This window comes from Geodermatophilus sp. SYSU D01119 (assembly GCF_054049975.1).
Window position 1 is genome coordinate 1 of record NZ_JBJGYL010000004.1, and the last position, 115,026, is coordinate 115,026.

Below are 115,026 nucleotides of genomic sequence, written 5' to 3' on the forward strand. Positions count from 1 at the left end.
GGGCGCCGCCCGGCGGCGGTCCCCCCGGACCGCCCCGGGCCCGCCGCGCCCCCCCCGCGGCCGCCCCCCCCCCCCCCCCCCCCACACGGCGAGGCCGGTGCGCGCCGGACGGACGGCGGTCGCGCCGCGCCGGACGGACGGCGGCGGGGCCGGTGGGGAACGGCGGCGGGGCCGGGCCGGACGCCGGGCGGTCAGGCGGCGGAGCGGCGGCGGGGGAGCCGCTCCCGCAGCCGGTCCGCGAGCCCGCCGCCCAGGGAGTCGGCCAGCGAGGCCGGCCACAGCAGCGCCCGCAGTCGCACCCGCGCCGGCACCGCGGCGGACAGCCCCCGCCGCGCGGCCCGGAGCGCCTCGGCGGCGGTCGGATCGCCCGGCGCCGCGCCGGGGCGGCCGTAGCTGGCCGTCTCCTCCGCGCGGGCCAGCCGCTCGACCGCCCCGGCCGCGCCCGGCGAGCCCGCCCGGTGCGCGCCGGCCGCGCCCTCCAGCGTCCGGGCGAGGCCCGCGGCCTGCTGCCGCGGCGTGCGTGCCGGGTCCCACGGCAGGCCGAGGTCGCGCGCGGTGGCGGCCAGCTCGTCCCACAGCGCCGCCGGTCCGCCGTCGGCGAGGCGCCGGCGCCGCTGCAGCGCGCGGGCCCCGGCCGGAGCGCCCAGCAGCGCGGCCAGCCCGAGCAGCACGCCGCCGGCGACCAGCACCGGCCGGCCCGAGCCGGTGTCGCGCGATCCCGGCAGGCCCGTCGTGATCCCGCCGCCGTCGACCCGGTCCACCTGCGGCGCGGGCACGACCGGCGCCGGGGCGGGCACCGCCGGGGCGCCGTCCGGCGTCTGCGCGTCCTCCTGCGGGGTCGGCCGCGGCGCCCAGGGCAGCTCGACGGCCCGGTCGGTGTCGATCGGGGTGGGGTCGAACGGGATCCAGCCCAGGTCGTCGAAGTAGACCTCCACCCAGGCGTGCGCGTCGGAGCTGGTGATCAGCCGCTCGCCGCCGGGCTGGATGCGGCCGGGGGTGTAGCCCAGCGCCACCCGCGCCGGGATGCCGGCTTCGCGGACCATCGCCGCCATCGCCCCGGCGTACTGCTCGCAGTACCCCTGCTTGAGCCGCAGGAAGTCGGCGAGGTCGTCGCCGGTGGTGCCCGGCGCGGTGGACAGGCTGTAGACGAAGCCGTTCTCCCGCGAGAACCACCCGTGGATGGAGCGGACGGCGTCGTAGGGCGAGGCGGCGCCGGCGGTCAGCTGCGCGACCAGGTCGGTGACCTCGGGGGCCAGTGGCGGGATCGCGGTGTCGCGCTCGCGCACCGGGTCGTCCGCGCGCAGCGGGGCGGCGGCGCGCAGCTCGTCCTCGGTCGGCCGCGGTTCCACCGCGGTCACCCGGTAGCCGGCCGAGGCGGTGGTGGTGTCGCGGCCGAAGACGGTGCCGGTGACCGGGTCGAACCGCCAGGCCTCGGCGTCGGCGATGTCCACGGTGAGCGGGGAGGTGAGGACCGGCAGGAACCGGTCGTCGTGGCCGACCGCGGTGATCGTGGCCTCCACCGGGCGGCCGTCGCGGCGCCCGGGCAGCGGCGCCAGCGGGTCGGGCTGGGCCACCGACGCCTCGCCGTCGAGGTTGCCGGTGGTCCAGCCCTCCTCGGCGGTGTACCGGTCGAGCGTCACCACGCGCAGGTAGCCGGGGTCGTCGACCGAGGCGTCCACCCGCAGCAGGTCGATCGGTTCGGGGAGGGTGAGCTGCCCCTGCAGCGCGGCGGCCGGGTCCAGCGCCGTCCCGGTGGCGCCCCCGCCGCCGCCCGGGCCGAAGCCCGAGGCCAGCCGCCCCTCGGGAAGGGTGGGGACGACGCTGCCGACGACCAGCGCCGCCACCAGCGCGGCGAGCGCGGTGCCCGCCGCGGCCGCCGAGCCGGGGCCGTGCCCCCGACCCCGGCCCCCGCCGGCCCGGCCGGTGCGCGCGGCCAGCCGCCGCGACTGGTCGGCCCACAGCAGCAGCGCCAGGCCGGCCGCCGGGGCGGCCAGCGCCACCAGCCCGACGTCGCCGGTGACGGTGCTGACCGGCACGCAGAACAGCACCAGCAGGCCGAGCCCGGCCAGCGCCGGCTGCCGCCCGCCGACGGCGACCAGGTCGACGGCGACCGCGACCATCCCCACCAGCAGGACGGTCAGCGCCAGCAGCCCGGTCAGCGGCAGCGCGGGCGTGGCCTGCTCGCGGATCTCCGCCGACCCCGCGGTCAGGACGGCGCCGAGCGAGCCGAGGCTGCGCGGGGTCGGCAGCCACCCGCCGACCGCCCGGGCCGGGGCGAACAGCGCGGTCATCAGGCACGTGAGGGCGGCGAGCTGGCCCAGCGGCACCAGCGGCACACCGGCGGCCGCGGCGCGCGGGGGCAGCACCCGCCCGCCCGACGCCCAGATCCACAGCGCCGGGCCGGCCGCGCGCAGCACCAGGCCGGTGAGCGCGACGACGGCGATCGCGGCGAGGGCGGGCGGCAGCCAGTCGGGGCGGGTGAAGACGGGGAACAGCGCGCACGCGCCGAGCGCGGTGGCGACGGCGGCCGCGGCGGTCGTGCCGCCCTCGCGGCGCAGCGTCCCCTCCGGCCGGCGCGGTGCGGGGCGGCGCGCGACCGGCACCCGCGGCGGCGGGGCGGGTGCCGGGGGAGCGGCCGGCGGCGGGGCGAGCGCGGTCATGCCGGCACCCCGATCCCGCCGGCCCGCAGACCCGTGCTCCGCTGGGCGGCGAGGTCGGCCCAGACCGCCTCCACGCCGCGGCCGGCCCCGGCGACGGCCACCTGCCAGCCCGCGCCGCGCAGCAGCGACGCCGACTCCTCCACCTGCGCGGCCAGGTGTGCGCGCGACGTCGCCGACAGCGACCGGCGGCTGCGCCCGCCCGGGTCGGCCCAGCTGGCGACGTCGAGCAGCACGGCGACGTCGGAGTGCGGGCCCGAGCGCGCGGTGACCAGCTCGGCGAGGTCGTCGGGCGCGACCGCGCCCAGCAGCGCCACGACGGGCCCGTCGCCGGCCACCCGGTGCAGCAGGTCGACGGCGGGCGCGAGCGAGGAGCCGCGCGCGGGGCCGAGCACGGCGAGCCGGTCGAGCAGCTCGGTGGGACCCAGGCCCGCCGCCCCCTCGCCGGGGGTCAGCTCGCCCTCGGCGGTCACCACCCGCAGCACCGCGCCGCGGCGGGCCAGCGAGCCGCCGATGCTGGCCGCGGCCTCGACCAGCCACTCGAGGCTGTCCGGCGGCGGCGCGGGGTCACCGGGCGGGCCGGGGACCGGCGCGGCGGCCGGACCCGGACCGGCGGCCCGGGTGAGCAGGTGGGCGCGCACCCGGGTGTCGAGCAGCAGCGCGGCCTGCGCCCGCCACGGCTTCTCCTCCATGCGCACCATGAGCTCGCCGGTGCGCGCGGTGGCCCGCCAGTGCACCTTGCGCAGGTCGTCGCCGTGCCGGTAGGCGCGGGTGCTCACGTCGTCCTCGCCGTGCACCGCGATCGAGCGGCGGGCGCCCTCCCCGCCGCCGCCGTGCCCGCCGGCCGGCCCGCCGGGGCCCAGCGGCCGCACCCGCGGGACGACCAGCAGCGGCGCGCCGTCGGTGCCGCTGGTGGTGCGCTGCACCAGGCCGAACGGGTCGACCAGCCGCAGCCGCAGCGGGCCGAGCCGGTACCGGCCGCGCCGCCCGCCGTGCACCCGGTAGGGCAGCGCCGCCGTCCGCCCGGCGGGCAGCCGCTCGACGACGAAGCCGGGGGAGCGGCCGGCGCCCTCGGGCAGCTGCTCGGACAGCAGCCACAGCCGGCCGGTGCGCCGGTCGGTGTTGGTGACCTCGAGGAGCACGTCGGCGTCCTCCCCGCGCGGCACGCGGGCGGGGGTGACCGTGCGCCGGACCGCGACGCGGAAGCGCTGCCGGGCCACCAGCACCGCCGAGAGCACCGGCAGCGCCAGCAGGAACACCGCGATCTGCACCAGCGGCCGCTCGCCGAGCAGCGCGCCCAGGGCGAGCAGCGTCAGGCCCGCGGCGACCAGGCAGCGGCCGCGCAGGGTGAGCGAGGTCAGCGCGCTCCGGAGCTGGCCCGCCACCGCTCAGCGCCCGCGCAGCACGGGCACCGAGCCGAGCAGCCCGGTGACCACCTGCTCCGCGGTGCGCCGCGCGGCGGCGGCGTCGGCGGTGAGCAGCAGGCGGTGGGCGAGCACCGGCAGCGCCATGGCCTGGACGTCGTCGGGGAGCACGTGGTCGCGGCCGGCGAGCGCCGCGGCGGCCCGGGCGGTGCGCAGCAATTGCAGGCCCGCCCGCGGCGAGGCGCCCAGCCGCAGGTCGGGGGAGCGGCGGGTGGCCTCGACCAGGGCGACGACGTAGCGGCGGACGGCGTCGGAGACGTGCAGGGTGCCGACGGCGGCCACGAGCGCGCGGACGGTGGCGGCGTCGGCGACCGGCGTCAGCTCGGCGAGCGGGTCGCCGGTGCCGCGGTCGTCGAGCATGGCGACCTCGGCCTCGCGGTCGGGGTAGCCCATGGAGACCCGCGCGGTGAACCGGTCGCGCTGGGCCTCGGGGAGGGGATAGGTGCCCTCCATCTCCACCGGGTTCTGCGTGGCCATCACCAGGAACGGCCGGGCCAGCTCGTAGCTGACGCCGTCCACGGTGACCTGCCGCTCCTCCATGCACTCCAGCAGCGCCGACTGCGTCTTCGGCGAGGCCCGGTTGATCTCGTCGGCGACGACGACGTTGGCGAACACCGCGCCCGGCCGGAACTCGAAGGCGCGCGTCTCCTGGTCGTAGATCGCCACGCCGGTGACGTCGCTGGGCAGCAGGTCGGGGGTGAACTGGATGCGGCGCACGCTGGCGTCGATCGAGGCCGCCAGCGCCTTGGCCAGCGTCGTCTTGCCGGTGCCGGGCACGTCCTCGACGAGCAGGTGGCCCTCGGCGAGCAGCACGACCAGCGCCAGGCGGACGACGTCGGGCTTGCCCTGCACGACCCGGGAGACGTTGGCGGCGATCCGCGCGCCCTCCGCCGCGACGTCGACCGGCAGCCCCGCCGTCCCGTCCGCCGCACGCATGGTGTCGGTCACCCGGCCCACGGTACGTGCCCGCGGGGCGGCGGAGCCGCTCCGCGGACCGCGCCGTCCGCGTCCCGCCCGGCTCCCCACCGGGACGCGCTCCCGGCTCCTCCCGCAGGCCCGCGGGCCGCTCCCGTGCCCCACCGCTCCCCACCGGAGGCCCCACCGCGCCCCACCGGCCGCCCCACCCGCCCCGACCGGCCGCTGACCTGCACGGGGAGGTGTGGGGGGAACCGGTCACGACATGGTGTCGAGTGGTGTCCGGTGGGGCGTAGTGGGTTAGTGTGTGGCGCGGTGGGGAGCCAGGGCCCGTCCCGGGTCCGCGGTGGACACGAGGAGGACCACATGGGGGAGGTGATCCGGTGTTCGTCGGCAGCTACTCGTTGCGGCTCGACGAGAAGGGCCGGCTCGCACTCCCCGTCCGGTTCCGCGAGCAGGTGGCCGACGGCATGGTGATCAAGAAGGGCCAGGAGCGCTGCGTCTACGGCCTCACCATGGCCCGGGTCGCCGAGCAGAGCCGCGCCGCCGCCAGCATGGCCCCCGCCGACACCGCCGAGGCCCGCATGCGCGCCCGGCTGAGCTTCGGCTCGATGGTCGAGGTCGAGCCCGACAAGGCCGGCCGCATCACCATCCCCGCGAGCCTGCGCCAGTACGCCGGCCTCGACCGCGACGTCGTGGTGGTCGGTGTCGACACCCGCTTCGAGATCTGGGACCAGGCCGCGTGGGACGCCTACGAGGCAGAGCAGGAGGCGGTCTTCGCCGCCATGGAGAGCGAGGGGATGCCCACGCTCTCCTGAACCCCGTGCCGCCGGTCGCCCCGGCAGCCGCGCACCGTCGCGAGCCGTCTTCCCCGCGGCTCGACCGGATGCGGCCCGAACCGCCTTCCCCGCGGCTCGGTCCGCCGCAGCGGCACCGCGACCGGCACCCGGCCCCACCCCCCGCGGGGTCCTCCTGACGCACTTCCCCGGCGCCAGGCGGGCCTCGCGGGGGGTGGGGACCCCACTCCACCCCACCCTCCCCACCCGGCCCCACCCGCGGTCGCCGCCCCCGCGCGACCTCCCCGGCTCCCGGCACCCCTCCCCGCGGCCCGCGCCCGCCCCCGGCGCCCCACCGGTCGCGCGGCACGCCCGCCGAGCTCCCCCAGCCGACCCGCTGTCCGCGCCACCATGTGCAGCACGCGCGTCCCGCCGACGCCCGTCCCCGCGCGGGAGCCCGACCCGAGGAGACCGACGATGAGCACGCCCGAGCCACCGCGGCCCGCGCCGCAGGACTCGGCGGCACCGTCCCCGGTGCACGTGCCCGTCCTCCTCGACCGCGTCACCGAGCTGCTCGGCCCCGCCTGCGCCACCGACGGCGCCGTCCTCGTCGACGCCACCCTGGGCCTGGCCGGCCACGCGCTGGCCCTCCTCGGGGCCCACCCCGGCCTGCGGCTGGTCGGCCTCGACCGCGACCCGGACGCCCGCGCGGAGGCCACCGCCCGCATCGCCGCCGCCGGTTCCGCCGACCGCGCCACCCTCGTGCCGGCCGTCTTCGACGAGCTGCCCGACGTCCTCGACCGCCTCGGCATCGACGAGGTGCAGGCGGTGCTCTTCGACCTCGGCGTCAGCTCCCTGCAGCTCGACCGCGCCGACCGCGGCTTCAGCTACGCCACCGACGGCCCGCTGGACATGCGCATGGACCCCGGCGCGCCGCGGACCGCCGCCGACGTGGTCAACACCTACTCCGCCGCCGAGCTCACCCGCGTCCTGCGCGTCTACGGCGAGGAGCGCTTCGCCTCGCGGATCGCCGGCGCCATCGTCCGCGAGCGCGCCCGCGCGCCGTTCACCGGCACCGAGCGGCTCGCCCACCTGGTGCGCGACTCCATCCCCGCCGCCACCCGCCGCACCGGCGGCAACCCCGCCAAGCGGACGTTCCAGGCGCTGCGGATCGAGGTCAACGACGAGCTCGGCGTGCTCCGGCGGGCGCTGCCGGCGGCACTCGACGCCCTCGCCGTGGGCGGGCGCATCGCCGTCATCACCTTCCACTCCCTCGAGGACCGGATCGTCAAGCAGACCCTCGCCGAGCTCGCCACCGACCGGACGCCGCCGGAGCTCCCGGTCCGGCTGCCCGAGTACGGGCCGGTGCTGCGGCTGCTCACCCGTGGCGGCGAGGCCGCCTCGGAGGCCGAGGTCGCCGCCAACCCCCGGGCCGCCTCGGCCCGCGTCCGCGCCGCCGAGCGCATCCGGCGGGCCGCGTGAGCGCCGCGGCCCGCGCGCCCCGCGACGGCGCCGCCCGCGCCGTCCCGCCCGCGCCCCCGAGGACCGCCACGCCGAAGGCGACGTCGAAGGCCCCGACGACGGCGGGGGCTCCGACGACGGCGGGGGCCCCGACGACGGCGAAGGCTCCGACGACGGCGAAGGCCCCGGCGAGGGCGAAGCAGACGACGGCTGCCCCGACGGCGGCCCGGGCCACCACCGGCTCCGGGCACGCCGCCCGCTCGCTGCGCGCCCTGCCCTCGCGGCCGGTGCGCGGCCTGCCCTCCCGGCCGGTCCGCGGCGGGTCCCCCCGCGCCACCGGGCCCGCGCCGCGGGTGCCGGCCGTGCCGGACCTGCGGCTGCTCACCGGCGGGGCGGGCCTCGTCCGCGCCGGCGCCGGCACCCGCCGTGCGCCGTTCGTGCTGCTCGTCGTCGTGCTGCTGGTGGCCACCACCATCGCGCTGCTCGTCCTCAACACCGCGATCGCCGTGAACTCCCTGCAGGCGGGGGAGCTGCGCACCGAGAACGCCGAGAAGGCCGAGGAGGTGCAGGAGCTCGAGCGGCAGGTCGTCCAGGGCGGCGCGCCCGCGCAGCTCGCCGCCGCGGCCGCCGCCGCCGGGCTGGTCCCCGCGGGCGCCGCGGCCTACCTGGTCATCGGCCCCGACGGCACCGCCACCCTGCGCGGCACCCCCGAGCCGGCGCCCGCGCCCGAGACCGCACCGCCCGCCGGGAACGGAGGCTGACCGTGGGTCCGAGCGATCCCCCGCGCGACCGCCGTCGCGACCTCCCGCGCGAGCGGCCCCGCGACCTCGGCCGCGACGGGGCGCCGTATCCCCGCGGCGCCCGCACCCCGCGCGCCGGCGTCCCCCGGGACGGCTCCCGCCCCCGCCCGGCCTCCGTCCCGCGGCCGGTGCCCTCCCGCGACGGCGCACCGCGCGCCGGCGGCCCGCGCGGCGGCGGCCCGCGCGGCGGCGGGGCCGCCCGCTCCGGCGCCTTCGAGCCGCGGCGCCCCGCCGGCCGCCGGCACAGCGGCCGCGCGCTGACCATCGGGCCGGCCCGCCTGTGGTGGGGCCTGGTGCTCGTCGTCGTCCCGCTGCTGGTCGTCACCACCCGGCTGGTGTGGCTGCAGGGCGTCGACGGGTCCGACCTCGCCTACCGCGCCGAGCAGAGCCGCCTGGCCGAGTACCCGCTGTCGGCGCTGCGCGGGGCGATCCTCGACCGCGACGGCAACCCGTTCGCCTACACCGTCGACGCCTCCCGCGTGACCGCCGACCCGCAGGCCGTCGAGGACCCGGAGCGCACCGCGCTCGCGCTCACGGCGCTGCTCGACGTCCCGGTCGACGAGCTCACCGAGCAGCTCAGCGGCGACGGCCGCTACGTCGTGCTGGCCCGCCAGGTGCCGCCGGAGACCGTCGACGCCATCCAGGACCTGGGCCTGGCCGGCGTGCTGTTCGAGGACGACCCCGTGCGGCTGTACCCGACCGGCATGGTCGCCGGGCAGGTCGTCGGGTTCACCGGCCGCGACGGCACCGGCCTCGGCGGCATCGAGCTGCGCTTCGAGGACATCCTCGCCGGCACCGACGGCGACCGGCGGGTGGAGGTCGGCAGCGGCAACAACCCGATCCCCGCGGGCATCGACGAGTCGACGCCGGCCGTCGACGGCAGCACCGTCGAGCTGACCCTCGACCAGGACGTGCAGTTCGTGATGGAGCAGCGGCTCGCGCAGGCCTGCGCCGACGGCGCCACCACCCGCGCCTCCGCGGTCGTGCTCGACGTGCACACCGGCGAGGTCGTGGCCATGGGCTCCTGCCCCGGCTACGACCCCGCGCAGGCCGGCCGCACCGACCCCGAGCTGCTCGGCAACCCCGTCGTCTCCGACGTCTTCGAGCCCGGCTCGGTCATGAAGGCGGTGACGCTGGCCGCCGCGCTCGAGGAGGGCGTGGCCGAGCCGGACACCGTGCTGAACGTCAACGGGCACATCCAGGCCGGCGACGTCGTCGTCACCGACGCCCACGACCACGCGCCGGTGGACTGGACGGTCACCGGCATCCTCGCCAAGTCCAGCAACGTCGGCACGATCATGCTGGCCCGCGAGGTGGGCGACGAGCGCCTGGAGGAGTACCTGCGGGCCTTCGGCGTGGGGGAGGAGACCGGCGTCGAGTTGCCCGGCGAGAGCGCGGGCATCCTGCAGGACTCCGCCGAGTGGACCGAGAGCCGCGCGGCCAACGTGCCGATCGGCCAGGGCGTGTCGGTGACCACGCTGCAGATGGCCTCGGTCTACCAGGCCATCGCCAACGGCGGCGTGCGCATCCCGCCGCGGGTGGTCTCCTCGGTGACCGCGCCCGACGGCACGGTGAGCACGCCCGACGCGCCCGAGCCGGTCCGCGTCGTCAGCGAGCGGACCGCTGACGACCTCGCCTACATGCTCGAGGCCGTCGTCGGCCCCGGCGGCACCGCGCCGCTGGCACAGGTCGAGGGCTACCGCGTGGCCGGCAAGACCGGCACCGCGCAGCGGGCCAACCCGGACTGCAACTGCTACGACGGCGGCGGCTACGTGACGACGTTCGTCGGGTTCGCCCCGGCCGACGACCCGCAGTACGTCGTGGCCGTCGACCTCGAGCGCCCCAGCAGCTCCGCCGAGGGCGGGCAGGTGGCCGCGCCGGTGTTCGCCGACGTCATGCGCCACGTGCTCACCGACGCCGGCGTCGTGCCCTCCGGCACCGCCCGGCCGGAGTTCGCCATCACCCGCGAGGACCTGCCCGGGGCCGCGGCCGGCGCGCCCGCCGGCGACTGACGGCGGCCCCGCCGGCGGCTGACGGCGGGCCCGCCGCGGGCCGGCGCGGGGCCGGGGGCGGGACCGACGCCGGGCCCGGCGCGCGGGGCGCGGGTGCGCGGGGCCGGAGGCGTCCGCCGGTAGATTGGCCCGACGTGACCCCGACCGGAACCGGGTCGGTGCCCCGGCCCCGGGGGACCCGCCCGCAGGCCCTCGCCGCGCTCGCCGACCTCGTCGGCGACCCCGTGCAGGGCGACCCCGCCACCGAGGTCCGCGGCGTGACCCTCGCCTCCACCGAGGTCCGGCCCGGCGACCTCTACGCCGCCCTCCCGGGCGCCCGCACGCACGGCGCCCGCTTCGCCGCCGACGCCGCCGGCCGCGGCGCCGTCGCCGTCCTCACCGACCCGGCCGGCCGCGAGCAGGCCGCCGCCACCGGGCTGCCGGTGTGCGTCGTCGACGACCCCCGCGGCCGCCTCGGCGACGTCGCCGCCCGCGTCTACGGCGAGCCGGCCCGCCGGCTGCCGGTCATCGGCATCACCGGCACCAACGGCAAGACGACGACGAGCTACCTGGTCGAGGCCGGTCTCGCCGCCGCCGGCCGCGGCACCGGGCTCATCGGCACCGTGCAGTCGCGCACCCGCGCCGGCGGCACCGAGACGGCGTTCCCCAGCGTGCGCACCACCCCCGAGGCGCCGGTGCTGCACGCGCTGCTGGCCACGATGGCCGAGTCCGGCGTGGACGCCGTCGTCATGGAGGTCTCCAGCCACGCGCTGGTGCAGAGCCGGGTCGGCGGGGTGACCTTCGCCGCGGCCGGGTTCACCAACCTCAGCCAGGACCACCTCGACTTCCACCGCGACCTCGAGGACTACTTCCAGGCGAAGGCGCTGCTGTTCGACGGCCGCGCCGCGCGCGAGGTCGTCGTCGTCGACGACGACGCCGGCCGCCGGTTGGCCGGGATGCTGGGGGAGCGGGCGGTCACCGTCTCCGCCGACGGCGCCCCCGCGCACTGGACCGCCACCGACGTCGCCCCGGCCCCCGACGGCGGGTCCACCTTCACCGTCAGCGGCCCCGGCGGCTCCTGGCCGGCGAGCGTGCGGCTGCCCGGCCGGTTCAACGTCACCAACGCCGTCCTCGCCGTCGCGCTGCTCGACGCGGTCGGCGTCCCGGTCGCCGAGGCGCTGGCCGGCATCGCCGCGACCGTCGTCCCCGGCCGCATGGAGCCCGTCGACGCGGGGCAGCCGTTCACCGCCGTCGTCGACTACGCGCACACCCCCGACGCCGTCGCCACCGCGCTCGCCGCGCTGCGCGCGTCCACCCGGGGCAGGCTGATCACCGTGCTCGGCTGTGGGGGAGACCGCGACCAGGGGAAGCGACCGGCGATGGGGGCAGCAGCCGTGGCCGGCAGCGACCTGGTGGTCGTCACCGACGACAACCCCCGCTCGGAGGACCCGGCCGCGATCCGCGCCGCCGTCCTCGCCGGGGTGCCCGCCGACCGCCGCGACGCGGTCGAGGAGGTCGGCGACCGCCGTGCCGCGATCGCCCGCGCGGTCGCGCTGGCGCGCCCCGGCGACACCGTCCTGGTGGCCGGGAAGGGACACGAGTCCGGGCAGGAGGTCGCCGGCACGGTGACGCCGTTCGACGACCGCGCCGTGCTCCGCGAGGTGCTCGCCGCGACGACCGCCGGGGCGGCCGGCCGGTGATCGCCCTGTCCCTCGCCGAGGTCGCGCAGGCCGTCGGCGCCGAACTGCCGGGCGCTGCCGTGCCGGCCGACGGCGCCACGGTCACCGCCGTCACCCTCGACTCCCGCGCCGTGACGCCGGGCGCGCTGTTCGTCGCCGTCGCCGGCGAGCGCGTCGACGGGCACGACTACCTCGCCGCCGCCGGCGGCGCCGGGGCCGTCGCCGCGCTCACCACGCGCCCCGGCGGCCCGCTGCCCGCGCTCGTCGTCGACGACACCGTGGCCGCGCTCGGCCGGCTCGCCGCCGAGGTGCACCGCCGGCTCGCCGCCGCCGGGCTGCGGACGGTCGGCCTCACCGGCTCCTCGGGCAAGACCTCCACCAAGGACCTGCTCGGGCAGGTGCTGGCCGTCGCCGGGCCCACGGTCAGCCCGCCCGGCTCGTACAACAACGACATCGGCCTGCCGCTGACCGTCCTCGACGCCGACGAGGGCACCCGCTTCCTCGTGCTCGAGATGGGTGCCCGCGGACTCGGGCACATCGCCCGGCTGTGCGCCGTCGCCCGGCCCGACGTCGGCGTCGTGCTCAACGTCGGCTCCGCGCACCTCGGCGAGTTCGGCTCGGCCGACGTCATCGCCCGGGCCAAGGGCGAGCTCGTCGAGGCGCTGCCGGAGACCGGCACCGCCGTCCTCAACGCCGACGACCCCCGGGTGATCGGGATGGCGCCGCGCACCCGCGCCCGCGTGGTCACCACCGGCCGCGCCGAGGGGGCCGACGTGCGCGCCACCGGCGTCACCCTCGACGACGGCGCCCGCGCCCGGTTCACCCTCCTCGCCGGCGGCGAGGAGCACCCCGTCGCGCTGCAGGTCGTCGGCGAGCACCAGGTGGCCAACGCGCTGTCGGCCGCGGCCGCCGCGCTGGCCCTCGGCATGACGCCGGCCGCCGTCGCCGCGGCCCTGTCGCAGGCCACGCCGCGCAGCCGCTGGCGCATGGAGGTCACCCGCCGGGCCGACGGCGTCACCGTCGTGAACGACGCCTACAACGCCAACCCCGAGTCGATGCGCGCCGCCCTCGCCGCGCTGGCCGGGATGCCGGCCCGCCGCCGGGTCGCCGTCCTCGGCGGGATGGCCGAGCTCGGCCCCGATGCCGGCGCCGAGCACGAGCGGCTGGGCCGCGACGCGGTCGCCGCGGGTGCCGACCTGGTCGTCGCCGTCGGGCCCGATGCGGTAGGAGTAGTCACGGGTGCCACGGCCGCCGGTGCCCGCCACGGGGAGGGCGGCGGGGCGCAGGCCGGGACCACCCCGGGCAGCACCGCCGTCCCGGTGCCCGACCGGGCGGCCGCTCTCGCGTTCCTCTCGGAGGTGCTGGTGCCCGGTGACGTCGTGCTGGTGAAGGCCAGCCGGTCCCACGGGCTGGAGGTCCTCGCCGCGGACCTGCTGGACGCCGGGGCAGGCGCGTGAAGTCCGTCCTCATCGCCGCGGCGTTCGGGCTGGTCATCTCCATCCTCGCCACGCCGCTGGCCGTCCGGGCGTTCCGGCGCCGCGGCTTCGGCCAGGAGATCCGCGACGACGGCCCCGAGTCGCACCTGTCGAAGAAGGGCACGCCCACGATGGGCGGCACCGTCATCGTCGGGGCGACCGTGGCCGGCTACCTGCTCGCCCACCTGTTCCTCATCGGCCAGCCCGGGCGGGGGGTCACCGCCACCGGCCTGCTGCTGCTGTTCCTGATGGTGGGCCTCGGTACCGTCGGGTTCCTCGACGACTACCTCAAGATCCGGCACCGCCGCAGCCTCGGCCTCAACAAGACGGCGAAGCTCGTCGGGCAGCTGGTGGTCGGGCTGACCTTCGCGGTGCTCGCGCTGAACTTCCCTGACGAGGCGGGCGTGACCCCGGCGTCGGAGTCCGTGTCCTACGTCCGCGACATCGAGCCGCTGTTCGTCGGCGCCATCGGCTTCGTGGTGCTGGCCTACCTGTTCATCGCCGGGTTCTCCAACGCCGTCAACCTCACCGACGGCCTCGACGGGCTGGCCGCCGGCTGCTCGGCCATGGTGTTCGGCGCCTACGTCGTCATGAGCTTCTGGCAGTTCACCCACGACTGCGCCGCGGCCGCCGTCGACGGCTGCTACCAGGTGCGCGACCCGCTGGACGTCACGCTCGTGGCCGCCGCGGCGATGGGTGCCTGCCTCGGCTTCCTGTGGTGGAACACCAGCCCCGCGCGGATCTTCATGGGCGACACCGGCTCGCTGGCCCTCGGCGGGCTCATGGCCGGCATCGCGATCGTCACCCGGACCGAGCTGCTGCTCATCGTCCTCGGCGGGCTCTTCGTCGCGGTCACGCTGTCGGTGGTCATCCAGGTGGCCTTCTTCCGCGCCACCCGCCGCCGGGTGTTCCGGATGGCCCCGCTGCACCACCACTTCGAGCTCGCCGGGTGGGCGGAGAACACCGTCATCGTGCGGTTCTGGCTGGTCACCGGCATGGCCGTCGCCTTCGGGCTGGGCCTGTTCTACGCCGACTGGCTGTCCATCACCGGCCTGTGAACGCACCGGCCCGTACCCGGAGGCCGGGCGGGGGACCGGCGCGACACGCGGGGGCGCTGCCGGTCCGGCGCGCCGTCAGCGGCGACGATGGCGGGATGGACGGCCGCACCGAGTCCACCCGCGCCCGCCGCACGCGCCGCAGCGGCGTCCCCGTGGTGTCCGCGGCCCCCGCCGCGCGGCTGCGCCGGCCCGCCTGGCTCGACGGGCCCATGACCAGCTGCCACCTGGTGATCGGCGCGGCCGGGCTGCTGCTGGCCATCGGGCTGGTCATGGTCTTCTCCGCCTCGGCCATCGAGGCCGCGCTGGACGACCAGCCCGCCTGGCGCCCCGGCGTCGACCAGCTCGTCTTCGCCGGCCTCGGGCTGCTCGCCCTGCTCGTGGCCGTGCGCCTGCCGGCCGGGCTGATGCGGCGGTGGTCCTTCGCCGCGCTGTGCGTCGTCACGGTGCTGCTCGTCGCCGTGCTCGTGCCGGGGGTCGGCGTCGAGTACAACGGCTCCCGCGCCTGGATCGACCTCGGCGTCACCGACTTCCAGCCCTCCGAGCTCACCAAGCTCGTCGTCGCGCTGTGGGGCGCGCACGTGCTCGCCTCCCGCGGCCGCAGCCTGACGCTCAAGACGCTGCTCGTGCCGCTGCTGCCGGTGTTCGTGCTCCTCAGCGCGCTGCTCATGCTCGAGCCCGACTTCGGCGCCGTCGTCAGCCTGCTGCTGGTCGTCTCCGGCCTGCTGTGGGCCGGCGGCCTCCCCGCGCGGCTCTGGGGCCTCGGCATCGCGACGGCGGGCACGGTCGGCTACCTGCTGGTGAGCAGCTCGGAGTACCGCTGGGAGCGGGTGACCGCCTTCCTGCACCCCTTCGACGACCCCACCGACACCGGCTTCCAGGCCATCCGCGGTTTCTACGCGCTGGCCAACGGCGGCCTGTGGGGCGTGGGTCTCGGCAACAGCGCCATGAAGTGGAACCTGCTCCCCGAGGCCGAGTCGGACTACATCTTCGCGATCATCGGCGAGGAGCTCGGCTTGCTGGGCTGCCTGGTGGTCGTCACGCTCTACGCGGTGCTGGCCTTCGCCGGCTTCCGCATCGCCAACCGCTCGGCCGACCGCTTCGTGCAGCTGGCCAGCGTGGCCATCACCGTCTGGCTCGTCGGCCAGGCGGCCATGAACATGGGCTACGTGGTGGGGGTCCTCCCGGTCACCGGGGTCACCCTGCCGCTGGTCTCCGCCGGTGGCACCTCGCTGGTGCTCACCCTCTTCGTCGTGGGGATCCTCATCCGCTTCGCCCGATCCGAGCCCGAGGCCATCGAGCACGCCCGCAGCCGCGACCGCGGCCGGCTGGCGCGCTGGCTGCTGCCCGTGCCCGCGCACGCCGTCGACCCGGTCCGCCCGGGCCGCGCCCGCACCTCCCGGGGTCCCGGGGCCGACGCCGTCGACGGCGGCCGCCCCCGCTCCCGCTCCGGTGAGCGCCCGCCGCTGCGCCGCCCCGTCGAGCCGCGCCCCGTGCGCCGGCCCGCCGAGGCCCGCGGCACCGAGCGCCGGGTGCCGCCGCCGCCCGCCCGCCGGCCCGAGCGGGTGCCCGCCCGGCCCGCCGACCGCCCGGGGCGGTCCCGGTGAGCGCCCCCTCGAACCGCCCGCCGAGCGTCGTCCTGGCCGGCGGCGGCACCGGCGGGCACATCGAGCCGATGCTCGCGCTGGCCGACGCGCTGCGCCGCCGCGACCCCGCCCCGCGGATCACCTGCCTGGGCACCGCCCGCGGCATGGAGACCCGGCTGGTGCCCGCGCGCGGCTACGACCTGCGGCTCATCCCGCCCGTCCCGTTGCCGCGCAAGCCCACGCCCGACCTGCTGCGGGTGCCCGGCCGGGTGCGCCGCTCGGTCGCCGACACCCGCGCGCTGCTCACCGAGCTGCAGGCCGACGTCGTCGTCGGGTTCGGCGGGTACGTGGCGCTGCCGGCCTACCTGGCCGCGCGCCGCGCAGGCGTCCCGGTCGTGGTGCACGAGCAGAACGCGCTGCCGGGCCTGGCGAACCGGATCGGCGCGCGGATCGCCGCCCGGGTCGCCGTCACCGTGCCCGGCACGCCGCTGCACCGCGGGGAACACGTCGGCATGCCGCTGCGCACCGCGATCAGCGGCCTCGACCGCGCCGGCCGCCGCGCCGAGGCCCGCGCCGCCTTCGGCCTGGACGCCGACCGGCCCACGCTGCTGGTCTTCGGCGGCTCGCAGGGCGCGGCCTCGCTCAACCGCGCCGCCGTCGCCGCCGCCGACGCGCTGACCGCCGCCGGCGTCCAGGTGCTGCACGCCCGCGGCCCCAAGAACACCGACGTCGAGGTGCCGCCGCGCCCGGCCGGGTCGGCGCCCTACGTCGTCGTCGACTACCTCGAGCGCATGGACCTCGCCTACGCCGCCGCCGACCTGGCGCTGTGCCGCTCCGGCGCGGTGACGGTGGCCGAGCTGTCGGCGGTCGGGCTGCCCGCGGCCTTCGTGCCGTTGCCCATCGGCAACGGCGAGCAGCGGCGCAACGCGCTGCCGGTCGTCGAGGCCGGCGGCGGGCTGGTCGTCGACGACGCGGACCTGTCCCCGCGGTGGATCGAGGCGACCCTGCTGCCGCTGCTCACCGACCCCGCCGCGCTCGCCGGGTACGCCGCCCACGCCGCCGCGGCCGGGGTCCCCGACGCCGACGACCGGCTGGCCGACATCGTCCTGGAGGTGGCCGCCGGTGACCGCTGACGCGACCGCCGCCTGGACCGCGCCCGTCCCCGCCCTCGCCGACCTCGGCGCCGTCCACTTCATCGGCATCGGCGGCGCCGGCATGAGCGGCATCGCCCGGATCCTGCTGGCCCGCGGTGTGCGCGTGTCGGGCAGCGACCGGCGCGACACCCCGACCCTGCTCGCGCTGCGCGCGCTCGGCGCGCGGGTGGAGGTGGGCCACGCCGCCGAGCACCTCGGCGACGCCGACTCGGTCGTCGTCTCCTCGGCCATCCGGGAGGACAACCCCGAGCTCGCCGCCGCCCGCGCCCGCGGCCTGACCGTGCTGCCGCGCGCCGTCGCCCTCGCCGCGGTGATGGCCGGGCGGCGCAGCGTCGCCGTCGCCGGCACCCACGGCAAGACGTCGACCACCTCCATGCTCACCGTCGCCGTCCAGGCGTGCGGCGTCGACGCGTCCTTCGCCATCGGCGGCAACCTCAACGAGTCGGGCAGCAACGCGCACGCGGGGGAGGGCGACGTCTTCGTCGCCGAGGCCGACGAGAGCGACCGCTCGTTCCTGCTGCTCGCGCCGCACGGGGCGATCGTCACCAACGTCGAGGCCGACCACCTGGACAACTACGGCGACCTCGCCGCCGTCGAGGCCGCCTTCGACCGGTTCCTCGGCACCGTGTCGCCCGACGGCTTCGTCGTCGTCTGCGCCGACGACCCCGGCTCCGCGCGGCTGCGCGGCGTGCCCACCCCGGCGCGGCTGCGCACCTACGGCACCGCCGAGGACGCCGACCTGCGCCTGGTCGACCTCGACGTCGGCCCCGAGACCACCGCCTGGACCGCCGTGCTCGACGGCGCCGTCGTCGGGCGGGTGCGCATCCGGGTGCCCGGGGAGCACATGGCCCGCAACAGCGCCGCCGCGCTGCTGGCCGGCCTCGAGCTCGGCCTGCCCGCCGACGGGCTGATCGCCGGGCTGGAGCGCTTCGGCGGGGTGCACCGCCGCTTCGAGCTCAAGGGCACCGCCGCCGGCGTGCGCGTCTACGACGACTACGCCCACCACCCGACCGAGGTGACCGCGCAGCTGCGCGCCGCCCGCGCCGTGGCGGGGGAGGGCCGCGTGGTGGTGGCCTTCCAGCCGCACCTCTACAGCCGGACCCGGGAGTTCGCGACGGCGTTCGGCGAGGCGCTGGGCCTGGCCGACGAGGTCGTGGTGATGGACGTCTACGGCGCCCGCGAGGACCCGGTGCCCGGCGTCACCGGCGCGCTGGTCGCCGACGCCGTGCCGCTGCCGGCCGGGCAGGTGCGCTTCGAGCCGTCCTGGTCGGCGGCCGCGCCGGCGCTCGCCGCCCGCGCCCGCCCCGGCGACCTGGTGATCACCATGGGCGCGGGCAACGTGTCGATGGTCGGCCCCGAGGTGCTCGCCGTGCTGTCCGGCGAAGCCGTGCCGTCCGGGGAGGCCGTCCCCGGCGGGGACGCCGGACGGTGAGCCGCTCCGGCCGGACGACGGCCGACCGGGAGCGCGGCGCGCCGGTCGAGGTCGCCCGGCCGGCCCGCCGCCGGCGGCGCGACAGCCCGCGGGACCGCCGGCGTCGCCGCCTGCTCGGGGCCGCCGCCGCGCTGGTGGTCCTGGCGCTGGCCGGGTGGGCGCTGTGGGCGAGCCCGCTGCTGTCGGTGCGGGAGGTCCGCGTCGACGGCGCCACCACGCTCACCGCCGAGCAGGTGCGCACCGCGGCCGGCGTGGCCGAGGGGACGCCGCTGCTGCGCGTCGACGTCGACGCCGCCGAGGCACGGGTGGCCCGGCTGCCCCAGGTCGCCTCGGTCCAGGTCGCCCGCGGCTGGCCGGGCAGCGTCGTGGTCACGGTGGTCGAGCGGCGGCCGGTCGCCGTCGTCGAGGAGGCCGGCACGCGCTCGCTGGTCGACGCCACGGGCGTGCTGTTCGACACCGTCACCGGCGAGCCGCCCGCCGGCGTCGTGCCCCTCGACGTCCGCGCGCCCGGCCCCGACGACCCGGCCACGCGGGCCGCGCTGGGCGCGCTCGTCGCGCTGCCCGCCGACGTCCGGGACCGGGTCGCGGGGGCCGTGGCCCGCACCGCGGAGGACGTGACGCTGACCCTCGACGACGGCACCGTCGTCGTGTGGGGCGGAGGCGAGGAGGCCGAGGGCAAGGCCGCGGTGCTCGTCGCGCTCCTCGCCCAGGTCGAGGCCGGCGAGCTCGAGCCGGCGGCGACCGTCGACGTCAGCGCCCCGGACGCCGTCGTCCTCCGCTGACGGAGGACCCTCCTGCGCCGGAGCCGTCGCCCTCCGTGCGTGGCCGCCTCCGCACCGCTGATCGCCCGGCGCGGCGCCGACACGCCCGCGTCCGCGACACGCCCGACACGTCCGATCGGTACGGATCCGTCCACGGACCTCCCCGGACCCGGGTCTCGACCTCGGATCGAGGGATCCCACGGGCGGGTCGTCACGGGCTGTGGTGCACATGTGACCACTGGGTCGTGGGAGATCGGTGAGTTCCGGGACTCGCGACACGCCGGTGCGGGGAGGGTGCTTGATGGTCCCGACGCGCCCCACCTAACTTCGACCGCGTCGACCCAGTTGACATAACACTAAGTCTCCACTTGAGGATGAGGGTCGAGGTCGGGAGCCCCACATGACACCTCCGCACAACTACCTCGCGGTCATCAAGGTCGTCGGCATCGGCGGCGGCGGTGTGAACGCGGTCAACCGGATGATCGAGGTCGGTCTGAAGGGGGTGGAGTTCATCGCCATCAACACCGACGCGCAGGCGCTGCTGATGAGCGACGCCGACGTCAAGCTCGACGTCGGCCGCGAGCTCACCCGCGGCCTCGGCGCCGGCGCGCAGCCCGACGTCGGCCGGCAGGCCGCCGAGGACCACCGCGAGGAGATCGAGGAGGTGCTCAAGGGCGCCGACATGGTCTTCGTGACCGCCGGCGAGGGCGGCGGCACCGGCACCGGCGGCGCGCCCGTCGTGGCCTCGATCGCCCGCAAGCTCGGCGCGCTCACCATCGGCGTGGTCACCCGCCCGTTCTCCTTCGAGGGCAAGCGGCGCGCGGTCCAGGCCGAGTCGGGGATCGAGGAGCTGCGCAACGAGTGCGACACGCTCATCGTCATCCCGAACGACCGGCTGCTCCAGCTCGGCGACCGCAACGTCAGCGTGATGGACGCCTTCCGCACCGCCGACCAGGTGCTGCTCTCCGGTGTCCAGGGCATCACCGACCTGATCACCACGCCCGGCCTGATCAACCTGGACTTCGCCGACGTCAAGTCGGTGATGTCCGGCGCGGGCTCGGCGCTGATGGGCATCGGCAGCGCGCGCGGTGACAACCGGGCCCTGCTGGCCGCCGAGCAGGCGATCGCCAGCCCGCTGCTGGAGGCCTCGATGGAGGGCGCCCACGGCGTCCTGCTGTCGATCTCCGGCGGCTCGGACCTGGGCCTGTTCGAGATCAACGAGGCCGCCTCGCTGGTGTCCGATGCCGCGCACGCCGACGCCAACATCATCTTCGGTGCCGTCATCGACGACGCCCTGGGCGACGAGGTCCGCGTGACCGTCATCGCCGCGGGCTTCGACGGCGGCCGGCCCTCGGCCCGCAAGGACGGCGCGGCCACCCCCGCGCTGCCCACCGCGGCGCCGGCCACCGGCCCGAGCCGGCTGCCCACCCCGCCGGTGGCGCCCGCGCCGTCGCCGGGCCTGCCCCGGGCCACCGGTGAGCGCCTGGTGGGCTCCCCGCCGCCCGCGCCCGCCGCGCCGGCGCCGGCCCCCGCGCCGGCGCGCTCGGCCGGCATCACGGTGCCCCCGTTGCCGCCGGTGCAGAACGGCGGCGCGGCCGCCGGGCGCCGCCCGCTGGGCAACGAGGACTTCGAGGAGGAGCTCGACATCCCGGAGTTCCTCCGTCAGTAGGAGGACCCCCGTGCCCCCTACCCCTCGCTCCGCTCGGGGCGGGCCCCTGCACGGGGGCCGTTCCAGCAGCTCGCCGCCCCCCACGTCCGGCTCCGCTCGGGGCGGGCCCCTGCACGGGGGCCGTTCCGGCACCTCACCCGCCCCGCCGGCGGTGCGCCCCCGACGGGTGGTCACCGACCGGCGGGGCGGCCGCTCGCGTGCGCCCTACGACGCGTTCAACCTCGGCGTCCACGTCGGCGACGACCCCGCCGACGTCGCGGCCAACCGCGAGCGCCTGGCCCGCGAGCTCGGCGTGCCCGGCGACCGGCTGGTGTGGATGGACCAGGTCCACGGCACCGGCGTCGCCGTCGTCGACGGCCCGGTCGAGGGCCCGCTGCCGGCCACCGACGCCCTCGTCACCCGCACGCCCGGCCTGGTGCTGTGCGTCCTGGTCGCCGACTGCGTGCCCGTCCTGCTCGCCGACCCGGTCGCCGGCGTCGTCGCGGCGGTGCACGCCGGGCGCGAGGGCGTCCGCCAGGGCGTCGTCCCGGCCGCCCTCGCCGCGATGGCCCGCCTGGGCGGCCGGCCGGCGGACACCACCGCGCTGCTCGGCCCGGCCGTCTGCGGCGCCGACTACGAGGTGCCGCGCGCCATGCAGGCCGAGGTGGCCCGCGTGGCGCCCGCGGCCGCCGTCCGCACCCGGAAGGGCACCCCGGGACTGGACCTCCGGGCCGGCCTGGCCGAGCTGCTCACCCGCGCCGGCGTCGCCCAGGTCGTCCACGACCCGCGCTGCACCGTCGAAGACCGCCGGCTGTTCAGCCACCGCCGCGACGGCGTCACCGGGCGCCAGGCGGGCGTCACCTGGCTCGGCTGAGCCGACGGGCAGGATCGGGGGCATGAGCACCCCGGCCCAGCGCCTGGCCGCCGTCCGGCAGCGGATCGCCGACGCCGCCCGCGCCGTGGGCCGCGACCCGGCCGGTGTCGCGCTCCTGGCGGTCAGCAAGACCTGGCCGGCCGACGACGTCCGCGCGCTGGCCGCCCTCGGGCAGACGGCGTTCGGCGAGAACCGCGCCCAGGAGCTCACCGCCAAGGCCGCCGAGCTCGCCGACCTGCCGCTGGAGTGGCACTTCGTCGGCCAGCTGCAGCGCAACAAGGCCGCGGTGGTCGCCCGCACCGGCGCCGTCGTGCACTCCGTCGACCGGGCGGCGCTGGCCCGCGCCCTGTCGCGCGCGGGGGAGGAGCGCGGCACCCCGGTCGGCGTGTTCGTCCAGGTCGACCTCGGCGGCGCGGCGGGGGAGCTCGCCGAACGCGGCGGCGTGGCCCCGGCCGACGTCGCCGCCCTGGCCGACGAGATCGCCGCCCTGCCCGGGCTCCGGCTGCGCGGGCTCATGGCCGTCGCCCCGCGCGGCGAGCAGCCCGGCCCCGCGTTCGCCCGCTTGGCGGAGCTCGCGGCGCGGCTGCGCGCCGACCACCCCGGCGCCACCGAGCTGTCGGCGGGCATGAGCGGCGACCTCGAGGAGGCGATCGCGGCCGGCGCCACGCTGGTGCGTGTCGGAACCGCGCTCTTCGGCTCCCGGCCCCTAACCTCCCCCCGAGTCACACCAGTCACAGGGGCCCCACCCGGGGCGCCGGAGGAGGTCTGATGGCCGGGGCCATGAAGAAGATGGGCATCTACCTCGGACTCGTCGAGGACGACGACGCCCGCGCCTACGGGCGCTACGACGCCCGCCAGTCCGACCACCACGACCGGTACGACGACGACCGCTACGACGAGCGGTACGACGACGGCCGCTACGACGACGCGCGCTACGACGACCGCCGCCCGGCCCGCGCCGAGGGCCGGTACGAGGGCCGCTACGACGACCGCTACGCGGGCGGCCCGGGCTACTACGACTCGCTGACCGGCGACCCCGGCTACGACGAGCACCCCGCCGACCGGCACCGCGACGACCGGCGGGACGACCGGCGCGACGACCGGCACCGCGACGAGCGCCCCGAGCCGGCCCTCGCCCCGGAGCCGGCCGTGCTGCGCCGCGGCGGCGCGACCCGCCTGGGCCTGGCCACCCCGCCGCCGGCCGGTGTCGCCTCCGGCCCGGTGCCGGCCGCCGAGGCGCGGACGGCGTCCCCGGCCGCGACGGCCGGCCCCCGCCTGGGGGCGGTCGGCGGCGCGGGCACCGTCGGTGGCGGTGCCGCGGCGCTCGCCGCGCGCGAGGCGGTCGCGGCCGCCGAGCCCGCCCCCGAGCCGGTCAAGCAGCCCTACCGGATCACCACGCTGTGTCCCAAGACGTACAACGAGGCGCGGGCCATCGGCGAGGCGTTCCGCGAGGGCAGCCCGGTCATCATGAACCTCACCGACCTCGACCACGCCGACGCGCGGCGGCTCGTCGACTTCGCCGCGGGACTGATCTTCGGCCTGCGCGGTAGCATCGAGCCCGTCACGGCCAAGGTGTTCCTGCTCAGCCCGCGGGACGTCGACGTGACGGCCGAGGACAAGGCCAGGATCCGCGAGGGCGGGTTCTCCGCCGAGTCCTGAGCCGTCGGCCGGGGCGCTGCAGCGTAGGCACTCACGGCACCCCAGGTGCCCCGGGACGAGCGAGGACAGTGGCTCTCTTCTGGCAGATCGTCTCGTCGATCCTGCTCGTCTTCCTCATCCTCCTGTTCGCGCGCTTCGTCGTGGACTGGGTGATGGTGCTGGCGCGCAGCTGGCGTCCGTCCGGCCTGGTCGCGGCGGGTCTCGAGGTCGTCTACGCGACGACCGACCCGCCGCTCAAGGCCATCCGGAAGGTCATCCCCCCGTTGAACCTGGGGTCCATCCGTCTCGACCTCGCCTTTATGGTGTTGTTGATCGCCGTGTACATCCTGCGGAGCATCACGTCCGGTCTCGCGTACTCCGTGTGAGTGACGCTCCCGCGCCCCGCCGCGAGACCCGACCGATCCCGTCCCCGCCGTCCGACCCGAGGTGAGCCCCTTGCCACTCACGCCAGCCGACGTGCACAACGTCGTCTTCAAGAAGCCGCCGATCGGGAAGCGTGGCTACGACGAGGACGAGGTGGACGCGTTCCTCGACGTGGTGGAGGCCGAGCTCGCGCGGCTGATCGAGGAGAACAACGAGCTGCGGGCCGGCTCGAACACCGGCCGCGTGGCCGCGCAGCCCGTCGCCCCGGAGCCCGTGGCCGCGCCGGCCCCGCCGCAGCAGCCCGCCCCGCGCGAGGACGACACCACCCGCGCCTCCCGCATGCTGGCGCTGGCGTCGGAGACCGCCGACCGCTACGTCAACGAGGCCAAGGCCCAGGCCGACCAGATGGTCGCCGCCGCCAAGACCACCAGCGATCGCACCGTGGCCGACGCCCGAGCCAAGAGCGAGCAGATGGTCAACGAGGCGAAGCTGCGCGCCGACTCGATGATCAGCGACGCCCGCACGCGCGCCGACACGATGGAGCGCGAGGCCCGCGCCAAGGCCGCCGCCCTCGAGCAGGACGCGGAGCGCCGCCACCGCGAGGTCATGGGCCCGCTGGAGGAGAAGCGCACCAACCTCGAGCGCAAGATCGAGGAGCTGCGCACCTTCGAGCGCGAGTACCGCACGCGGTTCCGCTCCTACCTGGAGTCGCACCTGCGCGACCTCGACAGCCGCGGCTCGGCCGAGCCGTCGTCGACCAGCCGCCAGACGCAGCACGTCTCCGCCTGACGCGGCCTGACAGGGCCCCCCGGACACCCGTCCGGGGGGCCCTGTCGCGTTCCCACCGGTCCGCGCCGGTGCCGGACGTGGCCGCGGTTACAGTCGCGCCGTGGTCCTCGTCGCCGCCCTGCTCGTGCTCGCGGGCCTCGCGCTGTTCGTCCTCGGCGTCATGACGGCCGTGACCGCCTGGTACTGGGCCTGCGTGGCCGCCTGCGGCCTGGCCGCCGTGCTGCTCGTCGTCGCCCGGCTGCGCGCGCCGGCCGGTACCCGGGTGCCGGCGCAACGCGAGCCGGACCCTGCCCGCGTGCCGGCCGCGGAGGCGGAGGAGCCTCGTGCGAAGGCGGAGCCTCCCCTGGAGGAGCCGGCCGCGGGGGAGCCGGCCGCGGGGCAGGGTGCCGCGGCGACGACGCCGGCCCAGCCCGCGCCCGCCGCGGCGCCGCGCGAGGGGACCCCGGCGCAGGCGCCGCCCCGCACGCCGGCCGCTCCGGTGGCCGCTGCTGACGGCGGCGACCCGGCCGAGGAGGACGTCGAGGTCACCGACCTGCTCATGGTGGTCGACCTGCGCGACGAGGTCCTCGTCGTCGACGAGCACCCGCGCTACCACCTGGCCGGCTGCCCCTGGCTGGCCGGGCGGGAGACCATCCCGCTGCCGGTGACCGAGGCGCGCACCGACGGGTTCACCCCCTGCGCGCGCTGCGGTCCCGACCGGGTCCTGGCCGACGCCGAGCGCGCCCGCCGCGCCGCCCGCCGGGGCTGAACCGCCGCCCGTCCCCGGGCGACCAGCTCAGCTCACCGCACCGCGTCCTGGCTCACCGCCGGCCGTGAGCCGGGACGCGGCACGACCAGGCAGCCTGATCGTGCCGCGTCCTGCGCGTCAGGCCCGGGCCAGCCAGAAGCGCGAGCCGTCCGGGCCCTCGACGCCGGGGCCCTCGCCCGCGGCGCCCGCGTGCACGGCGGTGGCCAGCACCTCGCCGGCCAGCGCCTCGCCCTGCTCGGTGAGCGCCTCGGCCATCGGGCCCTCCGCGGTCCACCACAGGGCGATCCGGTCGCTGACGGCCAGCCCGGCGTTCTTGCGGGCCTCCTGCACCAGCCGCACCGCCTCGCGCACCAGCCCGGCGCGCTCCAGCTCGGGGGTCAGCGTGAGGTCCAGCGCCACGGTGAGCCCGCCGGCGCTGGCCACCGTCCAGCCCTCGCGCGGGGTCTCGGTGACCACGAGGTCACCCTCGTGCAGCGGCACAGCCTCGCCGTCGACCTCGACGGTCGCGGTGCCGGCCCGGTAGGCGGCCACCAGGGCGGGGGCGTCGGCCGCGGCGACCGCCTTCGCCACCGCCTGCACCTGCTTGCCGAGGCGCCGGCCGACGGCGCGGAAGTCGACCTTCACGCTGACGTCGACCAGGTCCCCGCCGACGGCGCCCAGCTCGGCGAGCTCGGCCACGTTGAGCTCGTCGGCCACCTCGGCCACGAGGTCGCGGGCCAGCGCCGCCCAGCCGGGGGCGGCGACCAGCGCGCGCGCCAGCGGCTGGCGGGTGCGCACCTTCGCCGAGGTGCGGGCCGCGCGGCCGAGCTCGACCAGCCGGCGCACCAGGTCCACCTGCGCCACCAGCTGGGGGTCGCGGGCCTCGGCGTCGACCGCGGGCCAGGACGCGAGGTGCACCGAGTCGGGAGCGTCGTCCCCGAGTCCGGGACGGACCACGCGCGTCCACACCTCGTCGGTGACGAACGGGCAGAACGGGGCCATCAGCCGGGTCAGCCCGTCGAGCACCTCGTGCAGCGTGGCCAGGGCGGCCGGGTCGCCGTCCCAGAAGCGGCGGCGCGAGCGGCGCACGTACCAGTTGGAGAGGTCGTCGACGAACGAGGCGAGCAACCTGCCGGCGCCCTGGGTGTCGAAGGCCTCCAGCGCCGCGGTGACGCCCTCGGTGACGGCGGCGAGCTCGGCCAGCGCCCAGCGGTCGAGCAGCGACCGCTCCGCCCGCGCGGGGGCGGGGGACGTGGCCGGGTCCCACCCGTTGGTCTCCGCGTACAGGGTGAAGAAGCTCGCGGTGTTCCAGTAGGTCAGCAGGACCTTGCGGACCACCTCGGACAGCGTCTCGTGCCCGACCCGCCGCGCCGACCACGGCGAGCCGCCGGCCAGCATGAACCAGCGGACGGCGTCGGCGCCGTGCCGGTCCATGAGCGGGATCGGCTCGAGGATGTTGCCCAGGTGCTTGCTCATCTTCCGGCCGTCCTCGGCCAGGATGTGGCCCAGGCACAGCACGTCCTCGTAGGAGCTCTTCCCGAAGACGAGCGTGCCCACGGCCATGAGCGAGTAGAACCAGCCGCGGGTCTGGTCGATCGCCTCGGCGATGAACTGCGCCGGGTAGGACGCCTCGAACTGCTCGTTGTTGCGGTGCGGTGCGCCCCACTGGGCGAACGGCATGGAGCCGGAGTCGTACCAGGCGTCGATGACCTGCGGCACGCGCCGGTAGGTGCCCTCCTCGCCGTCGCGGGTGAAGGTCACCTCGTCGATGAACGGGCGGTGCGGGTCGAGGTCGGTGAGGTCGCGCCCGGCCAGCTCCGAGAGCTCGGTCAGCGAGCCGACGACGACCATCCGCGACGGGTCGGCGTCGTTGCGCCAGATCGGCAGCGGGGTGCCCCAGTAGCGGTCGCGGGACAGCGCCCAGTCGACGTTGTTGTTCAGCCAGTCGCCGTAGCGGCCCCACTGGATGGTCTCGGGGTGCCAGGACGTCTTCTCGTTCTCGGCGAGCAGCTGGTCCTTGACCGCGCTGGTGCGGATGTACCAGGACGGCTGCGCGTAGTACATGAGCGGCGTGTGGCAGCGCCAGCAGTGCGGGTAGCTGTGCTCGTAGCGCTGCTCGCGCCACAGCACCCCGCGCGACTGCAGGTCGACGACGAGCTCGTCGTCGGCGGCCTTGAAGAACCGGCCGCCCACCAGCGGCACCTCGGGCAGGAAGTGCCCGGAGGCGTCGATCGGGTTGACCACCGGCAGGCCGTAGGCGCGGCAGACGGCGAGGTCGTCGGCGCCGAACGCGGGGGACTGGTGGACCAGGCCGGTGCCGTCGTCGGTGGTGACGTAGTCGGCCAGGACGACGTAGTGCGCGTCCTCCCCCTCGGGGAAGTCGACCAGCTCGAACGGGCGCCGGTAGTGCGTGCGCTCCCAGTCGCGGCCCTGCGTGCGGGCGAGCACCTCGACGTCGTCGGTGCCGCCGAAGACGGCGCCCAGGAGCGGCTCGGCGACGACGAGGGTGTCCTCCCCGCGCCGGGCCACGAGGTACGTGACGTCGGGGTTGACCGCGACGGCGGTGTTGCTCGGCAGCGTCCACGGCGTCGTCGTCCAGACCAGCAGGTCGGCCCTCCCGGCCCACTCGCCGTCGGTGACCGGCAGCCGGACGTACACCGACGGGTCGGTGATCGACTCGTACCCCTGGGCGACCTCGTGGTCGGACAACCCGGTGCCGCAGCGCGGGCAGTAGGGCGCGACGCGGTGGTCCTCGACGAGCAGGCCCTTGTCGAAGACCTGCTTGAGCGACCACCAGACGCTCTCGATGTAGGCGGGGTCCATCGTCCAGTAGGCGGTGGACATGTCGACCCAGTAGCCCATGCGGCGGGTCAGCTGGGAGAAGTCGCCGACGTGCCGCTCGACCGACTCCCGGCAGCGGGCGTTGAACTCGGCGATGCCGTAGCGCTCGATGTCGGGCTTGCCGGCGAAGCCGAGCTCCTGCTCGACGGCGATCTCGACCGGCAGGCCGTGGCAGTCCCAGCCGGCGCGGCGGGGCACGTGCCAGCCCTGCATCGTCTTGAAGCGCGGGAAGACGTCCTTGAACGCGCGGGCCTCGATGTGGTGGGTGCCCGGGCGGCCGTTGGCGGTGGGCGGGCCCTCGTAGAACACCCACTGCGGCCGGCCCTCGGTGGCGGCCAGCGAGCGGGCGAAGACGTCGGCGTCCTCCCAGCGGCGCAGCACGTCCTGCTCCAGCGCGGGCAGGTCGACCTGGGGTGGCAGCGCACGGAAGACAGAACTCACACGGCCATTGTCCCCGAGCCGTCGAGCGCGATCCGGCGGGGCAACGGCCGCGACACGTCCGTACGGGAGACTGCCCCCGTGATCGGGGGCGGGCGGTGAACACCACGGTCACGATCGCCCTGGCCGTCGGCGCGCTGGTGGTGCTGGTGGCCGCCGTCGCCCTGCGCGTGGCCGACCGCCTCGGCCTGCCCAGCCTGCTGCTCTACCTCGCGCTCGGGGTGGCGCTGGGGGAGAGCGGGCTGGGCATCCAGTTCGAGGACGTCGCCCTCACCCAGACCCTCGGCGTCGCCGCGCTCGTCGTCATCCTCGCCGAGGGCGGGCTGACCACCCGCTGGGCCGACGTCCGGCGCGCGGTGGGCCCGGGGCTGGCGCTGTCGACGGTCGGCGTCGCGGTCAGCATCGCCACGACCGCCGCGATCGCCGTGTGGCTGCTGGGCCTCGACTGGCCCTTCGCCCTGCTCCTGGGCGCCGTGGTCAGCTCCACCGACGCCGCTGCCGTGTTCGCCACGCTGCGCCGGCTGCCGCTGCCCCGGCGGATGGTGGCGGCGCTGGAGGTCGAGTCGGGACTCAACGACGCCCCGGTCATCCTGCTGGTCGCGGTGCTGTCGGACGTCCTCACCGGTGGGGAGACGGAGGCCTGGTGGCTGACCGCGGTGGTGGTGCTGGCCGAGCTGGCCGGCGGTGCGGTGCTCGGGCTGGCGCTCGGTGCGGGCGGGGCGTGGCTGCTGCGCCGGTCGGCCCTGCCGCTGTCGGGCTTCTACCCGCTGGCCACCCTGGCGTTGTGCGTGTTGGCCTTCGCGTCCGCGTCGCTGCTGCACACGTCGGGGTTCGTGGCGGTCTACCTGTGCGGGCTGGTGCTCGGCAACGCCGCGCTGCCGCACCGCTCGGCCACCATCGGGTTCGCCGAGGGCATGGCCTCCCTCGCCCAGATCGGGCTGTTCGTGCTGCTCGGCCTGCTCGTCTCGCCCGGCCGGCTGCCCGACGCGATCGGCCCGGCGCTGCTGGTCGGCGGGGCGCTGCTGCTGGTGGCCCGGCCGCTGTCGGTGGCCGCGAGCCTGGTCTGGTTCCGCATGCCGTGGGCGCAGCAGGCCTTCGTGTCCTGGGCCGGACTGCGCGGCGCGGTGCCGATCGTGCTGGCCACCTTCCCGCTCACGGCGGGTGTCCCGCGGGCGACCACGGTGTTCGACACCGTCTTCGTGCTGGTCGTCGTCTTCACCCTGGTGCAGGGCTCGTCGCTGCCGTGGGTGGCCCGCCGGCTGGGCATCGCCGCGCCGCTGACCCCCCGCGAGATCGAGGTGGAGTCCGCGCCGCTGGAGGAGCTCGACGCCGAGCTGATGCAGCTGCGGGTGCCCGCGGGCTCCCGGCTGCACGGCGTCTACCTGCCCGAGCTCCGGCTGCCCGAGGACTCCGCCGTCGTCCTCATCGTCCGCGACGGGCGGGCGTTCGTGCCCGACGAGACCACCCGGCTCATGCGCGGCGACCAGGCGCTGCTGGTCTCCGCGCGCGCCTCCCGCGCCGAGGCCGAGCGGCGGCTGCGCGCGGTCAGCCGGGCCGGCCGCCTGGCCAGCTGGCGCGGCGAGCAGGGCGCCGCCGGCGAGGCCGACTGAGGCGCACCGGAGCCGAGGGACGACGACACCGCTGAGGCCCCCTCGCCGGAGCGAGGGGGCCTCTGCGGTGTGCGGGTGCGGGTGCGGGCGCGGCGGGGATCAGCCGTTGAGCTCGAGGGTCTGCATCGTGTCCGCCCGGACGGCGGCGAGCAGACCCGGGTCGGAGGACAGGTCGCGCCCGTAGGACGGGATCGCCTCCTCCAGCGCCGCCCGGTTCGCCGCGACCCGCTCGGGGAAGGCGCGCTGGACCAGCGTGAGCATCGCCGAGACCGCCGTGGAGGCGCCGGGGGAGGCGCCGAGCAGGCCGGCGATCGAGCCGTCGCCGCCCACGATCAGCTCGGTGCCGAACTGCAGCACGCCCTTGCCGCTCTTCGGGTCGCGCTTGATGACCTGCACCCGCTGCCCGGCGGTGATCATCTCCCAGTCGGCCTGCTCGGCCAGCGGGACGAACTCCAGCAGCGTGCGGTGCCGGGCACCGCGCGACTGCAGCAGCTCGGTGACCAGGTACTTGGTCAGCGCCATCTCGGTGCGGGCGACGCCGAGCATCGAGCCGAGGTTGTTCGGCTTGACCGACAGCGGCAGGTCGAACATGGAGCCGGCCTTGAGGAACCTCGGCGAGAAGCCGGCGTAGGGGCCGAACAGCAGCGAGTACTCGCCGTCGACCAGGCGCAGGTCCAGGTGCGGCACCGACATCGGCGGCGCGCCGACGGCGGCCTGGCCGTAGACCTTGGCCTGGTGCCGGGTGACCAGCTCGGGGGAGCGGGTGCGCAGGAACAGCCCGCTGACCGGGAAGCCGCCGAAGCCGCGGATCTCGGGGATGCCCGCCCGCTGGAGCAGCGGCAGCGCGCCGCCGCCGGCGCCGACGAAGACGAACCGGGCGCGCACCGAGCGCTCCTCGCCGGACCGCCGGTCGGTGACGGTGACCCGCCAGCGGCCGTCGTCGAGCTTCTCCAGGCCCGAGACCCGCTGGCCGGTGTGCACCTGCACGCCGCGGCCCTCGGCCTGGGTGAGCAGCAGCCGGGTGAGCTCGCCGAAGTTGACGTCGGTGCCGGCGACCGAGCGGGTCGCGGCGACCGGCTGGGCGGGGTCGCGGCCGTCCATCACCAGCGGCACCCAGTCGCGCAGCTCGGCGTGGTCGTCGGTGTACTCGAGGCCCGCGAACAGCGGCTCGGCCGACAGCGCCTGGTGGCGGGCGCGCATGTAGCGGCGGCCGTCCTCACCGGTCACGAAGCTGACGTGCGGCACCGGGGAGATGAAGTCCTTCGGCGAGCCGGTGAGCCCGGTGCGCACCAGGTGCGACCAGAACTGGCGCGACACCTGGAACTGCTCGTTGATGGTGCGGGCCTTGGTCGTGTCGACCCGGCCGTCGGGCCCGGCGGGGGTGTAGTTGAGCTCGCACAGCGCCGCGTGACCGGTGCCGGCGTTGTTCCAGGCGTCCGAGCTCTCGCCGGCGACCGCGTCCGCGGACTCGAAGACGGTGATGCTCCACTCCGGCGCGACGACGCCGAGCAGCGACGCGAGTGTCGCGCTCATGATGCCGCCGCCGACGAGGACTACGTCAGGGTCGGTTGCTGAACCGAGGTCGGTGGACACGACTGCCTTCCTGCCGGGGGACGTGCGCCACCTCCGACGATCGGCCGATCGGGGCGCGGAGACGCCCCCGGCGGGGTGTGAGATTCGTCTACCCCAGCATGACCTCCGTCACCCGGCAGGACCGGTACCGGTCCGGAGCGGATCCGCGCGGGCCGCGCGGCGGCCCGGGGGGCGGGGGCCCGCCGACTATCGTCGGCCCCGCCGGGCGGCCCGCGCCCGGCCCGACCGAGGAGCCCCGCTGAGCGAGCAGCCCGAGGACGCCGCCCCCGCGACGCCGGCCCGCCGGCCGCGCACGCGGCTGCTGCTGACCCTCGCCGCGCTGCTGTTCCTCGCCGACCTCGGCACCAAGCTGCTCGTCGTCGCGACGATCGACCGCGGCGAGAACATCCGCCTCCTCGGCGGCCTGGTCTACCTCACCCACGCCCGCAACACCGGCGCCGCGTTCTCCTTCGCGGAGGGCTTCACCGTCGTGTTCACGCTCATCGCCGCCGTGGTGGCCGTGGTGATCGTCCGGGCGGCGCGGCGGCTGCTCTCCACCGCCTGGGCCGTCGCGCTGGGCCTGGTGCTCGGCGGGGCGCTGGGCAACCTCGTGGACCGCGTGTTCCGCGACCCCGGCTTCCTGCGCGGCGGCGTCGTCGACTTCGTGTCGGTGTTCGCGCCGGACGGCGAGGTGTACCCGATCTTCAACGTCGCGGACTCCGGGATCGTCGTCGGCGGCCTGCTCGGCGCCTACCTGGCGCTGCGCGGCGTCGAGTTCGACGGCACCCGGGCCCGCGACCGCGGCGACGGCGCGGTCACGTCCTCCTGAGCGGCCCGCTCCCGGGCACCGCCCCGAGCCTGCGAGGGGGAGGGAGGAGGGGGTCCTTCCTCTGTCACGATGGACCGGTGAGCGCTCCCGGGCTGCACCGCGCCCTCCCGGTGCCCGACGGACTCGAGGGCCAGCGCGTCGACCAGGGCCTGGCCCGGCTGTTCGGCCTGTCCCGCGCCGCCGCGGCCGATCTCGCCGACGCCGAGCGGGTGTGGGTCGACGGCCGCGTGCGCGGCAAGGGCGACCGGCTCACCGGCGGCAGCTGGCTGGAGGTCGAGCTGCCCCCGCCGCCGGGTGAGGCCCCGCCGCCGGAGCCGGTGCCGGGCCTGACCGTCGTGCACGACGACGACGACGTCGTGGTCGTCGACAAGCCGGTCGGCGTCGCCGCGCACCCGAGCCCCGGCTGGGACGGGCCGACCGTCTCCGGCGGCCTGGCCGCGGCCGGCTACCGGATCTCCACCTCCGGCGCGGCCGAGCGGCAGGGGATCGTGCACCGCCTCGACGCCGCGACGACGGGGCTGATGGTCGTCGCGAAGAGCGAGCGCGCCTACACGCTGCTCAAGGCGGCGTTCAAGGAGCGCACGGTCGACAAGGGCTACCACGCGCTGGTGCAGGGCCACCCCGACCCGTCGCGCGGCACCATCGACGCCCCGATCGACCGGCACCCGCGCGCGGACTGGAAGTTCGCCGTGGTGAGCGGCGGGCGCCCCTCGGTCACCCACTACGAGGTCATCGAGGCGTTCGCGGCGGCCAGCCTGGTCGACATCCACCTGGAGACCGGCCGCACCCACCAGATCCGCGTGCACTTCTCCGCGCTGCGCCACCCCTGCGTGGGCGACGCGACCTACGGGGCCGACCCGACGCTGGCCGCCCGGCTCGGCGTCTCGCGGCAGTGGCTGCACGCCGTCCGGCTCGGCTTCGCCCACCCCGCCGACGGGCACTGGGTCGAGTTCACCAGCGACTACCCGGCCGACCTCGCCGGCGCCCTGGCGATCCTGCGCGCCGAGTCCTGAGGGCGCCCGCCCGCCGTGACCGACCTGCCCGCCTCCCTCGCCGACTTCGGCCCGGCCGCGCTCTCGGCCGTCGTCGTCGCCGGCTACCTGGTGGCGGGCGAGCCGGTGGTCGGGCACGTGCTGCACCGCCGGTTCGAGGGGCGGCTGCGCACCGACCCGGCCGCGCGGCGGTCGTTCTACCTGCGGTTGCTGGTCCTGGAGTGGGGGCTGGCGCTGCTGGCCCTCGTGCTGTGGCTGTCCTCCCCGGGGGTCGACGCCGCCGCCGTCGGGCTGGCCTGGCCGAGCGGGCTGCCCGGCCCGGTCACGGGTGCGGCGACCCTGCTGGTCCTGCTGCTCGCGCTGGCCTCGGTGCGGGCGCTGCGCTCCGGCGCGCTCGCCCGGGCCGCCGAGCCCCGGCCGGGGGAGGGGCGGCACGCCGAGCCGGCCGGGTACGCCACGCTCGCCCTGCTGCCGCGCTCGCCCTCCGAGCGGCGGCTGTTCTCCGTGGTCGGCGTGACGGCGGGCGTGTGCGAGGAGTGGCTCTACCGCGGCTTCTTCCTCGCGGTGGTGGCCGCGGTCGTGGGCGACGTGCCGCAGGTGGTGCTGGTGGCCGTCGGCGCGCTGGCCTTCGGGCTGGCGCACGCCTACCAGGGCCTGCCAGGGGTCGTGCTCACCGGCGTCCTCGGGGCGGTGTTCGCCGGGCTCTACCTGGAGACCGGGTCGCTGCTGCTGCCGGTGCTGCTGCACGCCGCCGTCGACCTGCGCTTCCTGCTGGTGCCGGAGTCGGCGCTGCCGGGCGGCGCGCCGCTGCCCGGCCCGCGCCGGGGACGGCGGCCGGCCGGGGGAGCGCCCGCATGAGCCGGCCGACGGCGACGGTGGCGACGGCGGCCGACTGGCCCGAGCTGGTCGCGCTGCGCACCCGCGTCTTCGTGGAGGAGCAGGGCGTGCCGCCGGAGATCGAGCAGGACGCCGCCGACGCGACCGCGGTGCACGCGGTCGCCCGGGACGGCGCCGGGCGGGTGGTGGCCACCGGCCGGCTGCTCGAGCGCGGCGGGCGGGCGGCGATCGGCCGGATGGCGGTCGACGCCGGCGCGCGGGGCGGCGGCTACGGCGCCGCGGTGCTCGGCGTGCTGCACCGCGAGGCGCTCGCGCGGGGCCTGGCCGAGGTGGAGCTGCACGCGCAGGTCACCGCCCGCGGCTTCTACGAGCGGGCCGGCTACACCGCCGTGGGCGGCGAGTACGAGGAGGCCGGGATCGTGCACGTGACGATGCGGCGCGCGCTGGAGGAGCCACTGTGACGGGCGCGACCCGCCCGGCCGAGACACGTCCTGTCAGACCCTCGGCGTAGAACGTCCCCGGTGCGAGGATCGGGGGACCGGCCCGGGCCCGCGCCGGTCGCCCGGCCGGCACCGCCCGAGCCCGCACCGCACCGCCCGGTCTTCCCCGCCGGTCGCCCGCCGGAGCACCCGACGGCCGGGCCAGCACGACCCGTGAGGAGCACCGCACCGCCGTGAGCAGCGCAGCCGCCCAGAGCAACGACTCGTTCGTGCACCTGCACGTACACACCGAGTACTCGATGCTCGACGGGGCGGCGAAGCTGCCCGAGGTCACCAAGGCCGCCGCCGAGCAGGGCATGCCGGCGCTGGCGATGACCGACCACGGCAACGTCTTCGGCGCCTACGACTTCTACAAGCAGGCCAACGCCGCGGGCGTGAAGCCGATCATCGGCATGGAGGGCTACTACACGCCCGGCTCGCGCTTCGACCGCGCGCCCTACGACTTCGGCGACAAGCTGATCGACGAGGAGGGCGACGGCGGGTCCAACCGCGGCAAGGCGGCGTACACCCACATGACGCTGCTGGCCCGCACCACCGAGGGGATGCACAACCTCTTCCGCATCTCCTCGCTGGCCAGCCTCGAGGGCCAGTACCGCAAGCCGCGCTTCGACCGCGACCTGCTCGAGCGGTACGGCAAGGGCCTCATCGCCACGACCGGCTGCCCCTCGGGCGAGGTCAACATGTGGCTGCGCGCGGGCAAGCACGACCGCGCCCGCCAGGCGGCGGCCGACTTCCAGGACATCTTCGGGCGGGAGAACTTCTACGCCGAGCTGATGGACCACGGCCTGTCGATCGAGCAGAAGACCCGCCCGGCGCTGCTGGAGATCGCGAAGGACCTCGGCATCCCGCTGCTGGCCACCAACGACCTCCACTACACGCACAAGGAGGACGCCGAGGCCCACGACGCGCTCCTGTGCATCCAGACCGGCTCGCGGCTCAACGAGCCCAACCGCTTCAAGTTCAACGGCGACGGCTACTACCTGAAGAGCGCCGCCGAGATGCGCGCGCTGTTCCCCGGTGACCTGAAGGCGGCGTGCGACAACACGCTGCTGGTCGCCGAGCAGTGCGAGGTGACCTTCACCGAGGGCGCCGACCTGATGCCGCGCTTCCCGCTGCCGCCGGGGGAGGACGAGACCTCCTGGTTCATCAAGGAGGTCGAGCGCGGGCTGCACAAGCGCTGGCCGAACGGCATCCCCGACCACGTGCGCAAGCAGGCCGACTACGAGGTCGGGATCATCACCCAGATGGGCTTCCCGGGGTACTTCCTCGTGGTCGCCGACTTCATCAACTGGGCCAAGGACAACGGCATCCGCGTCGGTCCCGGCCGTGGCTCGGCCGCGGGCTCGCTGGCCGCCTACGCCATGGGCATCACCGACCTCGACCCGCTGGCGCACGGGCTGATCTTCGAGCGGTTCCTCAACCCCGAGCGCGTCTCCATGCCCGACGTCGACATCGACTTCGACGACCGCCGCCGCGGGGAGGTCATCCAGTACGTCTCGCAGAAGTACGGCGAGGAGCGGGTCAGCCAGATCGTCACCTACGGCACCATCAAGGCCAAGGCCGCGATCAAGGACGCCGCCCGGGTGCTCGACCGGCCCTACTCCGTCGGTGACGAGCTGACCAAGCTCATGCCGCCGGACGTCATGGGCAAGGGCATCCCGCTGTCGGGCGTCTTCGACCCGGCGCACCCCCGCTACAAGGAGGCCGCGGAGTTCCGCGCCCGCTACGAGTCCGACCCGGGCGCGGCCGAGGTGGTCGACCAGGCCCGCAAGCTCGAGGGCCTGAAGCGCCAGTGGGGCGTGCACGCGGCCGGCGTGATCATCGGCCGCTACCCGCTCATCGACTCGATCCCGATCATGCGCCGGGAGAACGACGGCGCGATCATCACGCAGTTCGACTACCCGACCTGCGAGACGCTCGGCCTGCTGAAGATGGACTTCCTGGGCCTGCGCAACCTCACGGTCATCGACGACGCGCTGCGCAACATCGTCGCGAACGGCAAGGAGCCGATCGACCTCGACGAGATCAGCAAGGACCTCACCGACAAGGCCACCTACGAGCTGCTGGCCCGCGGTGACACCCTCGGCGTCTTCCAGTTCGACGGCGGCCCGATGCGCTCGCTGCTGCGGCTCATGCGGCCGGACAACTTCGAGGACATCTCCGCCGTCGGCGCGCTCTACCGCCCCGGCCCGATGGGTGCGAACTCGCACACCAACTACGCGCTGCGCAAGAACGGCCAGCAGGAGATCACGCCGATCCACCCCGAGCTGGCCGAGCCGCTCGAGGACATCCTGGGCGGCACGTACGGCCTGATCGTGTACCAGGAGCAGGTCATGGCCATCGCGCAGAAGGTCGCCGGGTACTCGCTCGGCAAGGCCGACCTGCTGCGCCGCGCGATGGGCAAGAAGAAGAAGTCGGTCCTCGACGCGGAGTTCGTCGGCTTCGAGGCCGGCATGAAGGAGCGCGGCTACTCCGACGCGGCGATCAAGACGCTGTGGGACATCCTCGTCCCGTTCGCCGACTACGCGTTCAACAAGGCCCACTCGGCGGCCTACGGCCTGGTCAGCTACTGGACGGCGTTCCTCAAGGCGAACTACCCGGCCGAGTACATGGCCGGCCTGCTCACCAGCGTCGGCGACGACAAGGACCGCCGGCCGATCTACCTGGCCGAGTGCCGGCGCATGGGCATCAAGGTGCTCCCGCCCGACGTCAACGAGTCCTCCTGGGACTTCACCGCCGTCGGCACCGACATCCGCTTCGGCCTGGCGTCGGTGCGCAACGTGGGCACCAACGTCGTCGACTCGATCGTGCGGGCGCGCGAGGAGAAGGGCGCGTTCAAGGACTTCGCCGACTTCATGCGCAAGATCGACACGGTGGCCTGCAACAAGAAGGTCATCGAGTCCCTCGCCAAGGCCGGCGCCTTCGACTCCCTCGGGCACTCGCGGCAGGGCATCGCCGCGATCCACGCCCAGGCCGTCGACGCCGCCATGTCGCTCAAGCGCAAGGAGGCCGAGGGCCAGTTCGACCTGTTCGGCAGCTTCGGCGACGAGGGCGGCGCCGACGACCCGTTCGGCGGCGCGCTGGACATCGCGGTCCCGACGGCGGACTGGTCGAAGTCCGAGCGGCTGGTCTTCGAGCGCGACATGCTCGGCCTCTACGTCTCCGACCACCCGCTGCACGGCGTCGAGCACGTGCTCGCGGCCAACGCCGACACCCCGATCGCGGAGATCAACGCCGGCGGGGTCGAGGACGGCGCCAACGTGACGATCGCGGGCATCCTCACCGGGGTCTCGCCGCGCACCAACAAGCAGGGCGCGCCGTGGGCGATCGCCACCCTCGAGGACCTCGAGTCCGGCATCGAGGTGCTGTTCTTCCCGAAGACCTGGGCCGAGGTGTCGGAGAAGGTCGTCCGCGACCAGATCGTCGTGGTGAAGGGCCGGATCAGCCGGCGCGACGACCAGCCCTCGCTGTTCGGCTCCGAGGTGACCATCCCCGAGCTCACCGAGGGCCCGCGCGGGCCGGTGATGGTGCAGATGGCCGCGGCCCGCTGCACCCCGCCGGTGGTCGAGCGGCTGCGCGAGGTGCTGGGCAGCCACCCGGGCACCACCGAGGTGCACCTGAAGCTGGTCAACGGCGGCCGGGAGACGGTGCTGCGGCTGGACCAGGGGCTGCGGGTGCGGCCGAGCACGGCGCTGATGGGCGACATCAAGGCGCTGCTCGGGCCCACCAGCGTCGCCCTGCTGTGAGCCGCGGGTGAGCCCGCCGGGGCCCGCCCCCGGCGGCGGGCTCCCCGGGGAGCGGGGTTCACTGGGTGCCGTGAGCAGCCCCGCCCCGCTCCCCGACGGCCCGTACCCCGGTCCGGTGCCCGCGGCCACCGTGGGACCCGCGGCCGGGCACGCACCCGGGCACGCGGCCGCGTCCCTCGCGGGCGCACCGGCCGCCGCGCGCCCGGCGGCGGGGCGGTGGCTGGCCGAGGCGCGCGCCGACCTGCGCGCCGCGGTCGCCTGGGGCTGCGCGCTGGCGCTGTGCGGGCTGCCGGCCGGGCTGCTGTGGCTGTGGCTGGCCCCGCGCGCGGAGTTCGACGTCGTCGAGGGCGGCGCGGTCCCGGTGGGCCGCCCCTCGCCGGAGCTGCTGGTGGCCGACGACGGCGTGCTCGTGCTGGTGCTCGCGGGCCTCGGCCTGCTCGCCGGCGCCGTCGCGTGGGCGATGCGCCGGCGCCGCGGCGTCGCCACGGTGGTGGCCACCGCGGCCGGCACCGCCGTCGCCGGGCTGCTCGCCTGGCAGCTGGGGGAGCTGCTCGCGCCCGGCCCGACGGCGGAGCAACTGGCCGACGTCGGCGCGCGGGTGACCACCGGCCTGCAGCTGTCGTCGCTGCCCGGGCTCGCCGTGGGACCGTTCGCCGCGCTGGCGGTCTACGTCGTCGCGGCGCTGTTCTCCTCCCGCGACGACCTCGGCCGGGACGGGGGCGGCTCCGACGGGCCGGCCGGGGGCGACCTCGGCCGCTAGTTCAGGCTGGTCTCGCCCGCGAACTGGTGCAGGGCCGCGGGCACCGCGCCGACGGTCTCCAGCAGCGTCAGCTCGCGGCGCAGCATCCGGCTCTCGGTGGCCAGCCGCCGCCGGGTGGCCGACTCCGCCAGCAGCGCCTGCCGGTCCTCGGTGGTGAGCAGCGCCGCCGAGGCGACCAGGTAGGACAGCGCCCGCGGGTCGCCGGCCACCGCGTCCAGCAGCGCCGCGGCACCCGTCGGGTCCTCCCCGGCACCGGCCAGCTCCGCCGCCCGGCCCACCTCCTCGCCGTCGAGGCCGGCCTGCAGCCCGGCGATGGCGGTCACGTACCGGGTGAACAGGTCGCCCACGCCGCGCTCGAGCAGCCCCAGCGACCCGCGTGCCGCCTCGGCCACCAGCCCCTCGTCGAGCTGGTCGGGCGGCGGAGCGGCGCTGTCGGCCGGCTCGTCGAGGACCTCCTCGCGGTCGCCCGCGGCCTCCTCGGCGGCCTCCTCGTCGGCCAGCCACTCCACCTCGGCCTGCAGGTAGGGCGGGTCCTCGCCGACGACGACGTCGAGCAGCCGGAACCGCTCGCCGCCGACGGCGACGACCCGGAACCCGCCGTCGGGCTGCGGCCGGACCGCCTGCAGCAGCGCGGTGCAGCCGACGTCGTACAGCGCCTCGGCCGGCGCGACCCGCTCGACCTCCCAGCCCTGCCGGATGGCCACCACGCCGAACCGCCGCTCCCCGCCCTCGGGCAGCGCGAGCAGGTCGCGCACCAGGGCCCGGTACCGCGGCTCGAAGACGTGCAGGGGCAGCACAATCCCCGGGAACAGCGGTGTCCCGAGCGGGAAGAGCGGGACGAGGTCACCCACGGCCCGGAGCCTACGGGCGGCCGGGGGCCCGGGCGCTCCGGCGAGGGGGCCGATCCGCCCCGACTACCCTGGGAGGTCGTCCGCTCCCCGTCGCGCCCCCGGAGGCCCGCCCGTGCTCGCCCGCATCGACCTGCGCGGATCCGCGCTGCCGGGGGTCCGCGACCTGGCCGGCCTGCTGCCGCGTGCGGCCACCGACATCGACTCGGTCCTGGCCACCGTCCGGCCGCTGTGCGAGGACGTGCGCATCCGCGGCGCCCAGGCGGTCCGCGAGATCACGGCCCGCCTCGACGGCGTCGACGCCGAGGACTTCACCGTCCCGCCGGCCGCGATCCAGGCGGCGCTCGACGGGCTGGCCCCCGAGGTCCGCGCCGCGCTGGAGGAGTCCATCGCCCGGGTGCGGCGGGTGCACGCCGACCAGGCCCGCACCGACGTCACCACCCAGGTCGTGCGCGGCGGCACGGTCACCGAGCGCTGGGTGCCGGTGCGCCGCGTCGGCCTCTACGTGCCCGGCGGGCTCGCCCCGCTGCTGTCCAGCGTGGTGATGAACGTGGTGCCGGCGCAGATCGCCGGCGTCGAGTCGATCGCCGTCGCCACCCCGCCGCAGCGCGACCACGGCGGCCTGCCCGACCCGGGCGTCCTCGCCGCGTGCGCCCTGCTCGGCGTCACCGAGGTGCACGCCGTCGGCGGTGCCCAGGCCATCGCCGTCTTCGGCTACGGCGCGGGCTCCTGCGAGCCGGTCGACATGGTCACCGGCCCCGGCAACGTCTACGTCACCGCCGCCAAGCGGCTGCTGCGCGGGCTGATCGGCATCGACTCCGAGGCCGGCCCCACCGAGGTCGCCATCCTCGCCGACGACACCGCCGACCCGGTGCACGTCGCCGCCGACCTGATCAGCCAGGCCGAGCACGACCCGCTCGCCGGCGCCGTGCTGGTCACCACCAGCGAGGAGCTCGCCGACGCCGTCCTCGAGCTCGTCCCCGGCCAGGTCGCGGCCACCAAGCACTCCGAGCGGATCCTCACGGCGCTGGACGGCAGCCAGTCGGGGATCGTGCTGGTCGACGACGTCGACGCCGGCCTCGCCGTGGTCGACGCCTACGCCGCCGAGCACCTGGAGATCCAGACCCGGGACGCCCGGGAGGTGGCGCTGCGCGTGCGCAACGCCGGCGCGGTGTTCGTCGGCGCCTGGTCGCCGGTGTCGCTGGGCGACTACATCGCCGGCTCCAACCACGTGCTGCCCACCGGCGGCTGCGCCCGGCACTCCAGCGGACTGTCGGTGCAGTCGTTCCTGCGCGGCATCCACCTCGTCGAGTACGACGAGCAGGCCCTCGCCGAGGTGGCAGGCCACGTCGACGCGCTCGCCCACGCCGAGGACCTCCCCGCGCACGCGGCCGCCGTCCGGGTGCGGCAGCAGCCGTGACGTCCCTCGACGAGCTCCCGCTGCGGCCGGAGCTGCGCGGCCGCACGCCCTACGGCGCCCCGCAGCTGCAGGTCACCCACCGGCTCAACACCAACGAGAACCCGCACCCGCTGCCCGCGGAGCTGCTCGCGAGCCTCGGCGAGGCGCTCGGGCACGCCGCGCTGGAGCTCAACCGCTACCCCGACCGCGACGCCGTCGCGCTGCGCACCGACCTCGCGGCCTACCTGAGCCGCGGCCGGGAGCGGATCGAGCCCGCGCAGGTGTGGGCGGCCAACGGGTCCAACGAGGTGCTCCAGCAGCTGCTGCAGGCCTTCGGCGGCGCCGGGCGCACGGCGCTGGGCTTCACGCCGTCGTACTCGATGCACCCGATCATCTCCGCCGGCACCGGCACCGGATGGGTCGACGGGCACCGCCGCGAGGACTTCACCATCGACGCCGGGGCCGCCGTGGCCCAGGTGCGCGAGCTGCGCCCCGACGTCGTCTTCGTGACCAGCCCGAACAACCCCACCGGCACCGCGGTCGCGCTGGAGTCGATCGAGCGGCTCTACGACGCCACCGAGGGCGTGCTGGTGGTGGACGAGGCGTACGCGGAGTTCGCCCGCACCGGCACGCCGTCGGCGCTGACCCTGCTGCCCGGCCGCCCCCGCCTGGTGGTCAGCCGCACGATGAGCAAGGCGTTCGGCATGGCCGGCCTGCGGCTGGGCTACCTCGCCGCCGACCCCGCCGTCGTCGACGCGGTGCAGCTGGTCCGGCTGCCCTACCACCTGTCCTCGCTCACGCAGGCCGCCGCGCGGGCCGCGCTGGCGCACACCGACGCGCTGCTGGCCACCGTCGACGCGGTCAAGGAGCAGCGCGACCGCATCGTCGCCACGCTGCCCTCGCTCGGCCTGACCAGCGTCCCGAGCGACGCCAACTTCGTCCTCTTCGGGCGGTTCGCCGACGCGCCGGCCGCCTGGAAGGCGCTGCTGGCCCACGACGTCCTCGTCCGCGACGTCGGCATCCCCGGCTGGCTGCGGGTCACCGCCGGCACGCCCGCCGAGACCGACGCCTTCCTCACCGCCCTGGGTGAGGTGGCCCCCGAGCACCGCCTGGGAGACTGAGACCCATGAGTCGTACCGCCCGCGTCGAGCGCGCCACCAGCGAGACCGAGCTGGTCGTGGAGCTCGACCTCGACGGCACCGGGAAGAGCTCGATCAGCACCGGCGTCGGCTTCTACGACCACATGCTGACGGCGCTGTCCAAGCACAGCGGCATCGACCTCACCGTGCAGGCCGACGGCGACCTGCACATCGACGCCCACCACACGGTGGAGGACGTCGCCATCGCCCTCGGCCAGGCGTTCGGCGAGGCACTCGGGGACAAGAAGGGCATCACCCGCTACGGCGACGCCACGATCCCCATGGACGAGGTGCTCGTGCAGGCCGCCGTCGACCTGTCCGGCCGGCCGTACTTCGTGCACGCCGAGCCCGAGACCATGACGCCGATGATCGGCCCGGACTACCCGACGTCGCTGACCAAGCACGTGCTCGAGTCCTTCGCGTTCAACGCGCGGATCACCCTGCACGTGCGGGTCCTCTACGCCGGCCGCGACGCCCACCACATCGTCGAGGGCCAGTTCAAAGCGCTGGCCCGGGCGCTGCGCACCGCCGTCGCGCTCGACCCGCGGATCACCGGCGTCCCGTCCACCAAGGGCGCGCTGTAGCCCGATGACGTCGCTCCGGTCCCTCGCGTGAACTTCGGCGTCGTCCTCGTCGTCCTGGGCGGGTTCCTGCTCGGCGGGGCGTGGAGCATCTGGCGGGCCGACCACGACACCAAGGGCCGCACCGGCCCACAGGTGCTGTTCGCCGTCGTGCTCCTGGTGGCCGCCCTGCTGGCCACGGCCTCGGGGATCCTGAGGCTCGTCTGAGCGACGCCGACCGGTTCCTCGGCCTCGTCCTCGGCGACCCGACGGTGGCCGCGGTGCTCGACCGGGCGCCGGCACTCGGCGCGGGGGAGTGGTGGCTCACGGCCGGGCTGCTCTTCCAGACGGCGTGGAACGGGCTCACCGGCCGCCCGCCGGGCACCGGCATCCGCGACGCCGACCTGTCCTACTGGGACGACGACCGCTCCTGGGACGCCGAGGACGCCGTCATCCGCCGCGGCGCGGAGCTCTTCGCCGGCATGGCCGTGCCGGTGGAGATCCGCAACCAGGCGCGGGTGCACCTCTGGTACGCCGACCGCTTCGGCACCGCGCCGCCCGCGCCGTTCCGCGCGTGCACCGACGCCGTCGACGTGTTCGCGGCGCCCTGCTGCGCGGTGGCGGTGACGGTCGAGGACGGCCGGCCGCGGCTGTACGCGCCGTACGGCCTGGACGACGTGCTCGGCCTCGTCGTCCGGCCCAACCCGGCCAGCCCGGCGCCGCGGGAGGTCTACGAGGCCAAGGCGGCCCGCTGGCGGTCGGTGTGGCCGGAGCTCACCGTGCTGCCGTGGGACCGGCGGGAATCCCGGCGGGCGTAGGAGCGCTGCCACGTACCGTGGCTGGCGTGAAGAAGGTGGTCGTCCTCGACTACGGCTCGGGCAACCTGCGGTCGGCGGAGCGGGCGCTGACCCGCGTCGGCGCCGACGTCACCGTCACCGCCGACCGGCAGGCGGCGCTCGACGCCGACGGTCTCGTCGTCCCCGGCGTGGGGGCGTTCGCGCACTGCATGCAGGAGCTGCGCGCCGTCGACGGGCCGCGCACCATCGGCCGCCGGCTGGCCGGCGGGCGCCCGGTGCTCGGCATCTGCGTGGGCATGCAGGTGCTCTTCGAGCGCGGCGTCGAGCACGGGCACGACGCCGAGGGCTGCGGCGAGTGGCCCGGCACCGTCGAGGCCTTGAAGGCGCCGGTGCTGCCGCACATGGGCTGGAACACCGTCGCCGCACCCGAGGGCACGGTCCTGTTCGACGGGATCGCCGACGAGCGCTTCTACTTCGTGCACTCCTACGGCGTGCGCGAGTTCCCCCTCGGCCAGGACGGCCCGCCGTCGCGGCTCGCGCCGCCGAAGGTGACCTGGGCCGAGCACGGCGACCGGTTCGTGGCCGGCGTGGAGAACGGCGCGCTGTCGGCCACCCAGTTCCACCCGGAGAAGAGCGGCGACGCCGGCGCTCAGCTGCTCACCAACTGGCTCGCCACCCTCTGAGGACCGGCCCCGCGAGGGTCCTGTCCACCGGCCCCCTGCAGGGGCCCGCCGCGAGCCTGCGAGCGGTGGGGGGCAGGGGGTCCTCCTACTGGAGGGGCACCGGCGGCTGCAGCCACCACGGCGCGTCGACCACCTCCACCCGCGCCACCCACTTGACCCACCAGTAGCCGCGGCGGCCGGGCGCCACCAGCCGCACCGGCGCCCCGTGCCCCGGCGACAGCCGCTCGCCGGCGCAGTGGGTGGCCAGCAGCAGCGACCCGGCGTCGGCGAGCGGCAGCCGCCGGCGGTAGCCGGTGACGCTGACGACGTCGACGCTGCCGCCGGCGGGCAGGTCGAGCCCGGCCAGCAGCCGGTCCAGGCGCACGCCGCGCCACTCCTGCTCGGCGTACCAGCCACCGGTGCAGTCGAGGACGGCGGTCACGGCGTCGCCGCGGTCGAGGGCGGCGACGCGCAGCGTGGTGGTGCGCCCGCCGGTGACCAGGTCGAGCGTCCGCCCGGCCTCCTCCGGCACGGCGTCGGTGAACCACTGCGTCACCGGCATGGCGGTGGGGTCGCCGCTGCCGCGCTCGTGCGAGCCGGTGGCCCGCCGCCGCGAGCCCGGCGCACCGGTCAGGCGCAGCGCGCCCTCGACCCCCGCCCACAGCGCGAGCGAGCCGGCCGCGAGGCCGCCGGTCTGCAGCAGCGCCCGCCGGGACGCGTCGGTGCGCCGCGGCCGCTGCCGGCTGCCGACGGCGTGCAGCACCACGAGCAGCCCGGTGGCCACGCCGGCGGCGACGTGCACCTGCAGGACGCCGACGCCGCCCACGGTGGTGCCGGCGACGCCGTGCAGCACCCCGGTGCCGACGGTGAGCGCGGTGAGCCCGGCCAGCGCCCAGGCGACCGCCGGGTCCCGGCGCCCCCGCGTGCGGGCGCGGGAGCGGCGCACCACCACGGACTTCCACGGCGCGAGCACCAGCAGGCCGAGGCCCGCGGCGCCGTGCGCGACGGCGACGACGCGGGAGGGCAGCGGCGTCCCCACGCCGAAGGCCAGCAGCCCCGTGACGCCGGCGAGGGCGAGCAGGAGCAGCAGGCCCAGGTTCGTCCGGCGCCCGGCGCGGCGGGGGAGCGATCCGGCGGGCATCCCCGGAGTCTCCCCCTGCCGCCCCTAGGGTGACCCGGTCCCGCACCCGGTCGAGGAGGCCCGTTGCCCGCGTCGCGCCCGTCCGCCCCGGCCCCGGAGCGCCGCGACCGGCTCCGCGGGTCGCTGGCCGCGCTCCTCCTGCTGGCGGCGCTCGCGGCGTGGAGCGTGCTCGCGCTGCAGCCCCCGGACCCCGCGCCGGCCGACGCGCCGGCCGGCGCCTTCAGCGCCGCGCGCGCCGGCGTCACCGTGGAGGAGATCGCCGGCGAGGTGCACCTGACCGGCAGCGACGCGCACGCCCGCGTGGTCGACGGGCTGATCGCGCAGCTGTCCGCGCTGGGGCTCGACACCCGGGTGCAGAACGCCGTCGGCACCGGCCAGGCCGGGCCCGGCGAGACCGAGATGGCCCGGGTGCGCAACGTCGTCGCCGTGCTGCCCGGCACCGCGAGCACCGGGCGGCTGTTCCTGATGGCGCACACCGACTCGGTGGAGACCGGGCCCGGGGCCGCCGACGACGCGGCCGGCGTCGCCACGCTGCTGGAGGCGGTGCGGGCGCTGACGGCGGGCGAGCCGCTGCGCAACGACGTCGTGGTGGTGCTGACCGACGCCGAGGAGGCCTGCCTGTGCGGCGCCGAGGCGTTCGCCGCGAGCCACCCGCTGGCCGCGCGGGGCGGGGTGGTGCTCAACCTCGAGGCCCGCGGCACGTCGGGCCCGCCGATCGCGTTCGAGACCTCGCGGGGCAACGCCGCGCTGGCCGAGCGCTACGCCGCGGCCGTCCCGCACCCGGTGGCCAGCAGCTTCGCCGTCGAGGTCTACCGGACGATGCCCAACGACACCGACTTCAGCGTGCTGCTCGCCGACGGCGACTTCACCGGGGTCAACACCGCCTTCATCGACGGCAGCGCGGCCTACCACACCCCGCAGGACACGCCCTCGCGGCTGGACCGCCGGACGCTGCAGGCACTCGGCGACAACACCCTCGCCCTGGCCCGCGAGCTGGGTGACGCCGACCTCGCGGCCCTGGCCCGGCCGGCCGGCGGCGACGCCACCTGGTTCCCGCTCCCGACGGGGCTCGCGCGCTACCCCGGGTCGCTGGTGGAGCCGCTGGCCGCGGCGGCGCTGCTCGGCGTCGTGGTGCTGGCGGTCGTGGACCGGCGCCGCGGGTCGTCGCTGCCGCGGACGCTGCTCGGCACGGTGGCCGCGCTGGTGCCGCTCGTGCTGGCGCCGCTGGCGGTGGGCGGGCTGTGGCGGCTGCTGGCGCTCGTCCGGCCGGGCTACGCCGTCATGACCGACCCCTGGCGGCCCGGCTGGTTCCGGCTGGCCGCGGTCGCGCTGGTCGCCGTCGTGGTGCTCGCCTGGTACGCGCTGCTGCGCCGCGGGCTGGGGGCCGCGGCGCTGCGGACCGGGGCGCTGGCGGTGCTCGCCGTCCTCGCGGCCGTGCTCGCCGCGCTGGCCCCGGGCGGGTCGTACCTCGCCGCGCTCCCGGCGCTGGCGGGCGTCCTCGCGGGGCTGCTGCCCGGCCGGGCCGCCCCGGTGGGCGGCGTGGTGGCCGGCGGGGTCGCCGTCGTCGTGCTCGCCCCGACGGTCGCCCTGTTCCTCCCCGCCCTCGGGCTGGCCGGCGCGGCCGCCCCGGCGGCGGTCGTGACGCTGCTGCTGCTCGCCCTGCTGCCGGTGCTCGAGGGCCTGTTCCCCGCGGGCCCGGTGCGGCTGCGGACCCTGGCGGTGCCCGCGACCGCGGCCGGTCTCGCGCTGCTGCTGACGGCGGCCGGGCTGGCCGTGGACCGCTTCGACCAGCAGCACCCGGTGCCCAGCCGGCTGGCGTACGCGCTGGAGGCCGACACCGGCGAGGCGTGGTGGTTCAGCACCGAGGAGCGGCCGGGGGAGGAGGCGGCCCGCTACGTCGGCACGCCGCGCACGCTGCCGCACGACTACCCGTACGTGCGCGGCATCCCGGTGGCGGCGGGGCCGGCCGAGGACGCGGGGCTGCCGGCGCCGACGGTCGAGGTGCTCGAGGACCGCCGGACCGGCGACGAGCGGACCGTGACGGTGCGCGTGACGCCGCAGCGGCCGGTCGGCTTCGTCGTCCTGGACCTCGACACCGGCGGCGGCCGGGTCGTCGCGGCGCGCGCGGAGGCCCGGGACGTGCCGGCCGGCGCGGTGGGGGAGGACCGGCTGTGGCTGACCTTCCACGCCCCGCCGCAGCAGGGCCTGGAGGCGACCGTGACCGTGGCGGGCGGCGGGCCGCTGCGGCTGCGCGTGGTCGACGGCAGCACCGGTCTCGGCGGGCTGCCCGGCTTCGAGCCGCGGCCGCCGACCGTGGACACCGCCGGCTCGCACACCGCCGACCTCGTCGTCGTGGGGGCCACCACCGACCTGGGCTGACGCGCTCCCGGCCGGGGCGGCGGATGAGAGTGCTCTCACCGACGTCTCACCGGCCGGTCACCGCCGCGGGCCAGGCTCGGCGCCGTGCGCTCCCGCCTCGTGCCCGCCGTCCTGGCCGGGCTCGCCGTCGTCCTGCTGGCCGGCGGCACCGCGTGGGCGCTGCTCGGCCCGTCCGGCGCGGGAGCGCCGGCGGTGCCCGCCCGCATCGACGTGCCCGCCCGCGAGCCGTCCGGCCCCTCGACCTCCCCGTCCCCGCCGCCGTCGACATCGACGCCGCCGGAGCCCGGACCCTCACCCGGACCCGCCCCGTCGCCCGAACCGGTCCCGCCGCCCGCCACCGACGTCGTCCCCCCGCCGCCGGTCCCCGACGACGACGCGGACGACGGCCCGGGTGACGACGGGGACGACGGCGGCGGCGACGACGTTGACGACGACGGTGACGACTGACCGATGACCCAGGAGCCGACCCCGGCGGCCGGGTGGCGTGCGGCCGCCCGGCGGCGGCTGGCGCCCCGGGCCGCCCGCGTCCGCATCATCGGCTGGGCGCTGCTGCTGGTCCTGCTCGCCCTCGCGCTGGTCACGCTGGTGACCTGGCGGCTGCTGGTGCGCGCCACCGACGAGCGGATGGACGTCGCGCTCGCCGCCGAGGTCGAGGAGTTCGACCGGATCACCGCCTCCGGCATCGACCCCGACACGGGGCAGCCGTTCGCCTCGGTGGCCGACGTGCTGCAGACGGTCATCACCTACAACCTCGCCCGGCCGAACGAGAAGTTCCTCGGCTACGTCGACGGCGCCTACCGCTTCCAGAGCCGCATCGAGGCGCCGGTGCTGCTCAGCGAGGACGCCGCCTTCACCCGGCTCGCCGGCGACGTCCGCGAGCCGACCTCCGGCCGCTACGCCAGCGGCGCCGGCGAGGTCCGCTACCTGGCCGTGCCGGTCACGCTGGAGGGCGACCCGGCGCGCGGGGTCGCGGTCGTCGCCTACTTCGCCGACCAGGAGCGGCAGGCCGCCGACGACACCGCCCGGCTGATGCTCGCCGTCGGCGCGGTCACCGTGCTGCTCGCCGCCGCGGGCGCCTGGGTGGTGGCCGGGCGCGTGCTGGCACCGGTGCGGGCGGTCGCGGCGACCGCCCAGGGCATCACCGAGACCGACCTGTCCGGCCGCATCCCCGTCGAGGGCCGCCCCGACGACGAGCTGACCGGTCTCGCCCGCGCGGTGAACGCCATGCTCGACCGGGTGGAGGGCGGGGTCGCCGCCCAGCGCCGGTTCCTCGACGACGCCGGCCACGAGCTGCGCACGCCGATCACCATCGTCCGCGGCCACCTCGACGTCCTCGACCCCGCCGACCCCGACGACGTCCGCGCCACCGTGGCCCTGGTCGACGACGAGCTCGAGCGGATGAACCGCATGGTCTCCGAGCTGCTGCTGCTCGCCCGCGCCGAGCAGCCGGAGTTCGTCCGCCCCCAGCCGGTCGACGTCGCCGAGCTCACCGCCGAGGTGTTCGGCAAGGTGCAGCGCCTCGGCGAACGGGACTGGCGGCTCGGTGCCGTCGCCCGCGCCGACCTGCTGCTCGACCCGCAGCGGCTCACCCAGGCCGTGGTGGCGCTCGCCGACAACGCCGTCCGCTACACCGGGCCCGGCGACCGGGTGGAGCTCGGCAGCAGGCTCAGTGGCGGCGACCTGCTGGTGTGGGTCGACGACGCGGGCCCGGGCATCGCCCCCGCCGACCAGGAGCGGGTGTTCGAGCGGTTCGCCCGCGGCAGCGCCGGCGCCCGCCGCAGCGACGGCGCGGGGCTCGGCCTGTCGATCGTGCAGGCGATCGCCGCGGCCCACGGCGGCCGCGTGGAGCTGCACAGCCGCCCGGGGGAGGGCGCCACCTTCACGCTGGTCCTGCCCGCGCGCCCCGCCCCACCCGACGCGGACGACGACCCGCTGGACACCGTCGACGACGCCCTGGCGACCCCGACCCTGCTGGACCCCGTACCGACCGAGGGAGGTCCCCGGTGAGCCGGGTGCTGATCGCCGAGGACGAGCCGCGCATCGCCGCGTTCGTCGAGAAGGGCCTGCGCGCCAACGGGTTCGCCACCACCGTGGTCGGCGACGGGCTGTCCGCGCTCGACCGGGCCCGCAGCGGCGAGTTCGACCTCGTCGTCCTCGACATCGGCCTGCCGGTCCTCGACGGGTTCGCGGTGTTGCGCGCGCTGCGGGCCGAGCGCAGCGCGATCCCGGTGGTCGTGCTCACCGCCCGCGACAGCGTCCAGGACACCGTCGCCGGGCTCGAGGGCGGCGCCGACGACTACGTGCCCAAGCCCTTCCGCTTCGAGGAGCTGCTCGCCCGCGTGCGGCTGCGCCTGGCCGGGGCCCGGCAGGGCGAGGTCACCGTGCTCACCGCCGGTGACCTGTCGCTGGACCTGCGCACCCGCCGGGCCAGCGTGGGCGGGCGGACCGTCGACCTCTCGGCCCGCGAGTTCGCCCTCGCCGAGACCTTCCTGCGCCACCCCGGGCAGGTCCTCGCCCGTGAGCAGCTGCTCAGCTCCGTGTGGGGCTACGACTTCGATCCCGGCTCCAACGTCGTCGACGTTTACGTCCGCTACCTGCGCCGCAAGCTCGGCGCCGAGCGCATCGAGACCGTCCGCGGGATGGGCTACCGCCTGGCGGCCTGAGACGGACCGCGGCCCGGGACGGACCGCGGCCGGGGACGCACGGCGGCCCCGGACCCCCTGACCGGGGGCCGGGGCCGCGGTGCGCCCGGGATCAGTCGAGCGGGGTGTCGTCCGCGTCGGGCGTGGCGTCGTCGGGGGTGGCGTCGTCGGGGGTGGCGTCGTCCGGCGTGGCGTCGTCCGGCGTGGCGTCGTCCGGGGTCGCGTCGGGGGTGTCGACGGCGCTCTCGGCCGGGGAGTCGGCGGTCTCCGGCGAGGCGTCGGCCACGGGAGCGGCGGGCGCGGCCGGGGCGGCGTCCGGGGTGTCGTCGGCGCTGTCGTGCGCGGCGACCGACACGGCGGGCGGCTGCGGCGCGGCGGTGCGGTCGTCGTCGGCCGCGGCGACACCGGCGCCGGCGATGCCGAGGCCGGCGAGCGCGGTGCCGAAGGTGACGACCTTCCAGGTGGCGGGGCGAGCGGTCACGGGGTCCTCCTCGGGGGTCGAACTGCTGACACCTCCCACGGTGTCCGCCGCCGGTGAGACCCCCGGGAGCCCTCGATGAGCGCCCGCTCATCGGGATGAGGACGTCCTCACGACCTCCTCGGCGAGCGCCACCCGGGCCCCGGTCGCGTCCGCCCACCCGGCCTGCTGCACGCGGAACGGGCCGGTCGCCAGCCCCACGAGCACGCCGGCCACCCGGGCGGCCAGGTCGCCGTCGAGCCCCACGGTGGCCTCCACCCGCCTCCGGTAGGCCGCCACCGGCGCCGGGTCGGCGGCGATCCGCTCCAGGAGCAGGAGGTGGCCCAGCAGGGTGGCGCGGTCGTCGGCCCGCGCGCCCGGCCCGGCGGTGTCGACGTCGAGCAGCCCCACCACCGCACCGCCGCCGACGAGCAGCTGGGCCTCGTAGAAGTCGCCGTGCACCGGCACCACCGGCTGCGGCTCCACGGCTGCGGCCACCGCGGCGGTCAGCCGGTCCAGGCGCGGGGCCAGGTCCGGGCGGACCATCGCGAGCACCACCGCGTGCCCGCGCAGCCGGGGCAGCGGGTCGGTGGGGTCGCGCCGCCCGGGCGGGGCGAGCGCGGGCAGGGCGTCGAGGAGCGCCTCCAGCGCCGCCGGGGACGGGAGGACGGCGGGGGCGCCGGTGAGCGCCTCGCGCATCGGCGTCCCGGGCAGCGCGGGGAGCACGAGCACGCCGTCGCCGGTCGCGGCGAGCACCGGGGGCACCGGCACGGCGGGGACGAGCGCGTCGTGCCGGGCGGCGAGGCCGGCGGTCGCGGCCGGGCGGACCACCTTGAGGAACCAGCGGCCGGCCGGCGAGGACACCTCCACCACCGCCCGCCGACCCGGCCGGTAGGCGCGCAACCGCAGCCGCGGCGGCCCGGCGTCGATGCCGAGCTCCGCCAGCCGGGCCGCGGTCCCCGCCGCGGAGCACGCCCAGGCCAGTCCGGGCAGCGCCGGGTCCAGCGGCCAGCGCCACAGGCCCACGGTCACCTCCGTCCCGCCGACGTCGCCGGCCAGCACGGCCGCCCCGGCCGGGATCTCCGCCCCGGTGGTCGCGGCGAGGGACTCCCGCGTCGCGCGCCCGTCGGCCCAGTCGACGACGGCGCTCCAGCGCACCGTGGCCGCGGCGTCGGGCCGCAGCGTCACGGTGACCGGCGACAGGGTGCGCAGCCGCCCGCCCAGCGGGCCGAGGACGGCGGCCCACAGCTCCGGCGCGGGCTCGCCGAGCAGCACCTGCAGGGACGGCGGCCACGACGGCGGCACGGGGACGGGGGAGAGCAGGGCGGAGTCCACGCCGCCACGGTCCGGGACCGCGGTGACGGCGGGGTGAGACGGCGATGAGGCCGCTCTCACCCGCGGTTGCGCTCGACCAGCTCCGCCCCGATCGCGGCCAGCTCCGCGCGGACCGCGGCCGGCTCCAGCACCTCCACGGCGCCGGCGAACCCGGCGAGCTGCTCGGCCACCGACCGGGTCGTGTGCGCGGCCACCCGCAGCACCGCGCGGCCGTCGCCGTCCGGGTCGCCGTCCGGGTCGCCCTCGACGGCGCAGTGCCGGCCGAAGCGGTCGCGCAGCACGGGCACCAGCCGGGCGGGCACGCGCACGCGGGCGCCGACGAGCGAGCGGCGGCGCTCCAGCTCGCCGACCACCTCCTCCCACACCCCGGGCAGGTCGAGGCCGGCCGGCCGCGCGAAGACCGCGCCGGTCGGCGTCACCGGTCCCATCCGGTCCACGCGGAAGGTGCGCCGGCCCCGCGCCGTGCCGGCGACGAGGTACCAGGTGCCGTCCTTGTCCACGAGGCCCCACGGCTCCGCCCGCCGCCGGGCCGGGGGACCGCCGCGGCCCGCGTAGTCGAAGGCCACCTCGCGCCGCGCGACGACCGCGTCGAGCAGCGGCGCGAGCTCCGGCCGGTCGCGGGCGCGCTCGCCCCACCCGGCCGGGTCGACGACGACCGCCCCGGCGGCGGCCTCCGCCTCGGCGCGGAAGGTGCCGGGCAGCGCGCGCAGCAGCTTGCGCAGCGCGGCCCGCGTCGCGGGGCCGGCCGACGGCGCGGACCCGGTCGCCGGCCCGAGCAGCAGGAACAGCGCGCGGGCCTCCGGCGCGGTGAGCCCGGTGAGGTCGGTGCGGGCGCCGCCGAGCAGCTGCCACCCGCCGCCGCGGCCGGCCTGCGGGTACACGGGGACGCCGGCCGCCGACAGCGCCTCCAGGTCGCGGCGGGCCGTGGCCACCGACACCTCGAGCTCCGCGGCGAGCGAGGCGGCGGTCACCCGGCCGCGGGCCTGCAGCACCAGCAGGGCGGCGACGAGGCGGTCGGCGCGCATGCCCCGAGGATGCCGCGGAAAGTGCTCAGGAGGTGAGCACGTTGCCCGGCAGTGTGACCGGTGAGCGGGACGCGACGGGCGGCCCGCCGGACGGAGGGACCCTCCCGTGCTCCGAGGCCTGGCCACCGTGACCCTGACCGCCGACGACGTCCCGGCCGCCGTGCGCTGGTACGCCGACCTGCTCGGCGTGCAGCCCTACTTCACGCGGCCGGTGGAGGGACCGCCGGCCTACGTCGAGTTCCGCCTCGGTGACGACGAGGACGAGCTGGGCGTCATGGACGCCCGGTACGCCGCCTGGCCGGTCGGCCGGCCCGCGGGTGTCGTCGTCCACTGGCACGTCGACGACCTGCCCGCCGCCGTCGGGCGGTTCGAGGACCACGGCGGCACCGTGGTGCAGCCGCCCACCGTGCGCGGCGAGGGCTGGGCGACCGCGGTCGTCGCCGACCCGTTCGGCAACCTGCTCGGCCTCATCACCAGCCCGCACTGGGCCGGGGCGCACGCCGGGTGAGGCTCAGCTGCGCAGGTAGGAGGCGCCGTTGACGTCGACGATCGTGCCGGTGCTGAACCGGGCCTCCGGCGAGGCGAGCCACAGCACCGCCGCGGCCACCTCCTCGGGGCGGGCGACCCGGCCGAACGGCGACTGCGCGCGCACGGCGTCGCCGCCGGGGCCGTCGAGCACCTCGCGGGCCATCTCGGTCTGCACGAAGCCGGGCGCCACGGCGGTGACCGAGATGCCCAGCGGCGCGAGCGCCAGCGCCATCGACTGCGCGAACGCGTTCATCCCGGCCTTCGACGCGCCGTAGGCCGGGTTCCGCGGCTCGCCGCGGAAGGCGCCGCGGCTGGACACGTTCACCACGGCGCCCCCGCCGGCGGCGCGCAGGTGCGGCACGGCGCGGAAGGTGGCGTGCGCGGCGCCGAGCAGGTTGACCGCCAGCGTCCGCTCCCACACCTCCTGCCAGTGCGCGAACGACGACTCCAGCGGCGGGGAGGCCACGAAGACGCCGGCGTTGTTCACCAGCACGTCGAGGCCGCCGAGCGCGCCGGCGGCCTCGTCGACCATGGCGCCCACGGCGGCGGCGTCGGCCATGTCGGCCTGCACGAGGACGTGGCCGTCGCCGGGCAGCCCGTCCACCACCTCCTGGGCGCGTTCGCGGGAGCTGCCGAAGTGGACGGCGACCCGGTCGCCCCGCCCGGCGAAGGCGCGGGCGATCGACCGGCCGATGCCGCGGGAACCACCGGTGACGAGGACGGCGCGCGAGGAGGTCACGGCAGGGGAGTCAACCAGCGGCCCCGGTGCACGACCTCGTCCAGCCCCCGACGGCCCCGCCTGAGCGACGGCGAGCGCCGGTCGCCGTCGCCGGGGTAGCCGACCGACACGACGCCGACCGGCCGGTGGGTGCCGGGGACCCCGAACGCGTCGCGGAAGGGGTCCACCCGCTCGGCCGGGATCCCGAACAGGCAGGCGCCGAGCCCCTCGTCGACCGCGGTCAGCAGCACCATCAGCGCGGCCATCCCGGCGTCGACGTCCCAGTAGGGCACCGGCCAGCGGGCCTCGTCGCGGTCGGTCCAGCCCTTGTCCGGCTCGGCGTACCGGTCGAGGTAGGCGTCCTTCGACGACAGCGGCACCACGAGCAGCGGTGCCCGGCGCATCCGGGTGAGCCACGCGTCGGGGGCGCCGTCGGAGGCGGTCACCGACCAGAACAGGTCGCGCTCGGCGGGCGTCTCCAGCACCAGGAACGCCCAGCCCTGGGTGAACCCCGCCGACGGCGCCCGGATCGCGTGCTCGAGCAGCCGCTCGCGGACCTCCGGCGGAACCGGCCGGTCGGGGTCGTAGTCGCGCACCATGCGGCGCCTGCGGACGACGTCGGCGAACTCCACGCACCGCAGCCTGCCGGAGGCGAGGCAGGTCACCCTCGCCCGGTCCCTAGGCTGGTCGCCGTGCCGACCCTGCAGCTGCTCCCCGCCGTCGACGTCGCCGACGGCCAGGCCGTCCGTCTCGTGCAGGGGGAGGCCGGGAGCGAGACCTCCTACGGCGACCCCCTCGACGCCGCGGTGCAGTGGCAGCGCGACGGTGCCGAGTGGGTGCACCTGGTCGACCTCGACGCCGCCTTCGGCCGCGGCAGCAACCGCGAGCTGCTGGCCCGCGTCGTCGGCGAGCTCGACGTCGACGTGGAGCTCTCCGGCGGCATCCGCGACGACGAGTCGCTGGCCGCGGCCCTGGCCACCGGCTGCCGCCGGGTGAACCTCGGCACCGCCGCGCTGGAGTCGCCCGAGTGGTGCGCCCGGGCCATCGCCGAGCACGGCGACCGGATCGCCGTCGGCCTCGACGTCCGCGGCACCCGGCTGGCCGCCCGCGGCTGGACCCGCGAGGGCGGCGAGCTCTACGAGACCCTCGCGCGCCTCGACGCCGAGGGCTGCGCCCGCTACGTGCTCACCGACATCACCAAGGACGGCACGCTGCGCGGCCCCAACCTGGAGCTGCTGCGCGAGGTCTGCGCCGCCACCTCCAGGCCGGTGGTCGCCTCCGGCGGGGTCAGCTCGCTCGACGACATCCGCGCGCTCGCCGGGCTCACCGCCGTCGGCGTCGAGGGCGCCATCGTCGGCAAGGCGCTCTACGCCGGCGCCTTCACGCTGCCCGAGGCCCTCGCCGTCACCCGCGAGGCGTCGGCGTGAGCGTGCGGCGGATCGGCTCGGGCGGGCCCTGGGAGGACGTCGTCGGCTACAGCCGGGTCGTCGTCGCCGGCGACCAGGCGTGGGTGAGCGGCTGCACCGCCACCGTCGACGGCGAGGTCGTGCACCCCGGCGACATGGCCGCGCAGGCCCGGGTGGCGTTCGGCGTGCTGGTCGACGCGCTGGCCGCGGCCGGCTTCGCGCCGGGCGACGTCGTCCGCACCCGCATGTACGTCACCGACACCGGCCGCTGGGAGGAGGTCGGACGCGTGCACGGCGAGGTGTTCGGCGCCGTCCGCCCGGCCACCGCGATGCTCGGCGTGGCCTCCCTGCTGCACCCCGACATGCTCGTCGAGGTCGAGGCCGACGCGGTGAGGCGACCGTGAGCCTCGCCGTGCGGGTGATCCCGTGCCTGGACGTCGACGCCGGCCGGGTGGTCAAGGGCGTCAACTTCGTCGACCTGCGCGACGCCGGCGACCCGGTGGAGATGGCCCGCGTCTACGACGCCGAGGGCGCCGACGAGCTCACCTTCCTCGACATCACCGCCAGCTCCGGCGACCGGGAGACCACCTACGACGTCGTCCGGCGCACCGCGGAGAGCGTCTTCATCCCGCTCACCGTCGGCGGCGGCGTGCGCAGCCCCGACGACGTCGACCGGCTGCTGCGCGCCGGCGCGGACAAGGTGGCGGTGAACACCGCCGCCGTCGCCCGGCCCGAGCTGATCAGCGAGATCGCCGACCGCTTCGGCAACCAGGTGCTCGTGCTCTCCCTCGACGCGCGCCGGGTGCGGGACGGCGCCGTCACCGACTCCGGGTTCGAGATCACCACGCACGGCGGGCGCCGCGGCACCGGCCGCGACGCCGTCGAGTGGGTGGTGCAGGCCGCGGAGCTCGGGGTGGGCGAGGTGCTGCTCAACTCGATGGACGCCGACGGCACCCGCGCCGGGTTCGACACCGAGCTCATCCGCGCGGTCCGCCGGGAGGTCAGCGTGCCGGTGATCGCCAGCGGCGGGGCCGGCGCGGTCGAGCACTTCCCGCCCGCGGTGGAGGCCGGTGCCGACGCGGTGCTCGCGGCCAGCGTCTTCCACTTCGGCACGCTGCGGATCGGCGACGTCAAGGCCGCGCTGGCGGGCGCGGGCGTCCCCGTCCGGCACGAGAAGGACACGCCGCTCACCTGAGGTGCGCGGGGCTCACTCGGCGGGCGCGCCCCCGCGGACGGCGACCCGGGCGACGCCGCGCCGGCCCGTGGCCCACAGCAGGACCTCCAGCGGCTCGCCCTCGACGGTCGTGACGTCAGAGCCCGCGCGGATCCGCTTGCCCGGCCCGGGGACGTCGCTGCGCTGGAGCACCAGCCCGCCGGGGTACCGCGGCGCCATCGCGCGGGCGAACAGCCGCGCCGCGCCCCACAGCCGGTCGGCGTCGGGCAGGGGCAGCGCCCGCGGCTCCCAGCCCGGCTGCGCCCGGCGCACGTCCTCGTGGTGGATGGCGAACTCCGGCCCGTCGACCAGCGCCGCCGTGGGCCACGCGCCCGGCATCCACGCCGGGGCACCGCGCCGGACGCGGGACACCAGCTCCGGGTAGGGCGTCGTCGTCCGGAGCCGCTCCTCCAGCCGGGTGGCGTGCGCGTGCAGCCGGTCGCCGACCGGGGTGCGCTCCAGCGCGTAGCCCGGCAGCGCGTCGGGCCGCCGGTCGCGGGTCACCAGGTGCGCGGCCAGGTGCGCCGTCGTCCACCCCGAGCAGCAGGTGGGGGCGTCGGGGCCGAGCTCGTCGAGCAGGTCGGCCAGGGCGGCGCGCTCCCGGACGGCGAGGGGGCGGGAAGCATCGGTCACCGCGCGGGGTTACCGATCCCGTCGAGCCGGAAAACCCGCAGGCCCCTGTCGGCGGTACCGGTTAGCCTGACTAACGACCGCGGACCGCCGCGGTCGGACCCATGAGGAGAACCGTGCCCCGCGCCAGAGACGCCGTCGTCCGGCGGGGTCTGCGCCACGTCGGCCGGGCCATCCGCGAGCAGCGGGCGATGTTCACCCTCGCGGTCCTCGCCAGCAGCCTCTACGCGGGCATGACCGTGCTGTCGGCCTTCGTCATCGGCGGCATCACCGACCGCGTCGTCCTCCCGGCCTTCGAGACCGGGGACACCACCGCCGGCGCGCTCACCCTCGCCGTCGTGGTCCTCATGGGCGTCGCGGTGCTCAAGATCCTCGGCATCCTCGGCCGCCGGCTGTTCGCCGGGATCATGGCCTACCGGCTGCAGGCCGACTACCGCCGCCGCGTCACCGGCCAGTACCTGCGGCTGCCGCTGTCCTGGCACCAGCGCCACCCCACCGGCCAGCTGCTCTCCAACGCCAACTCCGACGTCGAGTCGGCCTGGTACTTCGTCTCCCCGCTGCCCTTCGCCTGCGGCACGCTGGTGATGATCGCGATCACCGTCGTCGCGCTGGTCCTCACCGACCCGCTGCTGGCACTGGTCGGCCTGGTCGTCTTCCCGCTGGTCTTCGTGCTCAACGCGGTCTACTCGCAGGTGATGAGCCCGCGCATGCAGCGCGCCCAGCAGCTGCGCGCCGAGGTCAGCGAGATCGCCCACGAGAGCTTCGACGCCGGCCTGGTCGTGAAGACCCTCGGCCGCGAGGACGTCGAGAGCGCCCGCTTCACCCAGCGCGCCGAGGAGCTGCGCGACGGGTTGGTCGCCGTCGGCCGGGTCCGCGGCCTGTTCGACCCGCTCATGGAGGCGCTGCCCAACCTCGGCACCCTCGCCGTGCTGGTGGTCGGCGCCGGCCGGGTCGCCTCCGGCGCCACCGACGCCGGCGACCTGGTGAGCATCGCCTACCTGTTCACCCTGCTCGCGCTGCCCATCCGCGCGATCGGCTGGGTGCTCGCCGACCTGCCCCGCGCGCTGGCCGGCTTCGACCGGGTCACCCCGGTCCTCGACGCCACGGGGGAGACCCCGCACGGCCCGGAGACCGCGGCCCCCGGCGACGGCGGCGCCCGGCTGGGCCTGCGCGCGGTCGACCACGTCTTCGACGGCGCCTCGCAGCCGGTGCTGTCCGGGGTCACCTTCGAGGTCGCGGCCGGCTCCACGGTCGCCGTCGTCGGGCCCACCGGGTCGGGCAAGTCCACGCTCGCCGGCCTGCTCGTGCGCCTCGTCGACCCCGCCAGCGGCGAGGTGCTGCTCGACGGCGTCGACGTCCGGCGGCTGCGCGAGGGCGAGGTCAGCGGCCAGGCCGCCTTCGTCCCGCAGGGCACCTTCCTCTTCGACGACACCGTCCGCGGCAACGTCACCCTGGGCGGCGACTTCGGCGACGACGAGGTCCGCGCCGCGCTGCGGGTGGCCGCCGCCGACGACTTCGTCGACCGGCTCCCCGAGGGCCTCGACACCCGGGTCGGCGAGCGCGGCGCCACGCTCTCCGGCGGCCAGCGCCAGCGCCTGGCGCTCGCCCGCGCCGTCGTCCGCCGGCCCCGGCTGCTCGTGCTCGACGACGCCACCAGCGCCGTCGACCCCGCCGTCGAGGCCCGCATCCTCGACGCCCTGCGCTCGGCCGACCGGCCCTCCACCGTGGTCGTGGTCGCCTACCGGCAGGCCACCATCGCGCTGGCCGACGAGGTGGTGTGGCTGGAGAACGGCCGGGTCACCGCCCGCGGCAGCCACGAGGAGCTCCTGGCCACCGTGCCCGGCTACGCCGCGCTGGTCCGCGCCTACTCGCAGGCGGAGGTGGCGGCGTGAGCGCGGTGAGCGCGACCGGCGAGCGCCGCGAGGGCGCGTTCGCCACGCTGCGGCGCGGGCTGCGGATGCTGCCGGAGTTCCGCCGCGGCCTGCCCGCCACCTTCGCGCTCGCGCTCGTCGCCACCGCCGGCCGCGTGGTCGTGCCGATCGCCGTCCAGCAGGTGATCGACCGCGGTCTGCTCGCCCCCGGCGGCCCCGACCTCGGCCTGGTCCGCACGCTCGTGCTGGTCTGCGCCGTCGTCGTGCTGGTCACCGGCGTCGCGGTGTACCGGATGAACGTCCGGCTCTTCCGCACCACCGAGACCGCGCTGGCCGGGCTGCGCTCGCGCGCCTTCCGGCACGTGCACGACCTGTCGGTGCTGCACCAGCAGGGCGAGCGCCGCGGCTCGCTGGTCTCGCGCGTCACCAGCGACGTCGACCAGCTTTCGACCTTCATGCAGTGGGGCGGCGTCATCGGCGTGGTGAGCCTCGGCCAGCTGGTCGTCGCCACCGTCGTCATGTCGGTCTACTCGTGGCAGCTGACCCTGCTGGTCATCGTCTGCTTCGTGCCGCTGGCGATCGCCGTGCGCTGGTTCGCCCGCCGCCTGCAGGTGGCCTACGGCGTCGTCCGCGAGCGCGTCGGCGACGTGCTGGCCGCCGTCTCCGAGTCCGTCGTCGGCGCCTCCACGGTGCGCGCCTACGGCATCCGCGAGCGGACGGCGGCCCGCCTCGACCGCTCCATCGGCCGGCACTACCGCGCCCAGGTCGACGCGCAGAAGGTCACGGCCGCGGTGTTCGTCAGCGGCGAGCTGGTGGCCGCGATAGCGAACGCCGCCGTCATCGTCGTCGGCGTCCTGCTCGGCCTCGCCGGGGAGGTCACCGCGGGCACCCTCGTGGCGTTCCTCTTCCTCGTCACGCTGTTCGTCGCCCCGGTGCAGACGGCCACCGAGGTGCTCAACGAGGGCCAGAACGCCATCGCCGGGTTCCGCCGCGTGCTCGACGTCCTCGACACCGAGCCCGACGTCCGCGACCCGGCCGCCACCGGCGCCGCCCGGGAGCTGCCCGCCGGGCCGCTCGGCGTCGCCCTCGAGCACGTCACCTTCCGGTACGCGCCCGGCGCGCGCCCCGCGCTCGACGACGTCGACCTCGTGCTGCCGGCGCAGCGCCGCTACGCCGTCGTCGGCGAGACCGGCTCGGGCAAGACGACGTTCGCCAAGCTGGTCACCCGGCTCATGGACCCCACCGAGGGCCGCGTGCTGCTCGGCTCCGACGCCGCCGGCTGGGTGCCGCTGACCGAGGTCGCGTTCGCCTCGCTGCGCCGCCGGGTGGGCATGGTGCCGCAGGACGGGTTCCTCTTCGACGCCACCGTCGCCGACAACGTCCGCTACGGCCGGCCCGGCCTCACCGACGCCGAGGTGACGGCGGCCTTCGAGGAGCTGGGCCTGGGCGACTGGCTCGCCGGCCTGCCCGACGGCGTCGCGACGGCGGTCGGCCAGCGCGGCGAGTCGCTGTCGGCGGGGGAGCGGCAGCTGGTCGCCATCGCCCGCGCCCACGTGGCCGCGCCCGACCTGCTGGTCCTCGACGAGGCCACCAGCGCCGTCGACCCGGCCACCGAGCGGCGGCTCACCCTGGCGCTGGACCGGCTCACCGACGGCCGCACCACGCTGACCATCGCCCACCGGCTCTCGACCGCCGAGCGGGCCGACGAGGTGCTCGTCGTCGACGCAGGCCGGGTGGCGCAGCGGGGCACGCACGCCGACCTGGTCGACGCCGTCGGCCCCTACGCCCGGTTGCACGCCTCCTGGCGGCGGTCCTCGGCCGCGGCGCCCGAGCGGGTCGGCTGACGGGCGCCCGCTGGCCTGGGAGACGGACGGACCGGCCCGCTGACCTGCGCGTTCGTCTCGTGCGGCGAGCTCCGACCGGCTATCCTCGAACACAGGTTCGAAGCGGATCCGGGAGGTGGGCGGGGTGGGTGAGTTGGCCTCCGCGCTCGACGCCCTGGCCGCCGTCGACCTCGACGAGCTGGGCGACGCCGAGCTGCTCGACCGGGCCCGCGAGCTCGTCGTCGCCGCGCACCGCGTGCACGCCGAGCTGACCCGGGTGGTGCGCCGCACCGACGTCCGCGGCGCGCGCGAGCACGACGGCGCGCGGACCGCCCGCGCCTGGCTCCGCGGCGTCCCCCGGATCTCCGGCGCCTGGGCCGGTGACCTGGTGCGCCACGGCCGCGTCCTCGAGCTGCTGCCGGCGACCGCCCGTGCCTTCGCCGAGGGGTGGATCGGTCCCGACCAGGTCGACGTGATCGCCGTCGTCGTCACACCCGCCCACCTCGATCTGGCCCGGGCGCAGGGCATCGACGTCGACGCCGTCGAGGCCGCGCTGGTGCAGCTGGCCTGCGCCGGCACCCACCGGCAGCTGCAGCAGGCGGTCGGGGAGTACCTCGACAAGCTCGACCCCGACGGCGCCGAGCCCGACCCGACCACCGAACGCGCGGTCACCCTCGTCCAGCACCCCGATGGCACGTGGACCATCGGCGGGCGCCTCGACGCCGTCGGCGGGCAGCGGGTCGCCACCGCGCTGGAGTCGGTGCAGGCCGCCTCCCGCTGCGCCGGTGACGACCGCTCCCGCGCCCAGCGCACCGGCGACGCGATCGTGCAGCTGGCCGACAACCAACTCGCCGGCGGCGACCTGCCCGTCCTGCGCGGCAGCAAGCCGCAGGTGGTGGTGACCGTGCCGCTGTCCGACCTGACCGGCAGCACCACCGCACCCGGCGCGGCGCGGACCTCCACCGGCGCCACCGTCTCCGCCGCCCGCGCCCGCTGGGTGGCCTGCGACGCCGGCCTCACCCGCGTCGTGCTCGACCCCGACGGGCTGCCGCTCGACGTCGGCCGCACCCAGCGGATCGTCCCGCCGCACATCCGCCGCGCCGCCGCGCTGCGCGACGCCGGCTGCGTGTTCGCCGGCTGCGAGGCGCCGACCTGGTTCTGCGACGTCCACCACCTGCTGCACTGGGCGCACGGCGGCGAGACGAGCCTCGAGAACTCCGCCCTGCTCTGCGAACGCCATCACACGAAGGTCCACTCCGGCTACCGCGTGCAACGCATCGACGACCGGTGGCGCACCTGGCGGCCCGACGGCACCGAGATCCTGATCGCCGCCGCCCGGCTGCGCACGTGACCCGGACGGCCCGGCCGGCCGCCGCCCACCCGGGCCGCGGCCCCGCCGGCCTGCCCGGCGGACGAACGGTGGACCAGCACGTCGACCGGGGGGCTCACGGTTCTCCTAGGCTGCGCCGCATGAGCGCGCCCTCGCGGATCCCCGGGCCGGCCCTGGCCGCGGCCATCGTCGCCGCGCTCGGCGTGCTGCCGCTGGTCGTGGTGGCGTTCCTGGTCATCGCGCTCGGCGGACTCGAGGCCGACGGGGGGCGCAACTGGCTGGAGACCGGCCTGCTGCTGCTCCTGCCGCTGCTGCAGCTGTTCGCCCTGGGCTGGTTCCTCCTGCGGCGCGGCCGCGTCCCACTGGTGGTCGCCGCGCTCGCCACCGTCGCCGGGGGCGTGCTCATCTTCGGGATCTCCGCCTCGGTCGGGCAGTCGGTGGGTGCCGGGCCGTTCGTGCTGGCGCTGTGCCCGGTGGTCGCCGCGGCCCTCGCGATGACCCCGGCCGTGGGCCGCTGGTCGGCCGAGGCCCGGGCGGCGCGCCGCGGCCGCCGGGCCTGACGACACCGGGCCGGGCGACACCGGGCCGGACGACACGAGGCCTGACAGGGCGCGTCCAGGCGGCGCTCCTACGCTGCGCGGCATGCCGTCGTCGCCCTCCCGCCGGACGACGACCCGCCGCTCACCCCGGGCGGCGGCCGCGCCGTCGTCGGCAGTCCGGCGGACCGGTCCGCCGCCGCCCCCGCAGGGCCGCCCGCTCACCGCGCCGTTCGCCGCCGTCTTCGGCCTGCTCGTCGCCGTCGAGGACCTCTACCTCGGCTGGCTGCTGTGGGAGCCCGACCCCGGCCTGCACTGGTACGTCGTCGTCTCCGCCGCCCTGGCACTGCTGGCCCTCGCCGGGGCCGCCCTCGTGTTCCGCGGGCGGGGCCGCGGCTGGCTCGTGCTGGCGCTCGCCGCCGTGCTGCCGATGCTCCTGCTGCTCGCCTCCGCGCTCCTGTTCGGCGCCCTCGGCGACGGCGACGGCGTGGGGTGGTCGCTGCTCCTGCTCGCCGGCCCGCTCGGTGCCCTGGTGCTCGCCGTGCGCCGTCCGATCCGGGAGTGGACCCGGCCCGGCCGGGGGAACCCGGCCCCCGCCCCGGCTCGTCCCGGCCGCACCGGGGGCCGCGGCCGCTAGCGTGCCGCCCGTGGCTGACACAGACGTCGTCGTGGTGGGGTCCGGGCTGGCCGGGCTGGTGGCGACCGCCGAGCTGGCCGACGCCGGCAAGCGGGTGGTCCTCGTCGAGCAGGAGCCGGAGGCCTCCTTCGGCGGCCAGGCCTGGTGGTCCTTCGGCGGGCTGTTCCTGGTCGACTCGCCCGAGCAGCGCCGGCTGCGGGTCCGCGACTCGCTCGAGCTGGCCCGCCAGGACTGGTTCGGCACCGCCGCCTTCGACCGCGCCGAGGACCACTGGCCGCGGCAGTGGGCCGAGGCGTACCTGCAGTTCGCGGCCGGTGAGAAGCGCGCGTGGCTGCGCGAGCAGGGCGTCCGGTTCTTCCCCATCGTCGGCTGGGCCGAACGCGGCGGCTACACCGCCACCGGCCACGGCAACTCGGTGCCGCGGTTCCACATCGTGTGGGGCACCGGCCCCGGCATCGTCGAGCCCTTCGCCCGCCGGGTGCGCGCCGCCGTCGACCGCGGACTGGTGGAGCTGCGCTTCCGCCACCGGGTCACCGGCCTGGTGGTCACGGACGGCGCGGTCACCGGCGTGCGCGGCGAGGTCCTCGAGCCCAGCGCCGCCGCCCGCGGGGAGGCCAGCTCGCGCACCGCGGTCGGCGAGTTCGAGATCGCCGCGCAGGCCGTCGTCGTCACCTCCGGGGGGATCGGCGGCAACCACGACCTGGTGCGCCGCAACTGGCCCGCCCGCCTCGGGCCGGCGCCGCAGCGGCTGCTGTCGGGCGTGCCCGCGCACGTCGACGGGCTGATGCTCGAGGCCACCCAGGCGGCCGGCGCGCACGTCGTCAACGCCGACCGGATGTGGCACTACACCGAGGGCATCGCCAACCACTCGCCGGTGTGGGCGCGCCACGGCATCCGGATCCTGCCCGGGCCCTCGTCGCTGTGGCTCGACGCCACCGGCAACCGCCTGCCGGTGCCGCTGTTCCCCGGCTTCGACACCCTCGGCACGCTCGCCCACATCGGGCAGACCGGTCACGAGCACACCTGGTTCCTCGCGACGAAGAAGATCGTCGAGAAGGAGTTCGCGCTGTCGGGCTCCGAGCAGAACCCCGACCTGACCGGCAAGGACGTCCGCCTCCTGCTGAACCGGGTCAAGGCGGGGGTGTCCGCGCCGGTGCAGGCCTTCCTCGACCGCGGCGAGGACTTCGTCACCGCCACCTCGCTGCCGGAGCTGGTCGCCGGGATGAACCGGGTCACCGGCGGCGACCCGGAGATCGACCTCGCGACCGTCGAGCGGGAGGTGCTCGCCCGCGACCGCGCGGTGGAGAACGCCTTCACCAAGGACCTGCAGCTCACGGCCATCCGCGGCGCCCGCGGCTACCTCGGCGACAAGCTGATCCGCGTCGCCCCGCCGCACCGGCTGCTCGACCCCGCGGCCGGCCCGCTCATCGCCGTCCGGCTCAACCTGCTCACCCGCAAGTCCCTCGGCGGGCTGGAGACCGACCTGTCCGCCCGCGTGCTGCGGCCCGGCGGTGAGGTGTTCCCCGGCCTGTACGCCGCGGGCGAGGTCGCCGGGTTCGGCGGCGGCGGCGTGCACGGCTACCGCTCGCTCGAGGGCACCTTCCTCGGCGGCTGCCTCTTCTCCGGGCGGGTGGCCGGCCGCGCGCTGGCGGCGGCCCTGTGACGTCCCCCGCCAGCCCCTGGTCGGACCCGACGACGGAGACCGAGCCGGTCGCCTACGCCGGACCGCCTGCCTCCGTCCCGCCGCCGCAGCCGTACGGCGGCTGGGCGCCGCCCGGGTACGGCTGGCCGCAGCAGGCACCGCCGCAGTGGGCGCCCTACGGCCCGCCGGGACCGCCACGCCCCCGCCGACCCGGGCAGGTCGTGGCCGCCGCGGTGCTGTCGTTCGTGCAGGCGGCCGCGGTGGCCCTCTCCTCGGCCTACCTGCTCCTGCTGGCCAGCACCTTCGGCTTCCTCGCCACCGAGTTCGGCGGCGACGAAGGGACCGACGCGCTCGTCACCGAGGCCGTGGTGGTGACGGTCGTGCAGCTGCTGTCGGCCGTCGCGCTCGTCGTCGGCGGGGTCGTCCTCCTCAACCGCCGCGGCCGGGGGTCCTGGACGACGCTGGTCGTCGCCCTCGGCGTCCAGCTCGCCCTGTCGCTGTACTGGGTGGTCCGGCTGAGCACCCTCGACGGCTTCACGGACGACGTCGTCGGCCCCGCCGCGGTGCTCGTCGTCGGGGTGCTGTTCTTCACCGCCGCACCCGCCGTCGCCCTCGGCCTGCTGCTCGTCGGCGCGGTCCGGCGCTGGGCCACCGGCGACGACGACGCGGTGCGGCGGTGACCGGCCGGCTGCCGCTGCCGCCGCGGCCCGGGTCGGTCCACCAGGCCGGCTGGACGGCGGTCGTGCTGGCGCTGGCCGCGCTGCCGGGCGGCTTCATCGCCCTGCTGGTCGGGCTGTCGGTGCCGTGGCGCGAGCTCGACGGGCTCGCCGCCGTCCTCTTCGACGTCCTCGTGCCGGTCCTCGGCACCACCCTGGTCACCGGGCTGCTGTTCCTCGGCGGGGCGCTGCTGCTGCTCGCCGGCGCCGGGCGCGGACTGCTGTACGCCGCCGTCGCCGCGCAGGTGGCGCTGACGCTGTACTGGCTGCTGGCCCTGGCCGCCGGGATGCTCACCGGTGAGGACGGCAGCCTCGTCGTCGCCGGGCTCCTGGCCGCCCTCCCCGGGGTGCCGGCGGTGTGGGTCGCCTCCCGGGCCCGGGCGGCCAGCACGACCGCCTGGCTGGCCGCCCGCGCCGCCGGGGGCGTCCCGCAGGCCCGCTGACCGGCGCCGTCCCGGCCCGGTGGGACGATCGGGGGCATGTCCGCCGTTCCCACCGCCTCCGAGCTGGACCCCGAGGTGGCCGCGCTCCTGCGCCGCGACCCCGCCGGGCTCGTCGCCGCCGTCGTCCAGCAGCACGACACCGGTGAGGTCCTCATGGTCGCCTGGATGGACGACGAGGCCCTGCACCGCACGCTGACCACCGGCCGGGCCACCTACTGGTCGCGCAGCCGGCAGGAGTACTGGGTCAAGGGCGAGACCTCCGGCCACCGCCAGTGGGTGCGCGACGTGCGCCTGGACTGCGACGGCGACGCGCTGCTCGTGCTCGTCGACCAGGAGGGCCCGGCCTGCCACACCGGCGAGCGCAGCTGCTTCCACCGCGACCTGGGGGCCGGCCGTGCGGCTCGGTGAGACCACCCCCACCCGCGAGGAGTTCGCCGCCGCGGACCAGCCGGTCGTCCCGGTGACCCGGCGGCTGCTGGCCGACGGCGAGACCGCCGTCGGCGTGTACCGCAAGCTCGCCGGCAACCGCCCGGGCACCGTGCTGCTGGAGTCGGCCGAGCAGGGCAAGCGCTGGTCGCGCTACAGCTTCGTCGGCGTGCGCAGCGCGGGCGTGCTGACCGAGCGCGACGGCCGCACGCTGTGGCTCGGCGACCCGCTGCCCGGGCTCACCGATGACCTGCCCGAGGACCCGCTCGCCGCCGTCCGCGTGCTCGCCCGCCGGCTGCGCTCGCCGCGCACCCCGGGCCTGCCGCGGCTCACCGGCGGCCTGGTCGGCTACCTCGGCTACGACGTCGTCCGGCGCCTGGAGCGGCTGCCGGTCACGGCCACCGACGACCTGGGCATGCCCGAGCTCGCGCTGAGCCTGGTCACCGACCTGGCGGTTCTCGACCACACCGACGGCACGGTCCTGCTCATCGCCAACGCGCTGCCCGGTGCCGGCGACCGCGACGCCGCCAGGGAGGCCGCGTGGGACGACGCCGTCGCCCGGCTCGACGCCATGGCCGCCGACCTCACCAAGGCCGTCCCGCCGGGCGTGGCCACCTTCACCCCGGCCGACCCGCCGCCGGTGCGCAGCACCATGGCGCCGGGGGAGTACGAGGCCGGCGTCGAGACCGTGCGCGAGCACATCCGCGCCGGCGACGCCTTCCAGGTCGTGCTCGCCCAGCGGTTCGAGACCGACACCGACGTCGACGCGCTCGACCTCTACCGGGTGCTGCGGGCGACCAACCCCTCGCCGTACATGTACCTGCTGCGCTTCGCCGGGCGGGAGTCGCCGTTCGACGTCGTCGGCTCCTCACCGGAGGCGCTGGTGACCGTGACCGGCAGCCAGGCCGTCGTCCACCCGCCGGCCGGCACCCGCCCGCGCGGGGCCACCGAGGAGGAGGACATCCGCCTCGCCGAGGGGCTGCTCGCGGACCCGAAGGAGCGCGCCGAGCACGTGATGCTCGTGGACCTCGCGCGCAACGACCTCGGCCGGGTCTGCGTGCCCGGCACGGTCGAGGTGCCCGACTTCATGCGGGTCGAGTACTACAGCCACGTCATGCACCTGGTCTCGACCGTGTCCGGTGAGGTCGAGCCCGGCCGCGACGCCCTCGACGTCTTCGACGCGACGTTCCCGGCGGGCACCGTCTCCGGCGCCCCCAAGCCCCGTGCCATGGAGATCATCGAGTCGCTGGAGCCCACCCGGCGCGCGCTGTACGCGGGCACGGTCGGCTACGTCGACGCCAGCGGCGACATGGACATGGCCATCGCCATCCGCACCGCCGTGCTGCACCAGGGCCGCGCCTACGTGCAGGCCGGCGCCGGCATCGTGGCCGACAGCGACCCCGCGACCGAGGAGGCCGAGACCCGGCACAAGGCGCGGGCGGTGCTGTCGGCGATCGCGACGGCGGAGGGGATGCGGGAGGTCCGGTGAACCCGCGGCGGGAGATGGGCACGGCGCTCGCCGGGTGCGCCCTGGCCGGCGCGCTCGCGCTGTCGGCGGGCGGGCAGACCTGGTCGACGGTGACCGTCACCCGGCGCGCGCCGCTGCCGCCGGTCGCCGAGACGCTCACCGGATCCTCGCTGGCGCCGCTGGTCCCGGCCGCCGGCCTGCTGCTGCTCGCCGCCGCGGTCGCGGTGCTGGCCGTGCGCGGCGCCGCGCGGGTCGCCGTCGGGGTGCTCGTGGTGCTCGCCGGCGGGGCGCTGGCCTGGTCGGGGCTGCGGGCGCTCACCGGCGGCGCCGATCCGGGCGCCGCCGCCCCGGGGGAGGAGCGCGTCGCCGAGGTGGCCGCCGCCTGGCCGGTGCTCTGCCTGCTGGCCGCCGCCGTCGCGGTCGCCGCCGGGGTGCTGGTCGCGCTGCGCGGGCGCCGCTGGCCCGGCATGGGCCGCCGCTACGAGCGGGCCGGCGCGCCCGCGCCCGCACGGCCGCGCACCGACGAGGACCGGGCGCTCGACGCCTGGCGCGCGCTGGACCGGGGCGACGACCCGACCGACGACGACCCCGCCGACGACCCCGCCGGCGACCCGGCGGCCGGGCCCCCGGGCCGCCGTCGCTAGGCTGGGGCCACCGTCCGACCGGCACCGGGACCGGCCGACCCCCAGCAGCGAGGAGGCGGTGTGACCGTCCTCGACGACATCGTCGCCGGCGTCCGCGAGGACGTCGCGGCGCGCGAGGCGGCCACCCCGCTGGCCGAGGTGCGGGCCGCCGCCCGCGACGCCCGCCCCGCCCTCGACGCGCTCGCCGCGCTGCGCGCACCCGGCGTCGGCGTCATCGCCGAGGTCAAGCGCCGCAGCCCCAGCAAGGGCGCGCTGGCCGACATCCCCGACCCCGCGGTCCTGGCCCGCCAGTACGCCGACGGCGGCGCCCGGGTGATCAGCGTGCTCACCGAGCGGCGCCGGTTCGGCGGGTCGCACGCCGACCTCGCCGCCGTCCGCGCCGCGGTCGACGTGCCGGTGCTGTGCAAGGACTTCGTGGTCAGCAGCTACCAGGTGCACGAGGCGCGGGCCCACGGCGCCGACGTCGTCCTGCTCATCGTCGCCGCGCTCGAGCAGAACGCCCTGCTCGGCCTGCTCGAGCGGGTCGAGTCCCTGGGCATGACCGCGCTGGTCGAGGTGCACACCGAGGCCGAGGCCGACCGGGCGCTGGCCGCAGGCGCCTCGGTGATCGGCGTCAACGCCCGCGACCTCACCACCCTCGCCGTCGACCTCGGCACCTTCGAGCGGATCGCCCCCGGCCTGCCCTCGGGGATCGTCAAGGTCGCCGAGTCCGGCGTCCGCGGCCCCCGCGAGCTCATCGCCTACGCCGCCGCCGGCGCCGACGCGGTGCTGGTCGGCGAGGGCCTGGTCACCGCCGGCGACGCCCGCCAGGCGGTCGCCGACCTGGTCACCGCCGGGTCGCACCCCGCCGTGCCGCGCACGACCCGCTAGACCCCCTCCACCACGGAGCCCCCCGGGCGCGGGACACTGGGCGCATGACCAGCAGCGCCGTGCACCCGACCCAGGAACGACCCGCCCCGCCGGCGCGGCCGTCCTGGCCGGATGCCACGGGCCACTTCGGCGTCTTCGGCGGCCGCTTCGTGCCCGAGGCCCTCATCGCCGCGCTCGACGAGCTCACCGAGGCCTACGAGGCCATGCGCGTCGACCCGGCGTTCCTCGCCGGGTTCGCCGCCCTCCAGCGCGACTACACCGGCCGCCCCAGCCCGGTCACCGAGGTGCCGCGGTTCGCCGAGCACTGCGGCGGCGCGCGGGTGCTGCTCAAGCGCGAGGACCTCAACCACACCGGCTCGCACAAGATCAACAACGTGCTGGGCCAGGCCCTGCTCACCAAGCGCATCGGCAAGCAGCGCGTCATCGCCGAGACCGGCGCCGGCCAGCACGGCGTCGCCACCGCCACCGCCGCGGCCCTCATGGGCCTGTCCTGCACCGTCTACATGGGCGAGGAGGACACCCGCCGGCAGGCGCTCAACGTCGCCCGCATGCGGCTGCTCGGCGCCGAGGTGGTCCCGGTGACCACCGGCTCGCGCACCCTCAAGGACGCCATCAACGAGGCCTTCCGCGACTGGGTCACCAACGTCGAGACGACCAACTACGTCTTCGGCACCGTCGCGGGCCCCCACCCGTTCCCGGCGATGGTCCGCGACTTCCAGCGGGTCATCGGCGACGAGGCGCGCGCCCAAGTGCTCGAGCGCGAGGGCCGGCTGCCCGACGCCGTGCTCGCCTGCGTGGGCGGCGGCTCCAACGCCATCGGCATCTTCACCGCCTTCGTGCCCGACGACGGCGTGCGCCTGGTCGGCCTGGAGGCCGGTGGCGACGGCGTCGAGACCGGCCGGCACGCGGCCACCATCACCGGCGGCGCCCCCGGCGTGCTGCACGGCGCCCGCTCCTACCTGCTGCAGGACGACAACGGGCAGACCGTCGAGTCGCACTCGATCAGCGCGGGCCTGGACTACCCCGGCGTCGGCCCCGAGCACAGCCACCTGCACGACATCGGCCGCGCCGAGTACCGCCCGGTCACCGACGCCGAGGCCATGGAGGCCTTCGCGCTGCTGTGCCGGACCGAGGGCATCATCCCGGCGATCGAGTCCGCGCACGCGCTCGCGGGAGCGATGCGGCTGGGCCGCGAGCTGGTGGCCCAGGGGGACGGTGGGCGGGGAGGTGAACCGCCGCTGCTGCTGGTCAACCTGTCCGGCCGCGGCGACAAGGACGTCGAGACGGCATCGCGCTGGTTCGGTCTCGGCGACCGCAGCGAGGTGGATCCCGGCCCCGGGATGGACACCGACCAGCACGCCACCGAGGGCGCCGTCGCCTCCGGCGACGCGGTGCCCGGCCGGGACGCGGGGAGCGTGGCATGAGCCGGCTCGAGCAGCGCATCCGCGCCGCCCGCGCCGAGGGCCGCGCGGCGCTGGTCGCCTACCTGCCGGTGGGCTACCCCGACGTCGAGGCGTCGATCGCCGGCATGGTCGCGGCCGTGGAGGGCGGGGCCGACGTCGTCGAGATCGGCGTCCCCTACTCGGACCCCGGCATGGACGGCCCGGTCATCCAGCAGGCGGTCGACCCCGCGGTGCGCGCGGGCGTCGGCATCCGCGACGTGCTGCGCGCCGTCGAGGCCGTCGACGCCGCCGGCGCCGTGCCGGTGGTCATGAGCTACTGGAACCCGATCGAGCGCTACGGCGTCGAGCGGTTCGCCGCCGACCTGGCCGCCGCCGGGGGAGCGGGGGCCATCACCCCCGACCTCATCCCCGACGAGGCGGGCGCCTGGCTCGCGGCGTCGGAGGAGCAGGGGCTGGACCGGGTGTTCCTCGTCGCGCCGTCGTCCACCGACGCCCGTCTGCGCTCGACCACCGCCGCCTGCCGCGGCTTCGTCTACGCCGCCTCCACCATGGGCGTCACCGGCACCCGGGCCACGGTCGGCGACGCGGCCGAGACGCTCGTGGCCCGCACCCGCGCGGTCACCGACGTGCCGGTCTGCGTCGGCCTCGGCGTCTCCAACGGCGACCAGGCCGCCGAGGTGGCCGGCTTCGCCGACGGCGTCATCGTCGGGTCGGCCTACGTGCGCGAGATGCTCGAGGGCCGCGGCGCCGACGGCGTGCGGCGGCTGTCGCAGGAACTCGCCGAGGGCGTGCGCCGCCAGGCGGTGCGCCCGTGAGCGTCCTCGCCGCCATCCCGAGCCCGTCGCAGGGCGTCTGGCACCTCGGCCCGTTCCCGCTGCGCGCCTACGCGCTGTGCATCATCGCCGGCATCGTCGCCGCCTGCTGGATCGCCGAGAGGCGCTGGGTGGCCCGCGGCGGGCGGCCCGGAGAGGTGCTCGACATCGCCATCTGGGCGGTGCCCTTCGGCATCCTCGGCGGCCGGATCTACCACGTGATCACCACGCCGCAGCCCTACTTCGGCGAGGGCGGCGACCCGGTGCGCGCGCTCTACATCTGGGAGGGCGGCCTCGGGATCTGGGGCGCCATCGCTCTCGGCGGCGTCGGCGCCTGGATCGCCTGCCGCCGCCGCGGCATCCCGCTGCCCGCCTTCGGCGACGCGATCGCGCCCGGCCTGCTGGTGGCCCAGGCCATCGGCCGGCTGGGCAACTGGTTCAACCAGGAGCTCTTCGGCCGGCCGACCACGCTGCCGTGGGCCCTGGAGATCGACCCCGAGCACCGCCAGCAGGGCTACGAGCAGTTCGCCACGTTCCACCCGACGTTCCTCTACGAGCTGCTGTGGAACCTCGCCGCGGCCGCCGTCGTCGTGTGGGCCGACCGCCGCTTCCGGCTCTCCCACGGCCGCGCCTTCGCGCTCTACGTCGCGCTGTACTGCGCCGGCCGGGTGTGGATCGAGGCGCTGCGGATCGACGACGCCAACCGCATCCTCGGCGTCCGGCTCAACGTGGTCACCTGCATCGTCGTGGGGCTGCTCGCCGTGGCCTACATGGTCTGGCAGCGCGGCCGCCCGCGGGAGGTGCTCGACCGGGTCGACGAGGACGTCGATCCCGCTGCCGGTCCCCCTGCCGACCGCACCGCCGACCGTGATGCGGACGACACCGCCGCCGTCGCGGGGGAGAGCGCCGACGGGGCCCCCACCAGCACCGATGCCGGCCGCCCGGCGCGGGGGCGTGACCGGTCTCACGACACGCCCGGAGCGTCCTGACGGGACGCGCCGACGAGCCGGTTTGCGCCGGTCGACTGCGTGTTACGGCTGTGTACCCTTCCGTCCAGATCCCCCAGTGATCCTGGGTGGTCACATCGCGTCGGAACCGGGCCAGCGCTGCCCCGCGGGACGACGACCCCGCGGCACCACCCGTGGGGCCGCCGGTCCTCGACCGGCCCGGGCCACCGTGTCCCGGCCGGCGGTCGGCTCCTCGCTGTCCTCGCCTGCTCCTGTGCACCGCATCTCCTGACGCACCGCACCCTCTGACCACCGGCCGGGCCGAGAGCCCCACGTCGTCCCCCCGGGACGGCGTCCGCGCCGACGACGGGAGTGATCATGTCCGGGTCCACCACCCCCGCGCTCCGCACCACCACCGGCACCACGACCGGCACCGCCGTGCCGTTCTCGGCCACCCCGCCGGCAGCCGGTCTCTACGACCCGGCGAACGACTCGGACGCCTGCGGCGTCGCCTTCGTGGCCGACGCCCGGGGCCGCCGCTCGCGCGCCATCGTGGCCGCGGGCCTCACCGCGCTGCACAACCTCGACCACCGGGGTGCCGCCGGTTCCGAGCCCAACTCCGGTGACGGCGCCGGCATCCTGACCCAGGTGCCCGACGCGCTGCTGCGCGCCGGCGTCGACTTCGACCTGCCGCCGCTGGGCGAGTACTCCGTGGGCATCGCGTTCCTGCCCACGGACGAGGCCGAGCGGGCCGCCCGTTACGCCGACGTCGAGCGGATCGCCGCCGAGGAGGGCCTGACCGTCCTCGGCTGGCGCGACGTGCCGGTCGACCCCGACGGCGCCGACCTCGGCCCGACCGCCCGCGCCGTCATGCCGCACTTCGGCCAGCTGTTCGTCGCCGAGACGATGGGCGCCCGCGCCGACGCCGCGGCCTTCGGCGGCCCGCGCGCCGTCAACGGCGTCACGCGGCTCGAGCGGCGCTCCTTCGTGCTGCGCAAGCGCGCCGAGCGGGAGGCCCGCGAGGCCGGCAGCTCGCTCTACGTGGTCTCGCTGTCCAGCCGCACCATCACCTACAAGGGCATGCTGACCACCGACCAGCTGCCCGCGTTCTTCCCCGACCTGCGCGACGAGCGCTACGAGTCGGCGATCGCGCTGGTGCACAGCCGGTTCTCCACCAACACCTTCCCGAGCTGGCCGCTGGCCCACCCCTTCCGGTTCATCGCCCACAACGGCGAGATCAACACGATCAAGGGCAACCGCAACCGGATGCGCGCCCGCGAGGCCAAGCTCGAGACCGAGCTGTTCGACGGCCCCGCGGGCCCCGCCTCCGAGCTCGGCCTGGAGCGGGTCTTCCCGGTCACCGCCAGCGACTTCAGCGACTCGGCGACCTTCGACGAGGTGCTCGAGCTGCTGCACCTGTCGGGCCGCTCGCTGCCGCACGCGGTGCTGATGATGATCCCGGAGGCGTGGGAGAACCACGACGAGATGGACCCGGCCCGCCGGGCCTTCTACCGGTTCCACTCCTCGATCATGGAGCCCTGGGACGGGCCGGCCTGCGTGGCGTTCACCGACGGCACGCTCATCGGCGCGGTCCTCGACCGCAACGGCCTGCGCCCGGGCCGCTGGTGGCGCACCCGCGACGACCTCGTCGTCCTCGCCAGCGAGGCCGGCGTGCTCGACATCCCCGCGAGCGACGTCGTCGCCAAGGGCCGGCTGCAGCCGGGCCGGATGTTCCTCGTCGACACCGCCTCCGGGCGGATCGTCTCCGACGAGGACGTCAAGGGCGCCCTCGCCGCCGAGCACCCCTACGAGGACTGGCTGCACGCCGGCCTCGTCCACCTGCCCTCCCTGCCCGAGCGGCGGCGCGCGCGGCCGAGCCACGAGTCCGTGGTCCGCCGCCAGCTGCTGTTCGGCTACACCGAGGAGGATCTGCGCGTCCTGCTCACCCCGATGGCCTCCTCGGGCGCCGAGCCGATCGGCTCGATGGGCACCGACACCCCGATCGCGGCGCTGTCGGACCGTTCGCGGCAGCTCTACGACTACTTCGGGCAGCTGTTCGCCCAGGTGACCAACCCGCCGCTGGACGCCATCCGCGAGGAGCTGGTGACCAGCCTCGGCCGCACCTTCGGCCCGGAGCAGAACCTGCTGTCGGCCACCCCGGCGTCGTGCCGGCAGGTGTACCTGCCCTACCCGGTCATCGACAACGACGAGCTGGCCAAGATCCTGCACATCGACGACGACGGCGACCTGCCCGGCTTCGCCGCCGTCCGGATCACCGGCCACTTCGACGTCACCGGCGGCGGCCCCGCGCTGGTGCAGGCGATCGAGGAGCTGCGCACCAAGGTCAGCAAGGCCATCTCGGCCGGCGCGCGGATCATCGTGCTCTCCGACCGGGACTGCGACGAGAAGCGCGCCCCCATCCCGTCGCTGCTCATGACGGCCGCCGTCCACCACCACCTGGTGCGCGAGCGGACCCGCATGGAGGTCGGCCTCGTCGTCGAGTCCGGCGACTGCCGCGAGGTGCACCACGTCGCGCTGCTGCTCGGCTACGGCGCGGCCGCGGTCAACCCCTACCTCGCGTTCGAGTCCATCGAGGACCTCATCCGCGACGGCGTGCTCACCGGCGTGCAGCCGGCGCAGGCCGTGCGCAACGTCGTCAAGGCGCTCGGCAAGGGCGTCCTCAAGGTCATGAGCAAGATGGGCATCAGCACCGTCGGCTCGTACACGATGGCGCAGATCTTCGAGGCCGTCGGCCTGTCGCAGGACGTCGTCGACGAGTACTTCACCGGCACCTCGTGTCCCCTCGGCGGCGTCGGCATGGACGTCCTCGCCGAGGAGGTCGCCATGCGGCACCGCCGCGCCTACCCGGAGAACCCGACCGAGCGGGCGCACCGCCGGCTGGAGACCGGCGGCGAGTACCAGTGGCGCCGCGAGGGCGAGGTGCACCTGTTCAACCCCGAGACGGTGTTCCTGCTCCAGCACTCCACCCGCTCGCGGCAGTTCGAGGTGTTCCAGCGCTACACGGAGACCGTCGACAAGCTGTCGGAGGACGCCGGCACGCTGCGCGGCCTGTTCTCGATCCGGACGGGCGAGCGCCCGCCGGTGCCGATCGAGGAGGTCGAGCCGGTCAGCGAGATCGTCAAGCGCTTCCAGACCGGCGCGATGAGCTACGGCTCCATCTCGCAGGAGGCGCACGAGACCCTCGCCATCGCCATGAACCGGCTGGGCGGCAAGTCCAACACCGGTGAGGGCGGCGAGGACCCCGACCGCTTCGTGCCCGACCCGAACGGCGACCTGCGCCGCTCGGCGATCAAGCAGGTGGCCAGCGGCCGCTTCGGCGTCACCAGCGAGTACCTGGTCAACGCCGACGACATCCAGATCAAGATGGCGCAGGGCGCCAAGCCCGGCGAGGGCGGCCAGCTGCCCGGCGGCAAGGTCTACCCGTGGGTCGCCCGCACCCGGCACTCGACGCCGGGCGTCGGCCTGATCAGCCCGCCGCCGCACCACGACATCTACTCGATCGAGGACCTCAAGCAGCTCATCCACGACCTCAAGAACGCGAACGACGGGGCGCGGATCAACGTCAAGCTCGTCGCCGAGGTCGGCGTCGGGACGGTCGCGGCCGGCGTCAGCAAGGCGCACGCCGACGTCGTGCTCATCTCCGGGCACGACGGCGGCACCGGCGCCGCCCCGCTGACCTCGCTCAAGCACGCGGGCTCGCCGTGGGAGCTGGGCCTGGCCGAGACGCAGCAGACGCTGCTGGCCAACGGGCTGCGCGACCGGATCGTGGTGCAGGCCGACGGGCAGATGAAGACCGGCCGCGACGTCGTCATCGCGATGCTGCTCGGTGCCGAGGAGTACGGCTTCGCCACCGCCCCGCTGGTCGTCTCCGGCTGCGTGATGATGCGCGTCTGCCACCTCGACACCTGCCCCGTCGGCGTCGCCACGCAGAACCCGGAGCTGCGCAAGCGGTTCACCGGGCGGCCGGAGTTCGTCGTCACCTTCTTCGAGTTCCTCGCCGAGCAGGTCCGGCAGTACCTGGCCGAGCTCGGCTTCCGCTCGGTCGACGAGGCGGTCGGCCACAGCGAGCTGCTCGACACCCGGCGCGCGGTCGACCACTGGAAGGCCAGCGGCCTGGACCTCTCGCCGATGCTCGCCCGGCCGCCGCTGCCCGAGGGGGCGGCCCTGCGGGCGGTCCGCACCCAGGACCACGGCCTCGACGTCGCCCTGGACCAGACGCTGATCCAGCTGAGCGAGGGCGCCCTGCTCGACGCGCGGCCGGTGCGCCTGGAGCTGCCGGTGCGCAACGTCAACCGCACCGTCGGCACGATGCTCGGCTCGATGGTCACCCGCCGCTTCGGCGGCGAGGGCCTGCCCGACGGCACGATCGACCTGACCTTCACCGGGTCGGCCGGCCAGTCCTTCGGCGCCTTCGTTCCGCGCGGCATCACGATGCGGCTGCTCGGTGACGGCAACGACTACGTCGGCAAGGGCCTGTCCGGCGGGCGGATCGTCGTCCGCCCGGCGCCCGAGGCTCCCTTCGCCGCCGAGGACAACGTCATCGCCGGCAACGTCATCGGCTACGGCGCCACCAGCGGGGAGATCTTCCTGCGCGGGCGGGTCGGCGAGCGGTTCTGCGTGCGCAACTCCGGCGCGCTGGCCGTCGTCGAGGGCGTCGGCGACCACGCGCTGGAGTACATGACCGGCGGGCGCGCGGTGATCCTCGGGCCCACCGGGCGCAACGTCGCGGCCGGCATGTCCGGTGGCATCGGCTACGTGCTCGACCTCGCCCGGCACCGGGTGAACACCGAGATGGTCGACGTCGAGCCGCTGGACGGCGAGTCCTCCCAGTGGCTGCGCGAGGTCCTGGTGCGCTACCAGGCCGAGACCGAGTCGCCGGTGGCCGCCGCGCTGCTGGCCGACTGGGGCCGCTGGTCCGAGCAGTTCAGCGTGATCATGCCGCGCGACTACCGTCGCGCCCTCGAGGCCCGGCGCGCCGCCGAGGCCGCCGGAACGGACGTCGATCGAGCAGTGATGGAGGCCGCACGTGGCTGACTCCACGGGGTTCCTGAAGTACGAGCGGGCGCTGCCGCCCCGGCGGCCGGTCGACGTCCGCATCCTGGACTGGAAGGACGTCTACCTGTCCCGCCAGAGCGGTGAGGACGGCGTCTACCCGGTCGCGGCGCTGCGCCAGCAGGCCGCCCGGTGCATGGACTGCGGCATCCCGTTCTGCCACCACGGCTGCCCGCTGGGCAACCTGATCCCGGAGTGGAACGACCTCGCCCGCCGCGACGACTGGCGCGACGCCATCGAGCGGCTGCACGCGACGAACAACTTCCCGGAGTTCACCGGGAAGCTGTGCCCTGCGCCCTGCGAGGGCTCCTGCGTGCTGAACCTGCAGGACTCGCCGGTCACGATCAAGCAGATCGAGTGGGAGATCATCGACCAGGCCTTCGAGCGGGGCTACGTCGAGCCGCAGGCCCCGGCCGAGCGCACCGGCAAGAAGGTCGCCGTCGTCGGGTCCGGGCCGGCGGGCCTCGCCGCCGCCCAGCAGCTCACCCGCGCCGGGCACGACGTCACCGTGTACGAGCGGGCCGACAAGGTCGGCGGGCTGCTGCGCTACGGCATCCCCGAGTTCAAGATGGAGAAGTCCGTCCTGGACCGGCGGCTGGACCAGATGCGCGCCGAGGGCACCCGGTTCGTCACCGGCGTCGAGGTCGGCGGCAGCGGGCCGGACGACCTGTCGGCCGAGCAGCTGCGGGGCGAGTACGACGCCGTCGTCGTGGCCGCCGGCTCCACCATCGGCCGCGATCTGCCCGCGCCGGGCCGGGAGCTCGACGGCATCCACCTGGCCATGGAGTTCCTGCCCTTCGGCAACCGCCAGGCGCTCGGCGAGCTCGACGACCCGCCGATCAGCGCCAAGGGCAAGGACGTCGTGATCATCGGCGGTGGTGACACCGGCGCGGACTGCCTGGGCACCTCGCACCGGCAGGGCGCCCGCTCGGTCACCCAGCTGGAGATCATGCCCGCGCCGCCGGACCAGCGGGCCGAGGGCAACCCCTGGCCGACCTACCCGATGATCATGCGCATCTCCTCCGCGCACGAGGAGGGCGGCCAGCGGCTGTACTCGGTCAACACCGAGCGGTTCCTCGGCGACGACGAGGGCCGCGTGCGCGCTCTGGTCATCCACGAGGTCGAGCGGGTCGACGGCCGGTTCCAGAAGGTCGAGGGCACCGAGCGCGAGCTGCCCGCCCAGCTCGTGCTGCTGGCCATGGGCTTCACCGGCGTGCAGCGCGAGGGCCTCGTCGAGGCGCTCGGGCTCGAGGTCGACGGGCGCGGCAACGTCGCCCGCGACGGCGAGTTCATGACCACCGTGCCCGGCGTGTTCGTCGCCGGGGACGCCGGCCGCGGGCAGTCGCTCATCGTGTGGGCGATCGCCGAGGGCCGCGCCGCCGCCGGCGCCGTCGACTCCTGGCTGACCGGCAGCTCCATGCTGCCCCGGCCGGTCACCCCGACGGCGGTCGCGCTGCGGTAGTCCGCCGTCCACCCGGACGACACCGGCCAGGGCCGGGTCCCGCGACACCGCGGGACCCGGCCCTGCCCGTTCCACTTCCGGAAATCTCCGCCGACTAGCGTTCCCCCCATGAGCCGCCGCGCGAAGATCGTCTGCACCCTGGGTCCGGCCACGAGCTCTCAGGAGCAGATCACCGCCCTCGTCGAGTCGGGGATGGACGTCGCCCGGCTCAACTTCAGCCACGGGTCGCACGCCGACCACGAGGCCGCCTACCGCCGGGTGCGGCAGGCCTCCGACGCCACCGGCCACGCCGTCGCCGTCCTCGCCGACCTGCAGGGTCCCAAGATCCGCCTCGGCACGTTCGCGAACGGCCCGGTCACCTGGGTGACCGGCAGCCGGGTCTGCATCACCGTCGAGGACGTCGAGGGCACCGCCGAGCGCGTCTCCACCACCTACAAGGGCCTGGCCAACGACGCCCGCGTCGGCGACCGCCTGCTCGTCGACGACGGCAAGCTCGCCCTGTCGGTCGTCGGCATCGACGGCCCCGACGTCTGGTGCCTGGTGGTCGAGGGCGGCGAGGTCTCCAACAACAAGGGCCTGTCGCTGCCCGGCGTCGCCGTCAGCGTCCCGGCGTTGTCGGAGAAGGACGCGGAGGACCTCCGCTTCGCCCTGCACCTGTCGGTCGACTTCATCGCGCTGTCGTTCGTCCGCTCGCCGGCCGACGTCGAGCTGGTGCGCGACATCATGCGCCAGGAGGACGTCACCGTCCCCGTCATCGCCAAGCTGGAGAAGCCGGAGGCGGTGGACAACCTGGAGGCCATCGTCGAGGCCTTCGACGGGATCATGGTGGCCCGCGGCGACCTGGGCGTGGAGCTCGCGCTCGAGCAGGTGCCGCTGGTGCAGAAGCGCGCCGTGCAGGCCGCCCGCGAGCGGAACAAGCCGGTCATCGTGGCCACCCAGATGCTCGAGTCGATGATCGTCAACTCGCGGCCCACCCGCGCCGAGGCCTCCGACGTCGCCAACGCCGTCCTCGACGGTGCCGACGCCGTGATGCTCTCGGGCGAGACCTCCGTCGGCCGCTATCCCGTCGGGGCGGTCCGCACCATGGACCGCATCATCAGCGCGGTCGAGGGCGACGACCGGTGGGTGCCCGAGCTGGTGCGCCGCTCGCGGTCGCGGTCGGGCGCCATCGTCCGCGCCGCCCGCGACATCGGCGAGTCCCTCGACGTCAAGGCGCTGGCCACCTTCACCCAGACCGGCGAGACCGCCCGCCGGCTCGCCGCCCTGCACCCCCGCCAGCCGCTGCTGGCCTTCACCGTCGACGCCCGCGTGCGCAGCCAGCTGGCGCTCTCGTGGGGAGTGGAGACCTTCCTCGTGCCCGCCGTCGAGCACACCGACGACATGGTCGAGCAGGTGGACTTCTCGCTGCTGTCGATCGGGCGGCTGCGGGTCGGCGACCGCGTCGTCGTGGTGGCCGGCAGCCCGCCCAACACCGTCGGCTCGACCAACCTGATCCGGGTGCACGAAGTCGGCACCGACTCGTGACCGGCGGCGGGACCCAGGCCGCCGCCCTCATGACCGTCCTCGACCTCGAGGAGCGGGAGCCCGGCGTCTTCGTCGGGCAGACGCCGACGACGACGCTGCAGCGCATCTTCGGCGGGCAGGTCGCCGGCCAGGCGCTGATGGCCGCCGTCCGCACCGTGCCGGCGGGGAGGGGGGTGCACTCGCTGCACTCCTACTTCCTGCGGCCCGGTGACCCGCACGAGGAGTTGCGCTACACCGTCGAGCGCATCCGCGACGGCCGGTCGTTCTCCACGCGGCGGGTGATCGCCCACCAGCGCCGCCGCGGCGAGGAGGTCGCCGTCTTCGCGCTCACGGCGGACTTCCACGCCGGGGAGGCCGCCGTCGTCGCGCACGCCCGGCCGATGCCGGACGTGCCCGGACCCGAGGGCCTGGCCTCGCTCGCCGAGCACGCCGCCGGGCACGGCGCGGTGGCCGCCCCGGCGCTGGAGATTAGCCGGGCGGTGGAGCAGCGGCCCCTGGCCGACCCGTTCGCGCCGGAGCCCAAGTCGCCGCCGGACACCCGGTCGCACGCCTGGTTCCGGGTGGCCGGGCGGCTGCCGGAGGACGCCGGGGTGCACGCGGCCGCGCTGACCTTCGTCAGCGACCTGACGCTGCTGTCGGCCGGGCTGGCGCGCAAGGGCGGGGGATGGGGCGGCCGCTACGTCGGGGCCAGCCTCGACCACGCCGTCTGGTTCCACGCGCCGGTGCAGGCCGACGAGTGGTTCCTCTACGAGACCGACAGCCCGGCGGCCTCGGCCGGCCGCGCGTTGTGCTTCGGCAGCATCTGGGCCGCCGACGGCACCCACGTGGCCACCGTGGCCCAGGAGGGGCTCATCCGGTCACTGGGGGAGTAGCCGCCGGCTCCGCGTCCTCCTGCGGCTGCTCGGCGGCCTCGCGCTCGGCGGCCTGGCGCTCGGCGGCCTGGCGCTCGGCGGCCTGGCGCTCGGCGGCCTCGCGCTGCGCGGCGTGCCGGCGGGCCGCCTCCTCGGCGGCCCGGCGCTCGGACTCCTTGCGCTCGGCCTCGGCCCGGGCGCGCTCGGCGGCCTGCTCGGCGAAGTCGGCGGCCAGCCAGTCGTGGCCCTCGCAAAGCAGCGCCCACGCCCGCTCGACGTGCGCCCGCGTCGTCGTCGGCGCCCCGATCGCCACCCGCAGCACCACCTGGCCGCGGACGGTGGTGTGGGTCAGGAACACCTCGCCGCCGTCGTTGAGCCGCTCGAGCAGCGTCATGGTGGCCACGTCGGCGTCGACGTCGGCCGGCCAGCGCGGGCGCAGGCACACCAGCGACAGCGGGTGGGGCGTGGCGACGTCGAAGCGGTCGTCGTCGCGGGCCCACCCGGCCAGCTCCTGGGCGAGGGCGACGCCGGAGCGCACGTGCGCGCGCAGCCCCTCGGCGCCGTACCAGCGCACCACCGACCACAGCTTCAGCGCCCGGAACCGGCGGCCGAGCTCGATCTGCCAGTCGCGGTAGTCGACGACGGCGCCGGCCTCGGTGGCGGCGTTGCGCAGGTACTCGGGGAGGATCGCCAGCGCGCCGGTGAGCGCTGCCCGGTCGGCGACCCAGAACAGCGTCGCGTCGAAGCCGGTGAGCAGCCACTTGTGCGCGTCGGTGGTGTAGCTGTCGGCTTCCTCGACGCCGGCCTGCAGGTGCCGCAGCTCCGGCGCGACGGCGCTGACGCCCCCGTAGGCGGCGTCGACGTGCAGCCACGCGCCGTACCGGCGGCAGATCGGGCCGATCTCGGCGAGCGGGTCGACGGCGGTGGTCGACGTCGTGCCCACCGTGGCGCACACCAGGACCGGCTTGTGGCCGCGGGCGGTGTCGCGCTCCAGCCGCGCCGCCAGCGCCGCCGGTCGCATCGCCAGGTCGCCGTCGACCTCGACGATCCTGATGGCGTCGGTACCGAGACCGGCGATCCGGGCGGCCTTCTCCATCGACGAGTGGGTCTCGGAGGAGACGTAGACCGTGTACTCGTCGGGCAGCACGCCGTGCCGGAGGGTGGCGCCGCCGCTGGCCCGGTGCAGCGCGGCGAGCAGGGCGACGAGGTTGGCGCCGGAGCTGGAGTCCTGGACGACGCCGCCGCCGGTGCCGGTGCTGCGGAAGGCCGCGGGCAGCGCGAGGAGCTCGGCGAACCAGTCCATGACGTGCTGCTCGAGCTCGGTGGCCGCGGGGCTGGTCACCCAGGACATGCCCTGCACGCCGAGGCCGGCCGACAGCAGGTCGCCGAGGACGGAGGGGCCGGAGGTGTTGGCCGGGAAGTAGGCGAGGAACCCGGGGTGCTGCCAGTGCGTGACCCCGGGCAGGACGACCCGCTCGAGGTCGGCGAGGACGGCGGAGAACGGCTCGCCCCGCTCGGGGGCCGACGGCGGCAGCGCGGCGCGCACGTCGCCCGGGGCCACCCGGGAGCGGACGGGGAAGGACTCCAGCCGGGACCAGTAGTCGGCGATCCAGTCGACCACCTCGTGCCCGTGCTGCCGGAACTGCTCGGGGGTCATGTGGGGGACGGGCTCGCTCACCCCGTCACCGTATTGGGTGGTCCGGGCGCGGCGGCGCAGCCGTGCTGGCGCGGTGCCCCCGGTGCGACTCGAACGCACACTGCGCGGGTTTTGAATCCGCTCCCTCTGCCGATTGGGGTACGGGGGCCGCCCGCCGCGACCGAGGTCACGGCGCGGCCAGCCTAACCGGCGGGCCGCTGCCGCCCGTGGTGACTAGGCTCTCCGCCCGTGAGCAGCGAGCCGACCCGGGTCCTCATCGCCGAGGACGAGGCACTCATCCGCCTCGACCTCAAGGAGATGCTGGAGGAGGAGGGGTACGTCGTCGTCGCCGAGGCGGGCGACGGCCAGACCGCCGTCGACCGCGCCCGCGAGCTGACGCCGGACCTCGTCATCCTCGACATCCAGATGCCGGTCCTCGACGGCCTGGCCGCCGCCGAGCAGATCGCCTCAGACCGCATCGCCCCGGTCATCGTGCTCACCGCCTTCAGCCAGCGCGAGCTCGTCGAGCGAGCCCGCGACGCGGGCGCCATGGCCTACCTGGTCAAGCCGTTCTCCAAGAACGACCTGGTGCCGGCGATCGAGGTCGCCCGCGCCCGGTTCACCGAGATCTCCGCCCTCGACGACGAGGTCCGCACGCTCGAGGAGCGGCTGGAGGCCCGCAAGGTCGTGGAGAAGGCCAAGGGCCGGCTCATGACCGAGCAGGGGATGACCGAGGCCGAGGCCTTCCGGTGGATCCAGCGCACGGCCATGAACGAGCGCACGTCGATGAAGGCACTGGCCGAGCGGATCCTCGCCACGGACGCGGCTGCTGCGGAGGGTGCACCCTCCTGAGGGACGCCGTAACCCGCTCGGAACAGGGGAGGTCACGACCTAATCACGGTCCACTGGCCTCCCCTTCCACTCCCTATGACAGCGGTTACGTTCTGCGGACTGACGGGGCCTGAGCGCTCGCGCCCGGCCCGCCGGACCGACGTACGACAACTGGGAGTTGCTGGATGCGCACGCGTACCTACGCCCGCAGCATCGCCGTCACGTCCGCCGCCCTCGTCGCCCTCACCGCCTGCGGTGGCGGTAGCGACGACAGCGACGGCGGCTCGGGCGGCGACGCCTCGGGTGGCGGCGAGAAGCAGGTCAACATCTACGGGACCGACGGCAACATGGGCAACGCGCTCGGTGAGGACTTCACCGAGCAGGGCGCCCTGGCCGGCATGAAGGGCACCACGCCCCTCACCGAGCTCGGTTCCGACTTCACCGACCGGCTCCTCGAGGTCGACCCCAACCTGCAGGACTACAACTACGCGGGTGAGACCTACGACGCGGTGATCGTCACCGCCCTGGCCGCGCAGGCCGCGGGCACCAACGACGCCAACGTCTTCAAGGCCTACGTCAACGGCATCACCGCCGGTGGCGACAAGTGCGAGGACTTCCAGGCCTGCCTCGACATCATCAACGCCGGCGGGAACGTCGACTACGACGGCATCTCCGGCCCGCTGGCCTTCACCGACGCCGGTGAGCCCGCCGCGGCGAGCTTCGGCCTGCTGCAGTTCGGCGACGACAACGCGCTCGACGACGCCGCCACCGAGTTCGTCATCGCCGGTGACGAGGCCAACGCCTCCACCGACGAGGGCCCGGCCTACGCGCCGGCCGGCACGACCGGCGGTCCGCTGATCATCGGCACCCTGCTGCCGCTGACCGGCAACCTGGCCTTCCTCGGCCCGCCGGAGGTCGCCGGCGCCAAGCTCGCGCTGAACGACATCAACGCCGCGGGCGGCGTCCTGGGCCAGCCGGTGCAGCTCGTCGAGGGTGACTCCGGTGACGCCTCGACCGACACCGCCACCCAGACCGTCGACCGGCTGCTGCAGTCGGGCGTCAACGCGATCATCGGTGCGGCGTCCTCGGGCGTGAGCCTCACGGTCATCGACGCCATCACCGGCGCCGGTGTCCTGCAGTTCTCGCCGGCCAACACGTCGGACCAGTTCACGACGTACAACGACAACGGGCTGTACTTCCGCACCGCCCCGCCGGACACGCTGCAGGCCCGCGCCCTCGCCGACCTGATCATCGCCGACGGCAACAACACCGTGGGGATCCTCGCGCTCAACGACCCCTACGGCACCGGCCTCGCCGAGAACACGCTGAACAACCTGGTCAGCGCCGGCCTCTCCGAGGACGACATCGTCAGCGTCACCTACGACCCGCAGGCGGCGAACTTCGACGCCGAGGTCCAGCAGATGGTCGACTTCAACCCCGACGCGATCGTCGTCATCGGGTTCGAGGAGTCCTCGCGGATCCTGCAGGGCCTCAACGACCAGGGCATCGGCCCGCAGCGTTGATCCTGCCGCGGGGCAACCCGCAGCGGTGACCTGGACACCAGGCAGCGGCCCGGTACCCCTCACGGGGTGCCGGGCCGCTGTCGTGTCCGCGACCCACCGTGCCGCCTCCCGGCGAGCCACCGGACGCTCCCGACCTCGCCGCCTGGTGCCCGGCCTCGCCGCGCAGCGCGAGGTCGGGACCCACGGCGCGAGGGCGGCGGCTCTCCGGCGCGTCCCCTCGAAGGCGTCCGCCGGGCGAGCCACGGGCCGTCGTCAGCGCTGCAGGTGCTGACCCTCGGGCGCCCAGTCCGCGGGACGGCCGCGGTGGTTGGAGAACTCGACCGCCCAGCGCCACCAGCTCCGGTCGGGGGCGTGCTCCCAGCGGAGGAGCACCCCGACCTCGCCGCCGGGCAGCAGCACCGGCAGGCCCAGGTGGCTCCCGTCGGGCCGGACCTCGCTGCGCCGCACGCCGCCGCCGGCGAGCTCCGGCAGTGTCACGGGGGAGTAGTCGCCCTCCCGGTCGGCGTCCTCCCGGACGACGACGGTGTCGTCGTCCGCGGTCACGCGGACGGCCAGGTGCGCGGGCGCTGCGTGCACCAGCACGCGGGAGGAGCCGCCGGCGGTCAGTCCACGGCAGAAGTCGAGGCCGTTCATGCCGCCGTCACGGCTGCGCAGGTCCCAGGTCCAGTTCACGGACGGGGCCTACCCCGACGGCTCCGGGAACGCGCGGAGGCCGGCGCCCCGCGGTGGGGACGCCGGCCTCCGCCGGTGTTCAGGGGGTCACTGCGCCTTGGCGAGCGTCCCCAGGTAGAGCTCGATGACCTTCGGGTCGGTCATCAGCGACCTGCCCGTGTCGGTGTAGGCGTTGCGGCCCTGGTCGAGCACGTAGCCGCGGTCGCAGATCTGCAGGCAGCGCCGGGCGTTCTGCTCGACCATGATGATCGAGACCCCGGTGGCGTTGATCCGCCGGCAGCGGATGAACACCTCGTCCTGGTAGGCCGGCGACAGGCCCGCCGACGGCTCGTCGAGCAGCAGCACCGACGGGCTCATCATCAGCGCCCGGCCCATGGCGACCATCTGCCGCTCACCGCCGGACAGGGCGCCCGCCTTCCCCTTGCGCCGCTCGCCGAGCAGCGGGAAGAGGTCGATGACGTAGTCGAAGCGCTCCTTGAACGTCTTCGGCCGCAGGTAGACGCCCATCTGCATGTTCTCCTCGATGGTGAGCGAGGGGAACACGTTGTTGTTCTGCGGCACGTAGCCGACGCCCATCGAGACCAGCCGGTGGGCGGGCGCGGAGGTGATGTCCTCCCCGCGCAGCTTCACCGACCCCGACCGCACCGGGATGAGACCGAACAGCGTCTTGAGCAGCGTGGACTTGCCGGCGCCGTTGGGGCCGATGATCCCGACGAGCTCGCCGTCCTGCAGGTAGAAGTCGGCGCCGCGCAGGATGTTGACGCCCGGGACGTAGCCGGCGACGAGGTCGTCGGCACGCACCAGGGCGCCCTCGGCGAGGCGCAGGTGCTCCTCGCGGGTGGCGGCCTTCTCCGCGGGGGAGAGCTCGGTGGTGCCGGCCGCGGCCTCGTCGGCGCGGGTGAGGTCCTCGCCGGACTCGTCGACCTGGAACAGCGGGTCGCTCATCGACCGGTCTCCTTGTGGACGTCGGACCCCAGGACCTCGCCGCCGCCGTGCTCCTCGGCGGCGATCTTCGCCTCGGCCTCGGCGAGGACCTGGTCCTCCTCCTCGACGGTCAGCGGCGCGTCGTGGTGGGCGCCGAGGTAGGCGTCGACCACGGCCTGGTTCTGGCTGATGGACTCGGGCGGGCCCTCGGCGATCACGCGGCCGGCGGCCATGACGACCACCCAGTCGCTGATGTCGCGGACGACGTCCATGTCGTGCTCGACGAAGATCACCGTCATGCCCTCCTCGCGGAGGTCCTTGACGTGGCCGAGCAGGCTCTGCGTCAGGGCGGGGTTCACCCCGGCCATCGGCTCGTCGAGCATGACGACCTGCGGGTCGCTCATGAGCGCCCGCGCCATCTCGAGCAGCTTGCGCTGACCGCCGGAGAGGGTGCCGGCGAACTCGTCCTTCTTGGCGTCGAGCTTGAACCGCCGCAGCAGGTCCATCGCCTTGTCGGTGTTCGCCTTCTCCTGGCCCTTCCAGGTGCCGGGCACCAGGGCCCGCAGGAAGCTCTCCCCACGCTGGCCCTGGGCGCCGAGCAGCATGTTCTGCAGCACGGTGAGCCGGGACAGCGCCTTGGTGAGCTGGAAGGTGCGGACGACGCCGAGCCGGGCCACCTGGTGCGGCGCCAGCTTGCCCAGCGAGCGGCCGTCGAAGCTCCAGGTGCCGGTGTTGGGCTGGTCGAAGCCGGTCAGCAGGTTGAACAGCGTCGTCTTCCCGGCACCGTTCGGCCCGATCAGGCCCGTGATGCCGCCGCGCTGCACCTCGAGGTGCTCGACGGCGACCGCCGTCAGGCCGCCGAACGTGCGGGTGACGCCGTCGACGACGATCGCCGGGTCGGGCTTGGCGACGCCGACCTCCCACGGGACGTCGCGCAGCGCGGCCTGGGCCAGTCGCTGCGGCGCCGCGCGGTGGCCGCCGCCCTTGTCCAGCGACGCCGCGTGGGCGCCGGCCGGGGTGTTCTCAGCGGGCATCGAGCATCACCTCTCGTCGGTCTCCGAAGATGCCCTGCGGGCGGAAGACCAGCAGCAGCATCAACCCGATACCCACGAGCACGAAGCGGATCTGCGCGACGTCGGTGGAGGACAGCAGGCCCTCGGGGATGATGCCGTTGTCGATGAGCAGCCGCAGACCGGTGTCGGCGAACTGCAGGATGAACAGCAGGATGATCGACCCGACCACCGGACCGAGCACGCGCGCGGCGCCACCGAGGATCAGGGCGGCGTAGGCGAGGAACGTGTTGGCGTTCTGGTACTGGTCGGGGACGGCCGAACCGGTGCCCACGGCGTACACCATTCCACCGAGGGCGCCGAGGATGCCGCCGAGGACCAGCGCCTGCATCTTGTAGACGTAGACGTTCTTGCCCAGGGCGCGCACGGCGTCCTCGTCCTCGCGGATCGACTTGAGCACGCGGCCCCAGGGGCTGCGCATGAGCGCCCAGACGAGCAGGCAGGCCAGGACCACGAGAACCCAGCCGACGACGGCGACCCAGAGCTCACCGCCGGACCAGCTGGTGCCGAGGATGCGGTACCGCTCGTTGGTCGCCCACGGGGCGAGGGCGATGAAGTCGCCGTTGAACGACGACAGGCCCCGGGTGCCGTTGGTGACCGGCGTGGCCGACACCGACCGGAACAGCAGCCGCAGGCCCTCCGCCGTCGCGATGGTCGCGATGGCCAGGTAGTCCGCGCGCAGCCGCAGGGTCGGCAGGCCCAGCAGCAGGGCGAGGACGACGGCGGCCGCGATGCCCACGATGACGCCGACCCAGAAGGGCAGGCCCCACTGGCTGACCGAGATCGCGATGCCGAAGCCGCCCAGCAGGGCGAACGCGATCTGACCGAAGTTCAGCAGGCCGGCGTAACCGAACTGCACGTTGATGCCGATGGCCAGCAGGGCGAAGAAGATCGCCTGGAAGCCGAGGCCGGCCTTGAGTCCGACGGCCAGGGCGTCGATGAGCTCACCCATGGCTCAGCCGATCCGGACCCGGCTGCCCAGGATGCCCTGGGGCCGGATGACGAGGATGACGATCAAGAGCAGCAGCCCTCCGACGTACTTCACGTCATTCGGGATGACGAGGGTCGACATCTGCACGAACACGCCCACGATGAGGCTGCCCACGAGGGCGCCGTAGGCGGTGCCGAGGCCACCGAGGGTGACGCCGGCGAACATCAGCAGCAGCAGGCGGAAGCCCATGTCCCACTGCACCTGGTCGGACAGGCCCAGCAGCACGCCGCCGAGCGCGGCCAGCGCGCCACCCATCATCCAGACGACGAGGATGACGCGGTTGACGTCGATGCCCGAGGAGGCGGCGAGGTCGCGGTTGTCGGCGACCGCGCGCATGGCCTTGCCGATCTTGGTGCGCTGCAGCATCACGGCCACCAGCACCAGGACGACGACCGACACGATGATCGAGACGAGCGCCCGGTTGGTCAGCGTGAACAGGCCGTAGTCGACGGCCCGGCCGGTGGCGACCTGGTAGGGGCTCGACCGGCCGCCGTAGACGATCTGGATGAGGTAGCGCAGCAGCAGCGACAGGCCGATGGAGACGACGAGCGCGGCGATCAGGCCGGTGCCCCGGCGGCGGAGCGGGCGCCACAGCGCCAGCTCGTTGAGGGCGCCGACGGCCGCGCCGGCGACCATCGCGATCAGCGTCGCGGGGATCAGCGGGACCCCGCCGGACACGTTGACGTACCAGGCGACGACGGCGCCGATGGTGACCAGCTCGCCGTGCGCGAAGTTGGTCAGGCCGGTGGTGCCGAAGATGAGCGACAGGCCGACGGCGGCCATGGCGATGAGCAGGCCGAACCGGATGCCGTCGACGAGCAGCTGGACGGCGCGGACCGTGCCGCCGCCGCCGCCGCGGCTGCCGTCCTCGAGGCCGATGATGACCGCCTGGCGGCGTCCCTCGTCGACGGTGACGGTGCGGTTGTCCGCTCCGGCCAGCTCCACGCCCTCGGGGAGGTCGTCGGCGTCGATGGTGACGGTGTAGTCACCCGGCCCGGGGAGGTCGACCGACCAGCGGCCCTCCTCGTCGGTCTCGACGCTGTCGATCTCCTGGCCGCCGGCTTGGGTGACGGTGACCTGGACGCCCTCGATGGGGCCGGAGCGGCTGGTCTGCAGCGTGCCCAGCACCTGCTCGCCCTCGGCGCTCGCGATCCCGGGGGCCAGGAAGGCCATCCCGGTGGCGGCGACGAGTACGAGCAGGAGCCGCAGCAGCACGCCTCGGGCGACGGCGCCGGGGCCCGGGCGGATCGCGCTCCGGTGCGGCCCGGGTCGCCCCGAGGTGGCTGACGGGTGCCTCACACAACCTCCCTGGTCGTGGCAGTGCTCAGGCGCAGTGTCGAAGAACACTGCGCGGGCAGGAGGCGTGACGGTAACCCAGGCCTGTTGCGTCCCCGTTCCCTCGAGTCCCACCTGTGACCCGAGCGAGATCTCCGGTGGGCCGCGGTGATCACTCCTGTCCCACCCCGGCGCGTCGGCGGGGAGCCGCAGCGGGACCGGTGGACGATCTCGCCACCGTCCAGGGGAGGACTCCCGTGTCAGGAACCGGTCAGCGGTGTGGCGTCACGACGCGCGTGGCGCGTCCCGAGGACCTGCCCGCCGTGCTGTCGCTCGTGCGGCAGCACCGCGCCGAGGCCCACGCCGAGGGGGTGCTCACCGGCCAGACGCCGGGCGCCGCCGCGGCGGTCGGCTTCCGCCGGCTGCTCGCCGACCCCGGCCACCGGGTGGTGCTCGCCGTGCTGCCGGGCGACCCGGCGCCCGGCGCCGACTCCGCCGGCGAGGTCGCCGTCGGCCTCGCGGTGCTCGGTCTCGACCCGCTGTCCACGGTGCTCGGCGTCCCGCAGGTGACCGTCGACAACCTCGTCGTCCACCGGGAGCACCGCCGGCACGGGGCGGGGACGGCGCTGCTGGCGGCCGCGGCCGCCTACGCCGAGGAGCTCGGCGCGCTGCACGTCGTCGCCGCGGTCGGCGGGCACGAGGCCGAGCGGCAGCGGTTCTTCGCGCGGATGGGCTTCGCCCCGCTCACCACCCGCCGGATCGTGCCGCGCGAGACCCTGGCGCGGGTGCTGGCCGGCCGGCTGCGCGGCGGGCTCACCCTGCCGCGGCGGCCGGTGCCGCGCCGGCGTCCGCCGCTGCCGCGGGTGCTGCCGGTGGTGGTGACCGCCGACGTGCGGCCCGAGGCCCCGGCCCAGGCGCGCTGACCGGGAGGGCCGGCTAGAGCGGCAGGATCGCGCAGGTCAGCCGGGCGGTGGCCGTCCGGCGGCCGCGGTCGTCGGTGACCTCGACCATGAAGGTCGACAGGGTGCGGCCGATGCGCGCCGGCGTGCAGACGGCGGTGACGGTGCCCGACGTCGCCGCGCGCAGGTAGCTGGCGTTGAGCTCGACGCCCACGGCCTTCTTCCCGGGCCCGGCGTTGATCATCGCCGCCCAGGAGCCGATGGTCTCCACCAGCGAGCAGGTGGCGCCGCCGTGCAGCAGGCCGAAGGGCTGCTGGTTGCCCTCGACCGGCATGGTGGCCACGAGCCGGTCGGGCCGGAAGTCGACGATCTCGATGCCGAGCTTGTCGTCGAGCGGGCTGGCCGCGCTCGGCGGCAGCCACTCCGGGGGAGGCGTCGTCACCCCCGGCACGCTAGCCAGCCGCCGCGGGAGGCTCCCGGCAGGGGCCGGGGACGTCGTCCCGCGGACCTAGGATCGACGGCGATGTCCGCTCCGGTGACCACCCCCGCGCCCACCGCCCCCACGAGTCCGGGGACGCGGCCGCGCCTGCTGCTCCTCGACGGGCACTCGCTGGCCTACCGCGCGTTCTTCGCGCTGCCCGTGGAGAACTTCTCCACGACGACGGGCCAGCCCACCAACGCCGTCTACGGCTTCACGTCGATGCTGATCAACGTGCTGCGCGACGAGCAGCCCACGCACCTCGCCGTCGCGTTCGACGTCGGCCGGCAGACGTTCCGCAGCGAGATCTACGCGGAGTACAAGGCCAACCGCAGCGAGAGCCCGACCGACTTCCGCGGCCAGGTCAGCCTCATCCAGGAGGTGCTGGCGGCGCTGCGCATCCCGGTGATCACCGCGCCCGGCTACGAGGCCGACGACGTCATCGCCACGCTGACCGTGCAGGCCGTCGAGCAGGGCATGGACGTGCTCATCTGCACCGGCGACCGCGACGCGCTGCAGCTGGTCAACGAGCACGTCACCGTCCTCTACCCGCGCAAGGGCGTCTCCGACCTCACCCGGTTCACCCCGGAGGAGGTCGAGGCCAAGTACGGGCTGACGCCGGTCCAGTACCCCGACTTCGCGGCGCTGCGGGGCGACCCGAGCGACAACCTCCCCAGCATCCCGAGCGTGGGGGAGAAGACTGCGGCCAAGTGGATCCGCGAGTACGGCTCGCTCGACGAGCTGGTCGACCGGGTCGACACGGTGAAGGGCAAGGTCGGGGAGAAGCTGCGCGAGCACCTGTCCTCGGTGCTGCAGAACCGGCGGCTCACCGAGCTCGACCGGCACGTGTCCCTCGAGCTCGGCCCGCAGGACCTCGCCGTCCGCGCCTGGGACCGCAACGAGGTGCACACCCTCTTCGACAACCTGCAGTTCCGGGTGCTGCGCGACCGGCTGTTCGCCACGCTGAGCAGCGCCGAGCCCGAGGTGGAGGGCGGCTTCGACGTCACCGCCGACGAGCTGGCCCCCGGCGGGCTGGGCGCCTGGCTGGACACGCACGCCCGCACCGGCCGCACCGGGGTGGTCCTGCGCGGCACCTGGGGCCGGGGCACCGGCGAGCTCACCGGGATCGCGCTGGCGGCCGGCGACGACCACGCCGTCTTCGTCGACCTCGGTCCCGACCTCGACGCCGCCGACGAGCAGGCGCTGGCCGGCTGGCTGGCCGACCCCGCCGTCGAGAAGGTCGCCCACGACGTCAAGGGGCCGCTGCTCGCGGTGTGGGCGCGCGGCTGGGATCTGCAGGGCCTGGTCAGCGACACCGCGCTCGCGGCCTACCTGGCCACCCCCGGACAGCGCTCGTTCGACCTCGCCGACCTCTCGGTGCGCTACCTCAAGCGCGAGCTCAAGGACGCGGCCGAGCCCGAGAGCCAGATGACGCTCGACGGGATGGGCCCGACCGAGGCCGACCTCGCCGCGGAGGCCGCGCACGCCGACGTCCTCAAGGCCGTCGCGGTCAACGACCTCTCCGACGCCCTCGAGCAGGTGCTCGGCCAGAAGGGCGGCGACCACCTGCTCGAGGGGATGGAGCTGCCGCTCACCCGGGTGCTCGCCCGCATGGAGCAGCGCGGCATCGCCGTCGACATGGACCTGCTCACCGAGCTGCAGCGCGAGTTCGCCGAGGGCGTGGCCGCCGCGGCCGCCGAGGCCTACGCCGTCATCGGCCGCGAGATCAACCTCGGCTCGCCCAAGCAGCTGCAGGCGGTGCTGTTCGACGAGCTGGGCCTGCCGAAGACGAAGAAGATCAAGTCCGGCTACACCACCGACGCCGAGGCGCTCACCTCGCTGCTCGCGCAGACCGGGCACCCCTTCCTCGAGCACCTGATGCGCCACCGCGACGTCACCCGGCTGCGCACGGTCATCGACGGGCTGATCCCGATGGTCGACGACGGCGGCCGCATCCACACGACGTTCCAGCAGACGATCGCGGCCACCGGCCGGCTGTCCTCGACCGACCCGAACCTGCAGAACATCCCGATCCGCACCGCAGAGGGCCGGCGGATCCGGCAGGCGTTCGTGGTGGGCGGCGGCTACGAGACGCTGATGACGGCCGACTACAGCCAGATCGAGATGCGGATCATGGCCCACCTGTCGGAGGACGCCGGGCTGATCGAGGCGTTCACCTCGGGGGAGGACCTGCACTCCTTCGTCGCCTCGCGGGCCTACGACATCCCGATCGACCAGGTCGACCCGGAGATGCGGCGGCGGATCAAGGCGATGAGCTACGGCCTGGCCTACGGGCTGTCGGCCTACGGGCTCGCGCAGCAGCTGCGGATCACCCCGGAGGAGGCGCGCGGGCAGATGCACGCCTACTTCGAGCGCTTCGGCGGCATCCGCGACTACCTCGACGGCGTCGTGGAGGAGGCCCGGCTGCGCGGCTACACCGAGACCACGCTCGGCCGGCGCCGCTACCTGCCCGATCTCACCAGCGACAACGGCCAGCGGCGGCAGATGGCCGAGCGGATGGCGCTCAACGCCCCGATCCAGGGCTCGGCGGCCGACGTCATCAAGGTGGCCATGCTCGGCGTCGAGCGGGGCATCGAGGCCGAGGGCCTGCGCTCGCGGATGCTGCTGCAGGTGCACGACGAGCTCGTGCTCGAGGTGGCGCCGGGGGAGCGGGAGGCGCTGGAGGCGCTGGTCCGCCGCGAGATGGCCGGCGCCGCGCAGCTGTCGGTGCCGCTGGAGGTCTCGGTCGGTGTCGGCAGCAGCTGGGACGCCGCCGCGCACTAGACCTCAGGTCGAGGTCAGGGACGCCGCACCCGGGACGTGCCGGGTGCGGCGACCGCGGGCCCGCCCTCAACTGCCCTCGTTCACCTCGGTGATCTCGTCGGCGACCAGCCCGTGCGCCTCGCGGTGCACCGCCGCCGCGGCCTCGGCGTCGGGGGCGTGCACGAGGCAGAAGACCTTGCCCGACGCCTCGTCGAACCAGTACTTCTCGTACCGGACGCCGTACTTCCCCTGGACCTCGAGGTCGCGCTGGTGCGCCCCGTGGACCGCGTTGGCGGTCAGGCCGTCGACCTTGTGGTGGACGTCCATGTACAGCGGCATGTCGCCTCCTCGGCCGCCGGCCCCGGACGTGCCGGACGACGGCGCGAAGTCTGCTCCGGGGCGCGGGGCGGGGCTACGTCCTGCGGCGTCCGGTCTCGTTCCGGTGCGCGACGAGGACCAGCGTGCCGGGCACCAGGGCGCCGCGGGCCGGCGACCACTGGCCCCACTCCTGCGTGCGGCCGGGCGTCCACTCCGGCTCGACCAGGTCGTCGAGCACGAGACCGGCCCCGACGACGGCGCGCACCCAGTCGCCGACCGTGCGGTGGTGCTCGACGTAGACCGTCCGCCCGGCGCCGTCGGTCTCCACGTAGGGCCGCCGGTCGAAGTAGGACGACACGATCCGCAGGTCGTCGGGGTCGGGGGAGTCCGGCAGCGGCCAGCGGAACGGGTGGTTCACCGAGGCGGCGAACCGCCCGCCGGGCCGCAGCACCCGCGCCACCTCGGCGAGCGCCCCCTCGACGTCGGCCACGAACGGCAGCCCGCCGAACGCCGAGCAGACGACGTCGAACGACGCGCCGGCCAGCGGCAGCGCACCGGCGTCGGCCTGCAGCAGCGGGACGGGCGTGCCGGTGCTGCGCCCCAGCTCCGCCGCCCGCGCGAGCATCCCGGCCGACAGGTCCAGGGCGACGACGTCGGCCCCCGCCCGGCGCAGCCAGCGCGCGCACGGCGCCGACCCGCAGCCGACCTCCAGCACCCGCCGCCCCGCGACGTCGCCGAGCAGGTGCGCGTCGGCCTCCCGCAGCCCCTCCGGGCACCACAGGAAGTCGACGTCGCCGAGGTCGGCGCCGTGCTCGGCGAGGTAGGCGGGCGCCGCGGCGTCCCACCAGCCGCGGTTGGCCCGGGATGACTCCGCCGTCCCGGCCGGGCGGCGCTCGACCCCGCCCGCGGCGGGGTAGCCGTCGGGCCCGAGGGGGAGCGCGGGGGGCGGCATCATGACACGCCCAGCGTGACACGCCGCGGCCGACCGGCAGAGGTCGCCCACCCAGGTGGACCCGCGCGCGCCCGCGTCCGTACCATGGGAATGCGCCTGAGGTCTGTCAGTGCTGTCCCGCAAGGGATCGGCGCGCGCCGGCTCTCCCCGCATCCGCGGTCACCCGGCCGCGACACCCCCGTCCCTACGCATCCCCCGTCCGGAGCACTCGACCACATGACCTCCACCCAGGTCCGTCCTTCCAGCACCCCCCAGATCGCGGTGAACGACATCGGCACCGCCGAGGACTTCCTCGCCGCGATCGACCAGACGATCAAGTACTTCAACGACGGCGACATCGTCGAAGGCGTCATCGTCAAGGTCGACCGGGACGAGGTGCTGCTGGACATCGGCTACAAGACCGAGGGCGTCATCCCCTCGCGCGAGCTGTCCATCAAGCACGACGTCGACCCCAACGAGGTCGTCAAGGTCGGCGACGAGGTGGAAGCCCTCGTCCTCCAGAAGGAGGACAAGGAAGGCCGCCTGATCCTGTCCAAGAAGCGCGCCCAGTACGAGCGCGCCTGGGGCACGATCGAGGCGAAGAAGGAAGCCGACGAGGTCGTCACCGGCACCGTCATCGAGGTCGTCAAGGGTGGCCTCATCCTCGACATCGGCCTGCGCGGGTTCCTCCCCGCCTCGCTGGTCGAGATGCGCCGCGTCCGCGACCTGCAGCCCTACGTGGGCCGCGAGCTCGAGGCCAAGATCATCGAGCTCGACAAGAACCGCAACAACGTCGTCCTGTCCCGCCGGCAGTGGCTGGAGCAGACGCAGTCCGAGGTCCGCAGCGAGTTCCTCAACAAGCTCGCCCGCGGCCAGGTGCGCACCGGCGTCGTCTCCTCGATCGTCAACTTCGGCGCGTTCGTCGACCTGGGCGGCGTGGACGGCCTCGTGCACGTCTCCGAGCTGTCCTGGAAGCACATCGACCACCCGTCCGAGGTCGTCGAGGTCGGGCAGGAGGTCACCGTCGAGGTCCTCGACGTCGACCTCGACCGCGAGCGGGTCTCCCTGTCGCTGAAGGCGACGCAGGAGGACCCGTGGCGTCAGTTCGCCCGCACGCACCAGATCGGCCAGGTCGTGCCCGGCAAGGTCACCAAGCTGGTGCCCTTCGGTGCGTTCGTCCGGGTCGACGAGGGCATCGAGGGCCTGGTCCACATCTCCGAGCTGGCCGAGCGCCACGTGGAGATCCCGGAGCAGGTCGTGCAGGTCGGCGACGAGATCCTCGTCAAGGTCATCGACATCGACCTCGACCGGCGCCGCATCTCGCTGTCGCTCAAGCAGGCCAACGAGGGCGTCATCGGCGACGAGGAGCAGTTCGACCCCGCCGCCTACGGCATGTCGGCCTCCTACGACGAGCAGGGCAACTACATCTACCCGGAGGGCTTCGACCCGGAGACCGGGGAGTGGCTCGAGGGCTACGACGAGGCCCGCGAGACGTGGGAGCGGCAGTACGCCGAGGCCCAGGCCCGCTTCGAGGCGCACCGCAAGCAGATCGCCGCGGCCCGCGAGGCCGACGCCGAGGCCGCTGCCGGGGGCAACTACAGCTCCGGTGGCGACGCGCCGGCCGGTGACAGCGGTGCGAGCACCGGTGGCACGCTGGCCAGCGACGAGGCCCTCGCCGCGCTGCGCGCCAAGCTCGCCGGCGGGGAGTGACCCGCTGACCGGCTGACGGTCTGATCGACGACAGAGGCCCAGGACCCGCGAGGTCCTGGGCCTCTGTCGTGTGCGGGGAGGGTGCCCGCCCGCCGTCCCCGTCCGGGCGGGCACCCGGTCCGTCGCAGGGCCCCGCGGCGGGGGCCCTGCGGGCTCAGAGGCTCAGGATGATGGCGAAGGCCGAGCGCGGGCGGCCACCGGCCGCGGCGAGCGACGACCAGGTGTGCCGGCCGGCCGGAGCGGCGTCGAGCAGCCAGCGCAGGAAGGTGCGGCGGGCGGGCGCCGGGTTCGCGGCGGTGTTCGCCACGAGGCGCTCCCGGACGGCCGGCAGGTCGGTGACCCGGATGCCGCCCGCGCGCTCCGCCCGGTGCCGTCCCGGGGTGCGGGGACCGGTGGGGGCCGTCGCGACGGCGGTGCGGGACTGCGACATCGGGTGCCTGCCTCTCTCGGCTGCGTCCCCCTCCATGGGGAAGCGACGGGGCGGACGTTATGAGGAGTGGCGCGTGTGACTGGTGCGACGCGCCGTGCGCACGGGACGGGTGTTACCCGTCCGTGACCGCCCCCGGCGCGGTCGTTACGGTCCGTGCGTGCTGCGGATCGGGTTGACCGGCGGGATCGGGTCGGGGAAGAGCACGGTGGCGGCGCTGCTGGCCGCGCGCGGGGCGGTGGTCGTCGACGCCGACCGGATCGCCCGCGAGGTCGTGGAACCGGGGACCCCGGGCCTGGCGGCCGTCGTGGGCGCCTTCGGCCCGGGTGTGCGCACCGCCGACGGCGCCCTCGACCGCGCCGCGCTGGCCTCGATCGTGTTCGCCGACCCGGAGGCGCGGGCCCGCCTCGACGGCATCGTGCACCCGCTGGTGCGCGCCCGCGCCCAGGAGGTGGTCGCGCGGGCTCCGGAGGACGCCGTCGTCGTCCAGGACGTGCCGCTGCTGGTGGAGACGGGACAGGCCGGCCAGTACGACCTCGTCCTCGTCGTCGAGGCCGACCTCGAGACACGGGTGGCGCGGCTGCTGCTGCGGGGCCTCACCGAGGAGGACGCCCGGGCCCGCATCGCGGCGCAGGCGACCGACGAGCAGCGCCGGGCCGTGGCCGACGTCGTGCTGGACAACAGCGGGACCCCCGACGCGCTCGCCGCGCAGGTCGAGCGGTTCTGGGCCGAGCGGGTGGTGCCGGCGACGAGGGAGCGGGACCGCTCCTGAGACCCCCGGGGACGACGAGAGCCCCGGACCTGGTGGTCCGGGGCTCTCGTGCTGGTGGGCGATACTGGGTTCGAACCAGTGACCTCTACCGTGTCAAGGTAGCGCTCTACCACTGAGCCAATCGCCCGAGTCCGGTGCGGTGACCGGCCCGCTCCACCGCGCTCGGCGTGGAGGCGAGGTGGAGACGGGATTTGAACCCGTGTAGACGGCTTTGCAGGCCGTTGCCTCGCCTCTCGGCCACTCCACCGCACACACGGGCGCCGGTCTCGCGACCAGCGCCCGAGGTCCCGAGCGGACGACGGGATTCGAACCCGCGACCCTCACCTTGGCAAGGTGATGCTCTACCAACTGAGCCACGTCCGCGTTGCTGTCTTGCTGTCGTGCAGGGAGAACACTACCTGACGTTCCCGGGGGGTTTCACGGGGGGTCCCCCCGGGGGTCAGCGGGCCCCCGGATCGGCTCCTCCGGACAGCAGGGCCGCCAGTTCCTCGTCGACGTCGAGGGCCGCGGTCTCCTGGCCGGAGGGCACCAGTGCCTCGGTCTGCTGCAGGAACGCCGCCACCGTGGCGCGCGACAGCTCGAACAGCGCCTCGCCCGAGGGCGCGCGCAGGTGCAGGTACAGGACGTCGCCGCTGGTGCGCGCCGGCCACAGCCGGACGTCGCCGTCACCGGCCGGCCGCTCCAGCCCCGCCGCCAGCAGCTCCCGGCCCAGCAGCCAGGTGATGCCGTCGTCGGCCGGCTCCCCGGGCTCGCCGAAGCCGATCCGCACGGCGAAGGGGTCGCCGACCGCGTACGACAGGACGGCGGGGACCTCGGTCCACGACGTCGGGCCGACCAGGTGCAGCGTCGTCGGCACGGAGTACCCCGGGGAAGAGCGGTGCGCCCTGTCGCGGTCCATGACAACTAGAACGACCGGGGACGCCGGATGTTGCGCCGAGGTGCGCCCGGGCGTGTCGCACGGACGGGTGAGGTCCCCGGGACCGGCCGGACGGACACGGGCGACGGTGAACCGGCAGGGCTCCGCGCAGCGAACGCGGCGTGTGACCATGGGAGCCGTGACGCGTCCGGCACGACGACCGGAGGGCGACTCCGGCGATGCCGACCTCGTGCTGCGCGTGCGCGCGGGGGACCGCGGCGCCGTCGACGACCTCTACGACCGCTTCCGCCGTCCGGCCTTCGCGCTGGCCCGGCGGATCCTCGCCGACGACACCCTCGCCGAGGACGTCGTCCAGGACGTGTTCCTGAGCGTCTGGCGCGACCCCTGGGCCTACGACCGGGCGCGCGGCAGCTTCTCCTCCTGGCTGATGGCGATGGTCCACCACAAGGCCGTCGACGCCGTCCGCCGCGAGGAGGCCCACCGGCGCCGCCAGGCGCGCGCCGAGGACGACCTGGCGCTCACCGCCCCCACCACCGCCTCCGACGTCGAGGACGAGGCGTGGAGCCGGGTCGTGTCCGAGCGGGTGCGCACGGCGCTGGGCGCGCTGCCCGACGCGCAGCGGGAGGCGCTGACCCTGGCGTACTACGGCGGTTACACCCAGCGGGAGGTCGCGGCGCTGACCCGCGCGCCGCTGGGCACGGTCAAGACCCGCATGCTCGCCGGTATGCGGCGGCTCAAGGAGGAGCTCGGCGCGGTCGCCGGCGCCACGGCCGGTGGCGCGCTGAGCGGTCCCGCGGCGGTCGACGGGGGTGCGCGGTGAGCCCGCGGCACGACGACCACGAGGAATTCGACGAGCTCGCCGTCGGCTGGGCGCTGCACGCGCTCGAGCCGGAGGACGAGGCGCGCTTCGCCCCGCACCTGGCCGGCTGCACGCGGTGCGCGCGCACCGTCGCCGAGACCTCGGAGGTGATGGCCGCCCTGGCGGGCGACCTGCCGCCGGCCGAGCCGTCGGAGGGCCTGCGCGACCGGCTGCGCGAGGCCGTGGAGCGCACCGAGCAGGTGCCGCCCCCGCCGTCGGCGGCCGGCGAGCCCGGCGCCGTGTCCCCCGGCCCGGCAGGCACCCCGGCGAGCGCGCCGCGGCCGGTCCCGGGTCCTGCGGGCGGGCGGCGCCGCACCGACGTCCCCGGTGCCGGCGGGGCCACGCGGGCCACCGGCTTCCCCGGCTACGTGCCGCCGCCGGCGGGGGAGGAGCGCCCCGCGCGAACCGCGTGGCGCCGGGTGCTGCCCAACGCGCTCGTCGCGGCCGCGGTCGCCGCGATCCTGGCGCTCGGCACCTGGAACGTCGTCCTCAGCTCCGCGCGCGACGAGGCGCGGGCGGCCGCCGCCGAGCAGGCCGACGTCGTGCAGTCGCTGCTGCAGCCGGGGCGCGCCACCATCGCGCCGGTCACCGACGACGACGGCCACGACGTCGCCACGGTCGTCGCCCGCGAGGGCGAGCTGCAGGTGGTCACGCACGGGCTGGGGGTCAACGACCGCGACCGGACCACCTACGTCGTGTGGGGGATGACCGCGGCCGACCCGGTGCCGCTCGGCACCTTCGACGTGGTCTCCCCACAGACCGACCTCCGGGCCGTAGGCTCCGCCTCGACCGGTCTCGACGACTACGAGGCGTACGCCGTCAGCATCGAGCCCGGCCGTCAGATGCCGTCGGAACCGACGGACGTGGTCGCGAGCGGGCAGGTGAGCAGCTGAGCGGACAGGAGACCGTGCCGCCCCTCCCTCGGGAGGCGTCGGCCGGACCGACCGCGGGGACGCGGCGGGAGCAGGACGGGCACCACAGCCTGCGCGAGCGGGTCGCCGCCTCGGGGTGGCGGCGCCGCATCGCCGCGCGCCGGTCGATCGACCACGCCTACCGGGTGGGCGTCGGCATCGTCGGCGCGCTGGTCGTCGCCGTCGGGCTGGCCACCATCCCGCTGCCGGGCCCGGGCTGGCTGACGGTCATCGCCGGCCTGTTCGTGCTCGCCACCGAGTTCATGTGGGCCGAGCGGCTGCTCGAGTTCACCAAGCGCCACGTCCGTGCCTGGACCGACTGGGTCGGCCGCCAGCCGGTGTGGGTGCGGCTGGGCATCGGCCTGCTGACGGCGGCCTTCGTCTACGGCGTCCTGGTCGTGACCCTGCACCTGACGGGCGTGCCGGACTGGGTGCCGGGGTGGGTGCCACTCTGGCGGTGACCGTCTGGCATCATGGACGGCGCAGCGGGCGATTGGCTCAGTGGTAGAGCGCTTCGTTCACACCGAAGAGGTCACTGGTTCGAACCCAGTATCGCCCACACCCGCGCAGAGCCCCGGACCACGAGGTCCGGGGCTCTCGCCGTCCCGGGCCCGGGAAACGCGTCGACGCCACCCCGCCGGCGGCCTACCGTCGCCGGCTGCGGCGGGGTCCCCGCCCGGACCGAGGAGTGCGGATGTCCTGCCACCTGGACGCGCTGGCCGTCGGCGCGCAGGACCCGGCCGCGCTGGCCCGCTTCTGGGCCGGCCTGCTCGGGCGGGAGACCGTCGAGGGGCCCGGCGGGGTCGACGTGCCGCCGGAGGAGGACCCGGGGCTGCGGCTGCGCTTCCTGCCGACGGCGCTGCCCCGCACGGGCCGCAACCGCATGCACCTGGATCTGACCAGCGCCACGCCCGGCGAGCAGGCGGCGACGGTGGAGCGGGCGCTGGCGCTCGGCGGGCGGCACCTCGACGTCGGCCAGCTGCCGGAGGAGGAGCACGTGGTGCTCGCCGACCCGGAGGGCAACGAGTTCTGCGTCATCGAGGCGGGCAACCGCTTCCTCGCCGGCTGCGGGCCGGTCGGGGCGGTGGCCTGCGACGGCACCCGCGCCGCCGGGCTGTTCTGGGCCGCCGCGCTGGGCTGGCCGCTCGTGTGGGACGAGGGGGAGGAGACGGCGGTGCAGTCGCCGCGCGGCGGGCCGAAGGTCACCTGGGGCGGGCCGCCGCTGCCGCCGAAGACCGCCCGCAACCGGCTGCACCTCGACCTCGTGCCGGCCGACGGCGACCGGGAGGCGGAGGCCGCGCGATTGGGGGCCCTGGGCGCCGTCCGGGCCGGCACCGGCGCCGGCGGCGCGGTGGAGCTCACCGACCCGGACGGCAACGAGTTCCGCCTGCTGTGAACGCGCCGAGGGCCGGGCCCCGGTGGGGAGCCCGGCCCTCGGGGACGCCGCCGGTCAGGCGGGGCCGTAGGTGAGGTGCGCGACCCCGTTGCTCAGCGCCTCGACACCCAGCAGCGAGAGCTTCTGCTCCGTGCCCTCGGGGAACAGGTGGATGCCCGCACCGACGGCGACCGGGTAGACGTAGAGGTGCAGCTCGTCGACGAGGCCGTCGGCGACCAGGGCGCGCACCAGGGTGGCGCTGCCGCTGACGTAGAGGTCGCGGTCGGCCTTGAGCTCCCGGATCCGGCCGGCGTCGTAGCCGCCGAGCGCGGTGGAGTTCCGCCAGACCGACTCGGCGTCGGTCAGGGATGAGGAGACGACGTACTTCGTCGTGTCGTTGAAGAACGGCGCCCCCGGGTCCTCCTCGGCGGTGCGGGTGGACCAGGCGGGCGCGAACATCTCGAAGGTGGTGCGGCCCAGCAGGATGCCGCCCGCGGGCGCGGTGAGCGCGCCGATCGAGGCGGCCAGGTCCTCGGGGAACCCGTAGTCGATGGTCCACATCGGCGCGTCGACGACCCCGTCGACGGTGGTGAACTCGTGCACCCGGATGACGCCCATGTCGTGCTCCTCGCAGGTCCCGGACGGCCCTGTCGGCCGTTCTCGTCGGGTCAGACAGTGGCCGATCCCGTTTCTCATCGGTACGGGACCCGCCGTCCTGGCACGATGCGGCGGTGGAGCCGACCGGGCCGGGCCCCGACCCGTACACGCTGCGCGCCGTCGTCGAGCTGGAGGTGGCGCTCGAGGCGGGGGTGGCCGTCGACGCCGCGCACGCCGTCGTCGGCGACCTCGCGCTGGCGGCGTTCGGCCCGGGCGTCTTCGAGGGCATCGGCGAGGCGCTGGCCGAGGAGGGCCGCCCCGCCGACGACTGGGCGGTCCTGCTGACCGACGACGCGCTGGCCGGACGGGTCCTCGCCCGCCTGCGGGAGCGGGCCGGCGACGACCCGGGGGAGGGCGAGCTCGTGTGGTCGGCGTACCCACCGGGGTCGAGCGCCGGCCGGGAGGGGTTCCGCCGGGCCGTCCGCCGGCGCCGGGAGAACGCCGTGATGGCGGCCGTGCTGCCCCGCCGCCGCCGGGTGGCCGGGCGCCGCCGGCGCGACTGAGCGCACCCGCCGCCTCCGCCCGGATCGGGCGCACCATGGGGGAGATGGCACTGGACAGGGCCGCCCGCCTGGACGCGGCCGTGGAACGCGACGGCCCCACCTGCATCTGGTGTGGGCGCGCGCTCGCCGGGCAGGTCACGCCGACCACCGAGCACGTCGTGCCGCGGGTCAAGGGCGGCCCGTCGTGGCTGGAGAACGAGGTGGCCGCCTGCGGGCGGTGCAACGGCGAGCGCGGGCACACCGCGCCGGTGGAGTGGCTCGAGGAGTGCCTGCGCCGGGGCTGGCCGGCCGACGAGGCGCGGCTGGCCCGCGTGCTCGCGGACCTGTCCGCCGCCATCGCCGAGCGGGGCGGGCAGCGCCGGGCCCGGCCCTACCTGGACTCGCAACTGCGCCGGCTGCGCCGCCGCGGGGTCGCCGCCGCCTGAGCCGCGGCTAGCGTGGAGCCGTGGGCACCGTCGTCGGCATCTCGGTCTACCCGGTGCGCGGCTGCGCCGGCACGCCGCTGGAGCGCGCCGACGTCGGCCCCGCCGGCCTGGCCGGCGACCGCGCGTCGGCCGTCGTCGACGCCGGCGGGCGCGTGCTGCGCGGCAAGGACGCGCCGGAGCTGGCCGCCGTCACGCCCACCGGCGACCCCGGCGCCGACACCGCCGCCCTCACCGCGGCGCTGGGCCGGCCGGTGCGCCTGGAGCCGCTGACCGCGCGGCCCGACGGCGGCGCCGCGGTGCACCTGGTGTCCCGGCAGGCCCTCGACCGCGCCGCCGCGGGCGTCGTCCCGGCCGGCTGCGGCGCCGACGACCCGCGGGCCAACCTCGTGCTCGACCTGCCCGGGGACGACGAGCGCACGTGGGTGGGCCGGCGGCTGCGGCTGGGCACCGCCGTGCTGGAGGTCACCCGGCTGCCGAGGCACTGCCTGGGCGTCTACGCCGAGGTGGCCGAGCCCGGGACGGTCGCGGTCGGCGACGAGGTCACCACCACCTAGTCGGGTCTCGGGAACACGCGGGGCCGGTCGATACGCTGGCCGGAGCGCGCCCGTCCGCACGGGCGCCGCCCCGAGCACCCGAGCGAACCCCAGGAGACCCCGTGTCCGCCGCGCCCGCCCCCGCCGTCACCGCCCCGATCCGGGTGCCGGCCGGGACCACGGCCGAGCAGGCGCTCAAGGACGCCGGGGTGCCGCTCAAGGGCCCCGACGGCGCCGTCGTCGTGCGCGACCTGGCCACCGGCGACCTGCGCGACCTGGCCTGGGTCCCCGGGGGCGACGCCGAGGTCGAGCCCGTCCCCGCCGCCAGCCCCGAGGGCCGCGCGGTGATCCGGCACTCCACCGCGCACGTGCTCGCCCAGGCCGTGCAGGACCTCTTCCCGGGCACCCGGCTGGGCATCGGCCCGCCGGTGGAGAACGGCTTCTACTACGACTTCGACCCGGAGAAGCCGTTCACCCCGGAGGACCTGCGGGCGCTGGAGAAGCGCATGCAGCAGATCGTCAAGGCCGGGCAGCGCTTCTCCCGCCGGGAGATCAGCGACGACGACGCCCGCGCCGAGCTCGCCCACGAGCCCTACAAGCTCGAGCTGATCGGGCTGAAGGGCTCTGCTGCTGACCCGGCCCACCCGGCGGCCGAGGGGGCCGACGTCGAGGTCGGCGGTGCCCAGCTGACCATGTACGACAACCTCGACCCGCGCACCGGCGACCGCATCTGGACCGACCTGTGCCGCGGCCCGCACCTGCCGCGCACCTCGAACATCCCGGCGTTCAGCCTCACCCGCTCGGCCGCCGCCTACTGGCGGGGCAGCGAGAAGAACCCGCAGCTGCAGCGGGTCTACGGCACCGCGTGGGAGAGCCGCGACGCGCACAAGGCCTACCTGGAGCAGGTGGCCGAGGCCGAGCGCCGCGACCACCGCCGCCTCGGCGCCGAGCTCGACCTGTTCAGCTTCCCCGACGAGATCGGGTCCGGCCTCGCGGTGTTCCACCCGAAGGGCGGCGTCGTCCGGCGCGAGCTGGAGGCCTACAGCCGCCAGCGGCACGAGGAGGGCGGGTACTCCTTCGTCAACACCCCGCACATCACCAAGGGCCGGCTGTTCGAGATCTCCGGCCACCTCGACTGGTACGCCGAGGGCATGTACCCGCCCATGCAGCTCGACGAGGAGCGCGACGCCGACGGCACCGTGCGCCGGCAGGGGCAGGACTACTACCTCAAGCCGATGAACTGCCCCATGCACAACCTGGTGTTCGGGTCCCGCGGCCGCTCCTACCGCGAGCTGCCGCTGCGGCTGTTCGAGTTCGGCACCGTCTACCGGTACGAGAAGTCCGGCGTCATCCACGGCCTCACCCGCGCCCGCGGCTTCACCCAGGACGACGCGCACATCTACTGCACCCCGGAGCAGATGGCCGGGGAGCTGCGCGGCCTGCTCGACTTCGTGCTGGGCCTGCTCGCCGACTACGGCCTGTCCGACTTCTACCTCGAGCTGTCCACCCGCAACCCGGAGAAGTCCGTGGGGTCGGACGAGAGCTGGGAGGTGGCCACCGAGGCGCTGCGCCAGGCGGCCCTGGACTCGGGCCTCGAACTCGTGCCCGACCCGGGCGGCGCCGCGTTCTACGGCCCGAAGATCTCCGTGCAGGCCCGCGACGCCATCGGCCGCAGCTGGCAGATGTCGACCATCCAGGTCGACTTCAACCTGCCCGAGCGCTTCGGCCTGGAGTACACCGCCGCCGACGGCTCCCGCCAGCGGCCGGTCATGCTGCACCGCGCGCTGTTCGGCTCGATCGAGCGCTTCTTCGCCGTCCTCACCGAGCACTACGCCGGCGCGTTCCCCGCGTGGCTCGCGCCGGTGCAGGTGGTCGGCATCCCGGTGACCGACGACCAGGTCGGCTACCTGACCGACGTCGCGCTGCGGCTGCGCGAGCACGGCATCCGGGTCGAGGTCGACGACTCCGACGACCGGATGCAGAAGAAGATCCGCAACGCCAGCAAGCAGAAGGTGCCGTTCGTGCTCATCGCCGGCGCCACCGACGCCGAGGCCGGCGCGGTGTCCTTCCGCTACCGCGACGGCAGCCAGCGCAACGGGGTGCCGGTCGCCGAGGCGGTCGACGTCGTCGTCGCCTGGGTGCGGGCCCGGCACAACGCCGACCCGACCGCCGACGTCCCCGCGGGGACCCCGTGACCATCGGCCCGGACGGCTTCTCCGTCCCGGTCTCCAGCGACGACGGCGGCCCCGCCACCGTCTTCGAGCACCTGTGGACGCCCTACCGGATGGCCTACATCCGCGGCTCGGGCAAGCCCACCGGCGAGCACGACTGCCCGTTCTGCCTCATCCCGGCCATGCCGGACGAGGAGGGCCTGGTGGTCGCGCGCGGGGAGACGGTCTTCGCGGTCCTCAACCTCTACCCGTACAACGCCGGGCACCTCATGGTGGTCCCGTACCGGCACGTGCCCGACTACACCGACCTCACCGACGCCGAGGTCGCCGAGCTGGGCGCGTTCACGCAGACGGCGATGCGGGTGGTGCGGCAGGTGACCGGAGCGCACGGCTTCAACATCGGGATGAACCAGGGCGCGGTGGCCGGCGCCGGCATCGCCGACCACCTGCACCAGCACGCGGTGCCGCGGTGGGGCGGGGACACCAACTTCATGCCGGTGATCGGCCTCACCCGGGTGCTGCCGCAGGTGCTCGCCGAGACCCGCACGCTGCTGGCCCGGCACTGGCCGGACGCCGCGGCGCCGGGCGCGGGGAGCTGACGGTGCTCGGCTCGGGCGCGCGCGCCGCCGTCGGCCGGTTCTGGGCGCCGGTGGCCGCCCGCCTCGCGCGCGCCGGGGTCACCCCGGACATGGTCACCGTCACCGGGACCGTCGGCGCGATCGTCGCCGCGGTCACGCTCATCGCGCACGGCGTGCTGTTCTGGGGCGCGTTCGCCGTCACCCTGTTCGTGCTGCTCGACATGCTCGACGGCGCCCTGGCCCGCGCCCGCGGCGGGGGCTCGGCGTTCGGCGCGGTGCTCGACTCCACCTGCGACCGCGCCGTCGACGCCGCCGTCTTCGGGGCGCTCGTGTGGTGGTACACCGGCGCGGGCGAGGACCGGCTGCTCGCGCTGCTGGCCCTCGTCGGGCTCACCCTCGGCGTGCTCACCAGCTACATCAAGGCGCGGGCCGAGGGCGTCGGGATCCCGTGCGACGTCGGCCTGGTCGAGCGCACCGAGCGGCTGATCCTCGTGCTCACCGGCACCGGCTTCACCGGCCTGGGCATCCCGTACGCCGTCGACGTCGGGCTGTGGCTGCTCGTCGTCGGCGGGGTGGTGACCGTGGGTCAGCGGGTCGTGGCCGTGCACCGCGGCGCCCGCGGCCGCAGCCTGACCCCCACCGCCCCGGCTCCGTGACCGGCCTGCGCGCCCGGGCCGCCTCGCGCGCCGCCGACCTCGGCTACGCCGCGGGCTGGACGGCGGTGCAGTGGCTGCCCGAGCCGGTGGCCCGGGGCGCCTTCGACGCCGGCGGCCGCCTGGCCGCCCGGCGCGACGGCCGCGGCGTGCGGCAGTTGCGCGCCAACCTGCGGGTGGCCACCGGCGGCGAGCTCGACGACGCCGAGCTCGCCGCGCTCACCGAGCGGGGGCTGCGGTCCTACGCCCGCTACTGGCAGGAGGCGTTCCGGCTGCCTCGGCTGCCCGGCGCGCGGATCGTGGCCGGCACCACGCACTCCGGCGTGGAGCACCTCGAGCGGGCCCGGGACGCCGGGCGCGGCGTCGTCATCGCCCTGCCGCACAGCGGCAACTGGGACGCCGCCGGCGTGTGGCTGGTCGACTGGCTGGGCGGGCCCTTCACGACCGTCGCCGAACGGCTCCGGCCGGAGTCGCTCTACCGGCGGTTCCTGGACTACCGGGAGTCGCTCGGCATCCGGGTGCTGCCCCTCACGGGGGGCGAGCGGCCCAGCTCCGCGGTGCTGCGCGAGGAGCTCGCCGCCGGGGGCTTCGCCTGCCTGCTCACCGACCGCGACCTCGGCCCCGGCGGGGTCCCGGTGGAGTTCTTCGGCCGGCCGACGACGATGCCCGCCGGCCCGGCGCTGCTGGCCGCGAGGACCGGCGCCGCCCTGCACCCGGCCGTCTGCCGGTTCACCGGGCGCGGCTGGGAGTTCGCCGTCTCGCCGGAGGTGCGCGTCGACGGGCCCGGCCGCCTGCGCGACCGGGTGGCGAGGGGGATGCAGGGCGTGGCCGACGCCTTCACCGACGCCCTCGCGGTGGCGCCCGAGGACTGGCACGTGCTCGGCCGCGTCTGGGCCGACGTGCCGCCCGACCCGCCGACCACGGGGCGCCGCTGATGCGGATCGGCCTGGTCTGCCCGTACCAGTGGGACGTGCCCGGCGGGGTGCAGTACCACGTGCGCGACCTCGCCGAGACCCTGCGCGGGCTCGGCCACCACGTCGAGGTGCTCACCCCGGCCGAACACGAGGAGTCGCTCCCCGACCGGTGGGTCACCTTCGCGGGGCGCACGGTCCCGGTGCCCTACAACGGCTCGATGGCCAGCGTGCAGTTCGGCCCGGTCTCGGCCGCGCGGGTGCGCCGCTGGCTGCGCGAGGGGCACTTCGACGTCGTCCACGTGCACGACCCGGCGCCGCCGTCGATCGGCCTGCTGGTCTGCATGATCGCCACCGGGCCGATCGTGGCCACCTTCCACGCCGCCACCGTCCGGTCGAAGTGGCTGGCCGCGTGGGGGCCGGTGGTGCGGCCGTGGCTGGAGAAGATCAGCGGCCGGATCGCGGTGTCGGACTTCGCCCGCCGCGTGCAGGTCGAGCACCTCGGCGGCGACGCGGTGATCATCCCCAACGGCGTGCACGTGCCGTTCTTCGCCGAGGGGCCGACCCTGCCGGGGGCCGCCCGAGGGGTCGACGGCCCGACCGTGGGGTTCCTCGGGCGCTACGACGAGCCGCGCAAGGGCCTGCCGGTGCTGCTGGAGGCCATGCGCACCGTGGTGGCCCAGCACCCGGGCGCGCGGCTGCTCATCGCCGGCCGCGGCGACCCCGACGCGCTGCGCCAGGCGGTGGGGGAGGACCTGCGCCCCTCGGTCGCCCTGCTCGGGGAGCTGTCGGAGGCCGACAAGGCCGCGTTCCTGCGCTCGGTCGACGTCTACTGCGCGCCGAACCTGCTGGGGGAGAGCTTCGGCGTCGTGCTCATCGAGGCGATGGCCGCCGGCGCGCCGATCGTCGCGAGCGACCTCGACGCCTTCGCCCGCGTCCTCGAGGACGGCACCGCCGGCGTCCTGGTGCGCCGCGGCGACGCCCCGGCGCTGGCCCGGGCGCTGTCGGACCTGCTCCGAGACCCGGCCCGCCGGCAGGCGCTGTCGGCGGCCGGGCGGGAGGCCGCGGCCGCCTACGACTGGCAGGTCGTCGCCCGCCGCGTGCTCGCCGTCTACGAGACCGTCGCCGCCCCCGGCGCCGAGGTGACCGCCGCCGACGACGCCGGGCTGGCCGCCGCCACCGGCTCGCCGGGCTCCCCGGACGGGGTGTTGCCGTCCCTGCTGCGGCGCGTCCGGCGCTAGCGTGGGCGTCCGTGACGCCCGACGCCTGGTTGCTCCTCGCCGCGGGGGTCGTCGCGCTGCTGCTGGCGTGGACCGCCTGGACGCTCACCCGCCTGCGCCGCCTGGAGGCCCGCGTGGCCCGCACCTGGGCCGTGCTCGACGACCGGCTCCGGCAGCGCGCCGACCTGGCCGCCGACCTCGCCTCGGAGCACTCCGCCGCGCTCGGTGAGGAGCGGGCCGGGCGGCTCAAGACCGCCGCCCACGACGCCCGCTACCCGCAGGCGGGCGACCGCGAGCTGGCGGAGAACGCCCTCGGCCGGGAGCTGCGGGCGCTGCCCCGCGAGGTCGCCGGCGTGCCCGCCCCGCGGCTGGCCGCGCTGGCCGAGGCCGACGCCCGGATGGGGCTGGCCCGGCGGTTCTACAACGACGCCGTCCGCGACACCCACCTGCTGCGCCAGCGCCGGCTGCCGCGGCTGCTGCGGCTGCACGCCGACCGCCCGCTGCCGCGCTTCTTCGACGTCGAGGACGGCCTCGACGCCGTCCCGCTCGGCGCCGGCACGCCCCGCGGCTGACCCGTCCCCGCCTCCCGCTCCCCGCGGCCGGGACGGCGCCCGCGGCGCGCTCGGTAGGATCGACGGGTCCGCCCGCGCTCCGGTGCCGGGCGCCGGGACGAGGGAGGACAGCCGTGAGCGGCCATTCCAAGTGGGCGACCACCAAGCACAAGAAGGCCGCGATCGACGCCAAGCGCGGGAAGCTGTTCGCCAAGCTGATCAAGAACATCGAGGTGGCGGCCCGCACCGGCGGCGGTGACCCGGCCGGCAACCCGACGCTCTACGACGCCATCCAGAAGGCGAAGAAGTCGTCGGTGCCCAACGACAACATCGACCGCGCGGTCAAGCGCGGGTCCGGCGCCGAGGCCGGCGGCGTGGAGTACCAGAACATCACCTACGAGGGCTACGCGGCCGGCGGCGTCGCGGTGCTCATCGAGTGCCTCACCGACAACAAGAACCGGTCGGCCTCCGAGGTGCGCACCGCCATGACCCGCAACGGCGGCTCGATGGCCGACCCGGGCTCGGTGTCCTACCTGTTCACCCGCAAGGGCGTCATCGTCGTGCCGCAGGCCGACGGCGTCGACGAGGACACCGTGCTCATGGCCGTCCTCGACGCCGGCGCCGAGGAGGTCCGCGACCTCGGTGACACCTTCGAGGTCGTCTGCGAGCCCACCGACCTGGTCGCGGTGCGCACCGCCCTGCAGGACGCCGGCATCGACTACGACTCGGCCGAGGCGGGTTTCGTGCCCAGCGTGACCGTGGAGCTCGACGAGGAGGGCGCCGGCAAGGTGTTCCGCCTCATCGACGCGCTCGAGGACTGCGACGACGTGCAGAACGTGTACGCCAACTACGACGTCCCCGACGAGGTCCTCGCCAACGTCGGATGAGGCCGGTCGGTCCCGCCCGTCTCACCCGCCCCGGACACCCCGCCGCTGACGGCCCCCGCGCCCCGCGCGGCCCGAGCATGGGTCCGACGCGCCGCACGCCGCGGCGCCCGGGGGACGCGGGGACCAGGTGGCCGGAGCGAGCGCACGCGCCGCACGCGTGCTCCTCGTGCTGCTGCTGTGGGCCGGCGTGCTCGGCGGGATCGCCCCGCCGGAGCCGGTCGTCGCCGCGACCCGGACGCCCGCCGTCCTGCTGCCCGCCGGCCTCCCCGACGCCGCCGCCGAGCCGGTGGGGCGGCGCCCGGCGGTGGGCCAGGTGGCCCGCGTGACCGCCGTCCCGCCGCCGGAGGTCGCGCCGGCCGCCGGGGGTGTCGTCGCCGAGGTGGCGGCCGCCCCGGCGCCCGCCCCGGCCGCCCCGGAGGCGGAGCGGCCCGCCGAGCCCGCGCCCGGCGTCCTGCCGCTCGACGTCGACGCCGGCGGGTCGGCGCAGGTGGTCACCGTCGTCGCCGCCTCCTCCGGGGCCACCACCGCCGAGCTGACCGCCTGGGAGCTCGGCGCGACCGGCTGGACGGCGGTGCTCGGGCCGTGGCCGGCCCGGGTCGGCTCCGCCGGGATCGGCGCTGCCCGCGAGGGCTCCACCCGCACCCCGGCCGGCACCTTCGCCCTGCCCGAGGCGTTCGGCCGGGCCGCCGACCCCGGGAGCGGCCTGCCCTACCGGCAGGTCGACGCCGAGGACTGGTGGGTCTCCGACGTCGCCAGCCCGCTGTACAACCAGCACGCCCGGTGCGCCGCCGGCACCTGCCCCTTCGACGAGCGGGCGGGGGAGAACCTGCTGGCCGCCGGTGCCGTGTACGACCACGCCGTCGTCATCGGCTACAACAGCGGCGGGACGCCGGGCGCCGGGTCGGCGTTCTTCCTGCACGTGACGAACGGCGCGCCGACCGCCGGCTGCGTGGCGGTCGAGCGCGGCCGGCTGCAGGCGCTGCTGCGGTGGCTCGACCCCGCGGCCGGCCCGCTGGTGGCCATCGGCATCGCCTGAGACCGAGCCCGAGCCGGTGCCGCCCGCGCGCCTGCACGCCGCGTGTTGCGCCGCGGCGCCGTCGTCGGGGACCGTTACGGTGGACGTCGAACAGGCGTTCGGAGGAAGGGGGCGGGCATGCGCGTGCTCGGCATCGACCCGGGGCTCACCCGGTGCGGGTGGGGCGTGGTCGACGGCCGTCCCGGCGCGCGCCCGGCCGCGGTCGGGGTGGGCGTCATCCGCAGCTCCGCCGACCTCGACCTGGAGCTGCGGCTGCTCGAGCTGCACACCCAGGTGACGGCGCTGCTGCGCGAGCACCGGCCCGACGTGGTGGCCATCGAGCGCGTGTTCACCCAGAACAACAAGGGCACCGCCACCGGCACGGCGCAGGCCGCCGGGGTGGCGGCCCTCGCCGCGGCGCAGGCCGACCGCCCGGTCGCCTGGCACACGCCGAGCGAGGTCAAGGCGGCCATCTCCGGCAACGGCCGCGCGGACAAGGAGCAGGTCACCCTCATGGTCACCCGGGTGCTGGGCCTCGCGGCCGCCCCCAAGCCGGCCGACGCCGCCGACGCGCTCGCGCTGGCCGTCTGCCACGTGTGGCGCGGCCCGGCCCAGCAGCGGCTCAGGGTCGCGGCGATCGCCGGCGGCATCGGCGCGCCGGTCGTGCAGCGGACCCTGCCGCGCTGGCAGGGGGTGTCCCGGTGATCGCCAGCGTCAACGGCCGGGTGGCCGCCGTCGGCCCCGACGGCGCGGTGGTGGAGGTCGGCGGCGTCGGCCTGTCGGTGCAGTGCACGCCGGGCACGATCGCCCGGCTCACGGTCGGCGAGCAGGCGCGCCTGGCCACCAGCCTCGTCGTCCGCGAGGACTCCCTGACCCTGTACGGCTTCGCCGACGACGACGAGCGCCAGCTGTTCGAGCTGCTGCAGACGGCCAACGGCGTCGGCCCGCGGCTGGCGCAGGCGGTGCTGGCCA

General features: G+C 75.9%; 106 protein-coding genes and 5 tRNA genes (1 of these 111 only partly in view). 82 read left to right on the forward strand and 29 right to left on the reverse strand.

Annotation, left to right across the window (positions count from 1 at the left end; genetic code table 11):
• Nucleotides 1–191 precede the first annotated feature (191 nt).
• The 3 genes from ACI79X_RS03780 to ACI79X_RS03790 are packed head-to-tail and all read right to left on the reverse strand — an operon-like array spanning nt 192 to nt 5,029.
• The gene (locus tag ACI79X_RS03780; protein ID WP_457024084.1) at nt 192–2,660 is read right to left on the reverse strand and encodes a transglutaminase family protein; all 2,469 of its coding nucleotides are present in this window, start codon (nt 2,658–2,660) and stop codon (nt 192–194) included.
• Nucleotides 2,657–4,042 (reverse strand): DUF58 domain-containing protein, encoded by a 1,386-nt coding sequence (locus tag ACI79X_RS03785; RefSeq protein ID WP_457024085.1) that lies wholly within the window; start codon nt 4,040–4,042, stop codon nt 2,657–2,659. Before ACI79X_RS03785 ends, ACI79X_RS03780 begins: the two co-directional genes overlap by 4 nt.
• Nucleotides 4,043–4,045: 3 nt before the next feature.
• A complete protein-coding gene (locus tag ACI79X_RS03790; RefSeq protein ID WP_457024086.1) occupies nt 4,046–5,029 on the reverse strand; it encodes an AAA family ATPase in 984 nt (327 codons plus the stop codon).
• 350 nt (nt 5,030–5,379) lie between these two features.
• Between ACI79X_RS03790 and mraZ the strand changes: the two genes are divergently transcribed.
• The 18 genes from mraZ to ACI79X_RS03880 all read left to right on the forward strand — a co-directional run bounded on the left by mraZ (nt 5,380) and on the right by ACI79X_RS03880 (nt 25,247).
• The gene (gene mraZ, locus ACI79X_RS03795; protein WP_457024087.1) at nt 5,380–5,814 is read left to right on the forward strand and encodes a division/cell wall cluster transcriptional repressor MraZ; all 435 of its coding nucleotides are present in this window, start codon (nt 5,380–5,382) and stop codon (nt 5,812–5,814) included.
• Nucleotides 5,815–6,249: 435 nt separating this feature from the next.
• Complete coding sequence (rsmH, locus tag ACI79X_RS03800) at nt 6,250–7,254, forward strand: 16S rRNA (cytosine(1402)-N(4))-methyltransferase RsmH (RefSeq protein ID WP_457024088.1); 1,005 nt, start codon at nt 6,250–6,252, stop codon at nt 7,252–7,254.
• Complete coding sequence (locus ACI79X_RS03805; protein WP_457024089.1) at nt 7,251–7,994, forward strand: hypothetical protein; 744 nt, start codon at nt 7,251–7,253, stop codon at nt 7,992–7,994. Before rsmH ends, ACI79X_RS03805 begins: the two co-directional genes overlap by 4 nt.
• A 2-nt stretch (nt 7,995–7,996) precedes the next feature.
• A complete protein-coding gene (locus ACI79X_RS03810) occupies nt 7,997–10,045 on the forward strand; it encodes a peptidoglycan D,D-transpeptidase FtsI family protein (RefSeq protein WP_457024090.1) in 2,049 nt (682 codons plus the stop codon).
• Nucleotides 10,046–10,179: 134 nt separating this feature from the next.
• Nucleotides 10,180–11,724, forward strand: a complete 1,545-nt coding sequence (locus tag ACI79X_RS03815) for a UDP-N-acetylmuramoyl-L-alanyl-D-glutamate--2,6-diaminopimelate ligase (RefSeq protein WP_457024091.1) — start codon at nt 10,180–10,182, stop codon at nt 11,722–11,724.
• The gene (locus ACI79X_RS03820; RefSeq protein WP_457024092.1) at nt 11,721–13,160 is read left to right on the forward strand and encodes a UDP-N-acetylmuramoyl-tripeptide--D-alanyl-D-alanine ligase; all 1,440 of its coding nucleotides are present in this window, start codon (nt 11,721–11,723) and stop codon (nt 13,158–13,160) included. Before ACI79X_RS03815 ends, ACI79X_RS03820 begins: the two co-directional genes overlap by 4 nt.
• Nucleotides 13,157–14,236, forward strand: coding sequence for a phospho-N-acetylmuramoyl-pentapeptide-transferase (mraY, locus tag ACI79X_RS03825; RefSeq protein WP_457024093.1), 1,080 nt, complete (start codon nt 13,157–13,159; stop codon nt 14,234–14,236). Before ACI79X_RS03820 ends, mraY begins: the two co-directional genes overlap by 4 nt.
• 95 nt (nt 14,237–14,331) lie before the next feature.
• A complete protein-coding gene (gene ftsW, locus ACI79X_RS03830; protein WP_457024094.1) occupies nt 14,332–15,840 on the forward strand; it encodes a putative lipid II flippase FtsW in 1,509 nt (502 codons plus the stop codon).
• Nucleotides 15,837–16,952: an undecaprenyldiphospho-muramoylpentapeptide beta-N-acetylglucosaminyltransferase gene (gene murG, locus ACI79X_RS03835; protein ID WP_457024095.1), complete on the forward strand. Its 1,116-nt coding sequence runs from the start codon at nt 15,837–15,839 to the stop codon at nt 16,950–16,952. The genes ftsW and murG overlap by 4 nt, the downstream gene beginning before the upstream one ends.
• Nucleotides 16,942–18,405: a UDP-N-acetylmuramate--L-alanine ligase gene (gene murC / locus ACI79X_RS03840; protein ID WP_457024096.1), complete on the forward strand. Its 1,464-nt coding sequence runs from the start codon at nt 16,942–16,944 to the stop codon at nt 18,403–18,405. Before murG ends, murC begins: the two co-directional genes overlap by 11 nt.
• On the forward strand, nt 18,402–19,187 hold the full coding sequence (locus ACI79X_RS03845) for a cell division protein FtsQ/DivIB (RefSeq protein ID WP_457024097.1): 786 nt from the start codon (nt 18,402–18,404) through the stop codon (nt 19,185–19,187). Before murC ends, ACI79X_RS03845 begins: the two co-directional genes overlap by 4 nt.
• A 379-nt stretch (nt 19,188–19,566) precedes the next feature.
• Nucleotides 19,567–20,835 (forward strand): cell division protein FtsZ, encoded by a 1,269-nt coding sequence (gene ftsZ / locus ACI79X_RS03850; protein ID WP_457024098.1) that lies wholly within the window; start codon nt 19,567–19,569, stop codon nt 20,833–20,835.
• A gap of 151 nt (nt 20,836–20,986) precedes the next feature.
• Complete coding sequence (gene pgeF / locus ACI79X_RS03855) at nt 20,987–21,688, forward strand: peptidoglycan editing factor PgeF (protein WP_457024099.1); 702 nt, start codon at nt 20,987–20,989, stop codon at nt 21,686–21,688.
• Between the two features lie 22 nt (nt 21,689–21,710).
• Nucleotides 21,711–22,457, forward strand: coding sequence for a YggS family pyridoxal phosphate-dependent enzyme (locus tag ACI79X_RS03860; RefSeq protein ID WP_457024100.1), 747 nt, complete (start codon nt 21,711–21,713; stop codon nt 22,455–22,457).
• Nucleotides 22,457–23,347, forward strand: a complete 891-nt coding sequence (locus ACI79X_RS03865; protein ID WP_457024101.1) for a cell division protein SepF — start codon at nt 22,457–22,459, stop codon at nt 23,345–23,347. Before ACI79X_RS03860 ends, ACI79X_RS03865 begins: the two co-directional genes overlap by 1 nt.
• Nucleotides 23,348–23,415: 68 nt before the next feature.
• Complete coding sequence (locus tag ACI79X_RS03870) at nt 23,416–23,712, forward strand: YggT family protein (protein ID WP_457024102.1); 297 nt, start codon at nt 23,416–23,418, stop codon at nt 23,710–23,712.
• 61 nt (nt 23,713–23,773) lie between these two features.
• Nucleotides 23,774–24,499 carry a DivIVA domain-containing protein gene (locus ACI79X_RS03875; RefSeq protein ID WP_457024103.1) on the forward strand — a complete coding sequence of 242 codons (726 nt, stop codon included), beginning with the start codon at nt 23,774–23,776 and terminating at the stop codon, nt 24,497–24,499.
• Between the two features lie 100 nt (nt 24,500–24,599).
• A complete protein-coding gene (locus ACI79X_RS03880; RefSeq protein ID WP_457024104.1) occupies nt 24,600–25,247 on the forward strand; it encodes a hypothetical protein in 648 nt (215 codons plus the stop codon).
• 117 nt (nt 25,248–25,364) lie between these two features.
• Here ACI79X_RS03880 and ileS read toward each other — a convergent pair whose 3' ends face one another.
• A complete protein-coding gene (gene ileS / locus ACI79X_RS03885; RefSeq protein ID WP_457024105.1) occupies nt 25,365–28,508 on the reverse strand; it encodes an isoleucine--tRNA ligase in 3,144 nt (1,047 codons plus the stop codon).
• 95 nt (nt 28,509–28,603) lie between these two features.
• Between ileS and ACI79X_RS03890 the strand changes: the two genes are divergently transcribed.
• Nucleotides 28,604–30,115 (forward strand): potassium/proton antiporter, encoded by a 1,512-nt coding sequence (locus tag ACI79X_RS03890; RefSeq protein ID WP_457024106.1) that lies wholly within the window; start codon nt 28,604–28,606, stop codon nt 30,113–30,115.
• Between the two features lie 99 nt (nt 30,116–30,214).
• Here ACI79X_RS03890 and mqo read toward each other — a convergent pair whose 3' ends face one another.
• Entirely contained in the window at nt 30,215–31,708 is a 1,494-nt protein-coding gene (mqo, locus tag ACI79X_RS03895) for a malate dehydrogenase (quinone) (RefSeq protein WP_457024107.1), read from the reverse strand.
• Here mqo and lspA point away from each other — a divergent pair.
• The 6 genes from lspA to ACI79X_RS03925 all read left to right on the forward strand — a co-directional run bounded on the left by lspA (nt 31,701) and on the right by ACI79X_RS03925 (nt 39,351).
• Nucleotides 31,701–32,516, forward strand: a complete 816-nt coding sequence (gene lspA / locus ACI79X_RS03900; protein ID WP_457024108.1) for a signal peptidase II — start codon at nt 31,701–31,703, stop codon at nt 32,514–32,516. The genes mqo and lspA overlap by 8 nt on opposite strands.
• 77 nt (nt 32,517–32,593) lie before the next feature.
• Nucleotides 32,594–33,529, forward strand: a complete 936-nt coding sequence (locus ACI79X_RS03905) for an RluA family pseudouridine synthase (protein ID WP_457024109.1) — start codon at nt 32,594–32,596, stop codon at nt 33,527–33,529.
• A 15-nt stretch (nt 33,530–33,544) separates the two neighbouring features.
• Complete coding sequence (locus ACI79X_RS03910) at nt 33,545–34,366, forward strand: CPBP family intramembrane glutamic endopeptidase (RefSeq protein WP_457024110.1); 822 nt, start codon at nt 33,545–33,547, stop codon at nt 34,364–34,366.
• A complete protein-coding gene (locus ACI79X_RS03915) occupies nt 34,363–34,806 on the forward strand; it encodes a GNAT family N-acetyltransferase (protein WP_457024111.1) in 444 nt (147 codons plus the stop codon). Before ACI79X_RS03910 ends, ACI79X_RS03915 begins: the two co-directional genes overlap by 4 nt.
• Before the next feature lie 212 nt (nt 34,807–35,018).
• Entirely contained in the window at nt 35,019–38,591 is a 3,573-nt protein-coding gene (gene dnaE / locus ACI79X_RS03920; protein ID WP_457024112.1) for a DNA polymerase III subunit alpha, read from the forward strand.
• Nucleotides 38,592–38,661: 70 nt separating this feature from the next.
• Entirely contained in the window at nt 38,662–39,351 is a 690-nt protein-coding gene (locus tag ACI79X_RS03925) for a hypothetical protein (protein WP_457024113.1), read from the forward strand.
• On the opposite strand, the gene ACI79X_RS03930 is transcribed toward ACI79X_RS03925, so the two are convergent.
• Nucleotides 39,348–40,202, reverse strand: coding sequence for an LON peptidase substrate-binding domain-containing protein (locus tag ACI79X_RS03930; RefSeq protein WP_457024114.1), 855 nt, complete (start codon nt 40,200–40,202; stop codon nt 39,348–39,350). The genes ACI79X_RS03925 and ACI79X_RS03930 overlap by 4 nt on opposite strands.
• A 112-nt stretch (nt 40,203–40,314) precedes the next feature.
• Here ACI79X_RS03930 and hisD point away from each other — a divergent pair, with 112 nt between their 5' ends.
• Genes hisD through hisH form a run of 6 tightly spaced genes read left to right on the forward strand, consistent with a single transcriptional unit; the run spans nt 40,315 to nt 44,777 of the window.
• Nucleotides 40,315–41,619: a histidinol dehydrogenase gene (gene hisD, locus ACI79X_RS03935; protein ID WP_457024115.1), complete on the forward strand. Its 1,305-nt coding sequence runs from the start codon at nt 40,315–40,317 to the stop codon at nt 41,617–41,619.
• Nucleotides 41,616–42,719, forward strand: a complete 1,104-nt coding sequence (locus ACI79X_RS03940; RefSeq protein ID WP_457024116.1) for a histidinol-phosphate transaminase — start codon at nt 41,616–41,618, stop codon at nt 42,717–42,719. Before hisD ends, ACI79X_RS03940 begins: the two co-directional genes overlap by 4 nt.
• 5 nt (nt 42,720–42,724) lie before the next feature.
• The gene (gene hisB / locus ACI79X_RS03945) at nt 42,725–43,321 is read left to right on the forward strand and encodes an imidazoleglycerol-phosphate dehydratase HisB (RefSeq protein ID WP_457024117.1); all 597 of its coding nucleotides are present in this window, start codon (nt 42,725–42,727) and stop codon (nt 43,319–43,321) included.
• Nucleotides 43,322–43,348: 27 nt separating this feature from the next.
• On the forward strand, nt 43,349–43,525 hold the full coding sequence (locus ACI79X_RS03950; protein WP_457024118.1) for a hypothetical protein: 177 nt from the start codon (nt 43,349–43,351) through the stop codon (nt 43,523–43,525).
• 53 nt (nt 43,526–43,578) lie between these two features.
• Entirely contained in the window at nt 43,579–44,115 is a 537-nt protein-coding gene (locus ACI79X_RS03955) for a nucleotidyltransferase family protein (RefSeq protein ID WP_457024119.1), read from the forward strand.
• A gap of 26 nt (nt 44,116–44,141) precedes the next feature.
• The gene (gene hisH, locus ACI79X_RS03960; protein WP_457024120.1) at nt 44,142–44,777 is read left to right on the forward strand and encodes an imidazole glycerol phosphate synthase subunit HisH; all 636 of its coding nucleotides are present in this window, start codon (nt 44,142–44,144) and stop codon (nt 44,775–44,777) included.
• Nucleotides 44,778–44,862: 85 nt separating this feature from the next.
• On the opposite strand, the gene ACI79X_RS03965 is transcribed toward hisH, so the two are convergent.
• On the reverse strand, nt 44,863–45,897 hold the full coding sequence (locus ACI79X_RS03965) for a molybdopterin-dependent oxidoreductase (RefSeq protein ID WP_457024121.1): 1,035 nt from the start codon (nt 45,895–45,897) through the stop codon (nt 44,863–44,865).
• Nucleotides 45,898–45,960: 63 nt separating this feature from the next.
• On the opposite strand from ACI79X_RS03965, the gene ACI79X_RS03970 reads away from it, so the two are divergent.
• From ACI79X_RS03970 to ACI79X_RS03985, 4 genes are all read left to right on the forward strand, one after another.
• Entirely contained in the window at nt 45,961–48,276 is a 2,316-nt protein-coding gene (locus tag ACI79X_RS03970) for a M20/M25/M40 family metallo-hydrolase (protein WP_457024122.1), read from the forward strand.
• Between the two features lie 84 nt (nt 48,277–48,360).
• Entirely contained in the window at nt 48,361–48,723 is a 363-nt protein-coding gene (locus ACI79X_RS03975) for a hypothetical protein (protein WP_457024123.1), read from the forward strand.
• 3 nt (nt 48,724–48,726) lie between these two features.
• A complete protein-coding gene (locus ACI79X_RS03980; RefSeq protein WP_457024124.1) occupies nt 48,727–50,283 on the forward strand; it encodes a sensor histidine kinase in 1,557 nt (518 codons plus the stop codon).
• Entirely contained in the window at nt 50,280–50,939 is a 660-nt protein-coding gene (locus ACI79X_RS03985) for a response regulator transcription factor (protein WP_457024125.1), read from the forward strand. The genes ACI79X_RS03980 and ACI79X_RS03985 overlap by 4 nt, the downstream gene beginning before the upstream one ends.
• Nucleotides 50,940–51,030: 91 nt before the next feature.
• On the opposite strand, the gene ACI79X_RS03990 is transcribed toward ACI79X_RS03985, so the two are convergent.
• The 3 genes from ACI79X_RS03990 to ACI79X_RS04000 form a co-directional block, all read right to left on the reverse strand.
• Nucleotides 51,031–51,399: a hypothetical protein gene (locus ACI79X_RS03990; protein ID WP_457024126.1), complete on the reverse strand. Its 369-nt coding sequence runs from the start codon at nt 51,397–51,399 to the stop codon at nt 51,031–51,033.
• Between the two features lie 87 nt (nt 51,400–51,486).
• Nucleotides 51,487–52,710 carry a hypothetical protein gene (locus tag ACI79X_RS03995; RefSeq protein WP_457024127.1) on the reverse strand — a complete coding sequence of 408 codons (1,224 nt, stop codon included), beginning with the start codon at nt 52,708–52,710 and terminating at the stop codon, nt 51,487–51,489.
• A gap of 56 nt (nt 52,711–52,766) precedes the next feature.
• On the reverse strand, nt 52,767–53,735 hold the full coding sequence (locus tag ACI79X_RS04000) for a helix-turn-helix transcriptional regulator (protein WP_457024128.1): 969 nt from the start codon (nt 53,733–53,735) through the stop codon (nt 52,767–52,769).
• A 106-nt stretch (nt 53,736–53,841) separates the two neighbouring features.
• Between ACI79X_RS04000 and ACI79X_RS04005 the strand changes: the two genes are divergently transcribed.
• A complete protein-coding gene (locus ACI79X_RS04005) occupies nt 53,842–54,243 on the forward strand; it encodes a VOC family protein (protein WP_457024129.1) in 402 nt (133 codons plus the stop codon).
• 3 nt (nt 54,244–54,246) lie between these two features.
• Here the strand turns inward: ACI79X_RS04005 and ACI79X_RS04010 are convergent, their stop codons facing one another.
• Both ACI79X_RS04010 and ACI79X_RS04015 read right to left on the reverse strand, forming a co-directional pair.
• On the reverse strand, nt 54,247–55,002 hold the full coding sequence (locus ACI79X_RS04010) for an SDR family NAD(P)-dependent oxidoreductase (protein ID WP_457024130.1): 756 nt from the start codon (nt 55,000–55,002) through the stop codon (nt 54,247–54,249).
• Nucleotides 54,999–55,613 carry a nitroreductase family protein gene (locus ACI79X_RS04015; protein WP_457024131.1) on the reverse strand — a complete coding sequence of 205 codons (615 nt, stop codon included), beginning with the start codon at nt 55,611–55,613 and terminating at the stop codon, nt 54,999–55,001. Before ACI79X_RS04015 ends, ACI79X_RS04010 begins: the two co-directional genes overlap by 4 nt.
• Before the next feature lie 60 nt (nt 55,614–55,673).
• On the opposite strand from ACI79X_RS04015, the gene priA reads away from it, so the two are divergent.
• The 3 genes from priA to hisF are packed head-to-tail and all read left to right on the forward strand — an operon-like array spanning nt 55,674 to nt 57,582.
• Nucleotides 55,674–56,408 (forward strand): bifunctional 1-(5-phosphoribosyl)-5-((5-phosphoribosylamino)methylideneamino)imidazole-4-carboxamide isomerase/phosphoribosylanthranilate isomerase PriA, encoded by a 735-nt coding sequence (gene priA, locus ACI79X_RS04020; RefSeq protein ID WP_457024132.1) that lies wholly within the window; start codon nt 55,674–55,676, stop codon nt 56,406–56,408.
• Nucleotides 56,405–56,791, forward strand: a complete 387-nt coding sequence (locus tag ACI79X_RS04025) for a RidA family protein (RefSeq protein ID WP_457024133.1) — start codon at nt 56,405–56,407, stop codon at nt 56,789–56,791. Before priA ends, ACI79X_RS04025 begins: the two co-directional genes overlap by 4 nt.
• A complete protein-coding gene (gene hisF, locus ACI79X_RS04030) occupies nt 56,788–57,582 on the forward strand; it encodes an imidazole glycerol phosphate synthase subunit HisF (protein ID WP_457024134.1) in 795 nt (264 codons plus the stop codon). The genes ACI79X_RS04025 and hisF overlap by 4 nt, the downstream gene beginning before the upstream one ends.
• A 12-nt stretch (nt 57,583–57,594) precedes the next feature.
• On the opposite strand, the gene ACI79X_RS04035 is transcribed toward hisF, so the two are convergent.
• Nucleotides 57,595–58,233 carry a TIGR03085 family metal-binding protein gene (locus tag ACI79X_RS04035; RefSeq protein ID WP_457024135.1) on the reverse strand — a complete coding sequence of 213 codons (639 nt, stop codon included), beginning with the start codon at nt 58,231–58,233 and terminating at the stop codon, nt 57,595–57,597.
• Between the two features lie 113 nt (nt 58,234–58,346).
• On the opposite strand from ACI79X_RS04035, the gene ACI79X_RS04040 reads away from it, so the two are divergent.
• The 19 genes from ACI79X_RS04040 to ACI79X_RS04130 all read left to right on the forward strand — a co-directional run bounded on the left by ACI79X_RS04040 (nt 58,347) and on the right by ACI79X_RS04130 (nt 82,729).
• The gene (locus ACI79X_RS04040) at nt 58,347–60,122 is read left to right on the forward strand and encodes an ABC transporter ATP-binding protein (RefSeq protein WP_457024136.1); all 1,776 of its coding nucleotides are present in this window, start codon (nt 58,347–58,349) and stop codon (nt 60,120–60,122) included.
• Entirely contained in the window at nt 60,119–61,945 is a 1,827-nt protein-coding gene (locus ACI79X_RS04045; RefSeq protein ID WP_457024137.1) for an ABC transporter ATP-binding protein, read from the forward strand. The genes ACI79X_RS04040 and ACI79X_RS04045 overlap by 4 nt, the downstream gene beginning before the upstream one ends.
• A 124-nt stretch (nt 61,946–62,069) precedes the next feature.
• On the forward strand, nt 62,070–63,275 hold the full coding sequence (locus ACI79X_RS04050) for a DUF222 domain-containing protein (RefSeq protein ID WP_457024138.1): 1,206 nt from the start codon (nt 62,070–62,072) through the stop codon (nt 63,273–63,275).
• Nucleotides 63,276–63,394: 119 nt separating this feature from the next.
• Nucleotides 63,395–63,814, forward strand: coding sequence for a hypothetical protein (locus tag ACI79X_RS04055; RefSeq protein ID WP_457024139.1), 420 nt, complete (start codon nt 63,395–63,397; stop codon nt 63,812–63,814).
• Between the two features lie 82 nt (nt 63,815–63,896).
• Nucleotides 63,897–64,427: a hypothetical protein gene (locus ACI79X_RS04060; RefSeq protein ID WP_457024140.1), complete on the forward strand. Its 531-nt coding sequence runs from the start codon at nt 63,897–63,899 to the stop codon at nt 64,425–64,427.
• A 10-nt stretch (nt 64,428–64,437) separates the two neighbouring features.
• The gene (locus tag ACI79X_RS04065; RefSeq protein ID WP_457024141.1) at nt 64,438–66,090 is read left to right on the forward strand and encodes an FAD-binding dehydrogenase; all 1,653 of its coding nucleotides are present in this window, start codon (nt 64,438–64,440) and stop codon (nt 66,088–66,090) included.
• Nucleotides 66,087–66,749, forward strand: a complete 663-nt coding sequence (locus ACI79X_RS04070) for a hypothetical protein (RefSeq protein WP_457024142.1) — start codon at nt 66,087–66,089, stop codon at nt 66,747–66,749. Before ACI79X_RS04065 ends, ACI79X_RS04070 begins: the two co-directional genes overlap by 4 nt.
• Nucleotides 66,746–67,228 carry a hypothetical protein gene (locus tag ACI79X_RS04075; RefSeq protein WP_457024143.1) on the forward strand — a complete coding sequence of 161 codons (483 nt, stop codon included), beginning with the start codon at nt 66,746–66,748 and terminating at the stop codon, nt 67,226–67,228. The genes ACI79X_RS04070 and ACI79X_RS04075 overlap by 4 nt, the downstream gene beginning before the upstream one ends.
• Nucleotides 67,229–67,264: 36 nt before the next feature.
• On the forward strand, nt 67,265–67,636 hold the full coding sequence (gene hisI, locus ACI79X_RS04080) for a phosphoribosyl-AMP cyclohydrolase (RefSeq protein ID WP_457024144.1): 372 nt from the start codon (nt 67,265–67,267) through the stop codon (nt 67,634–67,636).
• Complete coding sequence (locus ACI79X_RS04085; protein WP_457024145.1) at nt 67,623–69,143, forward strand: anthranilate synthase component I; 1,521 nt, start codon at nt 67,623–67,625, stop codon at nt 69,141–69,143. The genes hisI and ACI79X_RS04085 overlap by 14 nt, the downstream gene beginning before the upstream one ends.
• A complete protein-coding gene (locus ACI79X_RS04090; protein WP_457024146.1) occupies nt 69,140–69,766 on the forward strand; it encodes a Trp biosynthesis-associated membrane protein in 627 nt (208 codons plus the stop codon). The genes ACI79X_RS04085 and ACI79X_RS04090 overlap by 4 nt, the downstream gene beginning before the upstream one ends.
• A 60-nt stretch (nt 69,767–69,826) precedes the next feature.
• Entirely contained in the window at nt 69,827–70,636 is an 810-nt protein-coding gene (gene trpC / locus ACI79X_RS04095) for an indole-3-glycerol phosphate synthase TrpC (RefSeq protein WP_457024147.1), read from the forward strand.
• A 44-nt stretch (nt 70,637–70,680) separates the two neighbouring features.
• Complete coding sequence (trpB, locus tag ACI79X_RS04100) at nt 70,681–72,060, forward strand: tryptophan synthase subunit beta (RefSeq protein ID WP_457024148.1); 1,380 nt, start codon at nt 70,681–70,683, stop codon at nt 72,058–72,060.
• On the forward strand, nt 72,057–72,854 hold the full coding sequence (gene trpA / locus ACI79X_RS04105) for a tryptophan synthase subunit alpha (protein WP_457024149.1): 798 nt from the start codon (nt 72,057–72,059) through the stop codon (nt 72,852–72,854). Before trpB ends, trpA begins: the two co-directional genes overlap by 4 nt.
• Complete coding sequence (gene lgt / locus ACI79X_RS04110) at nt 72,851–73,840, forward strand: prolipoprotein diacylglyceryl transferase (RefSeq protein ID WP_457024150.1); 990 nt, start codon at nt 72,851–72,853, stop codon at nt 73,838–73,840. The genes trpA and lgt overlap by 4 nt, the downstream gene beginning before the upstream one ends.
• Before the next feature lie 336 nt (nt 73,841–74,176).
• On the forward strand, nt 74,177–78,853 hold the full coding sequence (gltB, locus tag ACI79X_RS04115; protein WP_457024151.1) for a glutamate synthase large subunit: 4,677 nt from the start codon (nt 74,177–74,179) through the stop codon (nt 78,851–78,853).
• The gene (locus ACI79X_RS04120) at nt 78,846–80,333 is read left to right on the forward strand and encodes a glutamate synthase subunit beta (RefSeq protein WP_457024152.1); all 1,488 of its coding nucleotides are present in this window, start codon (nt 78,846–78,848) and stop codon (nt 80,331–80,333) included. The genes gltB and ACI79X_RS04120 overlap by 8 nt, the downstream gene beginning before the upstream one ends.
• A gap of 108 nt (nt 80,334–80,441) precedes the next feature.
• Entirely contained in the window at nt 80,442–81,857 is a 1,416-nt protein-coding gene (gene pyk, locus ACI79X_RS04125) for a pyruvate kinase (protein ID WP_457024153.1), read from the forward strand.
• On the forward strand, nt 81,854–82,729 hold the full coding sequence (locus ACI79X_RS04130) for an acyl-CoA thioesterase (RefSeq protein ID WP_457024154.1): 876 nt from the start codon (nt 81,854–81,856) through the stop codon (nt 82,727–82,729). The genes pyk and ACI79X_RS04130 overlap by 4 nt, the downstream gene beginning before the upstream one ends.
• Here the strand turns inward: ACI79X_RS04130 and ACI79X_RS04135 are convergent.
• Together ACI79X_RS04135 and ACI79X_RS04140 are read right to left on the reverse strand one after the other, a co-directional pair.
• Complete coding sequence (locus ACI79X_RS04135) at nt 82,707–84,386, reverse strand: aminotransferase class V-fold PLP-dependent enzyme (RefSeq protein ID WP_457024155.1); 1,680 nt, start codon at nt 84,384–84,386, stop codon at nt 82,707–82,709. The two genes, ACI79X_RS04130 and ACI79X_RS04135, sit on opposite strands and share 23 nt — an antisense overlap.
• A gap of 53 nt (nt 84,387–84,439) precedes the next feature.
• Nucleotides 84,440–84,513 (reverse strand) — tRNA-Leu (locus ACI79X_RS04140).
• Nucleotides 84,514–84,593: 80 nt separating this feature from the next.
• On the opposite strand from ACI79X_RS04140, the gene ACI79X_RS04145 reads away from it, so the two are divergent.
• Both ACI79X_RS04145 and ACI79X_RS04150 read left to right on the forward strand, forming a co-directional pair.
• Nucleotides 84,594–85,196: an ANTAR domain-containing response regulator gene (locus ACI79X_RS04145; RefSeq protein ID WP_457024156.1), complete on the forward strand. Its 603-nt coding sequence runs from the start codon at nt 84,594–84,596 to the stop codon at nt 85,194–85,196.
• A gap of 164 nt (nt 85,197–85,360) precedes the next feature.
• Nucleotides 85,361–86,698: an ABC transporter substrate-binding protein gene (locus ACI79X_RS04150; RefSeq protein ID WP_457024157.1), complete on the forward strand. Its 1,338-nt coding sequence runs from the start codon at nt 85,361–85,363 to the stop codon at nt 86,696–86,698.
• Between the two features lie 252 nt (nt 86,699–86,950).
• On the opposite strand, the gene ACI79X_RS04155 is transcribed toward ACI79X_RS04150, so the two are convergent.
• From ACI79X_RS04155 to ACI79X_RS04175, 5 genes are all read right to left on the reverse strand, one after another.
• Nucleotides 86,951–87,370, reverse strand: coding sequence for a DUF7712 family protein (locus ACI79X_RS04155; protein ID WP_457024158.1), 420 nt, complete (start codon nt 87,368–87,370; stop codon nt 86,951–86,953).
• Nucleotides 87,371–87,457: 87 nt separating this feature from the next.
• Nucleotides 87,458–88,315 (reverse strand): ABC transporter ATP-binding protein, encoded by an 858-nt coding sequence (locus ACI79X_RS04160; protein ID WP_457024159.1) that lies wholly within the window; start codon nt 88,313–88,315, stop codon nt 87,458–87,460.
• A complete protein-coding gene (locus ACI79X_RS04165; protein ID WP_457024160.1) occupies nt 88,312–89,328 on the reverse strand; it encodes an ABC transporter ATP-binding protein in 1,017 nt (338 codons plus the stop codon). The genes ACI79X_RS04160 and ACI79X_RS04165 overlap by 4 nt, the downstream gene beginning before the upstream one ends.
• The gene (locus ACI79X_RS04170; RefSeq protein ID WP_457024161.1) at nt 89,318–90,316 is read right to left on the reverse strand and encodes a branched-chain amino acid ABC transporter permease; all 999 of its coding nucleotides are present in this window, start codon (nt 90,314–90,316) and stop codon (nt 89,318–89,320) included. Before ACI79X_RS04170 ends, ACI79X_RS04165 begins: the two co-directional genes overlap by 11 nt.
• 3 nt (nt 90,317–90,319) lie before the next feature.
• The gene (locus ACI79X_RS04175; RefSeq protein WP_457024162.1) at nt 90,320–91,570 is read right to left on the reverse strand and encodes an ABC transporter permease subunit; all 1,251 of its coding nucleotides are present in this window, start codon (nt 91,568–91,570) and stop codon (nt 90,320–90,322) included.
• Nucleotides 91,571–91,926: 356 nt separating this feature from the next.
• Between ACI79X_RS04175 and ACI79X_RS04180 the strand changes: the two genes are divergently transcribed.
• A complete protein-coding gene (locus ACI79X_RS04180; protein ID WP_457024163.1) occupies nt 91,927–92,553 on the forward strand; it encodes a GNAT family N-acetyltransferase in 627 nt (208 codons plus the stop codon).
• 13 nt (nt 92,554–92,566) lie between these two features.
• On the opposite strand, the gene ACI79X_RS04185 is transcribed toward ACI79X_RS04180, so the two are convergent.
• Nucleotides 92,567–92,971 (reverse strand): PaaI family thioesterase, encoded by a 405-nt coding sequence (locus ACI79X_RS04185; protein WP_457024164.1) that lies wholly within the window; start codon nt 92,969–92,971, stop codon nt 92,567–92,569.
• 81 nt (nt 92,972–93,052) lie between these two features.
• Here ACI79X_RS04185 and polA point away from each other — a divergent pair, with 81 nt between their 5' ends.
• Nucleotides 93,053–95,791: a DNA polymerase I gene (gene polA / locus ACI79X_RS04190; RefSeq protein ID WP_457024165.1), complete on the forward strand. Its 2,739-nt coding sequence runs from the start codon at nt 93,053–93,055 to the stop codon at nt 95,789–95,791.
• A gap of 66 nt (nt 95,792–95,857) precedes the next feature.
• Here the strand turns inward: polA and ACI79X_RS04195 are convergent, their stop codons facing one another.
• Together ACI79X_RS04195 and ACI79X_RS04200 are read right to left on the reverse strand one after the other, a co-directional pair.
• Nucleotides 95,858–96,109 (reverse strand): DUF4242 domain-containing protein, encoded by a 252-nt coding sequence (locus tag ACI79X_RS04195; RefSeq protein ID WP_457024166.1) that lies wholly within the window; start codon nt 96,107–96,109, stop codon nt 95,858–95,860.
• 73 nt (nt 96,110–96,182) lie between these two features.
• Entirely contained in the window at nt 96,183–97,043 is an 861-nt protein-coding gene (locus tag ACI79X_RS04200; protein ID WP_457024167.1) for a class I SAM-dependent methyltransferase, read from the reverse strand.
• Nucleotides 97,044–97,256: 213 nt separating this feature from the next.
• Between ACI79X_RS04200 and rpsA the strand changes: the two genes are divergently transcribed.
• Nucleotides 97,257–98,729, forward strand: a complete 1,473-nt coding sequence (gene rpsA, locus ACI79X_RS04205; RefSeq protein WP_457024168.1) for a 30S ribosomal protein S1 — start codon at nt 97,257–97,259, stop codon at nt 98,727–98,729.
• 154 nt (nt 98,730–98,883) lie between these two features.
• Here rpsA and ACI79X_RS04210 read toward each other — a convergent pair whose 3' ends face one another.
• Entirely contained in the window at nt 98,884–99,159 is a 276-nt protein-coding gene (locus tag ACI79X_RS04210; protein ID WP_457024169.1) for a hypothetical protein, read from the reverse strand.
• A gap of 157 nt (nt 99,160–99,316) precedes the next feature.
• On the opposite strand from ACI79X_RS04210, the gene coaE reads away from it, so the two are divergent.
• Nucleotides 99,317–99,928, forward strand: a complete 612-nt coding sequence (gene coaE / locus ACI79X_RS04215; protein ID WP_457024170.1) for a dephospho-CoA kinase — start codon at nt 99,317–99,319, stop codon at nt 99,926–99,928.
• Between the two features lie 52 nt (nt 99,929–99,980).
• Here the strand turns inward: coaE and ACI79X_RS04220 are convergent.
• From ACI79X_RS04220 to ACI79X_RS04235, 4 genes are all read right to left on the reverse strand, one after another.
• Nucleotides 99,981–100,055 (reverse strand) — tRNA-Val (locus ACI79X_RS04220).
• A 49-nt stretch (nt 100,056–100,104) separates the two neighbouring features.
• Nucleotides 100,105–100,175 (reverse strand) — tRNA-Cys (locus tag ACI79X_RS04225).
• A gap of 43 nt (nt 100,176–100,218) precedes the next feature.
• Nucleotides 100,219–100,291, reverse strand: a tRNA-Gly gene (locus tag ACI79X_RS04230).
• Between the two features lie 76 nt (nt 100,292–100,367).
• Nucleotides 100,368–100,784 (reverse strand): SsgA family sporulation/cell division regulator, encoded by a 417-nt coding sequence (locus ACI79X_RS04235; protein ID WP_457024171.1) that lies wholly within the window; start codon nt 100,782–100,784, stop codon nt 100,368–100,370.
• Between the two features lie 199 nt (nt 100,785–100,983).
• Here ACI79X_RS04235 and ACI79X_RS04240 point away from each other — a divergent pair, with 199 nt between their 5' ends.
• From ACI79X_RS04240 to ACI79X_RS04260, 5 genes are all read left to right on the forward strand, one after another.
• Nucleotides 100,984–101,625 carry a sigma-70 family RNA polymerase sigma factor gene (locus tag ACI79X_RS04240; protein ID WP_457024172.1) on the forward strand — a complete coding sequence of 214 codons (642 nt, stop codon included), beginning with the start codon at nt 100,984–100,986 and terminating at the stop codon, nt 101,623–101,625.
• Complete coding sequence (locus ACI79X_RS04245) at nt 101,622–102,557, forward strand: anti-sigma factor domain-containing protein (RefSeq protein WP_457024173.1); 936 nt, start codon at nt 101,622–101,624, stop codon at nt 102,555–102,557. The genes ACI79X_RS04240 and ACI79X_RS04245 overlap by 4 nt, the downstream gene beginning before the upstream one ends.
• A gap of 14 nt (nt 102,558–102,571) precedes the next feature.
• On the forward strand, nt 102,572–103,036 hold the full coding sequence (locus ACI79X_RS04250; protein WP_457024174.1) for a TIGR02611 family protein: 465 nt from the start codon (nt 102,572–102,574) through the stop codon (nt 103,034–103,036).
• Between the two features lie 26 nt (nt 103,037–103,062).
• Nucleotides 103,063–103,134 (forward strand) — tRNA-Val (locus ACI79X_RS04255).
• A 135-nt stretch (nt 103,135–103,269) separates the two neighbouring features.
• Nucleotides 103,270–103,971 (forward strand): VOC family protein, encoded by a 702-nt coding sequence (locus tag ACI79X_RS04260; protein WP_457024175.1) that lies wholly within the window; start codon nt 103,270–103,272, stop codon nt 103,969–103,971.
• Nucleotides 103,972–104,025: 54 nt separating this feature from the next.
• Here the strand turns inward: ACI79X_RS04260 and ACI79X_RS04265 are convergent, their stop codons facing one another.
• The gene (locus ACI79X_RS04265) at nt 104,026–104,568 is read right to left on the reverse strand and encodes a dihydrofolate reductase family protein (RefSeq protein WP_457024176.1); all 543 of its coding nucleotides are present in this window, start codon (nt 104,566–104,568) and stop codon (nt 104,026–104,028) included.
• A gap of 113 nt (nt 104,569–104,681) precedes the next feature.
• On the opposite strand from ACI79X_RS04265, the gene ACI79X_RS04270 reads away from it, so the two are divergent.
• From ACI79X_RS04270 to ruvA, 13 genes are all read left to right on the forward strand, one after another.
• Nucleotides 104,682–105,110, forward strand: a complete 429-nt coding sequence (locus ACI79X_RS04270; RefSeq protein ID WP_457024177.1) for a hypothetical protein — start codon at nt 104,682–104,684, stop codon at nt 105,108–105,110.
• A 44-nt stretch (nt 105,111–105,154) separates the two neighbouring features.
• Entirely contained in the window at nt 105,155–105,535 is a 381-nt protein-coding gene (locus ACI79X_RS04275) for an HNH endonuclease (protein WP_457024178.1), read from the forward strand.
• Nucleotides 105,536–105,555: 20 nt separating this feature from the next.
• Nucleotides 105,556–106,089, forward strand: a complete 534-nt coding sequence (locus ACI79X_RS04280; RefSeq protein WP_457024179.1) for an MOSC N-terminal beta barrel domain-containing protein — start codon at nt 105,556–105,558, stop codon at nt 106,087–106,089.
• A gap of 101 nt (nt 106,090–106,190) precedes the next feature.
• Nucleotides 106,191–108,263: a threonine--tRNA ligase gene (thrS, locus tag ACI79X_RS04285; RefSeq protein WP_457024180.1), complete on the forward strand. Its 2,073-nt coding sequence runs from the start codon at nt 106,191–106,193 to the stop codon at nt 108,261–108,263.
• Nucleotides 108,260–108,838, forward strand: coding sequence for an HIT family protein (locus ACI79X_RS04290; protein WP_457024181.1), 579 nt, complete (start codon nt 108,260–108,262; stop codon nt 108,836–108,838). The genes thrS and ACI79X_RS04290 overlap by 4 nt, the downstream gene beginning before the upstream one ends.
• A gap of 2 nt (nt 108,839–108,840) precedes the next feature.
• Entirely contained in the window at nt 108,841–109,473 is a 633-nt protein-coding gene (gene pgsA, locus ACI79X_RS04295; protein WP_457024182.1) for a phosphatidylinositol phosphate synthase, read from the forward strand.
• Complete coding sequence (locus ACI79X_RS04300) at nt 109,470–110,405, forward strand: phosphatidylinositol mannoside acyltransferase (RefSeq protein ID WP_457024183.1); 936 nt, start codon at nt 109,470–109,472, stop codon at nt 110,403–110,405. The genes pgsA and ACI79X_RS04300 overlap by 4 nt, the downstream gene beginning before the upstream one ends.
• The gene (locus ACI79X_RS04305) at nt 110,405–111,622 is read left to right on the forward strand and encodes a glycosyltransferase family 4 protein (protein ID WP_457024184.1); all 1,218 of its coding nucleotides are present in this window, start codon (nt 110,405–110,407) and stop codon (nt 111,620–111,622) included. Before ACI79X_RS04300 ends, ACI79X_RS04305 begins: the two co-directional genes overlap by 1 nt.
• Before the next feature lie 11 nt (nt 111,623–111,633).
• The gene (locus ACI79X_RS04310) at nt 111,634–112,173 is read left to right on the forward strand and encodes a hypothetical protein (RefSeq protein ID WP_457024185.1); all 540 of its coding nucleotides are present in this window, start codon (nt 111,634–111,636) and stop codon (nt 112,171–112,173) included.
• A gap of 113 nt (nt 112,174–112,286) precedes the next feature.
• Entirely contained in the window at nt 112,287–113,039 is a 753-nt protein-coding gene (locus ACI79X_RS04315; protein ID WP_457024186.1) for a YebC/PmpR family DNA-binding transcriptional regulator, read from the forward strand.
• A gap of 157 nt (nt 113,040–113,196) precedes the next feature.
• Nucleotides 113,197–114,075 (forward strand): L,D-transpeptidase family protein, encoded by an 879-nt coding sequence (locus ACI79X_RS04320; protein ID WP_457024187.1) that lies wholly within the window; start codon nt 113,197–113,199, stop codon nt 114,073–114,075.
• A 117-nt stretch (nt 114,076–114,192) separates the two neighbouring features.
• Entirely contained in the window at nt 114,193–114,759 is a 567-nt protein-coding gene (gene ruvC / locus ACI79X_RS04325) for a crossover junction endodeoxyribonuclease RuvC (protein ID WP_073422583.1), read from the forward strand.
• On the forward strand, nt 114,756–115,026 hold the beginning of the coding sequence (gene ruvA / locus ACI79X_RS04330; protein ID WP_457024188.1) for a Holliday junction branch migration protein RuvA. The gene runs 368 nt beyond the window's last position; the window shows 271 of its 639 coding nt (coding positions 1–271); its start codon is at nt 114,756–114,758; the stop codon falls past the right edge of the window. The genes ruvC and ruvA overlap by 4 nt, the downstream gene beginning before the upstream one ends.

What these genes read in the sequence shown, in the direction of transcription:
- ruvC (WP_073422583.1), top strand. Translation starts at nt 114,193, where the DNA reads ATGCGCGTGCTCGGCATCGACCCGGGGCTCACCCGGTGCGGGTGGGGC.
- ACI79X_RS04200 (WP_457024167.1), bottom strand. Translation starts at nt 97,043, where the DNA reads ATGATGCCGCCCCCCGCGCTCCCCCTCGGGCCCGACGGCTACCCCGCC.
- ACI79X_RS03915 (WP_457024111.1), top strand. Translation starts at nt 34,363, where the DNA reads ATGAGCCGGCCGACGGCGACGGTGGCGACGGCGGCCGACTGGCCCGAG.
- ACI79X_RS04150 (WP_457024157.1), top strand. Translation starts at nt 85,361, where the DNA reads ATGCGCACGCGTACCTACGCCCGCAGCATCGCCGTCACGTCCGCCGCC.
- ACI79X_RS04055 (WP_457024139.1), top strand. Translation starts at nt 63,395, where the DNA reads ATGAGCGCGCCCTCGCGGATCCCCGGGCCGGCCCTGGCCGCGGCCATC.
- ACI79X_RS04260 (WP_457024175.1), top strand. Translation starts at nt 103,270, where the DNA reads ATGTCCTGCCACCTGGACGCGCTGGCCGTCGGCGCGCAGGACCCGGCC.
- ftsZ (WP_457024098.1), top strand. Translation starts at nt 19,567, where the DNA reads ATGACACCTCCGCACAACTACCTCGCGGTCATCAAGGTCGTCGGCATC.
- hisI (WP_457024144.1), top strand. Translation starts at nt 67,265, where the DNA reads ATGTCCGCCGTTCCCACCGCCTCCGAGCTGGACCCCGAGGTGGCCGCG.
- ACI79X_RS03865 (WP_457024101.1), top strand. Translation starts at nt 22,457, where the DNA reads ATGGCCGGGGCCATGAAGAAGATGGGCATCTACCTCGGACTCGTCGAG.
- ACI79X_RS04160 (WP_457024159.1), bottom strand. Translation starts at nt 88,315, where the DNA reads ATGAGCGACCCGCTGTTCCAGGTCGACGAGTCCGGCGAGGACCTCACC.
- ACI79X_RS03780 (WP_457024084.1), bottom strand. Translation starts at nt 2,660, where the DNA reads ATGACCGCGCTCGCCCCGCCGCCGGCCGCTCCCCCGGCACCCGCCCCG.
- ACI79X_RS04195 (WP_457024166.1), bottom strand. Translation starts at nt 96,109, where the DNA reads ATGCCGCTGTACATGGACGTCCACCACAAGGTCGACGGCCTGACCGCC.
- polA (WP_457024165.1), top strand. Translation starts at nt 93,053, where the DNA reads ATGTCCGCTCCGGTGACCACCCCCGCGCCCACCGCCCCCACGAGTCCG.
- ACI79X_RS04210 (WP_457024169.1), bottom strand. Translation starts at nt 99,159, where the DNA reads ATGTCGCAGTCCCGCACCGCCGTCGCGACGGCCCCCACCGGTCCCCGC.
- ACI79X_RS03980 (WP_457024124.1), top strand. Translation starts at nt 48,727, where the DNA reads ATGACCCAGGAGCCGACCCCGGCGGCCGGGTGGCGTGCGGCCGCCCGG.
- rsmH (WP_457024088.1), top strand. Translation starts at nt 6,250, where the DNA reads ATGAGCACGCCCGAGCCACCGCGGCCCGCGCCGCAGGACTCGGCGGCA.
- ACI79X_RS04275 (WP_457024178.1), top strand. Translation starts at nt 105,155, where the DNA reads ATGGCACTGGACAGGGCCGCCCGCCTGGACGCGGCCGTGGAACGCGAC.
- ACI79X_RS04265 (WP_457024176.1), bottom strand. Translation starts at nt 104,568, where the DNA reads ATGGGCGTCATCCGGGTGCACGAGTTCACCACCGTCGACGGGGTCGTC.
- gltB (WP_457024151.1), top strand. Translation starts at nt 74,177, where the DNA reads ATGTCCGGGTCCACCACCCCCGCGCTCCGCACCACCACCGGCACCACG.
- ACI79X_RS04060 (WP_457024140.1), top strand. Translation starts at nt 63,897, where the DNA reads ATGCCGTCGTCGCCCTCCCGCCGGACGACGACCCGCCGCTCACCCCGG.
- rpsA (WP_457024168.1), top strand. Translation starts at nt 97,257, where the DNA reads ATGACCTCCACCCAGGTCCGTCCTTCCAGCACCCCCCAGATCGCGGTG.
- ACI79X_RS04000 (WP_457024128.1), bottom strand. Translation starts at nt 53,735, where the DNA reads ATGCGCGCCGACCGCCTCGTCGCCGCCCTGCTGGTGCTGCAGGCCCGC.
- hisB (WP_457024117.1), top strand. Translation starts at nt 42,725, where the DNA reads ATGAGTCGTACCGCCCGCGTCGAGCGCGCCACCAGCGAGACCGAGCTG.
- ACI79X_RS03860 (WP_457024100.1), top strand. Translation starts at nt 21,711, where the DNA reads ATGAGCACCCCGGCCCAGCGCCTGGCCGCCGTCCGGCAGCGGATCGCC.
- ACI79X_RS04170 (WP_457024161.1), bottom strand. Translation starts at nt 90,316, where the DNA reads ATGGGTGAGCTCATCGACGCCCTGGCCGTCGGACTCAAGGCCGGCCTC.
- ACI79X_RS04165 (WP_457024160.1), bottom strand. Translation starts at nt 89,328, where the DNA reads ATGCCCGCTGAGAACACCCCGGCCGGCGCCCACGCGGCGTCGCTGGAC.
- ftsW (WP_457024094.1), top strand. Translation starts at nt 14,332, where the DNA reads ATGGACGGCCGCACCGAGTCCACCCGCGCCCGCCGCACGCGCCGCAGC.
- pyk (WP_457024153.1), top strand. Translation starts at nt 80,442, where the DNA reads ATGAGCCGCCGCGCGAAGATCGTCTGCACCCTGGGTCCGGCCACGAGC.
- ACI79X_RS04305 (WP_457024184.1), top strand. Translation starts at nt 110,405, where the DNA reads ATGCGGATCGGCCTGGTCTGCCCGTACCAGTGGGACGTGCCCGGCGGG.
- ACI79X_RS03965 (WP_457024121.1), bottom strand. Translation starts at nt 45,897, where the DNA reads ATGCCCGCCGGATCGCTCCCCCGCCGCGCCGGGCGCCGGACGAACCTG.
- trpB (WP_457024148.1), top strand. Translation starts at nt 70,681, where the DNA reads ATGACCAGCAGCGCCGTGCACCCGACCCAGGAACGACCCGCCCCGCCG.
- trpA (WP_457024149.1), top strand. Translation starts at nt 72,057, where the DNA reads ATGAGCCGGCTCGAGCAGCGCATCCGCGCCGCCCGCGCCGAGGGCCGC.